This is a genomic window from Shewanella woodyi ATCC 51908 (assembly GCF_000019525.1).
GTDB lineage: Bacteria > Pseudomonadota > Gammaproteobacteria > Enterobacterales > Shewanellaceae > Shewanella > Shewanella woodyi.
The window spans coordinates 230687-346029 of record NC_010506.1; the positions used below are offsets into that span (position 1 = coordinate 230687).

Sequence of the window (115343 nt, forward strand, 5' to 3'; positions counted from 1 at the left end):
GCAACCTCTGAAACCCCTGCGACAGTTTGAAGCTCAAGCTTGAGGTACCAATCTTGCAGACTTTTGAGCTGTGAAAGGTCTAAATTACCTGAGCGATCGACCAGAGCATATTCAAAAATCCAGCCAACACCTGATGCATCAGGACCTAAAGACGGTTGTACACCTTGAGGTAAGCGACTACTAACTTGATTGAGATACTCTAATACTCGAGAGCGAGCCCAGTAGATATCGGTGCCATCTTCAAAGATAACATAGACATAGGAGTCACCGAAGAAGGAGTAACCGCGAACGGTTTTGGCTCCCGGTACCGCGAGCATGGCGGTCGATAATGGATAGGTAACCTGTTCCTCAACCAGCTTAGGTGCTTGCCCGGGGAAAGGGGTCTTGATGATCACCTGTACATCAGAGAGATCGGGCAGGGCATCAAGTGGAGTATTTCTTAGCTCCTGTATGCCCCAAACAGTGATCATTATGGTGATAATTAACACCATAAATCGCTGTTTAATGGAGGCTTCAATGATTTTCTTAAGCATAATAATCTCGCCTCCTAGTGCTGGTGGCCGCTGCTAAGGCGCATTAAGCTGCCTTTTAGGCTGGCTTCTGAATCGAGCAGGAACTGACCAGAGGTCACGACACGCTCATTTTCAGCAAGCCCCTCTTTTATCTCAGCTTTCCCTTGGCTTAACATACCTACAGTCACTTTGCGGGCGGTAAAGTTATTATCTTCGAGTTTAACGATGACACGATTCTCTTTGCCGGTTTGGATCAGCGCCTCTTGAGGTATCACAAGCACATCTTTATTGGGACCGCCGAAGATCCCAATTTTAGCTAGAGTATTGGGTCTGAGCTCAATATCAGTATTTGATACTACGATACGAACTCTTAAACTACGGGTGACGGGATCAAGTTCGGGGTAAATGTAGTCAATCTCACCTTCGATACCTTTAATTCCCATCGCTGGGACGGAGATCTCCGCTTTTTGTCCAACAGCTAGCCAGCTCTGCTCATTTTCAAACACGTCGGCAATAACCCAAACTTTAGAAAGGTCGACGACGGACATGACTTCGGTGGCGGGTTGGATATACATACCATCTCTGACATTTAAGGCTTTTACTATGCCATCACTCTTGGCGTAAAAGGGGACCCGGTATTGGGTTTTTTTCGATTTTGCTAACGCTTTTATCTGATAAGGTTGAAACCCAAGAAGCTCCAATCTGAGCCCCGCTTTTCTGACGAGATCTTGGTAATTTGCATCTTTGCCCGCTCGTTTGACGGTATCCTGAGCAAGCAGGAAATCATCCTGTGCGTTGATAAGCTCAGGGGAGTAGATCTCATAGAGAAGCTGACCTTTGGTTATCTTGTCACCGACAGAGGTAATGGTTAACTTCTCAATCCAGCCATTGACGCGTGCATGTATGTGATTGATCTGGCTCTCATCGTAATCAACCTGACCTACGGTTTGAACAAACTTCCATAGGGTGTCTTTCTCGACTCTAGCGACTTTCAGGGCGAGTGCCTGCTGCATGCCACCGGATACATCTATCTGTATCTCTTTACTGCTGCCTCCTACTTCAACTTTTTCCAAGTTCATGCCACAGATAGGACATGTCCCTGGCACATCGCTGATAATATGTGCATGCATAGGACAGACATATTTGATACTGCCGCCATCATTTAATGGCGTAGGCTCTGCTGCATTAAATACAGCATCTGCAGGAGTGCTTGCTGCTTGGTGTGAATGTCCTGAGTGTTCATCTGCAGGCATGGCACTCATATCGTGGTTAGAGTGATCTATCTCCCCCTTTTCCTCCTCCTCTTCAGCTTCCACAAGGAACATGTTGCAGATGGAGCAACGACTGCCAGCTTCATGACTGGTTTCATCTGGATGCATAGGGCAAACATAGGTTTTCTGCTCCATGGCTAAGTGATCACCATGTGACCCCTTCTCCTCTTCCTCTTCATCTTCCACAAGGAACATGTTGCAGATGGAGCAACGACTGCCAGCTTCATGACTGGTTTCATCTGGATGCATAGGGCAAACATAGGCTTTCTGCTCCATGGCTAAGTGATCACCATGTGACCCCTTTTCCCCTTCCTCTTCAGCTTCCACAAGGAACATGTTGCAGATGGAGCAGCGACTGCCAGCTTCATGACTGGTTTCATTAGGGTGCATAGGGCACACATAAGTTGCTGAGCCATGACTGTGGTTATGCGCTACATGTTTTGGCTCTGGCGCTGTTTGCGCTAATAACGATTGAGAGTGGGCTAGCTGCGGAGTGACCACCATAAAAAGGCTCAGCAGATAGGCTAATTTGTTGCGTTTATTGTTCATCTCTAATTGACTCATAATGCCTCATCTCCAGCCTAAACTAGTGCTTGTGGTGACCCGTTGACTTGCTGTCTGCTTTTGCCTGCATAGGTTCCAAGTTCATACCGCATTTAGGGCAAGTGTCACCCTCTTTTCCGGTGATAGATGAATTCATGGGGCATGCGTGAGTATGAGCAGTTTTGTCATGCTTATGCTGATGATTTTTATGCTTTGGGCAAGAGGCACAATTTTTATGTTGCTCCGAACTTCCTTGGACTTTTGTGAGATTCATGCCGCATTTCGGGCAAGTATCTCCCTGCTTTCCTGTGACTTCTGCATGCATAGGGCAGGCGTGATCTACTTTCATCTGATGGTGTTGGTCATCAGCTTTATGTTGTGAATGCTCATGGGCAGTGGCCAAGGGCGCTGCTGAGATTAAGATAAAGGCTGATAAAATAAGACTTAAAAGGGTTTTCATTGAATAACTCCGTCTTGACCCTTGCGTGTTAGTCTTCACCCTGAAGCGATTACTTGAGGTATGAGAGCTATTTAAGAGCAAGGGCTAATACTATTCGGTATTATGCCAATCACAATTGATAGTTTAATGAACTGAATATCCGTACAAACTGCATAGCATACGGTTTACTGAGTTTATCAATATTATCAATTAGATCGATAAAATATTTATTAAAAATATAGCGTTGCAGTCGATGTGACTGTGAAAATCAAGGGGCGCAAAGCCACCTAAATCATGCTATTGGAGGTCTGATATCTTGAGGCAAAGATATAGAGTGGAAATGAGGCATTTGAGTGGCCATAACGAACTCAGAGGGACTAAATCCTGACCAAGATTTAGAACTGAATAGAGTGCCTGTCATTGAGATAACAAGGCAATGATTGCAATCACCTTTACATAAACCCTCACCGTCACAGCAGTTTTGAGCAGCGCCGGGAAGCATAGTTTGCTCAAGTTCACAGCAATGGGATGGTGTGATTTTTTGCTCTGTGTGGCAACTCTCTCCATTTTTCATGCTCATCATCTGGCCATGGTGTGCACCTGACATCATAGCTTCATGTGTTGGTGACATACCTATCATAGAGCCACTAGCAAATACCCCTTGGCTCAACATTGCGAGCAGGGTAAAGACTAATAGTGTATGACGGCGCAGAAACGTAAACATAAAGCTTCCAATAATGAGTTATGACTAGTTTATCACGAGTATTAATAAGTACATCGATTGAATTCACATTTTTACTTAATATTAAGTGCTTGCGTGTTATCTGTCGATGTACTGGCTACTCACCTATTGCTTATTGAGTCAAACTTGCAGAAGCCAGTTGAAGGTATCAACCGGCTTCAAAACAAGTTTACTGCTTAGCAAATAGAAGTTTAGCCATAAGCTGGTGATGGGTTAACAAAGTGACCTCTTTCTCTTTTCCTGTTGTATTTTTCAGAGTGAGCACAGGGTTGTTAATGAAGTCGTAAGCTTCCTCCTCTGTATCAATCCTTGGAGTTAAAGCATTATATTGATCCTGAGTTTCTGCGGAAATTAACAGATATAAAGGCTGAGATTTTACCCAAGCGCCAGAGTCATCGGCATTGGCTTCGAAGATATCGTAGTACTTTAGCTCAATAAGGTTTTCACCTTTAGTAAGCTCTATCTGATGATTGTTTAATTGACTCTTGCCATTCACCCCTGTGACATCTATCGATTCAGGGAATGAAACACTCGCAGCAAGCGAGGTGAAACTAGCAAATGTTAGGGCTACAGCTGTTATTAATGTTTTCATGTGGAACTCCATTTAGAACTCGCTTTAGACATAGAAAGTTGTAAGAGGGCCTTGTAGTGAGGTCATTAAGTCAGCTAACAATATAGGGACGACTTAAATTGACACCGTTGGCTATTCTCTGCCTAAAGCTAAAAATATTTAAAAATTGATTTTTGTGCGCAATTCACCTCAGCGGCAGCGCTAAATTGATATAGGTATAGCTATACCGTTCTAATGGGAGGGGGATTGAAAGGAGCGGGGTCTGCTGTTTGTGTTGACCAGAAACCTGCTTGAATAGAAGCACTGGACTCTGGGACTTGTAGTGCAAAATTAGCTTGAATTAAGATACCTGTCGCATTGGCACAGTGTGAAACACACTCTCCAACACCCATCATCTCACATAAAGCATCACAATCTATGCTCACGTCTGAGTTGTCGTTTACTAGAATACCAGCGATGGCATCGCAGTTTTGTCTACTATCCAGGGTGTCTGATTGACCTGTTAGTAGGGGCGATTGAGGGGGAAGTAGTTGACTCTTAACCGCCGTCTCTATCATTGTAGAAACCCCAGCTGCGTCATGTTCCACATCATTCATTTGAGCATGGCTGTATGCATGCAATAAGCTCGGCATCGCCATCGCTGGTGTAAGCAGAAACTGCCCGACCAGAGAGATGATTAATACCAAATGTGCTAATTGCTTCGACATATTTTTCCGTCTTTAACTCTTACGTGAATGTATGACTACCTTACCCTTAGTGATAATAGACCTAGGTGGTTCAGAAAAAGTTTCACGTTAAGTGAAAAAATTTAATTTTGAATAAATAGAGTTGTGTTTGAGAGGTGAAAAAGGTCTAAAAATAGCTAAAAAAAGATTAAAATACTTTTATATCAGACTATTAAGGCTATAACCTTGCGAATTTTAAGGTGTTAGATTAACTTTAGCTATTGTGAATATAAATTGAGCAGAGTGCTAATTTTTATATTTATCAAAATAGAGTTAGAGCTAGGTCTCATTTTGTACTATTGCAGCCAGATTAATGAGCATGATCTGGTTTATAATTCTGACTTAAAGAGATGAAGTAAAATAAGTTTCGATATAATAATTCAAATTCTGGAGAAGAGTGATGAACTTACGGGCACTGTTTAAGCCAAGCGCAAAATATTCAATATTCGCCCTGTTAGTGGTCGGTATTGTTGTTGGTGTCGTTGGCTATTTTGCAACACAACAAACTTTACATGCGACAAGTACAGATGAGTTCTGTATGAGCTGCCACAGCAACCACTCTTTGAAAGATGAAGTGCTGGCATCTGCTCATGGCGGAGGAAGTGCTGGTGTGACGGTACAATGTCAAGATTGTCACTTGCCACATAACCCAGTTAAGTATTTAGTTAAGAAGATCATCGTATCTAAAGATCTATATGGTTACTTAACAATTGACGGTTTTAACACTCAAGAGTGGTTAGACGAAAACCGTAAAGAGCAAGCAGATCTTGCACTTAAGTACTTTAAAGATACCGATTCTGCTAACTGTCAGCACTGTCACACTCGCATCTATGAAAACCAGCCAGAAACGATGAAGAAGATGGCGAAGAGAATGCACGAGCGTAACTTCCAGAAAGAGCCTGACAAGCGTAAGACCTGTGTCGACTGTCATAAAGGCGTTGCACACGTATATCCAAAAGGATAAGTATCTTAATACTTATCTAGACTAAGCCATTTACAGCTTAGTTAACTTTAAAAGCCTCGCTATCTAGCGGGGCTTTTCTGTACATGGACTTTTCTCTTTAATTAAGACACCCATTTTAATTCCTTATAATTTTCACAAAATGAATGCTCTTACTCATCTAATCTTTATTAAGACACCCATTTTAATTCCTTATAATTCTCACAAAATGGATGCTCTTACTCATCAAAGTTAAGTTTTTCGCTTTCTTGCCTTAATTATCAGATTGAGTGCTAATAGAAATTGATTTAAAAGAGGGAATATAGGTCAACTCACTGAAAAGTAGGCAGCCATAGCATCAAGCTAGGAGCTTGATTGGTAAAACGTAATATTTTGTCTAAAACTTTACCTAAAAGGAGAGAGATAAGCTGTAATAGCTAAGCGCTGTCTAGCCATCGATGACAATTTGCAGCGCCTTGCCTGCGCTTTTTCTCTTGATGTTCACAAAAAGCATCTAACTCTTGAAGTGTTCCTACTGCTCCTTTAAATAAATCGCCAAAGTCAGTCGAGAGCTTTAGCCAGTTCTCTTGAGGAATATTGAGTCTATCGAGTATTCGCTGTGAAGTTTGGCTAATGGCACCACGTTTATCTTGTCTAATAATACGCCCTGTATCATCAACGAGTTGCAGGTAATCTTTAGCGTTAAACATCAGTCCTTTTGGCATTTCGTTACGTTCATTACCCACAAATGGCAGTAACGATGTTGGCTGCTCGCCATTTAGTGCCGCTTTTATACGTCGCTGTATGCTGGTGAAGTTTGAGTTTTCTGGGGTTGTAGCCATCTTGGCTCTGATGGGGTTAAGGTCAACATAAGCCATGCAAGCCAATACGGCCGCATCATCAAGCAGGGCTTGAGATTTAAATCGTCCTTCCCAAAACCGCCCCGTGCACTTGTCTTCTTTATTCGCCATACGTGCAATAGGCTCATTTAAGCATCTCATAAACCAACTAATATCACTCAATCGACTTCGATATTGCGCTATAGAGTGCTTTAAACTATTAACTTCAAAGCTTTCTATCACTTCACCTTTAGCAAACTTTTGAGTGATATCAGTGCCTTTAAACAAGTTATGCCAATGCTCAACCACCTCCCTATCACTCCAAGCATTCGCTTCATAGATATCGACTCTCAGCACCAAGTGTAAGTGATTGGACATCACCGCATAGGCTGCGATATCGATAGCAAAGACCACTGCTAGCTTCAGCAACTGAGATTCGACCCAATCACGTCTGTGGTCATAGTTCTTGCCAGTGAGTTCATCATCGCCAAACAGGAATGCTCTTCTCGTGACACGACTGCAGCAATGATACATAGGTGTATCTTCTAAACTAATTTGACTTCTTCTTGGACGGGGCATAACAACCTCTCATTTCAGCTCATAAGTAAAGCTTAGTAAGAGGCATCAAGACATGCCATTAATTGTGGGTGGCTCTATAAATTGGCAGCAATGATACATAGGTGTATCTTCTAAACTAATTTGACTTCTTCTTGGACGGGGCATAACAACCTCTCATTTCAGCTCATAAGTAAAGCTTAGTAAGAGGCATCAAGACATGCCATTAATTGTGGGTGGCTCTATAAATTGAGGTGTCCGGTTGTGTTTGACCAGAATACTATAAATACATACATGCTTTTGTGGGTGGCTCTATAAATGTTTTATTTCGGTAGAGTTTTGTCTTGACGGGATTGGAGCGTCCATATATGGCTCTATAAATAGCTATATAAATCCATATATGCCCACATTTATTGTGCTATTAATCCTTACCTCTCAGCATTACATTAAGCTCTTCATTTGTTATATTTCTGCACAGACCGCCTTCAAAAACCAAAATTGAAGACGTGATGCCATACGAGCGATAAGTTTTTTCGTTATAGGTTTCAAAAAATGACTCTAAAGATACTAAATACTTTCTAGCTGGGTCTAAGTCGTAATATTTCAATATATTCACTCTTTCTCTATACTCCTCCCCCTTTTTTATCACCAAATCACTAAATTCATTTAGTTGATCCGCTTCATCTGTTTTAAAGTTTATTTTCTCTTCAGAAAAGTTTAAAGGGTAATCATCTAACTGGTCGTATAATGCAATATTAAAGTTTGACTTAAGCATTGCTCCATTTTGAGGCAGAGCGACTTTAGGGAAAAAATAGTCAAATTCACCACTGTTCACCAAAGACAGTTTAATTCCAAATGGCTGACTTTCATTACACTCCGATATAACTCTTATTCTATTGAAATTAGGAATCCCTTCAATTTCTTCTGTGTAAACATTAAAACTGATTACCAAAAGTAAAAATACCACCATCTTATTTTCCATTAAGTGAATTCTCATAAACATATACATTGTCCTTTAATATTTTTCTATAACTTTTTCTATCAGCAAGAGTTGACAAATCTGAGTGCCAACGGTTAATCACAGGATTACGAGCCCATTTTGCATAGCTTGACAAGGTATCAAAGTTTTTTATTCCATGCCCATAGCCAAGAGTATGCATCAACTCATGTGACATTGTAGTTACATCACTTTTTTTACTTAAGTACAAAGTCGATACTGCAATTCTACCACCCACCTCTTGTCCATAATCCTCGCCATAGTTTTGAAAAACGCTAACTTGTAATGGGTTCTCTATAATGTTTTTTAACTTTTCAATTACCTTAATTGCTCGATTTATCAGAACCTCAGCTGTTTTGGAGAAATCTTGTTTTGAATTGTACCCATATGCAGCAGCAATTCTTCGATAACCACTGCTATCTGGGGTTCTAAGCGATGCTATAAACTCTTCATTCTTAGTGATTTCACTTTTAGCCTTATCCTTAATAGTTAATTGTTGCGAGTCAGTAGGTTTATTCCACTTTGAAGTGGAGCCTAAGCTTTCATTTTCAGATTTATTCTGAACACTATCCCCCCCTCCCTGTGCAACCTCTTTCGCCCCCCCAATATCACTAACCTTAAATCCAGCACTTGCTAATTTTCCAGTAATAGCACCTTTAACTGCATTTTGAGCAGCTCCATTACCACCAGTAAGATGAACCTTAGTTGTTCCTCCTGATTTACTCACTGTCGCAGTAACTGTCTGTTTAATACGGCTTCCTATCGTTGAAACCTTTATCTTGTGCTCATCCACTTCCGCTTTATACCCTGTCGGATCCGTCCCCGCTAGCGGATTATTCATTATATAAGAGTAAGGGTTCACACTCTGGGTCGATGTCGGACTCTGGATCAAAGGATCCACCGACATAAATCGACCAAGGTTATAGTCGTACACTCGACCGTTCATATGAATAAGCTTCTGCTCATTCAAATGCTCATGGTCGGTGAAGCCGCGACGATTACGGTTGGTGTCGAGTAGGTCCCCTAAACTACCTGCTGTACTCGCAGTGGAAGTACGGCCGAAGGGGTCGAAGTAGCGGCGGCTTATCACATTACCTTGATGGTCTACCATCGTAGTGGCGCTGCCTAAGCGGTCTCGCAAGGTGTAGAGCAGTTGATGGCTCTTCTGCGGCGTGTAACTCAGCACGGCGATATCAGAGATGTACGCCCGCCAGCTGCCGTCGTTGTCGGTTTCAAACAACTTATCGACATAGTGAGTCTTGGTCGTAGTGCCGCTCACTGTGCGAGTTTGCAGGGCGCGCATATTGTCGCTGCCGTACACAAACCCTGTGCTGGTGTTGTTGCCAGGGCCTCGACCACTAATCGTCAACGGCTTATCCAGCGCATTGTAGGTCATGGTGAGGTTGTCACCGCTTATCAAGTTACCGCGCTTATCGTACTTAAAGCTGACCTTAGTGCCATTCAGTTTCGTGATGGCGCAGACGGCATTTGGCCCCGCGTTGCTGTCTGAAGTACAGCTGCTGTTGTACTCATAGGCGTTGGCGGTGTTGCGGCTGTAATCAGACTTTTTAAGCAGATTACCCACGGCGTCATAACCATAATCAACGGTCGCCGCAAACGGGGTTGCACTGTCATAAATCGCAAACCCTGCGTTGCTAAAGCTGTACTGCTCTAGTCGGTTGAGGTTGTCATAAACGTAGCGCTTCTCTAATCCTGTGACCGCATTACGCTCTGCGGTGAGGTTCATAAAGCTGTCGTATTGCTCATAATAGTGCTGATGCAGCAGGCCTAAACTGCTAGTGACTTGGGTGCTGGCCATGGTGCCTTCGCTGTTATAGCTGCTGCTTTGGGTTAACAGCGCATTGGCCATCTGGCTGCCGGTTAAGTGACCAGCGGCGTCCATGTCGGTGACCGTACGGTAGATGTACCCCGATGCCGCATTGCGGGTTTGATTGAGGTAGCCCGTATCGTTATAGCGATATTCCAGCGTTAAGTTGTTGGGGTAAGTTAACGCTTTAGGACGACCGTAGAAGCTATCGTACTGGTGCTTGACGGTGCGAGTGACATTATCACCCCCTGCGCTAGTTGCTACCTTAACCGAACTTGTGGCCAGTTGCAGGTTACTTGTATAGCTATAACTGCGGGTAATGCCGTTTTGAGTCTCACTGCTGAGCATGCCCTGTTTAAGGGTATCCCAAGTGTAGCTGGCACTGCCATTGGCATTACTGCCAGTGAGGGTTTTAGCTGTGATACGCCCTAAGGTATCTAAAGCGAAGGTCTGGGTTACCTGATTGGCATCGGTTTGGCTGTCGAGCTCGCCTAAGGTGTTATAGCCAAATGTAGTGGTGCCTTGGTTAGGGTCGATTACCTGAGTTTTATGACCGAAACCGTTGTAACTGGCCTTTATCTGTTGACTGTTGGCGTCTTGAATAACCAGTGGTCGCCCTGCGCCGTCATAGGCGAAGCGGTTACTGCCACCTGCGGCATCGACGGTTTCATAGAGCAGCCCCTGCATGCCGTAGGTACGGGACATAGTGCGACTATCAACTGTGATATCGGTTTTAAGGCCCGTGTAACTATAGGTGGAGATTAACCCGCCCGACTCACCATTAGGCAAGCTGCGCTGCTTTGGTCTGTCGAAGCCGTCGAAATCACTGAAAATCGTGTAGTCAGCGCTATCGCCATCATAAAAAGGCAGCGACTCGTGGGTTAGGTGCCCTAGGCTGTCGTACTTTTTATCCAGATATTGATAATTGCTGCCATCAAAACCTTGAGTGGCACTACGCAGCGTGCGGCCTAAACTGTCGAGATAGAGCTCTTGCGTTGGCATGCCGGCAGAGGTGGTGCGGGTCATCAACTTAGCATGTGTTGGTGCATGACTGCCGCTGGAGGCTAACAGGTAGCGCAGGTATTGGGTCGGGCTGCCTGTTTGGCTCATCTGCACTGGGCGACCGATGGCATCGTACTGAGTTTGAGTGATGATGCTATTTGGCGCAGTGACCTTAGTCGGTACGCCTAAGCCCATGTCATACTCGGTTGTTGTCACATGGCCCTTAGCGTTAGTGACTTTATAGGGCAAATAACCGTCATCGGCTTGGCTAGTGCCATTTTTGGTATAGGTGAACGAGGTGCTACGCGCCGTTAATGCACTACAACTGCTGCTATCACCTGTGACACTGACCTGACTTGGTAAGCCGTAGCTGTTGAGTGTGGTCGACTCTAGCCGACTACAACTGCTGCCACTGGCGGTATGAGTGACTTGAGTGGGTTTATAGTGAGTGGTATCCCAACTGTCGACAGTGAGGGTTTGCCACTGCTCGGTGTCGGTACTTGTATAGGGGTCACTCGCCCAGCCACGTGCCATGACGTTAGTGGTCGTTTTTCTAGACTCAAATTTACCCAAGAACCAGTTATCGGTGTCGGGGATGAACACGGTATCAACTACTGTTTGGTAGCGGTTAGCGCCACCATCGATATAGTCGGTGACCACTTTAGTGCGTTTTTTGATATTGCCATGCTCTGTGACATCGGCAGTATCAATGGTTTGCTCAACGCTTGAGCGTTGCTCGCTAGACCCGCTGAGGCCATAGCTATGGGTGACCGTGCTGGTGTTGATGTTGTGATAGACACCGCTAATGGTGTGTTGAGGGTTATCGGCCCAAGTTTGCTCTGTTGTCGCAACTGTGGTGCCATCGATGTTAACCGTTTGCGATTCGAGTAGGCTGACCTCGGGGAATTTTTGCTTAAAGACGCTTGAAGTGACGCGATTTCGCGCAACATCTTTTTCGATTATCTCCCTAAAGCCGGTAAAGCCTCGACCTTGCAGGTTATACATGGCGCCTTTGTAGGCGTATTCGGTCTCGCTGGTACCGCCTACGCCGTTACTTTGCTCAAAGGATTGCACCACATACATGCTAGAGCCAAAGTGGATGTAGCCATTGCCGACATAGTCATCTACGCGATTATGAACTTTTAACTCGCCAGCACTGTTCTCGCCAGTAGATAGGGGGCGGAAACGCCATTGGCTTTGGTTTCCTAAATTATCGGTAACTGATTGTAAGTAATCGATGGCATCATAATCATTTGCAGTTTGACCTGAACCTGAACCATACCCACGTTGAATATACAAGCCATACTCAGTTCCTAATGGTCCTGCTTCTGGAGACTCTAGCCATACACCACTTGAGTCCGGACCGTAGGCAAATACCATATCTAATAGACCATTACCATTAGCATCCATTAGCGCCGATTCGCCATAGGTCCCCATAAATGGAGAGTTAAGCTTTACGGCTGATATATTTGAATCTTGATGCGAGAATTTTAGCATCTTGTATCGATATAACGTCTGATCATCTTGGGCGCTGTTACGCATTTGAGTCAGCAATGGTGTACTTAGCTCACTTGTTGGACTATGAATACTTAAACCACAACGTTGGTAGTTACCATTAAAGGACATGCATCCATTAGTTAAAACATCATGAGGGAATAACAGCTCTTCTATTCCATCGTTATCTATATCTGCAATTTTAAATGCGCGTTGGTGAGCAATATAATAAAACTCATCCGTGGGTTCTTGTGGATTACCTTGCATGATTAACCCGATTGGGATAGTGCCTGTTGAAGCAAACTTTGTTGCTGAAGTAAAACTACCTCCACCTTTGTTGACTCTAATCATCCAACCCTGATTTGTGGTTGCATCACCTGAGTAATGTATCCAGTCTCTTAATCCATCACCGTTAGTATCGATAAAAATACTACCAAAAACACGTTGAGGTAAACTGTCTAAGGGCTTGCTTTCAAAATTAAAACTACTCGGGGTACTTTTGTTTAATAGTAAGTACTTAGGTTCATTAGGCGTATACCCATGCCCAGAACTGTAGACATCTGAAACCATAAAGTCAGACAAACCGTTACCATCAATATCACCAACAGCTTCTACATTGCGGCGTTGCTGCCATTTGTAATTTTCTAGAAAAGTATTGAAGTCATTAGATACTAAATATCGGCTATTGAATGAAAAAGGAGTTTCAATATTTTGACTGTGAGGGTAGAGATAAAGTGACCTATCTTTACCATCGCCAAAACTATAAATGAGAAGATCGGGATAACCATCACCATTGTAGTCACTAACAGCTTGAACTTGATCGTATTTGTCCCCACCAATGCCATGTGTTAATGAGTTTATGGCTATTGATGTATCAAACCAGGTGTTTGTTTTACTTAAATAAAAATGTAAAGTGCCAGCGCTAACTTGGTGGAGGTCTACTTTTCCGTCGGCATCAATATCTGCAGCAATACAGGTGTTTGAAGCACTGAGATAAGTATAGTGACAAGTGGCTACAGGTTTTTGATGCTCAGATATTAACTCCATCTCGGCACTTGCGAGCACATTCGGCCAATCAAGTGTGCCGTCACCATTGATATCACCTAGTGGTTGGATAAGCTGCAGCTCACCTTCGCCATAAACTGATGTTTGTCCTGAAAAACTCACAATTTTAGGTGTGGTCTCTATATATTGAGAATCAGCCCAAGAAAATTGGGTAGATGATACGCATTGTTCTGCACCAGATTTGTAGCCACACTGCTGGACTGAGCTAAGTAAGGTGCGAGCACTGGCATTACTGTATCCGTAATTCATCTCATACTTAGCAACTTTGGTTGAGCCGAAATAAGTACTGATGTTTTTCAGACGACGTTGGATGATTAACTGACCGCCTACCATATAGCTTTTACGGTTATCGGTTCGGTTTTCATAGATAAACTCGACGACTCTATCACCATCAGTTCCCGCTGAGCCTGTGTAGTAAATTTTGGATAACAGGTGCTCACCGCTTACGCTGGTGTCATACTCGTAATCTATGGTGTTGTTACCATTAGCCCAAGATTCTTGCGTCACTTTCCACGTTAGCGTGGTGGTTAAGCCACTTGGAGTGAAGCGACTATTGGCGTTACTGCCATAAGTGGCTTGTGAGCCATCGGGGCGATGCACAGTAAAACTGGTTGAAGCTGAGTTTATCTCACCTGACTGTACCACTTTGACAAAACTGTCCATCTCGGTACGGTATTCGGTTCCACTGGTGCCGTAACTGTCATTGCTACTTAAGGTGATAAGACGTTGACCATTGAAACAGAGTCTGTCGGTATCAGCACTGAAAGTGACGGCACGGGTGAAACCATCTTGAGCGTAGGTTGCACCACAGCGACTAATGGCAGAGCCTGCATTGAGCGACCAGCCCACACCAGCTATGCCGTTACCGCCTTGTGAGTTGTAACTTAGCGATACCTTAGGTTGAATCCCGTTACGCCCTGGTGGCAAGTCGATTGGAATTTGGTAGCTGGCTTGACCACCAGATACGCCCGCCTTTCCTTTCAGTACGGCGGCTGTTAAATCGATTGATTCTGATGGGGCGGTGTCACTTCCTCCTGCGTCAGTAACTGAGGTCTGTTTTGTTTGTCTCCATGCCGGAGGTAAGGTAACAGTGACAGCAGATGATACTTTCCAATCACTACACCCCGATGTATTACATGCATTGACTCGGTACTGGTAACTGCCGTCGGCATTGACCACTTGAGCAAAGCTTGTTCCCCCTTGAGAGGCTAAGTTTGTCCAAGCGCCGCTATTAGCACTTTGTTGCAAGGTATAGCTAGTTGCAGTGGATACCGATGACCAGCTAATCGCGATATTGCCATCAGTGACAGTGGAGCTGGGCACTGAAACACTGCTCGGGGTTAGAGGTGGCAATAAGACTGTGACAGTCGATGATGTCCGCCATCCACTGCAACCAGATGTATTACAGGCTCTGACACGGTAGATGTAGTTACCATTGGTTCTGTCTGCACGGGTATAGCTAGTTGCAGCTAATGTACCCGACTCCCAAGCGCCGCCATTTTTCTGTTCTTGCAGCGTATATTCTGTTGCGGTTGAAGAGGCGGACCATGAAAGCTCTATTATGCCATTGGTGTTGGTTACCGTAGGCACAGAGAGGCTTGCAGGAACTGGAGGCGGCATCAAGACCGTTAGCGTTGATGATGCGCGCCAAGCGCTACACCCTGAAGCGTTACAGGCTCTTACTTGATATTTATAGCTGCCATTTGGGCGACCAGTTCGATTGTAGTTTGTAGCTGTCGGTGATGCGATAGTTGACCAAGCGCCATTACTTACGCTCTCCTGCAACCTATAGCTTGTGGCTGTACTCACTTGAGCCCAGCTAATTGTAAATGAACCCGTTGTACTGCTTGAAGGCACACTAATTGATGAAGGGGGGAGCGTATTGGTAAAGGTGTTTGAGTATCTGTAGTTACTGCAACCACTCGAATTACATGCTCTTACTGCGTAACGGTATGTCGCATTGGTGCGGTTGGTGTAACTTTTACTGGTGCCATTGACGGTTTCGTGTGTCCAGCTTGCACCATTTACACTTTGAGCGAGTGTGTAGCTAGTGGCAGTACTCGTCGCTGGCCAACTGACTGTGAAGCTTGAAGTATAGTTTGTCGACGGTGTGGTTATGGAGCTTGGCACCGCAGGCTTATTGAGCACGTTAAATGTGCCACTATATTTCCAGCCACCACAGGCTGATGCATTACAGCCCCTGACTGCGTATTGATAGGAGGCATTTCCTCGGCCTGAATATGACTTATTTAAACCTGAAACCGTAGTATGGCTCCAACTTCCACCATTCACTCTTTCTGCTAAGGTATAGCTTGTCGCCGTAGCGCTTGCTGGCCAGCTAATCGTATAGCTGCCATTGGCAACCGTTGAGGTCGGAGTCGCAATACTGGCTGGAACTGGAGGGGGTAACAAGACTGTGACTACAGAGGAGGTTCGATATCCCCCACTGACAGAGCCATACTTAGCTTTAACGCGATATTGATAGGTATTATTTGTTTGCCCCGAAACGCTTTTAGCTACAGAAGTGCCGCTATAGATACTTGCCCAGTTTCCTGAGCCAACCTTTTGTTCTAACTGATAGCTAGTTGCACCAGATACTGCAGCCCAACTAATTGAGTAAGCACCATCGGCATCGTTTGATGGCACTGAGATAGAGCTGGGTGTTTTGACTACGTAGGTTGCTGCAGAGGTGCGGTATCCACCACTCACTGAGCCATATTTGGCTTTAACGCGATATTGGTAGGTATTTGTGCCAAGGCCTGATACGGATTTACTGCGACCCGTACCGCTGTAGATACTGGTCCAACTGCCCGAACCCGTTTTTTGCTCTAACTGGTAACCTGTTGCACCAGAGACGGCAGCCCAACTGATTGAATAAGCGCCATCACCGTCATTTGACGGCACTGAGATAGAGCTGGGGGTTTTGACCACATAGGTTGCTGCAGAGGTGCGGTATCCACCACTCACTGAGCCATATTTGGCTTTAACGCGATATTGATAGGTATTTGTGCCAAGGCCTGATACGGATCTACTACGAGCAGTGCCACTGTAGATGCTGGTCCAACTGCCTGAACCAACTCTTTGCTCTAGCTGGTAACCTGTTGCGCCAGAGACTGCTGCCCAGCTAATTGAATAAGCGCCATCACCGTCATTTGACGGCACTGAGATAGAGCTGGGTGTTTTGACCACATAGGTTGCTGCAGAGGTGCGGTATCCACCACTCACTGAGCCATATTTGGCTTTAACGCGATATTGGTAGGTATTTGTGCCAAGGCCGGATACGGATTTACTGCGACCCGTGCCGCTGTAGATACTGGTCCAACTGCCTGAACCAACTCTTTGCTCTAGCTGGTAACCTGTTGCGCCAGAGACTGCTGCCCAGCTAATTGAGTAAGTGCCATCGCCATCGTTTGAAGGGGCTGAGATAGAGCTGGGTGTTTTGACCACATAGGTTGCTGCAGAGGTGCGGTAACTGCCACTCACTGAGCCATATTTGGCTTTAACGCGATATTGGTAGGTATTTGTGCCAAGGCCGGATACGGATTTACTGCGACCCGTGCCGCTGTAGATACTGGTCCAACTGCCTGAACCAACTCTTTGCTCTAGCTGGTAACCTGTTGCACCAGAGACTGCTGCCCAGCTAATTGAGTAAGTGCCATCGCCATCGTTTGAAGGGGCTGAGATAGAGCTGGGTGTTTTGACCACGTAGGTTGCAGCTGAGGTGCGGTAGCTCCCACTCACTGAGCCATATTTGGCTTTAACGCGATATTGGTAGGTGTTTGTGCCAAGGCCGGATAGAGATTTACTGCGACCCGTGCCGCTGTAAATACTGGTCCAACTGCCAGAGCCGACTCTTTGCTCTAGCTGGTAACCTGTTGCACCAGAGACTGCTGCCCAGCTAATTGAGTAAGCACCATCGCCATCGTTTGATGGCACAGAGATAGAGCTTGGAGTTCTGACCACATAGGTTACTGCTGAAGTGCGGTAATTTCCACTGATTGAACCATATTTAGCTTTAACGCGATATTGGTATTTATTTGTGCCAAGGCCTGATACGGATCTACTACGAGCAGTGCCACTGTAGATACTGGTCCAACTGCCAGAGCCTACTCTTTGCTCCAATTGGTACCCCGTTGCACCTGATACAGCAGCCCAACTTACAGAGTAAGCACCATTAGTATCACTTAGCGGAACAGTAATGGAGCTAGGAGTTCGAATTACATAAGTATTCTGAGAAGTTTTATATCCTCCCCAGACTGTATCTATTCTGGCGTCAACTCGGTATTGATATTTACCACTTTGACGATTAGCAACGGTGTAGTGACTTAAATTACCCTGATATATAATGTTCCATGCCCCTCCATTCTTTGACTCTTTTAATCTATAGGTCAAAAAAGAAGGACTTCCTGAGGAGGTTAATAGCCAGCTAATTTCATAACTTCCATTGAGTGATATTGAAGGGACTGTAACACTGTAGGGGATATTTGGTACTGGTTGTGGTTCAGGCTCCCATTCGGCTGTTACAGAAAATGAAAACAGAAAAAGTGCAGTAGAAAAAAGCTTCATCATCCATGAAGTAGGGCGCATAACAATCCAGTTATCGGTCGAAGGTTGTATAAAACGTAAACATTTTGAAACACAATGTCAACAGAGTCGAATATTGGTTTTATTGCGGTTTTTGAAAAATGGTATACTGCTCCCGTTTTTCTTTGTAGTTCAACCCGCTTTTGTTTTGATTTTTTATAGTGGTTAATGCTGCTTTGGTTTGTTGTGTTTGGTAAGAGAGGAGATGGAGCTAGGCTGAGTGTCTTATCATTGATGCTTGGTAGGCTGAATACCCAGCAAAAATGACAAGATTCTTTGATGTGACTTCTTAAAGTTTAAAACTTAGCTCTTTTCTATCACTTCTCTTCTATAGGCGAGTAGGCTAAATACGCCGAAGGCGAAGACGTTGAGGTAATCACTGCGGGTTAAGGGTAACTGTGTTTTAAATAGACGGTGAAAGATCAGTATTTGTATGCTGTGCATCACTAATGTCAGTAGCAGTAAGGTATTAAGTATCAAAGATATCTCACCGTTAAATGGCATCACTAGGTTATAACCCATCAATACCCAAGCTAGCAGGGTAATCCCCTTGCCTATAGTCACAATAAACGTCATATTTTTCTCATCAATGTTGGTAAACTTATAAGTGATGCTAGCCTGCTTATCGTACCTCGTACCTTAAGGCTGATATTGATACAACCTGTAGGTCACCTGCCCAGCTTTCTTCTCTTTAAGTTGAACCCAGTCGCTAGGCACGTTTAAATGAACGAGCTCGCTTTCTGTTTCCACATAGATCTGTGCATTTTCTTTAAGCCAGCTGTTTTGTGCGAGCAGCGTGATGGTCTTTTCAGCCAGTTCTTTTCTAAAAGGGGGATCGATATAGACGATATCGAACGCCTCTGTAGGTGCGACTGTAAGTAAGGCTAGTGTGTCACCTTTGATCACCTCTGCCACATCTGATGAGCACTTTAGGGTGTTAAGGTTCTCTTTTAACTGCTGTGCAGCACTTGCTTGTAGCTCAAAAACCTTAGCGTAGCTTGCATAGCGCGAGAGAGATTCAAGACAAAGTGCGCCACTGCCACCAAAACAGTCTAAAATACGGGCGCCGACAAGATCACCCGCTAACCAGTTAAATAGGGTCTCACGGACACGGTCTGTGGTCGGTCTAAGACCTTCAAGATCTTGGATCGGTAAACGTCTTGAACGCCATTGTCCTGCAATGATCCGAACTTGACCGCTAGAGGGGCGATTTTTAGCCATCTTAATCCTGCTTACTTAAATATGCTGGTAAATTGTACTGTGATTTTGCCTGAAGAAAGAAAGTGCTAGACTGTCTCGCTTTGCTTAAGCCCTCCATTTTAACTCAAAGAAATTTTAAATGGTGTATTCCTGTGGTTTAAAGCGAAAAATCGGTGGTTTTGCTGCATATTTGCATCCATGTTTTGGTTATAATGTGCCCCAAATTAAATGAATGGGTGATTGTTATCAGTCCTCCATTTGAAATGAAAGCTAGTTGAGTATCGGTATCACACATGGCAAAGAAAGGTTTTTTCTCCTGGTTTCGTAAAGATAAGTCACAAGATGAAGTGCAAACTCAGGAAGTTGAGAGTGTAACGGAGTCTCAAGAGAAGGCGCGTATTGAAGCGGAAGCTGTAGAGCAGGCGCGTATCGAAGCGGAAGCTGTAGAGCAGGCGCGTACCGAAGCTGAAGCGGTAGAGCAGGCGCGTATCGAGGTGGAAGCGGCAGAGCAGGCGCGTATCGAAGCGGAAGCTGTAGAGCAGGCGCGTATTGAGGCTGAAGCGGCAGAGCAGGCGCGTATTGAAGCGGAAGCTGTAGAGCAGGCGCGTATTGAGGCTGAAGCGGCAGAGCAGGCGCGTATTGAGGCGGAAGCGGCAGAGCAGGCGCGTATTGAAGCGGAAGCGGCAGAGCAGGCGCGTATCGAAGCGGAAGCAGCTGAGCAGGCGCGAAATGATGCGGAAGCAGCAGAGCAGACTCGTATTGAAGCTGAAGCGGTAGAGCAGGCTGAAGTTGTTACCGAGGAGCGTCAACCAGAGCCTCAGGAGAAGCCAGCTAAAGAGGGCTTTTTTGCTCGCCTTAAACGTGGGCTTAAGCGTACCAGTGAGAATATCGGTAGTGGCTTTATCGGCTTGTTTAAGGGCAAGAAGATCGATGATGATCTTTTCGAGGAGTTAGAGGAGCAGCTGTTGATCGCCGATGTGGGCGTTGAAACTACGACTCGTTTGATTAGCAGCCTAACAGAGCAAGCGAGCCGTAAGCAGCTTAAAGATGGTGAAGCCCTGTATGAGCTGCTTCGTGAAGAGATGCAAAAAACCTTAGAGCCAGCCTCTATCCCACTTGTGCCTGAAAATGCAGATGGTCCATTTGTTATCTTGATGGTAGGTGTGAACGGTGTGGGTAAAACCACCACAATCGGTAAGTTGGCTAAACAGTATCAGGCTCAAGGTAAATCAGTTATGTTAGCGGCAGGGGACACTTTCCGTGCTGCTGCGGTTGAGCAGCTACAGGTATGGGGACAGAGAAACGATATCCCTGTTGTGGCTCAACATACCGGTGCCGACAGTGCATCTGTGCTATTTGATGCACTTCAAGCCGCTCGCGCTCGTAATGTGGATGTATTGATTGCCGATACCGCAGGTCGATTGCAGAATAAATCTCACTTGATGGACGAGCTTAAAAAAGTCGTTCGTGTGATGAAAAAGCAAGATGAGAATGCCCCTCACGAGGTGATGTTAACCTTAGATGCAAGCACTGGTCAGAATGCAATTAGTCAGGCTGAGCTGTTTAAGCAAGCTGTAGGAGTGACAGGTATCACCATCAGTAAATTGGATGGTACAGCGAAAGGTGGTGTTATTTTCGCAATAGCTGATAAGTTTGGTATTCCTATTCGTCATATTGGTGTTGGTGAACAGATTGACGATCTACGTACTTTCGATGCTAAAGACTTTATTGATGCGCTATTTACACAAGAAGCCGACGAGAAAAAGTAGTTCATATTCACAATAAATAATAAAATGGACAGCCAACTTAGATGATTCAATTTGAGCAAGTGAGTAAGGTTTACCCCGGCGGGCAGAAGGCTTTGTCAGATGTAAATTTTCACCTCCAGCGTGGAGAGATGGCGTTTTTAACGGGCCACTCAGGTGCAGGTAAAAGTACCTTGCTCAAGTTAATCACTGTGATAGAGCGTGCTAATGCCGGGCGGGTGCTGATTAACGGCCACAATATTGCCGACTTGTCTGCTAAGGATGTTCCCTACCTAAGACGTGATATCGGCATGATATTTCAAAATCATCACCTGCTGATGGAGAAGAGTGTTTTCGATAATGTGGCTCTGCCTCTGGTGATTGAAGGTTTCTCCCATGGTGAGATTAAGAAGCGCGTCCATGCGTCGTTAGATATGGTGGGGTTATATGGCAAGGAGCGTCATAAACCCATTATGTTATCCGGCGGTGAGCAGCAACGCGTTGGTATCGCTCGCGCAATTGTTAACAAACCTCCGCTACTATTAGCCGATGAGCCGACGGGTAACTTAGATCCTAAGCTGTCGATGGATATCTTGCGCCTTTTCGAAACCTTTAATGATTCAGGCACCACTGTCTTAATTGCCACCCATGATCTTGGGCTTATTGCGAGAATGAAGTATCGCACCTTGACCCTGAAACAGGGCCATGTGTTGGGGAGTGATGAGCTGTCAGCATCAACTACCTACTCACCTAAGATTTAACCTCACAGTGGAGCATAGGGAATAACATGAGCAACAAGCCTCAGTTAGTCAGAAGTAAACTGCCAATCTCTGGTCGTATTGTGATGTTTTTCATTCGCCATATTCAACATGCAATGGGAAGCATGGGAGAGCTGTGGCGTAACCCAGTTTCATCTTTGATGACCATGGCTGTTCTTGGTGTGAGCTTAAGTTTACCAGCCGCTCTGCAGGTACTGGTTAAAAATGCCGAAGCTATTACTCAATCTTGGAATAGCGCCGCTGAAATTTCACTGTTTATTGATGATGCTCGTAGTGACAAGACGATTCAGAGTTTAATCAGCCGAGTGAAAGTTTATTCAGAGGTGAGTGAAGTTAATTATATCAATCGCGATCAAGCGCTGGAGGAGTTTCAGAGCTTGTCGGGGTTTGGTGAGGCGATATCTTATCTGGACACCAATCCGCTGCCAGCAGTGGTGACCGTGACGCCTACACTTAAGTACTCAAGCCCGACAGGCGCTAGAGAGCTGCTTAAAAAGCTGGAACAGGAGCCTGAGGTCAGTTTTGGCCGGTTAGATATAGAGTGGCTCGAGCGCCTACAAGCTGTGGTGAGACTACTGGAACGAACGGTACTGGCTATTGCGGCGTTGTTAGTATTAGCTGTGGTATTAGTGATAGGCAACACGATTCGCTTGGCCATCATGAATCGCCGTACTGAGATTGAGGTCATGAAACTAGTCGGGGCGACAGAAGCCTTTATTCAGCGTCCCTTCCTTTATACGGGAATATGGTTTGGCATCATAGGCGGGGTACTGGCCTGGATCATCATTAACCTGTTGGTCTGGTATCTGGACTCGGCTTTGGCTGAACTATTGGGCCTGTATGGCAGTCAGCTAGAGATGCAAACTTTGACTCTGGTCGAGCTGGGCCAACTTGTCTGTTTGGCCTCCTTCTTAGGTTGGTTAGGCTCATACCTCTCAGTACGACAGCACTTAAGAGCAATAGAGCCGTCTTAGCTTGATTTTCAGGAGCTGATAAATTTTATTGCTCCATTTAATGACACTTGGGGCATTATGAACTAAGTTTCATTTGCTTTGTCTATTCTCATAGAGCAAAAATAACTCTCGAAAATTAAGTGGTATTAGTCTTGAGGTTGACATAAGTTGTCAAATCTAGGATAGTTCGTCACCTTGCCGTTTTAGTCTAAAAGGTGAGCTGGTTTAGTTTTTACTTAATTTTATTGTAAGAAAACGGTGTTACGCTGTGTCCTTATATCTGAATCGAGTATAGACAGCCAGAAGTGAACAGAATTAGTTCACTGTAATTGTTAGAATTTAAGTAAGAAAATGTAGGAGCATGAATGACTAATCAATCAATGGCACTTACGGTTCCTCACGGAAGCGGTAGCTTAGAGGCTTATGTCCACTCTGCGCACAACATCTCGATGTTGGAGCCGGAGCAGGAGTATGAGTTAGCTAAGCGATTACAAGAAACAGGTGATCTTCAGGCTGCGAAACAGCTCATTATGTCTCACCTACGTTTTGTAGTGCATGTTGCTAAAGGTTACTCAGGTTATGGTCTTCCTCAGGCTGATCTTATCCAAGAGGGTAATATTGGTTTGATGAAAGCGGTGAAGCGTTTCGACCCAGATGTGGGCGTTCGATTGGTTTCATTTGCTGTGCATTGGATCAAAGCTGAAATTCATGAATATGTGCTGAAAAACTGGCGCATAGTAAAGGTTGCGACAACTAAAGCACAGCGTAAGTTGTTCTTTAACCTTCGTAAATCTAAAAAACGTCTCGGTTGGTTTAGTGATGAAGAGGTTGGCATGGTTGCCGATAACCTTGGTGTCTCTAAAGCCGATGTGACTGAGATGGAATCGCGTATGGCGGCACAAGATCCTGCATTCGATCTTGCCAGCGACAACGATGATGACCAAGACTTCTCTCCGGTTCACTATTTAGAGGACCACTCCTCAGATCTGGCATCACAAGTTGAAAATGATAACTTAGAGTCAAATAACCAAGCGCGCCTACTGTCAGCCATCAAAACCTTAGATGAGCGTAGTCAGCATATCCTGCAAGCACGCTGGTTAAATGAAGATAAGACAACGCTACAAGAACTTGCTGCAACATACCAAGTCTCTGCTGAGCGTATTAGGCAACTTGAAAAGAATGCTATGAACAAGCTTAAAGGACGAATGGAAGCGTAACTGTTTTCTAAGTCTCAACAAAAAACCTGCCGCGGCAGGTTTTTTTATGTCAGGAACATTTATGCTGATAGCCCATGGATGGTTAGTTATCAGCTTTGTACATGGCAGGAGATGTTCCTACATCTCTGTGCATTCCTATCATCCCTGATAGTCAGAATACTTATCCCCGATCGCAGGGTTCCTGAAATGTTCCCTACATTTATTGGTATTCCCTACATTCAGGTCAAAGCGATGGTCGATGATGTTCCCTACATCATTTCGACATTTCCTCCATCCGTGGAGGTCAAGGGGGTTTGTGCCTGGAACATTTATGCTGATAGCCCACGGATGGATAGTTATCAGCTTTGTACCTGTCTCCAGAACATTTATCCTTTCGTGCCGAAACTCGAAACTCGAAACTCGAAACTCGAAACTTAACCCTTCAACACCGCCTCTATCACTAGCTTTCTTGATACTTTTAATCCAACCGACTCTACCTCCGGCCAAGGGTAGTAGAGGCGTGGACGTTTAAAGCGGGCTATCTTGTCACATAAAAACTGCTCAAACTCATCACTTGCGGTGAGTTGCTCTATCCCCTCAGTGCAGAGGAGGGAAGGTTTAATCACTGCCGTAGGTAAGTGGCCAAACTCGCTATCAGTTTGAGGAAATACTATCGCGTCGTCTATCTGGGGATGAAGTTTCAGTGCTGCCTCTATCTCTTCTGGTTGCACGTTCTCGCCGCCACAGACAAACATGTTGTCGCAACGCCCTAAGATATGCAGCTTACCCTGTTTATCCCAGTAACCTCTATCTTTGGTGGGGAACCAGCCGTCCTCTAGTGGCAGATTGAACTTAGCTTGGTTGTCGCTCCACTCGAGATAACCTAAAAACAGTGTGCCGCCTCTGACATAGATCTGTTCATCGACAATCTTGAGCTCTCTGCCAGTGATTGTCTGCCCACAACTGCCATCTGCGCTTGCCGTACCTGTGGTGATCTGCGAAGACATCTCTGTCATGCCATAGCTGGTAAAACTATTAATATTCAGGGTATTAAGTCTTTCAATAAGATCTAAGGAGATAGCTCCACCTCCTAGTAGCAGTGACTTGACTCCCTGTAGAGGCGAGCTTTCCTTGGTAGTGCTCTGGCTCTCTAACAAGTGAACTAGCTGTGTCGAAACCAGCGACAGGTGAGTAATAGGCGTTTGTTTTAGTTGAGCGGTAAGGCTGAGGGTTTTATCTTGCATCACCACAGCGGCCCCAGCTAATGCGCAGCGGTTAATGATGGCCAAGCCGCCGATATGAAATAGCGGCAATGAGAGCAACCAAGCATCTCCAACCTCGAGGGGGATCTGATCTGCAGAGCCTGTGGCGCTGACGATATGGTTACTAAGGCTGTGCACCGCCGCCTTGGGCTGACCGCTGCTGCCGGATGTTAAGATGAGATTAGCAGGAGACTCAATACTCACCTCTACTGCCTTTGCTCTACTGCTGCTATTGAAGTCTACGGTTAACTTAGCAGTGGAGAGACCGTTGTCCGAGAACAGCAGTTCAGGTACTTGTGGCTTAGCTTGATGAGATGAAAAGAGCGGACTGTAGTGCGCTCCGCTCCAGATATAGTTGAGCCTATGTTGCTTAATCAGCTTAGAAAGTTGCTTAATAGGAAATCGTGGCGACAGCGGACAAAAAATGACACCCGTGTCGATGCAAGCCCAGTAGAGCAGGATTAACTCTACCGAATTAACATCGATACAAGCTAAACGATCACCAGGTAAGAGACCTTGAGCAGTTAACTGCTCACCAATAGCGACCACTTTTTGACTTAGTGCGCTGTAGCTTAGCTGATGCTTCACCCCATCTTGATGCCATACGAGTGCATCACGCTCTGGATAGTCCACAGCTGCTTGATGCAGTGGAGAGAGGGCGCGTAATTGAAACTTGTCTGTAGCCAACTGTTTTCCTATTGGTATCGATTTATCAGCTTGATTGAATCTAAGCCTAGCAGATGGGGCTTACCTGACGAGATCAATATGTCAGCGCTAAAGGCACCTAAGGTATCGAGTCCAGGGATCTCATCTGGGGTCATGCTCTGACTTAGCTTAGCTAACGCCTCTATGCCAAGGCTAGATTCTAGGCTTGAGCTGAGAATAAACCTGACGCCAGCATGCTCAGCTTCAGATTGTAGTCTTTGTAGTTTTTCGAGGCTGCCGATCAGCATAGGTTTGACGACCAAGGCGGTCAGTCCATCCTGCATCTCAAACTGATAGTCAGGATCATTTAGGCTCTCATCTAAGGCCCAAGGCATCTCGATAGCTTGGTAAAAAGCGGGATTATCTTGAGGGGTTATGCAGGGCTCCTCAATGTACTCGATGGCATGCAGAGGCAAGCAAGCGGCAAACTCTATGGCTTGCTCGAGAGTGAAACCTCGGTTGGCGTCGAGCTTGAGTTTGAGAGCTGGACGTATGGCTAAGATCTCGTGGATAAGTTTGATCTCCTCCTCTAGTGAAGTTTGCGCGACCTTCACTTTAATCGAATGTACCTCTGATGCTAATGAACGGACTCGGTCGTGAAGTACACTTAATGCCTCATTTTGAGCGCGGTAGATAAGTGGAACCGATTTCATGTTTTGCAAAGAGATATGATGACCGGTTAGCTGACCGTTAATTTTAGCGTGAAGCAGACTTAGGCCGAAGGCGAGAGAGGGATATTGGGTCTTTTTTGATTGTTCCAGCAAGAGATCTACTGGTTTTCCTATCAGTTGCGGCAAGGTTATCGCTAGCTCATCAATGATCTGCTCCAAGGTCTCCTGACTAAAGTCTTGGATTGGATTGCCCTCGATATCTAAACCTGAAAGCGGGGCGATCTCTACCTGTTCGATACGAGGTGTCATCGCCTCATCTAAGAGTTCAAGACTAAGGATTACTCCTTTACGGCTATCGATCCTCTGTTTTCCCACAGGCAGGCACTTGTCCAGAGGAAGCTGATATTGATAGAGTTCCAGCGTGTTGATCTTCACTATTTATCCTCGATTAATGTTTGGATTAGCCAGTTGCTATATTCCTGAGGTGCCGCCAAATGCACGTTATGACCCGCTTGCTTGACCACGCTTACTTTAACGGATGTTTGCTCCTTCCAACGTGTGGCTAAGGCTAAAAATTTGCTGTCATCACTGCCGACAATATAGTGGCAGGAAAAAGGTAGAGAGGCAGGTAGTTCCCAGAGGTTGCTCTGCTCTGCAAGTGAGCTTGCCAGATAGATATTGAGTAGACCGACTGGGTTGTTGTGTCTGCGTTTTTCGATCAACTTCTGACGTGCTTCGATAGAGAGTTCGGCAAACACACCTTGTTGGTACCACAATGCGAGAAACGCTTCGATAGGTAACTCAGTGAGTTTTTTACTCCAGCTAAGATCGTTTTTCGCTCTTAACTGCTTCTCCTCAGAGGTTTGTAACCCTGGATGGCAAGACTCTAGCGAGAGGCTGAGAAGCTTCTGCGTATTATTTCGGGCCAGATGCAGGGCAATACGTCCGCCAAGCGAGTAGCCCAGCAGATGATATTTCTCGATGGAGAGTGAGTCTATCGCCGCTTGGATATGCTTGGTGATCAGATCAAAACCGGGTGTTGGCAGTGCCAGTGTGGGGCTCAGTCCATGGCCTGGCAAGTCGATACAGACACAGTAGAACTGGTTAGTTAACTGCTTAACGATAGCTTGCCAATCCGTTTGAGCGCCCAAAAAGCCATGTAACATCACCAGTGCAGGCTTGCTCTTATCCCCATAAGATGAAAGTGCCAGCATCAGCTCTGTTTTATCCAGCTGGCAATTCGGGCGATCTGATCGCTCGCTTGCTGCTGTGGGACGATGACTTCAATCACTGAGGCGCCTTCATAGTGGATAGCATCTTGATATGACTCTTCAAAGCTCTCTAACTCCTCCACTCTGTTATAGGGAATACCAAACATAGCCGCACCATAGCCAAACTCGAACCCATGGGCGAGTCGATAGTAATCGCTTCTAAGCTTCTCATCAGGTACAGGCAGTAGATTAAAAATATTGCCGCCGTCATTGTTTAGGATAACGATCACCAGCGGGCTTGAGCAGTGGCTGGCAATAGCTAGTGAGTTTAGATCGTGTAGCTGGGAGATATCACCAATGATCAGAGTCGTGGCCCTGCCTTGATGCATGGCAACGCCGCAAGCACTCGCCAGTAGCCCATCGATGCCAGATGCGCCGCGATTGGTAAAAGTTGCTCCCTGCTCTGTGGTGATTGGTGCAAACATATCGTAGAGCCTGACTGGGAGGCTGTTACCAATAAATAGCTGTTGCTGCTTGGTTTGTGATTTCGCGATGGCGCGAACCACCATGGCCTCTCCAAACTCAGCGTTATCTATCTGCTGCTCAAATAATCTCTCCATCTCATCATTTTGTTGGGTAAGCTGAAGCGCCCAGTTAGCCTCCGATGAGCGTGGCCAGGAGAGTGAAGTGATATTGGTAACACTGGCATGCCAGATCTGTTTGGCGCTATGGCTGGGGTCTAACCTCATCTGCCGCGGCAATACTTGCCAATAGCTCTTCCACTTATTTTGGGCCAGATAGTCGATCAGGCGTTTAGAGAGCAAACGACCGCCAATAACAAGTACCCGCTCAGCTTGCATCAGCAGTGCCTTGGCTTTTGGTTGATGCAGAAGTTGATCGATATTTCCTATTACCCCTGGATGCTGTCTGAGCTGAGATTGAGCGTCAGTGAGCAGGGGCCAGCCCAGCTTTTGCGACAGGGCAACTAGAGCTTGTGGGTCACAATCTGGTGTGAGTGTGCCAGCGATAATAACGCCTTTACCGTGAACAAAGCGTGCCATGGCATCACTGCTTGGCAAGCTGCTTAGGTTAGGTTTTCCATACTGATTATAAGCATGATTGGTGTGCTGCCAGTTGCCGAGTGTGCTCAGGTATTGGGTAAAGTTCGCACTCATGGTCGACGGATAAAGTGGCTCTCTGTACATGCAGTTGATGTGCAGAGGTTGGCTTTGGTTACTGATGGCTTCATCGAGCAAGGTCAGTAGTGCTTCGGGGCGGATAGCCAGATCCGGTGTCGATAGGTTTATCTGTTTTGCATATTGAGCAAAGATAGCGGGCTGAATGATGGCTTGATTGGCACCACAATCGATAAGCTCCGGCGGTCTATCACCTGATAATACGATTAGCGGGACATGAGTTAACCAGGCTTCAATCACTGCTGGATATAGATTCGCTACCGCAGTACCTGAAGTGGTAACAACTGCAACGGGAGCTTGGCTGGCCTTAGCCAGTCCTAGTGCCATAAAGCCGAGTCCACGCTCATCGAAGTGCAGATGTTGCTTTAATTTGCTCTGTTTTGCCGCCGCTAAGGTGAGCGGTGTCGAGCGTGAGCCCGGTGCCATACAGATATGTTGCACGCCTAAGCGGGATAGCTCTTCTAAAATAAGCGTGCCCCATAATAGGTTCAGCTCAGCTGTCTTTTCAATTTGCATGCATGGGTACTCTAGATTTAATATCTATATTGTACCCCTATTGAGTTTAAAGGAAAATTTTTTAGCCTTCAAAGCCTCTCTTACCGCTAGCACACTCGTTTTTTGTTAACTATCTCGCGTGGATTCGAGAAAAATTTTCTGTCTGAAATCGCGAGGACATTCGCCGAAATAATCTTTAAAGGCTCTCGAGAAATGTGATGATGAGGTAAAACCAACGGCGTAAGATAAGCTATCTAAACTGAAATCAAATTTACTGTCTTCTTGCAGCAATTGTCGGCTCATCATTAATCTTCTTTTTTGAATAATTTGATGAATAGTGTGCTCTTGCTTTTGAAATAATTTATAGAGATAACGCAAAGAGATCCCATGGGCATCAGCAATGTGTTGGTTTGATAGTTGATGATTTGCATAGTTGTTTTCAATGTAGCTTAGTACTCGCTCCACTAACGCATCTTTGGAAAGCGCTTTCTTCTTCAGCTTGTTATGCATAACTGAGCAAGAATAAGCCATGGCAATCATATTCAAGAAGTTTTCAACGAGTTCTGGATGAATCGTATCTAACTCTTTGTACTCTTTAACCACTGAGAAAATGAAATTGCTGAGCACTGCACCAATACCTTCCTTGCCAGAAAGAGGGACGGCGGTATACTTTTCAGGATGGATTAAATAACGACTCAGTACGTGTTTCGGCATCTGAATAATCAGTTGATGAAACTCTTTTTCAAACGTGAGGCTATAAGGTTCACTGCTATCATAGAGTGTAAAACTGCCGGGCTGTAATATGGCTTCTCGACCATTCTGCTTAACCACTCCTTGTTGAAAAAGTTGAAAGCTCATTAAAAAATACGCTTCACTGGAGTGAGCTATTTGCTGTTTCGTCCGGGTGACAATCTGTGCTTCACCTTGAACTTCAGAGACGCTTAATAATCCAAAATTAAGTCCCCCTCTAATCTCTCCGTGAAAGCGATCCTTGTTCAAAGGCTCACAGTCTAACTGGACAAACTCATGGCAAATTTGCTCTCTCCAATAATCAATCCTTTCATAACTCGCAACATCCAATGTCATTTTTTTATAACCGTCGTTAATTAAAAAAGACATAAACTCCGTACCTGCTTAAATATTAGTCAAATGTTAATGTAACACAACAAACCTGTTTGGCCATGGCAGTTGATATATTCAAACTCACAGTCTTGCTCGGGGATAAGTGTAACCTCATGCCATAGTTGAAGTTTTAAGTCCACATTGTACTTCTCTACCATCCCCATAAATCGGTCGAAAATGGCTATATGCGTGGGGTGACTCTTAGCCCAGTTTTCAAAAGCATAAATATCATTGCCATATCCAAGACCAAAAGTTTGTTCGACTGAACACCAGTTTCCATCGGTTTTAGTGATAAAACGCATTGAAGCGCAATGTGTTTTGACGGGGTTGTTAGATAAGTAATCCATACCTTTTTTTAGCACAGTATGAACATTGGTTAGGTAGTACTCTTTTTCATCTTCTTCGCAATGAGTCCAATCTTGGCCGGAACGAATCACACACATGTTCTTCGGTGGGGACAATTTTATTCTATTGCTCTTATTTTCAACATTAACTTGTAAGTGCTCCCATATACTGTTGTCATTCTTAATATCCTGCGATGATGAACAGGGTATTCGGTCACGTGCAGCGCCCGAATAACCATGTTCCATCATGGGTCCTTCTAATGAGGGGGATAAGCGTGCAGCGCCATGAGCATTTTCTGATGAGTGTAGGGTTTCGAAACGTTGATGAGGCATAGTAAACACCTCACGCCAAACACTTATATCTCCCTCATCAAGCAGGGGAGATGCCCACCAGCTGTTAGCTGCACTTTGCTGCCACCATGTCTTGTAGTCACTGGCAAACCAATAAGCGATATAAAGATAGTTAGTGATGCCTGCTTTATCGGTAAACATTCCTTGTTCCAATAATTTTGGCGAAAACTCTCCAGTAAATGCTTTTTTAGCCCAGTCATCTAATGGCGCAGAATGTTGACCTTGAATTGCAAATAGGCCACATACTAAGTTTTCCTCATCGGTCTTCCATAGTGATGTCCAAGCGGGAGCCGGTGGAGTCCAATTTTTAGGCATATTATTCATCATCTATTCCTTATTCGTCTGAATGCTTAGTTAATTGGGCTTCCTCAGTCTCCAGATCTTCATCTTCTAGGCAAAATTGAGAAGCTACAGGCTGCTGCGATGGGTTAAACCATAGACGAGTCACGTCAGGTCTAGCGTAATGTCCAACAGGATCAGCGAACGATTTAGCGATATTAATTAACCCTAGATCAATGTCTGCAAATATTAAACCTTCAGCGTTTTCGGCTAATTTGATGCACATGGGGCTACCGTCAGGCGCAAATACTTGTGCATGACCACCACCTTCTTTCAGCATTTCCCCCTGTTCTTCATTTTCCACCATGAGGTTTATCATTTCTGGTGAAACAATTCCGCACGGTGCCAATACAAAGCACTGTCCTTCAGCGGCATAAACTTGTGATAGTGCATTGTTCAACTCTGGCCCTAATGAGAAAGCTTGTTGGTAACAGCTAAATGATGGCCAGCAGCCAATATGCACCTGTTCATGCTTACTGAACATGGTGTATTTGGTTAAAGGTTGTAAGTGCTCCCAACAGGACAATTGGCCTAAACGGCCTAGTTCAGTTTCAAAAACATCAAGGTCGCTGCCATCGCCTTCACCAAATAAAGTTCTTTCAACATGAGTGGGTTTCAACTTTCTTCTGGCTTGAATTAGCTCACCTTGGTTACTGAATAAAAATTGTGAGATGTACAGTGAGCCATGATCTTTCTCACTTGCCCCAAGGCTGACAAAAATGTTGTTTATTTTGGCTGATTCTTTGATTTTATTAAAAGATTCACTATCCAAAACTAAACAGTTTTCATGATAAGTTTGTATGTATTTAAGGTTATTTATGGGGGCGTTTAGCCATATCCACCATGGGTAACCAGGGATCCAACATTCAGGAAATGCGATGAGCTTTGCATTCTCTTTAGCAGCCTTTTCAATCAATTCAATTGTTTTTTCAACCGTTGCATCTAAATCCATAAATACAGGAGAGGCTTGTACAACAGCAACTTTATATATATTTGTCATCTCAATTCCTCTTAGAAAGTGTATTTAACGGCTAGGCCAAACTCTCTTGGTTTATTATAACTTGCAGAGTGAAAACCAAGGCCGAAATTAGAGTTGCCACTTTTAATAACTCTTTTATCGGTTAGGTTATTGACGAAAGCAACGAAGCCAACACTTTCATTTAAATTATATCTAATTGAAGCATTAAACATGTCGTGGGCTTCTTGAAATAGAAATTTTGAGTTTTGAGAGTCATTAAATACATCATCGGTATACGCATAATCAACTCTGAAAGCGATATCGCTTTCATCGAAGTAAAGACTGTAATCTAAACCAATGTGTAATGAGTTCTCAGGTGTATTTACTAGCTTAGCGGACTTATCTAAGGTCAATGATAAACCTTCAACGGGATTGATGTTATTGTATGCTGCATCAATGTAGCCGTAGCCAATATCAAGAATGAGATCGTCTGTGATTAAGGCGGTTATCTCAAGCTCTACGCCTTTAATGTCAATCTCTCCAGCGTTGGCTGTAATTGGCCCGCCGAGTTTGTCAAAAAAGGTGACTTGTGCATCCTGATAGTCTGAATAGAACACCGCGCCGTTGACTCGGATACGCTCATTATCACTTTGCCATTTGATTCCTATTTCATGTGCATCTAAGGTTTCTGGTTCAAAGGTACGAGGTGCGGCTACCGATTCTACGTAGCGTAAAACAAACCCTCCGCTTTTGAATCCTTGAGAGAAGCTGTAATACAGAAGAGTGCCGTCATCTAATATGGCATCAACACCAAGCTTAAATGTTGTCTGCTCAAAATTATCAGAAATAGAGCCACTGCCATTGCCCACTAATGGTGAGAGTCCGGGGCGAAATGTACCTGTTTCATCAACAGCACCAGGGAAAAACGGTAACGGATTGCCTTGAATGTCAGCAGCAAGGTACTGGGTATAATCAAATTGCTTTTTATCTAGTGTGTGTCTAACACCTGCCGTGACTGAGAATGTGTCGTTAATATCCCAAGTTGCTTGTAAATATTCAGCAAGACTAGAGTTCTCAACGTCGGCATAGTTATTTAACCCAGCAGGGAAACCAGCGCTTAAATCTGGGGTTGGTAGGTGCAGTGGAACAAACACATTATCAGTACCGCTTTCATCAAAGTAATAGACCCCAGCAATGTACTTGATTTGGTCATCCATAGCGGTGCCCAAGAACTGAAGCTCATGACTAATCTGCTTATGATAATAATCTGGGTTTGAAATCTCGGTAATTTGAAATGGCGTGTTATCGGCATCTGCATGGAATGCAGCCTTCGTTCTACGATATGCTGCAGTGTATTTAAGGTCAAAATTGTCTTGATGAGTATTGGCGACAAATGAGGCTCCATCTACCGTTGCGCTGCTGCCATTGTTGTATGTTCCATAGGATACGTCTTTATCATCTTTGGTTATGTATTTGTCTAAGTCTTTAAGTCCTGCAACGATTGCCGCATCTGGTGATAATGTTGGATAGGTCGCCAGTGCCCAACCTATTGTGCCTGCACCAGGGGTAAAGCCCACGGCGACATTAGCTGCACTCTCTTCGTCTATATCTGAATGGTCAAAGGAGAGTTGAAAATTCCACTCATCATTGGGTTCGTAATATAAGGCTCCACGAAACGCAAGTTGGTCTTCATTACCGAGTTCATCGCCTATGAGCGGGCGTTCAACAAAGCCATCTCTGCGTTTACTTGAAAAGGCAAATGTGGACAGTAATTCGTCTGTAAAAGGAATATCAATTGAGCCACGAACATCAGTTCGATTAAAGCTACCCAAAGTGAGATCTAAACGGCCAGCAAGCTCATCATATGGCTTACGCGTAGTAATATTAATAGCCCCACCAATACTATTACGGCCAAATAGGGTGCCTTGTGGTCCTCTCAGCACCTCTATTCTCTCAACATCAAGGAGATCTAATACGCCACCGATAGAACGAGAGACATATACGCCATCAATATACGTCCCTACACCTGGATCTGTGGTTAAACTGAAGTCTGTATTGCCGATCCCGCGTATGAAAACGGCCGCACTGGTTGATGAGCCACCTATTGGAGATGAGGTATCAAACACTAAATTGGGGGTGAAATTTTCTATTTCTGCAATATTGCCAACTTGCATTTTTTCAAGGCCATCGGCGGTAAATGCGGTCACTGCGATAGGTGTTTCTTGTAGTGATTCAACTCTTTTTTGCGCGGTCACCGTAATCACTTCGAGTGTTTGGCTTTTCTCTTTTTTATCACTTTCTTCAGAAAATACAGGCGCATTGAATAACAAAGACAGTACAATAATGCTGTTGCTATAGTTATTATATTTTACTTTTTCGTTCATATCGTCATCTTATTTATAGTTATAATCGTGATAAATATATTAATAAGAAGGATGGGGGGAGGCCATGACGAAACATGCACATAGTGTTGTAATAAAGTGCACTTTCTGAGGAGAAATAACAGGTCATTTAAAACAGTGACGAGAGTAATATATAAAGTTGAGGCTATTCATCTAATTATCGAATAAATAACCTCGTGAAAGTTTGTATATTATTTTAAGTTACTTAGGGTGACTTCAGGCCAAATATCTGCACTGTATTGGTGTCGTAATAATTGCAGTTTTTCATCAATGTCTGCACAGCCTAATTTTGCGCCCCAGTACATAGGTCCTCCTTTAAAGCGAGGAAAGCCATAGCCATGTAGCCAGATGATATCGAGTAAACTGATATCATTTACAATTCCCTCATCAATGATAAGCAAACCTTCGCTCACCAGAGCTAACATCGCCCTTTGTTGGATTGCCTCGGCTGTTAACCGATGTGGGATTATTGAGAGTTTTTTTGCTTCGTTATCCACTAATAACTGAGCTTCTTGTGACTCTACCTTCTCACCAGAGGCTAAATATTGGTAAAAGCCTGCCTGAGTTTTTCGGCCCAAACGTCCATTTTCAACCATGGATGCAGAGGGCCTAAAATAACCAAGATCATAGGGTTTATCAGCTTGTTTTGCTCTTGCTTGATACCCAATATCTATCCCACTGAGATCTTGTACAGTTAAAGGACCCATGGCCATTCCAAAAGAGGTCATGGCTTCATCTATCGCCACTATGCTGTTACCTTCGAGTAACATCTGTTGAATTTCGCGTCCATAGCGAGTGTACATGCGATTGGCTGCAAATCCAAAGCATACGCCTACTTCAACGGGGTATTTTCTAAGTTTTACACCGAGTGCCAACATGGTTTTAATCACGTCATCGGCAGTGTTCTCTGCTCTAACTATTTCGATTAATTTCATTACATGGGCTGGACTAAAAAAGTGCAAACCGACTACTTGATCAGGCCTACTGGTCACTTTGGCAATGCTATTAATATCCAGATATGAGGTGTTAGTCGCTAGAATCGCGCTATCTTTGCAGTGTTGATCAAGAGCTTTGAAAATGATTTTTTTTACTTCTAAATCTTCAAATGCAGCCTCAACGACCAGATCGCAAGGTGCTAAACGGTCGTAGACAGTACTTCCTTTTACTAGCTGCATCTTGTCATCTAGATCTTGCTCAGTCATGTGTCCTTTTGTTATTTTTGACTGGTAGCCTTTGCGTAAATTATCCATGCCTCGTAGCAAGGCTTCTTCGGTTTGCTCTATCCATATCAAGTCCATGCCAGCATCGATAAAACAGCGAGCGATCCCTACACCCATGTTACCAGCGCCCACGACTCCGACGGTATTTATAGTTCTGGTGGATGATGTTGAAGTTGCCAGTTTTTGGTTCTTTTTCTCGGTAAAAAAAGCATACCGAAGTGCTTTGGCTTGGTCTGAGTCGCGCAATTGTAAAAATAAACGACGTTGACGTTTCAGTGCATGTTCAAAAGATAAACCTAAGCTATATATTGCTTTGATTTCATTGAGTAATAGTGCAGGTGCTTCAACTCCTTTTGCGAGACGTTTAACTCTTTTCTCTGTGCTATCCCAATCAATATATTGTCCTTGAATTGAGAAGTCGGCCTCAGTGTTTTGCTTGCTTTCTGTTAGCGTCAGCTGTCGACAAAAGCTTAAGGCTTGCTCTGTGAGATCACCTTTGTGCACCAGCTTATGAATTAACGCCGTATTTAGCCACTCATCCGCATTTTGAGGTTTGCCTGTACACGCAAATTCGATGGCAGCTTTAACGCCAATTAAATTCATTAGCCTCAAGGTGCCACCCGCACCAGGAATAATACCTAAATTCACTTCAGGCAATCCCAGTTTAGTCTTGCTGACTGCTAGACGGTAATCGCAAGCTAGGGCGAGTTCCAACCCTCCACCGAGTACTGTGCCATGTAGAGCGGCAATAACGGGTTTTGGGAAGCGGACTATAGTGGCTATCAACTCAGGAAGGTGTGGCTCAAGTGGCTCTGTGTCCATCTCTTTTATATCGGCACCTGCTACAAAAGTACGACCTGTGCAGGTGAGTAAAACTGAGTGTAAATCTTGTGAAGCCAGGGATTGGAATAGAATCAATAACTCAGCTCTAAGTTGTTGAGAAATCGCATTGACTGGAGGAGAGTTAATTTCAATGACGGCTAAGGTATTATTATCGGTGACGTTAAGTTGAATACCGGTTTCTATGCACAGATAACGGACATGACAAAGAGGATTATTCATGTGAACCTCCCATTATTGTTATCTCACTAACAACGATAATCGGAGTGACATTGGTAAAATTGATAATGTCAGCAAGTACGATAGAACCAGCTTGTTTGAATGCGTTTTTCATCTCTTGTAGGTTGGTAAAATAGAGGTAACCAATCGCAAATACGGGGGGTTCGCCTAAGCCTATTTGTGGGATGTCCAGTTCCCACCTAATGAGGCCGTGGGGCAGATAATTAATCTCGACGAGCGCCATATGTCGCTCGCGATAATAGTCCATATCAAACTGTTCAGTGGGATTATTGTTTTTTGTTTTAGGGTAACTAATTGCTATACGGATCATATTCACCTCAATCCGTATTCGCTTTAGGTTTATGGCTCTACGGACAATTTATTAAGTAAAAATCGTTGCCAGAATTTAGCTGAAACATAGGGTAAGTGCCCTTGAGCATTCTCCAAATTTTCAACCGCATAATTGACAGATGCTTGAGCTAGTTGGGCGTATAATTTTCCGACCAATTCGTGGGCTTCAAACCCAACCCAACCATTGGGTAACATGTCTTCTGGTAACTGCTTATCTTTCAAAAGGATTCGTCTGTACTCATGGATCAGGAGTATTCTGAGAAGAAAACAAGTTTCATCACTTGGCATCTTCCCTTTATTAAATTTGATGATTAAAGGTCGGTACGCATCAAGAAACTCTTTGTAACTCGCCTCTAGGGTTTCAAGGCCCCAATACTCTTTAACTAAACGCTTAAAGACATTTTTAGAATGTGAACCATCGACTTTGCAACTCAACACGATGACGGCATCTTTCAAGCCGAGTTCTAATAAGGTGTCTTCTAAACTCTGTTTATCAACCTCAAGATGCGCATAAGCGCCGTTGGTCAAAGGACTAAATCCCAACCACTGCAACTGCTTCTTAAATGTCTCTTTTACGTTATCGGGTACAAATATTGGAATGACCACTGTCCAAGCATCGGCTAGTGACGAAGGTTCAGAGGAATAAATTCTTCTTGCTGCTTTGTCATGATGGGCTTTTGCCGTCTCACTTAATGCGTAATAGGTTCGACGCCCTACTTTTTTGGTGATCAACCAATCGCTTTTAACTAATCTAAATACACTGGTTCTAATGAGTCGCTCACTATAGCCAAAGGGCTTTAACCCGGTAATTAAACTGCCAAGCCAAATCCAATTCCCATGCTGAGACACTAAATCACCAAATAGCGTCACAAGCATAGAGGGGCCACTACTGGACTTCTCAACTCTTTGATTAATGAATTTTAAATAATTGTCTTCTGACGCCACAGCTATATCCCGATGCTCATTTTATGAGATGATTTTGACATAGTTGCAGTAATGACACTAGCTTTCCCCATTAGAAAGGCCTGGTATCAGGTCACATCAAAATCGATTTCTACATCATCTGAAACAGGATGAGATTGGCAAGTGAGTACCATGCCTTGTTTAATTTCTTCATCGGTTAAGCTGTGATTCAAATCCATTTCGACTTTACCTTTGATCACTCTCGCTTTGCATGTCGCACACACCCCTCCCTTGCATGAAAAAGGCAGGTCTGCACCCTGATCAAGGGCTGCATCTAAGATGGTTTTGCCGCCGGAGATCAAATCGATACTGAGTTTACGTCCATCAATTTTCAGTTTTACCTGTCTGATCCGCTCACCGTATTCCTCTTGTCGCTTAAGGTTTAATGCCTGACTGATATCACCGGCAAAAAACAGTTCAGATTTAATGGCGTCTGCATCAATATTCTTTTCTAGTAATACCTGTCGAATGCTGTCGACCATCTCATTGGGCCCACACAGAAAAAACGAGTCAAAAGCATCGAGTTGAACAATCCCAGCCTTGATCAATGCAGATATTTTTTCAGGGGTTAAACGGCCATTAAACAACTCAACCTCAGAATCTTCACGGCTAAATAGATTGATGAAGTTAAATCGGCTGATATACCTATTTTTTAAAAAGGAGAGGCGCTCTCTGAACATCATGCTCTGCATCTGCTTATTTGAATAAACTAAGCTGATATGGCTCTCGGTACTGTTTTCGAGGACGCTTTCTGCAATTGATAACATAGGTGTGATCCCGCTGCCCGCCGCAAGCAGACAGATATTTGTGTGCTGCTTTAGATCGCAGATGAAATTACCGGTTGGCGGCAGTACCGCTAATGATTGACCAACGGTCAATTGATTATTGGCAAAGTTAGAGAACAGCCCATCGGGAATGCTTTTAATTCCAACTTCAAGTTTATGGCTCGATACTGGCGCTGAAATGGAATAGCAGCGACGTATTTCTTGCCCATCAATGTCATGCTTCAACGTCAGGTATTGGCCTGGTTTAAAACGAAATGTCGATTGCAGAGCCTGAGGTACATCAAAGGTTATCGCGACTGAATCAGATGTTGAACGGTCTAAAGAAGCAATATTAAGCTGGTAAAATTCATTATTCATAGTAATTCCATCACAATGCTAATGTGTTTAATAGGCAAAAGCATGCTTGCCTATTAACAGACATCATTTATAGGGGTTTAAAGTAGTCAAACGACTCTAAGCAATCTAGGCAACGGTATAGCGCTTTACATGAGGTTGAGCCAAATTGACTTAACCGTGAGACATGCTGGCTATGACATTGAGGGCAGATAACCTGTGACTCACATGCTGCGATCCCGTGACTGATCATTGCTGTCTTTCCCGCAGGTGATACCCAGTCTGTTGTCCATGCTGGGCTAAGTTGAGTCTCAACCTTTACTGGTTCCATCCCCGCATTGGTAAGGCAGACTTTAATGTCTTCAATCATGATATCGATTGCAGGGCAGCCACTGTAAGTGGGGGAAATGGTCACTAGCCATTGGGCGCCTTGCTGACTGACATTTTGTAAAACACCCAGATCCCACAAACTCACTCCAGTTAGCTCAGGATCATAAACCGCATCGAGGAGATCAAAAATCTTACCGTGCTCATGATTTAACCTGAATTTCCTTCTGGCTGCATATTCCACGGTGACCGTGTTTATTGTTGCCGAATGAGTTGCACTGCTAAGTGTCATAATCTTGTTATCCTAGTGACTACCACTTGGCCGTGGGGTGGCTTCGGGCTAAACACTGCATCTCGGTTAGCAGGTAACCAAGATGCTCGGAATGAACCCCTTCACGTCCGCCAGTGACTTGCCACTGCACTTCGGGGAAAACTAAACCAATCTGCTCACAGAACTGCGCTATTTGTTGTTGCCAGAGTGGTTCAAGCTCCGCTCTGCTTACTGCGATATCTGGTAAGGCTTTTTCGGCGTCGGTATTGGTAAATAACTCTGGGATGTAACCGATGATTTCGTCCAACGCATCATTGATTCTTTGACGACTTTCATCGGTGCCATTGGCCAGAACATCAAGCCACTGACGGCTACGAATAAGGTGATAGCCAGTCTCTTTTATTGCTTTTGCTGCAATGGATGTCAGTGTCTTATCGGTACTTAATAGTAATGAGGACAGATAGAGTTGATAAAACTCATCTAATAGCCACTGGCGCACTAAAGTAAAAGCAAAGTCGCCATTAGGCAGTTCATTGATCAATAAATTGGAATATTCACGTTCCGAACGCCACATGGCAAAGTCATCTTCTGAGCGTCCTAGCCCTTCTAATTCGGCAGCGTATTGATAAAACATCCTTGCACGCCCGAGGTAATCAAGGGCGACATTGGTTAATGCAATATCCTCTTCCAGTGTGGGTCCGTGACTGCACCATTGAGAGAGTCGTTGGCTGAGTACCATGCTATCGTCAGCTAGTCCGGTGACATATTTCAACAAATTCGCATTCATAATTTCACCCTTACTACATGTTTTTAATGGCATCGGGCAGTTGAACAAACTGCGCATGGCGGTAGGGCTTATCGTCCATCGGATCGTAAAAATGTGCGATATCGCTCTCTTGAGATGAATGAACATCTGAAGATTTCACTACCCAAATACTCAGGCCTTCACTGCGGCGGATATACACATCTCGGGCATAGGTTATTGCCTGTTCAGCACTTTCAGCATGCAAACTGCCGATATGTTTGTGTTCAAGACCACGAGCCGATCGGATAAATACTTCGTATAGCTCGCTGGTTTGGTAAAAGCTTGATGAATTACTCATGTTCATTCCTAATTTAAGCGACATTTTTAATTGATTTTTTTGTTGCATAAGCTGTCATTGCAGCGCGCACCCAATCGCCTTCTTTATGGGCTTGTTGGTGATGCTTGATCCGATCTCGGTTACAATGACCATCACCTGAAATGACCTTTTTAAACTCATTCCAATCAATTTCACCAAAATCGTAATGACCTCTTTCTTCGTTCCAGCGTAAATCAGGGTCTGGAATGGTTAAGCCAAGGAATTCTGCTTGTTCAACCGTTTGGTCAATGAACTTCTGTCTTAAATCATCATTGGATTGACGCTTTATTTTCCATTTCATTGATTTTTGCGAATTAGCGGATTCACTATCGTGAGGGCCAAACATCATTAAAGATGGCCACCACCAACGGTTAAGGGAATCTTGAGCCATGAGTTTCTGCTCTGGTGTTCCCTCACATAATTGAATAAGAATGTTGTAGCCTTGACGCTGATGAAAACTCTCCTCCTTACAGATTTTTACCATCGCTCTGGCGTAAGGTCCGTATGAGGTTAATTGCAGAGAAATTTGATTCACGATAGCAGCGCCATCAACTAGCCAACCTATGGCGCCGATATCTGCCCAAGACAATGAAGGGTAGTTAAAAATTGAAGCATACTTTGCCTTCTTCTCATGTAATGCCGACACCATCTCTTCACGAGATACACCTAAGGTCTCAGTGGCGCTGTAGAGATATAAACCGTGGCCAGCTTCATCTTGTACCTTGGCGAGCAGAATCATTTTGCGCAATAAGCTGGGCGCGCGAGTGATCCAGTTTCCTTCTGGCTGCATGCCTATTACTTCTGAATGAGCATGTTGAGACATCTGGCGGATCAGATTGGCTCGATAAGCTTCAGGCATCCAATCTTTAGGTTCTATTTTTTGTTCTTCAGCAATTTTATGTTCAAAATTTGCCAATGACTCACTTGCTTGATTTTCTGTGATATTCATAACGCGTTCCTACAATTAGTGCTGAAATTTGAACGATAAAAGCGATACATTTTACTGGTACGTTACACTATTTATGTATCGCGTTCAATGTGTGGTTTGAAAAGTGTTCACTATTACAACCGTTCTAAAACAATGGCAATCCCCTGACCAACGCCTATGCACATGGTACATAAGGCATATTTTCCTTTTCGACGTTGCAATTCATAAGCTGCTGTTGTCACTAATCGTGCGCCACTCATTCCTAGTGGGTGGCCTAAAGCAATGGCTCCGCCATTGGGATTCACACGCGCGTCATCATCATCGACACCTAACTCTCTTAGTACGGCTAGAGCTTGCGCTGCGAAGGCTTCATTCAGTTCAATGACATCCATCTGTTCAATCTTGAGTCCGGCAAGTGCCAGTGCTTTTCTGCTCGCTGACACAGGGCCAATACCCATCAATCGTGGTTCAACGCCGGAGGTTGCCATGGCAGTGACTTTGGCAAGAGGAGTTAAACCGTATAACGCCTGCGCCTCGGCATCACCGAGCAACAGGGCGCATGCACCATCATTGATCCCTGATGCGTTACCCGCAGTCACACTGCCTCCTTCTCGAAAGGGAGCGGATAGCTCAGATAAGCCATCAATGCTGGTCTCTCGACGAAAATGCTCATCAGTATCAAATTCAAGGTGTTGTTTACCCCGCTTTACACTCACGGACACTATCTCGTTTTCAAATCGTCCTTCATCAACTGCTGCTGCAGTTTTTTGCTGGCTTCGATAGGCGAATTTATCTTGGTCTGCACGGCTAACAGAAAATGCTTCGGCCACGTTTTCAGCGGTTTCAGGCATAGAGTCGACACCGTATTCTGCTTTCAAAGCGACATTAATAAAACGCCAGCCCATGGTGGTATCAAATAGTTCCATCTTGCGATCAAAGCCCTTTTCTGCTTTATTTATGACTAAAGGCGCACGGGACATTGACTCGACTCCTCCGGCAATCGCAAGGCTCATTTCACCGGATTTAATGGCCCTAGCTGCAGTGCCGACAGCATCCATTCCTGAACCACACAAGCGGTTTAAGGTCACCCCAGGAACTGTTATTGGTAAGCCAGCTAGTAGTCCTGACATTCTGGCGACATTTCGGTTGTCTTCACCTGCTTGGTTAGCGCAGCCGTAAAATAGCTCTTCGATATTTTGCCAATCGACCTTGGGATTACGACCCATTAAGGCTTTGATCGGCAAGGCGCCCAGATCATCTGCTCGTACACCGGATAAAGCGCCACCGTATCGACCTATTGGGGTTCTAACTGCATCATAAATAAATACATCTTTCATATGTTGTTACCTATAGTATTTTGAGTCTGCGCTCTGTTATTGAGACTCACTTGGCGACCACGACAAAGCGCGATGAGTTGGCTCTCTTGATTACAAATTTTTACATCGCATATCAGTTGACGTCCTTGACGAAATTTAACAGTGGCCTCAGCCGATAGAACGTCCCCGAGATTTGCTGCGTTCATAAAGTCGATTTGTGCTGCGGATGTCACCGCAACAACCCCTACTCCATTGCAAGCAAACGCCAATGCACTGTCAGCTAAAGAGAAAATATACCCACCATGGCAAATGTCATGGCCATTGGTCATGTTTGATGTGACACTCATTTCAACCTGACATTGTCGAGCATTGTGCTTGGTGATCTTAAGTCCAAGTCGCTGTGAACCTTGGTCATTCTCAAGCATCTCAATACCTATTTTGCGGGCTCTTTGGTCGGCAATTTCACCGCTACACCAGCAATCATCTGTTTGCATAACACCACCTATTTCCCAATGAATATCGGGGTGCGTTTAGTTAAGAATGCATCCACACCCTCCTGATAGTCATGTGCAAAGCCAAGCACTTGCATCGCAACACGCTCGCTCTCCATTTGTTGTGCCATGGGGGAGTTAAACGATTCATTCAGTAGCCGCTTTATGTTTGCAAATGCTTGTGTTGGTCGAGATGCTAATTCAGTCGCCATTGCATGGGCGGTTTCCATGAGTACATCGCCATTGACAACCTGCCAAATCAATCCCCAACGCTCGGCGATATCAGCATCTAATCGATTGCCAAGTAGTGCTAAAGCTTTTGCTCTTGGTAAGCCTATCGCTCTAGGTAGATGCCAGCTGGCACCTGAGTCTGGGACTAACCCCACCTTGCTAAATGAGAGAATGAAACTTGATTTTTTTGCTGCGATGACGATGTCACAGGCCATCGCTATGGATGCCCCAGCACCAGCCGCGACACCATTTACAGCGCATATTACGGGTTTAGGCATCGCAGTAATTCGGCGTATTAAAGGGTTATAAAAATGTTCAACTGATTCACCCAAATCCGTTGGGGAGTCATCTTGGTTCACGGAGCGGTCACTGAGATCTTGGCCTGCACAGAACCCTTTACCTTCACCGGTTAAAATCAACGCTCTGATCGAGTCATCATGGTGGAGAACATCTAATATATCTGCGAGTTCTTTGTGCATCTGTTGATTAAAACTGTTTAAGCATTCAGGTCGGTTTAATTTGATACATGCGTATCCATTTATTTTTTCTAAAAGAATTGCTTTATCCATTGTTTGTTCCTTGTTCACTGTGTCATGATTTGATAGTCTGCCTTGAGTCACCTAAATAGAAGGCTCACAAAATTGAGGAAAACTAGATGCCAATATTTGCCATTGAGCAGCACATCCCGGTTATTGAACCAACGAGCTTTATCCACCCTAATGCCACTATCATTGGGGATGTGATCATTGGTAAACATTGCTACATCGGTTCCAACGCTTGTTTGCGGGGGGACTTTGGCAGAATAGAGATCCACGACTTTTGTAATGTGCAGGACAACTGCGTACTGCACAGTTTTCCATTGCAGGCGTGTGTTCTTGAGGAGTACAGCCATATAGGGCATGGTGCGATTTTGCATGGTTGCACCATAAGACGGCATAGCTTGGTTGGCATTAACGCTGTGGTGATGGACTTCGCTGACATTGGCGCCGAATCTATCATTGGTGCAGCGTCGTTTGTTAAAAGCCGATTCAACTGCCCTGCGCGTTCCATGTTGCTCGGATCCCCAGCAAAAATCGTTCGTCAGGTGTCTGATGAAGAATTCCAGTGGAAGACCCGTGGTACAGATGAATACATCGAACTGACTCGACGCTGCCAAACGAGTCTTAGAGAAGTGACTCCATTGACGACTGTTGAGGAAAATCGTCCGATGTTCCAGCCTGCACAGGTTCATCAACCGAAAAATAGCAGCAATTAATGATGCTTTTTTAGGTAAGCTCTGCATTACTGTGCAGCGTTCTTGTACGCGACTAATGTTAAAATGTCGTAGAGGGCTACCACTTCATTATCTTGATTCACCACTTTGACATCCCAAACAACCACACCTGCTGGGTGAGCATCGTCAGGCTTGGTTTTTTTGTAGATCTTGCGCTTTACTGTCAACGAGACTTCAATAGTGTCACCGATCCCTACAGGTTGAATGAAACGTAAACTATCCAAGCCGTAATTGGCCAACACTGGTCCTGGAGCTGGTTCGACAAACATGCCAGCAGCTGCTGAGATTAGGAAGTAGCCATGGGCCACTCGCTTGCCAAATAACGAATCAGCCGCGGCAGTTTCATCAAAATGCGCATAGAAATGATCACCTGACAGACAGCCAAAATTGACGATATCTGCTTCGGTTACTGTGCGTCTATGGGTCGTTAGGGATTCACCGATGTTGAGTTCTTCGAAATACTTTTTAAAGGGATGCTGTAAACTGGTAGTGGTATCTGCGCCAGGGACATATTCATTCGTTACTGCTTGTAAGGTATTGGGTGAACCCTGAATGGCAGTGCGCTGCATGTAGTGCTTCACTGCTCTAATGCCACCAAGTTCTTCTCCTCCCCCAGCACGACCAGGCCCACCATGGACCATAGATGCGAGTGGCGAACCATGACCCGTCGATTCTTTCATGCAATCACGATTATTCACTAGAATACGACCGTTGTAACAGGCCATGCCATAAACTAATGTGCGAATGTTGTCGTTGTCATAGCTGAACACCGATGACACTAAGCTACCTTTTCCTTTACCCACAATTTCAATAGCTTGTTCAATACTGTCGTAGGGCATCAAGGTCGAAACGGGGCCAAAAGCTTCTATGTCATGTACCTGTTGACTGGTAAGGGGGGTATCACAACGGAGTAAGGTGGGAGGAAAGAACGATCCCTTGTCATAGTCGATCCCAATGGTATTCATTGAGTCCCATCCACCATGAATAACATCACAGCTGAATAGCAGTTGATCCACTGCACTTTGCACGTCTGCACATTGTGCTTGGTTTACTAACGCACCCATTTTGACACCGTCATTAGTAGGGTCACCCACTAGGGTCGATTGAATTCTTTTACTGAGCGCATCACCCACGCAATCCATCATGGCACTGGGCACTAATACTCGACGTATTGCAGTACACTTTTGTCCAGCTTTAGTTATCATTTCACGATGTACTTCTTTAATGAATGCATCGAATTCTGGCATATCCTGTTGCACATCGGGTGCTAAAATACAGGCATTTAATGAATCTGCTTCCATATTAAATGGTATATTTTTGCTGAGGATATTGTCATGGCTACGAAGCATTTTCCCAGTTTTAGCTGAACCGGTAAAAGTCACTACATCTTGTTCTGTGAGATGATCTAATAGATCACCTACACCACCGCAGATAAGCTGTACACAGCCTTCAGGTAGGATTTTGCTAGCGACAATCTCTTTCACAACAGCTTCAGCAACGTAGCAAGTGGCAGTGGCGGGTTTGACGATAACAGGCATGCCAGCTAGCAAGCTTGGGGCTATTTTTTCCAGCATTCCCCACACTGGGAAATTGAACGCATTAATATGAACTGATACGCCCATTTTAGGCATCAAAATATGTTGGCCGATAAACGAACCATTAACTGATAGCGGTTCTACTTTCCCTTCAACGATAAACTTTTCATTGACCAGTTCACGTCGAACCATACCTGAATAGCTAAACAGAGTACTAATTCCGCCTTCAACATCAATCCAACTATCAGAACGGGTAGCGCCTGTCAGGTAGGACAGTTGATAGAAATCTTCTTTTTTCCTCATCAAATGAGTTGCGAGACTTTTGAGCATTTCAGCTCTTTCATGCAGGGTAAATTGCCTTAATTTATTTCCTGCAATGAGACGGCCATATGCCAGAGCATTATCAAAACCAGATTCCATGCTTGACGTTGTAGCTACTGTTTCACCAGTAAATGCATTTTTAGATGTAACACACCTTCCAGTTCCACTAACCCAACCACCGCAAACATAACTTTTTATTTTCATAAACTTAACTCCAGAAGTGTGTATTTAACAATATTTAATATACACAGTTTTGTTAAAAGTGACACATAAATGTTTCACTTTTTGTAAAAAATGAATTACTTTGATTTGTGAGCGGTGATTATAAAATAAGCGAGAAAAGCTCAATATGTAGCCAGTATGTTATATTGACTATGAACAAAAACTCTAAGAATCAGGTATTAAAATGACGAACGAATCGACCAATAACAGAGTTGGAGTGGGATTGCATTCAATAGAAAGTGCAAGTATTGATGAGCTTAGAGCTTTGCAATTTGAAAGATTAAAAAAAACGCTTAACCATGCTTATACCAATTCTCCTGCGTATAAACGAAAGTTTGACGAAGCGGGAGTTCATCCTGATGACTTTAATCATCTCGATGATTTGCGAAAGTTTCCATTTACGACCAAACAAGATTTAAGAGATAACTATCCTTTTGGTTTTTTCGCCATGCCAATGGATGACATTGTTCGAATTCATGCATCAAGTGGTACAACAGGTCAGCCAACAGTCGTTGGCTACACTCAAGAAGATATACACACTTGGGCCGACATTGTAGCCCGTTCAGTCTATGCCGCTGGTGGTCGTAAGAAAGATAAAGTACATATCTCCTATGGTTATGGCTTGTTTACCGGTGGTCTAGGTGCTCACTACGGTGCTGAACGACTTGGCTGTACGGTGATCCCGATGTCTGGTGGGCAAACAGCAAAACAAGTTCAACTGATCCGTGATTTCAACCCTGACATCATCATGGTCACTCCCTCTTACATGCTAAACATTGCAGATGAAATTGAACGTCAAGGTATCGATCCTAAGTCACTGGCACTGAGATGCGGTATTTTTGGTGCAGAGCCATGGACCGATGCAATGCGAAGTAACATAGAGCAAAGACTAGGTATTGATGCTGTGGATATTTACGGTTTGTCGGAAGTGATGGGACCCGGCGTCGCGCAAGAATGCATTGAAAGCAAAGATGGCCCAACGATATGGGAAGATCACTTTTATCCTGAAATTATTAATCCTGAAACCGGTGAAATTGTTGAAGATGGTGAGCCTGGCGAATTAGTCTTTACCAGTTTAACAAAACAAGCCATGCCAATTATCCGTTATAGAACTCGTGATCTCACTTCACTTCTTGCCTCTACTTCAAGATCAATGAGACGGATGGATAAAATTACCGGAAGAAGTGATGACATGTTGATCATTAGAGGGGTGAATGTATTTCCATCTCAAATCGAAGAGCAATTATTATCTATTGAGGGGTTGAGCCCACATTACTTGGTTGAAGTGGCAAAGATGGGGCATATGGACTATCTCACGGTGAAAGTTGAGCGTTCGCTGGATCAGCAGTGTAACAAGGAGCAAGCCAAGTTACTTGAAAGTAAGATTAAGAGCGTGATCGGAATTTCCAGCAAAGTGGTGCTCCTTGAGCCTCAAACCATTGCGCGCTCTGAAGGTAAAGCTTGCAGAGTTACTGATTTACGATAACAAGTTAAGTTCTAAGGAGGTCACCATGTATTTATCCCAAAAAGAGCTTTGTACTATGATGGATCTGGTGAGTTTCACCTTACAGCACAATACGACTTTAGGCAGTCGTCAACTTCTGCTGGATAAGCTTATGGAGATGTTTCGAGCTGATTATGGTGCCTCCTGTTGTTGGAATCCAAATGAAAAGTATTATCAAGAAGGGGTATTTAGCAATATGTCCTTGGATAATATATCAAAGTATAATGATTACTATCAGTTCCATGACCCTATTACCAATAAGCTTAGGCAATTTAGACGCGCGGTTGCAGTGAGTGAGGTTATTTCAAGAGATCAGTTGATCCAAACTGAATTTTACAACGACTTTTTACAGCGCGACGGGCTTAGTTTTGGGGTCAATTTGCATATCTACTGTGGGCAAGAGCATGTTTTTGATGTTCGATTATGGAGAAGTCAGCAGCAGGGAGATTTTGATGTAAAGCACCTTAATCAACTCGATTTACTGTTACCTTATTTACGGGCTATGGGTGAGAGAGAGCCATTGAAAGAGTCACTCAGTTTTAATCTTTTTACCCAAAGAGAACTTGAAGTGATCAGCCAGATTAAGTCAGGGATGAATGATAAAAATATGGCCAGAACAATGAATGTATCGGTTACAACGCTTCGATCTCACATTCGCTCCATATACAAGAAAGCGGACGTTCACAGTCGCACGGAACTTATCTCTAAATTAGCTCCCAATTAGACAATTTGTGCATCTCTAAATCCATTATGCTTTCATTCATCATGATGAGTTACCTTGCTAATAGGCTGCTCTTTTTATTGCCCTAAGCTTACCTAAATAACCCTAACCATTGAGTATTGGTCAGTTATCCCGATCATCATAATTAACGATTTTAATCACGTTAATCAGCATTTTCTCATCAATCTTGACGATATATTTCATTTCTCTTAATTAAGATACTTATTAAGTATGCAGAAGCTAAGAGTAAGCGCCATGACAATAAAAGATGAGACCAAAAAACAGATTCTACAACTTCATCAGAAAGTAGACTTTCAATACGGACGGTCTACAGGTTTTTCAGATTATCACGCATATCTGTATCAGAATAAACAGGCTTCACATAAGCAAGTAGACAACTTGTCTGAAGGCGATATTAACAATCAAGTACTTTACGGCATGACGATCGCAGTAAAAGATAATATCGAAGTGGCTGGCATGCCAAATACGCTGGGTAACAAAGCATTGGCTGGCCATATTCCTCAACACGATGCCTGCATCATTACTCGATTAAAAGAAGCGGGGGCTGTGATCAATGGTAAAGCCAACATGCATGAGTTGGCACTGGGTGTCACCAACATCAACCCCTCCTATGGTCATGCGTTAAATGCTTACAACCCTGAGTACTTTGCTGGTGGCAGCAGTGGCGGCACTGCAGTAGCTGTGGCACTGGGATTGGCGGATGCTGGGATTGGTACTGACACCGGTGGTTCATCACGCATACCTGCAGCACTCAATGGCATTGTGGGTTTTAGGCCGACAACCGGACGCTATCCAAATGATGGATTAGGTCTGATCTCTAAAACCAGAGACACGGCTGGTCCCATGGCTAAAGATGTCGATACTCTTGCGCGACTTGATGCAGTGCTAGCGGGGGAACCTTCGATAGATTCGCTGCCATCTTTCCCACCTAAAAAGTTAAGGCTCGGGATCCCTCGTGCTTATTTTTACGGTAATACAGAGCCGGCTGTACTCGCGGCTGTTGAGGACGTGCTTCAGGCGCTTGCAAAAGCTGGGGTGACACTAATAGAGGTGGATCCTCAAGGCATTGAAGCACTAAACCAAAGCATTAGCTTTCCGGTAGTGCTTTATGAAGCGAAGCAACACATTCAAGATTATGTAGAGAAAGCCTTACCAGGCACAGCGATTGAAGACTTTGCAGCACAGATATGCAGTGGAGATGTCAAAAATCTTGTCGATAGTATTTTTAATCAACCTATTCCAGAGCCTATGTATCAGGAAGCTATCAACTCTTTCAGGCCCAAGTTACAAAGCTTATACCAAGACTACTTTGATAAGCATCGCCTTGATGCCGTTATCTTTCCTGCGACTCCGTTAACCGCTCAAAAAATCACGAATGATAACGATCTTGTCATACTTAATGGCAGTGAAGAACCCACCTTTAGTACTTATATCAGAAATGCTGATCCTGCCAGTAATGCGGGTATTCCAGGATTAGTGATCCCCATCGGTTTCAACCCTGAAGGATTACCCATTTCACTTGAGATTGATGGCCCCGCCGGCTCTGACCGGCAAGTGATCACCATTGGGAAACTGATTGAAACAATAATTAAAAATTTATAACAAACTATAAAAATTGGAGATGGAAATGAAGACCTCAAAAATTAGTCAGCTCATTTTATTGAGCTACCTTTTACCAAGCGCTGTGTGGGCTGCTGACATTGAAGAAAATGAAAAAATAGATGCCAGCAAACTAGAAGTGATTACGGTTACAGCTCAAAGGCGAGGAGAAAATATTCAGAAAGTGCCTGTTGCTGTCACAGCAATGAATGCTGAGATGTTAGAGAAACAAGATGTACATGATCTCAATACTATCGCCACGCGAGTGCCGGGATTATCTTTCAGTCCATTTGCACCAGGGCAAAATATTATTAGCCTTCGAGGGGCCTCCTCAAATGACGATGGCGCTGGCACCGACAACTCAGTTGCAGTCTTTGTTGATGATGTCTATTTAGGTCGAGTTTCCAACGTTAATCCTGAGATGTTTGATATTGAACGCGTCGAAGTACTGCGTGGTCCACAAGGTACTTTGTATGGTAAAAACACCATAGGTGGCGCGATTAATATTATTTCAAAACTGCCTAGTTTGGATGAGCTTGATGCAAAGCTTAGGCTCAATATTGGTAACTATGGTCGTCGTGATGTGGCTGGGTACATTAACGGTCCACTCGGTGACAACATCGCCGCGAAATTGAGTTTCTCAAGTCGTAAAAATGATGGTTGGGTTGATAATGTTACGTTAAACAGTAAGCAAAAAGATAATGATGTGTTTGCTGGTCGAGCTCAGCTGTTATATGAAGGCGATAACTTTCAAGCGCTATTCAGCGGTGACTATTCCAAACTTGATGTGACTGACATGGCGCGTACTCCAGTAGATACAGGTGCAAAAGGTGATCCTGCCGTGTGGTCGCCTGCCTATGTTGCCGCTTGTAAAGAGGGAGCTCCATTTTGTGCAGCTGGCGCTGTTGATGGTTATGCTAAGCAAAAAGCCTATGGCGTTAGCGCTAAGTTAACTTGGGATCTCGATTTAGGTGAGTTGATTTCAATCAGTGCTTATCGTGACAGTGAATCTGACTGGAATATGGATGCAACAGGTTCACCAGCCCTCGCGCTTATCGATGATATTATTGATAATAGTGACCAGTTCTCGCAAGAGTTCAGGTGGGTAGGGCAAACTGACAGCTTTAATTATGTCGCTGGTGCTTGGTACATGAACGAGAATACTGATCGTAGCGAATGCTTTGATTTAAGTCTTGATACCGATTGTTCAACAGGAATGGATGGTAGTGATTTCTACCACCAAGTCAATGAAACCAACAGCTACGCGTTATTTGGCCAATTTGATTGGAAATTCACAACAGATTGGATACTGACTGTAGGTGGTCGATATTCCTATGAAACCAAAGAGATTGATAACGTCGCAAAGGCGGGTGATTTTGTGATTATCAATGAGAATTTTGGTATTGACAGTCCGGTGACTTTAAAGGAAAGTTGGGGGGCATTTACGCCTAAAGTAGCGCTTAAATATACTGTTTCTGATGACACCACGGCTTACTTAAGCTTTGCAAAAGGTTTTAAAAGTGGTGGATTTGCTGCAGCACCGCAGTCGTTAGCTGAAACAAAACCGCTGGAACCAGAAGAAGCGACCAATTTTGAATTTGGTATAAAGTCAGACATTAGTGATACCTTTCGTCTCAACACCACTATTTTCCATACAGACTACAAAAATCTGCAAATTCAAAGTTTTGGTCCTAGAAGTAGTGGCGAAGATTTTGGCGTTTTCAACACCTTCAATGCCGGTGATGCAAAAATTGATGGTATTGAATTAGAGTTCACTTGGCTACCTACTGATAACCTCAAGCTCTATGGTTTTTATGGCTACATGGACAGTGAATTTGTCGATACCGTGGTTCCTAACTCTGCTTACCCAAATCAGTCCGGTCAGGAGATGCTTAGAACGCCTAAGAATAAATACTCAATCAACTTAGAGCACAATATTGACCTCGATTCTGGCGATTACTTCACGACAAACCTAAATTATCGTTTCACTGATGAGCAGCGTGGAGAGCTTGAACCTTATGCCATTCAACCTGCATTTAAGTTATTGGATGCCAGCTTTACATGGCATTCGGCAAACGATAATTGGGAAGTCTCAATATGGGGAAAAAACCTCACTGAAGAGGTGTACATTACTCATGTCTACACAGTGGCTTCAAGCGTTGTTGCCGTATATGGCGAACCAAGAATGTATGGTGTTTCAGTCTCATGGAGCATGTAGTTACAATTTATAAGCTTTATGCTTAACTCAACCCAGTAAATTTATAAGTCCTGCTTCTACTGGGTTGAGCTTTTCAAGTTGATCTTTTAGTAAGCAGTTTTCCTTTGGTGGTTCAATTTACAATAAACACAAAGTAAAGAAATAAGCGAAATGCACATATTTTAAAATTGAGAGGTGCACCAGTGGCGCGTAAAGTGAATGGTTGATCAATGTCTAATTAGTTGTTGATATTGATGTGTTAGCTGTATATCTGTCTGTCTATTTGTTGTTGGCTTATTTAGCAACTATTTCCTATAAATTTGAACTCCATCATTTGATATCCCTTAAGTAGTCGTTCATGGTTTAACATCTTGATACTAACCCATTAACATCTCCTACCTTATGTTTAGTTTGTTATTTAATCATAGCCATACTATTCATGTGGTTATACCCAGTTTACTCAGTGAGCTAAATAATATTCATTCTTAATTGGTTTATGTGTCAGCTCACAGTTTTCGCATATTCATTGAACTTATCTCAAATCTGTTCCCGACCCGTTTAACAATCAAGAATCGGCCCTTGTTTATCTTAAAATATTGACATCTTAATTGGTTAACCTCCTGTTCCAGCGGGTGGTTTAACAAACGTGTTAATTATGAAAGGTTCGATTAATGATCTGTCGTCTTGTTAAAAGGGTATTAGTGGGGATAGCCGCACTTGCGTGGGTATCTGTTAGCGTGAATGCCGCGCGGTGGGATCACCTCACTGGTGAGCAGCTGGAGCAGAAGCTCACTGAAAAGTTCACCCAGGGGCAATACTCCCCTAAAGGTGCTGACTCATGCCTTATGTGTCATCGTAAAAATGAGGTTGTGATGGCCATCTTTGATGGTGCGCATGGCTCGATGAATAACAAACAATCCCCGATGGCAGGTCTGCAGTGTGAAGCCTGCCATGGACCTCAAGGCAAACATAATAAAGGCGGCAAAGAGCCGATGATCGCCTTTGGTGAGGAGAGTAAGCTTTCTGCATCAGCGCAAAACAGTGTGTGTCAGGGCTGTCATAACGATCCTAAACAGATGGCGTGGCATACCAGTACTCATAATCTGGAAGAGATAGCCTGCGCCGATTGTCATAATGTGCACAGCGCTAAAGATCCGGCTTTGGATAAGCTGACGATTAATGACACCTGCACCTCTTGTCATAGTAAAGAAAAAGCAGATATGAATAAGCGCTCATCTCACCCTCTAAAGTGGGATCAGATGACCTGTATTGACTGCCACTCTCCCCATGGTTCCATGAATGAAAGTGCCCTGAATAAGCCTACCATCAATGACACCTGCTACAGCTGCCACGCTGAGAAACGCGGCCCTGTACTGTGGGAGCATGCGCCTGTGACTGAAAACTGTGTCACCTGTCATAACCCTCATGGCAGCGTGAATGATGATCTGCTTAATAGCCGTGCACCTCAGCTTTGCCAGCAGTGCCACGCTCCAGATGGCCACGCCAGTCGTGTAGTACCAGAGCCGGGAATGGATGCATTTGGTGGCGGCAAGAGTTGCCTAAATTGCCATAACAAGATCCACGGTTCTAACCACCCTTCAGGCAGCCTATTTCAGAGATAACTGGAACTAAAATTATGATGTTTAAATTGAATATTATCACTGTGTCTCTATTGGCTATGTCTGGCTCTGTAATGGCGGCAAACTTTGGTGTAGGACAAGCAAACACTGAGTCGGTCAATATGGAGAAATACCAGTGTAAGCGCTGTGTTTCTGAGACTGGTTACTCGGGAAAAGTCACCCTACTCACAGGTTATAACAGCCCTGATGATCTCCATGCTGGTAATGCGTTAGGCACTGCTGAGGATGGTGCTATTGCCGCGATAAGTGGTGATCTGCGCTACCTCAACAGCACTGGCTACAAAGCGAGTATGCAAGCGCATCAGTTGGGATTGGATAATGGTTTTGCCAATCTTAAAGTGGGTAAGTCAGGTTTGTATGAGCTGGAACTGGATTATCAGGCCATAAAAACCTATGAGTCTGGTGATGCCCGTAGTCAGCTTTGGCAAAACGATGGCATGTTAACTCCAAGTGTCTACCCAAACCAATTTGACCTTGCGCTGCAACGTGAAAAGTCGGCTATCGGCTTGAGCTATGACGAGGGGAGGTACAACACTTTCGTTCGCTACAGCCAAGAGGAGAAAACTGGCACTCAATCAGCCAGCTTAGTGGCGCCACTTCCAACTAACTTTGGTTTGCCCGTGGACTCAACCACTAAACAGCTTGATGCAGGCGCTTCATTAGCGGGTGACAACTGGCTAACAGAGCTGAGCTATTTTGGTAGTTACTACAGTAACAATATTCAAGACCTAAGTCTGCCATATCTAAGTGATGTTTATTCGGCTGCGCCTGATAATCAAGCCCATCAAGTGTCGCTCTCGGGTCAGTATCAACTTGATAGGACGGTAATGTCAGGCCGTCTAGTGACCGGGAGAATGACCCAAGATGACTCTCTGATCCAGATGAGTGGTAATCCACTACAGAGTTGGGATGGTGAAATTGAAACTTTAGATGGTCGTTTTGCCGTGACCTCTATGTTGAGCAACCGCTTGCGTGTCGGGGCTAGTGTCGATCATTCAAAGCGAGACAATAAGAGTTCAAGTTGGGAGTTCACTCAATACAGCTATAACGCGTTAAGCGGCGCCTTCAAGCAAAATGTGCCACAGGATATTGAGCGTAACACCTATAAAGTGAATGCCAGTTATAGGCTCGCTAGTGGTTACCGCGTGCAAGCGGGGTTTGACAGAAAAGAGGTGGACCGTAGCTACAGTGAGCGTGAGCAAACAGATGAGAATAATCTGTGGGCCAAACTGAATGTGACCGCATTCGATAAACTTAATATCAATGTGAAAGCGAGTCATGGAGTGCGTGGTGGCAGTGAGTATCAGGTCAATGAGCTGACATCATCTGAAGATAATATCTTGATGCGTAAGTACTACTTGGCAGATAGAACTCGAAATGCGCTTGAGCTTAAGTTTAACCATTCACCACTCTCTTGGGTGAGTATCGATCTGACCGGACGTTATGCTCTTGATGACTATGACGCCACCATCATAGGTTTGACCGAGTCTAAGGACTATGGCTACGACCTCAACATCAGCTTGCAATTAAGTAAAAACTTAATCGCGTATGGGTTTGCTGGCCAGCAGTGGATCGACTCAATTCAGGCGGGCAGCCAGAGCTTTAGTTCTCCCGATTGGCAAGCAGATATTCAAGATGAGTTTATTAATTTAGGAACGGGTTTTAGCTATAGCGGCTTGATGGAAGACAAACTCACCTTAGGTGGTGATTACCTGTTCAGTAACTCAATCAGTGATACCTACCTAGAGGGCAGTGCCCTTGTTGGCAGCGATCTTCAATACGGTGATTACTTCTCCTATAACCACAGCGTGCGTATGTATGCCGATTACGCTTTAAGCCCGAAGATGGCTTTAAAGCTGAGCTATCAATACGAGCGTTATTACGACACAGATGGCGCCCAAGTGGGGATCAACACTGTGCCAGGGCTAACCACTTTAGGTGAGCTTAATCATGACTATAACGCGCACCAAGTGATGTTGTCGTTTAGCTATTTATTGCGTTAGAGCAATCGCAAGAGGATATATAGATGGAACGTAGAAGTTTCTTAAAAATGAGTGCAGCTCTGGGCTGTGCAGCAAGTGTGACTGGCTGTAAAACCAGTTCAGATGACGCCAATGTCGTGCCGCCAAAACCACCAGTAGGTGAAGAGCAGATCACTTGGTCATCTTGCTTAGTTAACTGTGGTTCTAACTGCCCAGTTAAAGTGTTCAGCCGTGATGGTGTTATTACTCGTGTTGAAACCGATCATGATGTGGTTGACGGTGATGATATCTACCAAGTTCGCGCCTGTGCTCGTGGTCGTTCACTGCGCCAGCGCACCTATGCTGTCGATCGTTTAAAGACACCGATGAAGCGCGTTGGTAAGCGTGGTGAAGGTAAGTTTGTGCCAATTAGCTGGGATGAAGCTGCTAAGACTATTGGTACTAAGCTATCGTCTGTGATCAATGAGCATGGTAACAAAGCGATTTTCCGCAGCTACGGCTCTGGTGCTTACTACGGTTTTGCATCGAATGCGTGTTTCAACCGTTTGTTTAACCTAAACGGTGGCTGTTTAAATGCCTATGGTAACTACTCTTGGGCTCAGCAGATGGAGGCGGCTAAACACACCTTCGGTACAGGCAGTACCACTGGATCTTCAACTGTTACTTTATCGAACAGTGACTTCCTATTAGGCGTTGCTTATAACCCAAGCGAAATTCGCCAGTCGGGTTCAGGTGAAGGTTATGACTACTTAAAGGCGCTGCAAAAGAGCAACGGCCTAAAAGTGGTGATGATCGATCCACGCTACACCGACTCTATGTTAGGTAAAGAGTCTAAGTGGCTACCAATTCGTCCTGGCACCGATGCGGCCTTTGCTGAAGCGATTGCATATCAGATGATCAGCTCAGGTTGGGTTGATGCTAACTCGCTTGATTTTATCAACAAGTATGCCGTAGGTTTCGACGCAGATTCTATCGCAGCCCAGCAAGCGCTGTTTGCAGCAAGTGGTGATGCCACTAAGCAAGAATACGCTAAGGTGATGAAGCCGGAAGAGAACTACCGTGATTATATTTTAAGCCAAGGTATCTATTCGGATCAGCCGTTAAAAACGCCAGAGTGGGCAGAAAAGATCACCGGTATTCCAGCTGCACAGCTAGAGCAGATTGCCACTGACTTACAGAATGCTAAAGCGCCATATATCGTCGTTGGTGCTGGTGTTAACCGCCAGGCAAACGGTGAGCAGAGCATGCGTGCCCTGTATATGCTGTCGGTACTTACGGGCAAGTTAGGTACGCTTGGTTCATCTAATGGTGAGCTGCCATACATGAGCAGCATGTCTCGTGCGGGTATTCCAACAGGCAGCAACCCAGTTAAAGAGAGCATCTCTTTCTTTACTTGGTCTGAAGCGATTCACCATGGCGAAACCATGACGGCACGTAGTCACGGAGTTCGTGGCACTGACGGTTTAGATACGCCACTTGGTACTAACATCAAGGTGATCATCTCTGCATCTGACAGTTCATTGTTGAACCAGCATGCTGAGATCAACAACACTGCCAGAATCTTAGAAGATGAAACCGGTGTTGAACTTATTGTTAGCTGTGATTGCTGGATGACGCCGGGCGCTAAATTTGCCGACATTATTCTGCCTGATACCAGCTGGTTAGAGTCAAACGATCTCGTTAACGACAGCTACGCATCTGGTGCGTTAGGTTATATCACCGCGATGAAGTCGGCGATTGAGCCTATGTGGGACTGCAAGTCTATGTATGAAGCGGCTGCACTTATCGCTAAGTATATGGGTTGTGAAGCTGAATTCACCGAAGGCAAGACTGAAGAGCAGTGGCTTGAAGAGCTTTACCAAAAAACCAAAGATAACAGTAACAATCTAGGGGTTTACCCTGCATTCCCTGCCACTTACAAAGAGGCGCAAGAGATTGGCTTCTTCCGTAAGAACATGAACGACAAGCATGTTGCGCTGGAGAGCTACATTAAAGGTGGTAAGCCACTATCGACCCCAAGTGGCAAGATTGAGATCTACTCAGCTGAACTAGCATGGCGCGCTGCTAACTGGGATCAAGAGTCAAAGACTCAAGTTAAGGGTGACACTATTACTGCTATTCCTCAGTACACAGTGACTTGGGATGGTTATGAAGACACTGATACCAGCACTGATTTTCCATTCCAGTTAGCGGGTTACCACACTAAGGGTCGCACTCATTCTAGCTACCACAATGTGCCTTGGCTTCGTGAAGCGGTAGAGGATGCTGTTTGGGTGAACCCAATGGATGCATCTGAGCAGGGGCTCAACTCTGGTGATGAGATTGAGATGTACAACGAGCGCGGATCGATTGCCGTGAAGGTGCGTATCACTCCACGTGTTGCACCTGGTGTGTTAGCGCTGGGGCAGGGAGCTTGGTTCAAGCCTGGTAATACACTAGGCAGTACTGGCCATATTATCGATGAAGGTGGCGCGATTAACTCGCTAACTCGCTATCAGCCAAGCCCAGTCGCTAAAGGCAATCCACAGCACACTAACCGTGTTGCCATTAAAAAGATTTAAGAGACTAGTTAATTATGACTCAACCAACTCAATATGGTTTTTATGTAGACAGCACTAAGTGCACTGGCTGTAAAGCTTGCCACGTGTCTTGCAAAGATCGTCAAAGTAATGAAATTCGCAACAACAGTAACCCTGAAGGCAACGCTCTGCCTGCACTTGAAGGGGTAACGTGGCGCCGTGTGTATGAATATGGTGGCGGAGAGTGGACTGTCGGTAACAATGGCTGTTTTGAGCAAAATGTGTTTGCTTATTATATGTCAATTGGTTGTAACCACTGTTCTGAGCCTGTGTGTGTTAAAGCATGCCCGACCGGTGCTATGCATAAGCGTCGCCAAGATGGTCTAGTCCATGTTGCCCAAGACCTGTGTATCGGCTGTGAAAGCTGTGCTCGTGCGTGTCCTTATGATGCGCCGCAGATCGACAGTGAGCGTAAAGTGATGACCAAGTGTGATGGTTGTTTCGAGCGTATCGCTGAAGGTCGCAAGCCTGTGTGTGTTGAGTCTTGTCCACTGCGTGCACTGGATTTCGATACCATGGATAACCTACGTGCTAAATATGGCGATGGAGATGGTCATATTGCGCCGCTGCCATCGCCAAGCATCACGTCACCTAACTTGATTATCAAGGCTAATGTGAATGGTCGTCCGGCGGGTAGCGGTGAAGGGCAGATCTTAAACTTCTCAGAAGTATAATCTGTTTCCTGTGTGTATATCAGGCGCCCAAGGGCGCCTTTTAACCGAGATTTTTATGTCATTAGATAACAAGTTTGATTTTGAAGCTGGTCAGGGTCTAGCGCGGATTCTGCATCATGTTTTGCTTAGCTATCCGACGGTTGAGACTTTAGACAACCTAAAAACCCATAGCGTAGCGCAAAGCTGGCCTGAGTTTGGTCTCTCTGCGGACAATACTGCGGGCAGAGCTGCACTGACTACCTACTTGTCTCAGTGGTCTGCTGAACAGCTCAATGAGTTGAAACTGGATTATGGGCAGTTGTTTTTTGGCCCTGGTGAGCCTAATGCTATGCCTTGGGGCTCGGTATACCTAGGTGAGCAGCAGCTACTTAATGACAGATCTACCTTAGACTTAATGGCATTTTACAAGCAGCAAGGGATCAGTTTTGAACTGGAGTTTACCCAGCCTCTCGATCATATTGCGCTGTTTTTTGCTGTGATAGATAGCCTTCTAGGACAGCTCGTATTAAACCCCGATGATGAGCCTGTGCGCCGCACCTTGGCAGTGCTTATGCAGCAGCATATGTTGCCCTGGTCACACCGCTGTTTTGAACTTGCGATAGAGCATGCCCAAACTGATTTTTATCGAGGTATCGCTCACTTAGCACTGGATTTTCAACAAGTGTTGGCAGTGGTATTTCAAGTGATCCCTATGCCAGTTCGCCTGCATCGTTAAGCCTCATATGAGTGTTATTCAAGCTATAGGCCAACAAAATATCAAAGCTGAATTTGCGCATCGGCTACAGGGCTTTTTGAGTCAAGATCCCGATGTACGCGAGCTGTTTAGTGGCGCGACCTCAATGACGACTGTGGTTAATCTACTCGCGGCGTTGAGTTTTCAGGAGGGGGATGCAAGGTTCCAAACTGACGCGCTTGATGAGGAGCTGGTTTTCTCTCTCTTTTTTGATAGTTTTTACCTGTTGTTTATTAAAGAGTTAGAGCACAACAATCTGAGCCAGGCTGAGAAGCTTATTTTGCAGCTTAGCCGTTATTATGGCGAGTTAATGGCTAAGCGGATAGTACAAGCCGAGACCGGGCTGGGAGCAGAGGAGCTTTCAATCAGAGCGGAACTTCTTAAGAGAGCTAACTGCGTGCTGCAGGCTTGGGAGCAGCTCGATAAACGCTACGCCCAGCAAAGAGGAAACTCCCGTAACATGGGGCGTTAAATCGCAAATAGCCTTGTATGGCGTAAGCCATTATCTGTAATAACCCACCCTCTTTTTTTAATTATTTTTTAATTAATCATATGTTTAATAAAAATTAATATCTAAAACCCTAATTAGTTGTGATTGAGGTATCTTTTTGGCTAATTTGCCATTGTTATAGTCGGTTCCTTACTGTTTAAGGTTAAGTATGGATGCATAGACTACTTTCAAGATTAGATTATTTTACACTCAAGGTTTTTATTGGGTTAGTTGAATATAACAATGGCTCAGTGGTTGCCCAAAAATTGAATACCACTCAACCTAAAGTGAGCAGAGCATTAAGCTGCGTGCGTGAGGTGTTTTGCGATGAGCTTTTTGTGAGGCGTCAATATGGGGTTAAACCTAATGCGATCGCTGAAAACCTTTATCCTTTTGCCAAAGCCATCGTTTCTGCTTACGATGAGATGGCCGAGCTGACCATGGCTCTGCCATTGCGAACTCATCTTATTATTGCTGCTCAGGAACACCTATCAGCCTTTTTAGTTGAATCTATCATGGAGCTTTGTGAGCAGCTGGGCAGTGAGATAAGTGTGACCATTCAACCATGGAGTGATAATGTTCAGGAGTTATTAGCCCAAGGTAAAATTGATTTTGCGATAGCGGTTAATTCAGAGTCATTTGAAAACGTAGAGAGTGTCAAAGTGGGTGAGGCTCACTATCACTTTGTTGCTGCAAAAAAGGGTCACCCGCTTTTCAGTGAGCAGCTCAACTTAGCGAATCTGTTTAAGAACAAACTGGTACTGATTAACTATTCTCAAGTTGGTTTAACAAAGCATTGGTGTGAAGACTATGCCGATGAGAGAGGGTTAGAGCTTAAGGTGAGTTTTAAGACATCTAGTTTAGCGATGGCATTAGCTCATGTGGCTAAGTCAAATGATGTGTGCTGGACAGCTTCAGTTTTTGCTTGCCTCTACTTTAAGAGTCGTAATGATATTGATTATATTGATGTCACTGACTTTTATGAAAATGAGCTGTTTCCAGAAGGGAAATTCAAGCGTTACGATTATTACCTGCAATACCATAAATCGCTCAATAATGATTTCTCTAAGCAGTTATCAGATCTATTAAGTAGGAAGATGCAACTTGCGCTGGACGCTTATGCTAAAGATGGAGGGCGAAGTTAAGTGCTTAACTACTAGTGTAGTGTCAGCTCTATTAAATCTTGTATCTCGGAAGATAGCCATTGATGCTCTGGTGTCTTGTCATTGTTTCGGTACACCAGATAAAGGCTTGGAGTTCTTACCTGTCTATATAGACGTTCAGACTCCACTTCAGATAGTCGACAAGCATGCAGGTCGGGAATATTATTGATGACGTTGAATATTGTGCTGTAGGGGAGCAAGGTGACACTCTGGCTCGATCTTAGGTATTCAAATAGTCCGGTTAAACCTGTGAGATTAATTTCTGTTTCAAGATGAATATTCTGTGATTGGCAATACTCCTGCAGTGGGCTCAACTCTAGCTCTGAGTATCCCATATTGCTGTTGATAAATGGGTAGCTGGCGATGGACTCAAGGGTGATCTCCTCCTTTAATAATGGATGTTGGTTATGGCAAATCAAGAATAGTTTATTGAGTTTTTTTAGTCTGAGAGCTATAAGCGATTCGTCTGATCTTCTTAAATTATCTAACTCCTTACTACAGCAAAGGCCAAGGTCTACTTCACCACTGATGATGTTGTCGATAGAGTGTTTGTTCCAGCGCGATATGTTGAAGCTCACCGATTTACCGGCATCTTTAATAGCACTGAGTAAAATCTTTGGAAAAGGGTAGGAGATCAAATCTGGTGCGGCTATTTCAAAATGCCTAATAAGGCCATTATCACTAGTACAGTAGAGCTTTTGTAGTTTAGTTGCGCACTCCATAAGCTCTTTTGCTATAGGATAAACCTCACTTGCAAACTCGTTTGGAATTAAACCATATTTTTTCCTGACGAAAAGTTCATTACCAAGTATCTCTCTGGTGTGTTTTAGGCATCGACTTATTTTTGGGGCCGGAATATTAAGTTTATGAGCAACTAACGTTGCTGATCTGTTTTCATATAAATTAACAAAAATATTAATGCTTAATAAGTCCAAGTCACTAAGTCTAATGTCTTTCATGTTAAGTTCGTTTTTAATATTAAGTTTCGTTCTCTAATAATATCTAAATTAAATTGTAAATAATTATATATTATTAGTTGGTTATTAAAAATGCCTAGTACGTCACCAAATGAGTTATCTTTATATTGAAAGAGAGAAATATTGATAATGCATAGCTCTTATGTTTATTGACTTTATTTTTTTAGTAGGTGGCTGGTACGCATTACAGGTAGGATGTCGTCATACTATTAACTTTATAATAATCATGTAATAAATTAGCATGTTTAGCCTTGCCGCTTTACTAAAATCATATAGTTGGGATGTGAATAGCTAACATCTTAAATTTGTAATTGTCATTTATTGATTTTACTTATTGAAGCCAATCGTAAAATTTAAAATGTGCTATTTCTAAGTATTGAGTAACTTGATTTGAATCAATATTTATCACTTGGTGAGGATTAGTATGTCTGTGAACTATAAAAATATAAATAATAGATGCTTTGGAGGTTGTGATGAATGCGTCGATAATTCTAAATTATGCGTTTGTATATTTTGTGTTATTCCTCGTCGTACCATTTGTTTTAGTAACATTTACGTTAACCTGTATAAAATTTTTTAAAAGTAGTGAACAATCGATTACTAATGTAAAGCTGAGAACGTATACCTTAGAGGGAGAGCCTGTCGGGTTTGTTAATAAACTAAATAATCTAGTAAACGGTAAATATAATGTTCTATATGGCACAACATTGGATAGTATCTTTGATGTGGATAAGGGGGATAGTGAAGAGCATGCTCACCACTATTTACAAAGCTGTCATCTGGATTATGTGCTCGTCGATAATGAGTCTTCAGCGATAAAGTTGGTGATCACCGACCCCCAGCACAACAGTGAAGAGAACAGCCGTTATATCGATAATGCTTTGGCGAAAATGGGAGTGAAGGTGCTGCATTTAGCTAAGAATGATTGTGATGAGACCCTACTTAGAGCCTCCTTAGCCGCATAGTATCAAACAGATAATAATGAGTGCTGTAACTTAAATTACAGCACTCCCTCAACCCTATCACAGTGTAATGTGAGGACGGCTTATGTCCAGCCTATTTAAGTATTCAGTATTCCTGCTATTAAGTGTCTTCTCTCTAGTTCTGATGTTAAGTGTTTCTACAAACTTAATCGCGGCCGAACTCAATATTAATAAGAGTAAAGAATGTATTAAGTGCCATAAACGTAACGGGATGATGCGGGGAGTGCATGGCAATGATGCCTTAGATATCCGTTGTCAGGACTGCCACGGTGAAAAGCAAGGTCACCCAAGACAGGCATCAAACTTGATTGGATTCTCTGATAGTTCAGCCGTTAAGCCAAGAACTCAAGTTCAAGCCTGCTTGCAGTGCCATGATCATTTTCGTCTATTTGAGCATGATTGGAGTCATGCGGTTCACTCGGACAAGGTTAACTGCGCCAGCTGCCATCAGCTCCATTCCACTACTGATTCTATGGTCGATCTTTTAGCGACTAAGCGCAGCCAACTCTGCAGTCGCTGTCATAGCGTCGAAAAGTGAGGGTAATTTTATGTCGAACTCTAGAAGACTATTTTTAAAAGGCGCGTGTGTTGCTGCTGTTGGTGCCTCTGGTTTTACTTTGGTTAGAGCTAAAGAGGCGGGAAAAAATACATCGAAACCTGTATACAAGTATGCGTTAGTGCACGATGAAACTAAATGTATTGGCTGTGATGCTTGTTCAATCGCATGTCGAGAGGTAAATCAGGTACCTGAAGGTGTCAGTCGATTAGAGATAAAGCGAGAGGGGCCTTTTGGCGAATACCCTAATCAATATTTCCGTTTTACCCGTCACTCATGTCAACAATGTGAATCGACTCCTTGTGTGGATGTTTGTCCGACGGGAGCTGCCTATAAAGATCCCGACACTGGCATTGTGAGTGTCGATGAATGGAAGTGTGTTGGCTGCCAATATTGTATTGCTGCATGCCCATACCAGATCCGCTTTATTAACCCGATCACCAAGGCAGCCGATAAATGTGATTTCTGTAAAGATACCCGTCTTAAGGAAGGCAAGAAACCTGCATGTGTCAGTGCTTGTCCGACTAAAGCACTTACCTTTGGTGATATTACCGATCCTGACTCGCAGATAGTGAAAGTGCTAAAGTCTGCACCTAGCTACCGCAGTAAACTGGATTTAGGTACTAGGCCTAAGGTGTTTCGCATTGCGTCACAAGGTGGTGAGGTTAAGTTATGAACCCTTTTCATTTTGATGGTTTAATTTGGCACTGGCCAATTGCTATCTATCTCTTTCTTGCTGGGGTTTCTGCTGGGGCAATCTGTTTTGCTGTGTTACTCAAGCAGTTTAAGTTAGGTGAGGATGCCTATAAATCCGGGTTTGTACAAGCTGCATGTTTGATCTCGCCATTAGCCGTATTTGCTGGTTTAGGGATCTTAGTGATCGATTTGACTAAGCCCTTCGACTTTTGGAAAATTCTGGTGTTTTACAACCCAAGGTCTGTCATGTCAGTAGGGGTTGCAGTACTGCTTATCTATCAAGTTGCGCTATTCGCTTGGTTAGCCTGTGTGTTTAAAGAGCCGGTGCTGACCTGGTGTCAAGGGCGTTGGTCTGTTGTAGATAAAGGGTTTAAAGCTTTGATGAAGTACGAGGCGACGATTACCGGGCTTTTAGTGCTTTTAGCTCTGTCACTTGGCGCATATACGGGATTTTTACTGTCGGCATTGAGAACTTATCCTATGCTGAATAACCCTGTATTGCCTTTGCTCTTCTTGATTTCAGGTATCTCCTCTGGTGCCGCGGCCACACTTCTCGGGGGGGTACTTCTTAAGGGAAATCCAGACGGTAAAGAGGTTCACTTTATTCACAATATCGAGATCCCTATTATCTTACTGGAGCTGGTACTGCTATTTACTTTTTTTGCGGGACTTATCCTTTCAGGAGGGCAGAGCCAAGTAGCTGCATTAACTGCAATAGGGGAAGGTTTCTGGGGATGGGTATTCTGGGGAGGGGTAGTTGTGATGGGCTTAAGTATGCCCTTGGCATTAAACCTGTTTATGAAGGCATCATCGAAAAGAAAATTCTCCTATGTTGCTATGACTGCGAGCTTCAGTTTAGTTGGCGTGCTGTTACTGCGAAACTTTATTCTCTATACCGGTCAGATGACGATCGCTTAACTACTTTTAATTAGGTGTTGCAGCAGTGATATTAGTGTTATGCAGGTTTTTTGAATAGAAGATGGGCCAAAATTTTTGTTTGGCCCATCTATCAACCAGTTAAAGTAGGGATTAGATGCTCTCCCCTTGATTATCAATCCATTCGCTCATTACTACGTGAGTTTTGATCTTGATAATATCGGTTTGAGCATCAATAAATTCGCGTATCTCATGGAGCCTTCTCATTGAGTTGGCTTGTACATAGACGAGTAAATCCATATCGCCGGTGATCCCGCGGCAGGTGATCACCTCTGGAATAGCATGAAAAACATGGACCACGTCAGCACACCTAGGGCATTGATGTTGGATCTCAAAGTAAGCGGATACTCCCTCTTTTTGTGATTCACTCAGTAGTACCTGATAACCGCGAATAATCTCCCTCTGCTCCAACTTTTTAATCCGCTCTGATACCGCAGAGCGAGATAGATTAACAGCTTCTGCAATATGGGAGATGCTGTGGCGCGCATTTTTCCTAAGCTCTGAGATGATTGCTTTATCAAATTTATCCAAGGTACCTCTCCATTGCTGATCACATTGATTTGAGTTCACCAACGTTATGCTGGTATTTATCTATTTTGCCGACACTATGTCGGTGTAAGGCGCATTTTTGTAGGCTAACAAAGACAGTTTGCATCTCTGTTGATCTTTATACTGATTGGTATAACGCTATCAATCTCAGGGCAGTAGTACAAATGAATCAGATAAAAGGCAAGATAGGACGCTGGCAAGGTGCAGGGTTAATGGCCACCACCTTGTTGGGGACTGGGGTATTTATTCTACCTCAAATGACCATAGAAACCGCGGGAAGTGGAGCCTTGATTGCTTGGTTAGTGCTGACTTTAGCCATTATCCCTGTGACCTTAGTGTTTGGCCGCCTGGCCAGTGTATTCCCCCATGCAGCAGGGCCTGCCTATTTTGTTGAACAGGCATTTGGTCGCACTTCGGGGCGCACAATAGGTTTACTGTTTCTACTCGTTATTCCCCTTGGCGCACCTGCTGCAATTATGATGACGTTTAAGTTTGTCGATGTGTTGGTGACGCTTTCCGGCTGGGCAGAGGTGATGACAGAACTATTGCTGCTTGGTGTATTAGCGGTTTTAAATTTCAGGGGAGTTCAGGTATCAGCGAAGTTGCAGTTTGCACTGACCTTAGGAGTCGTCTCTGTTGTCGTTGCGCTATTTGGTGCTGGTGGCCTAAATCTGAGTGAGATGGAATCATTAACGAGTGCGGTTAAGCCTGAGGTTGCTCTTATCATGGCGGCAGCAGGTATCGCATTTTGGAGTTTTCTCGGTGTCGAGGCGATGACACATCTAGCCAATGATTTTCGTGATCCCAAGAGAGATATGATCCCAGCTATGATGATAGGTACCTTGCTTGTGGGTCTGGTTTACCTTGCCTGTACATTACTTTTGCTGCTGTTTCCTGGAACATCCAACCTAGCTATGGTTGCGGTATTTGACTCCCTATTAGGTGGCTATGGCGCACAGGTGATAGGTATCTTAGGGATCGCCAGTGGTTTAGCGACCGTAAACGTATATACAGCGAGTGCGGCTCGATTAGTGTGGAGTTTTAGCCGTGAAGGTGTATTGCCGAAATATTTTGAACTACTAAATCACTACGGTGCACCAGTGAGGGCGTCGAGTGTGCTCTTGGCGGTAATGGCTGTGGTGATTGTGTTGACCTATATCACTGGGCAGGATTTGGAGGGGCTCATTGCTTGGACCAATGGCGTGTTTGTGATCATCTATCTGGTTTCTATGTTGGCAGCTATCAAGTTATTGAGTCGACGCTTTCTTCCTTTAGTGTCACTGAGCTGTCTACTGTGTCTTTTATTGGCTTTTGCCCTCGGCATGAATATGGCCTATGCACTCATATTGACTGCAATTTTATATCCTCTGCTATGGTGGCAAAAAGTTCATCTGCTTCGTCGAGAAAGGGCTCAAGTTATTTTAAATTAATTGGTATTGAGCCCAGAAAGTCTGGGCTCATGGTTACCTGATCAAATGAATAGATGGTATTAGATCTGTTGCTCTAAGGTGAAGTCGAGCTGTACTTGTTGATTAGATTGGATTACCGCAACCCCTTTCTCCATTTTAGGCTTATATTTCCAGTTTTTAATCGCCTGAATGGCAGCCTTATTGAAGATACGTTTTGGATTCGCTTCTAGCACTTTAACGTTAGTGACTGTGCCCATTTTTGTAATATCAAACCCTAAGATAACATAGCCCTCCTTGCCATTTTGGGCTGCAATTATGGGATATCTTGGAGATACCTGAACGATTGGGAGTGCCTCTGATGTCATTGAGTCTCTGTTGTACTCAGTGGATAACGTCGGCATCTTAATGGTTTCAATTGTTTGCGCTGTTATTCCTGTATCTGTTCCTGATACTGTTCGTTGTGGAATAGTGGGCTCAACAAGCTCCTCTTTCGGTTTGAGTTCGATCTGTTTCTTAATGGGCTCTTTATCTTTGATAATTGGCGCTATTTCAAACTCAGGAACTTGAACGGTCTCTATCTGTTGTGGATGTTCGGCATCGATCAGTTTCGCCATAAATGCAAATAGAGATAGGGTGATAACGGCAGCCACTAGGGCTATTGATGTTCTTCTTAAAAGTGAAATCGATATCATAAAAGTATCCTTACTCAAGTGAAGTCACTTAAATATTGTTACCATTTATTTCCTTTTTTGGCTAATAAAACAGCAGCTTTTTTTCTTTTCCGATATTTTTTCTTACAAATCTGAAGTTTTTGAAGCCTTAATTAAGGCAAGAATATTGAGTATCCATCGACTATAAGGTTTCAGATTTTTTAGCATTTAGAAACTCGGCGATCTGGAGATGGATGATGGGAACAGCGGCTTTATTGAATAATATAGATAAGCTTCCACGCTTACCTAAAGCGATGAGCTAACTGTCGGATGTGGTCAATGATGAGTTTGCTAAGCAGTTAGCGTAAAGTCAGCCAGCATCTCAGTGCTGGCTGTTATTGTGTTATCGAGCTTCCATCGCGATATTACGCATCTGAATTAGTTCACTGTGTTTTAGGTAAAGCAGCTCTGCAGTACGACGAATGATCTGATCTTCATATCGACAGAGTTGGCCATCGGCATAGGCAAGCTTCCACATCGCCAGTATCAATTTCTGTTTCTGCTCAACACTACATTGATCATTAATCTCGCTGGTAAACTCATAAAGTGAGGTGGAGTTCCCCTGTATCTTGGTGGCTTCCTCTATGAGCTCTTCGGCTTCCGATTGAGTTAAAGATAGCGCATCGGTTAGCATAGAAGGGAGTAGTTTAGCTTCTTCATTTGAGAGGGTCTCATCTGCAAAAACCACTTCTAGCAACAAACTCACTGCCGCTAAATTAAGCTGGCGCGTCTGCTCTTCTGGGGTGACGGCTTGAGAGTGAGAGGTGAGAAACTGTTTTAGTTTTGCGATCATAATTAGACCTGCCAATGAGTGATTCTACAAATAAGCTTATACGTTTAGAGTAGAAAAAGGGAGGTGAGTTCATCCTATCTTGATTAATAAAAATTAATACCAATTCTATAGGACAAACTCAGGTTAGCGATTAAATCCTTACAAAATAGCGCTTAAGCCTTTCATAAGAAGATCGCTGGTACCTTCACCCGCATTGGTATCTAGGTAACCTTTGACTATGTTTACCATAGGAGCCGCAAGCTCTTTGGAGATCCCAAGCTTTTCGAAAGCATCGTAAACCTCAGCTCCGCCCTGTAGTGATGCACCTAGATCGCCTGCTTTTGAAAGCAGTCCAGACATACCTGAGTCTTTATCAACTTCAGGTGCAGCAGAGAGTAAGCCTTCAATGCCAGGAATCGCATTGGCTATTGGGCCAAAATCATCTCCCCCAAGAGTGGATTGCGCTAAAGATAACAAGCTGCCAAGTCCGCCCTCTGCTTGAGATTGGTTTAGGTCGAGTTGAGACATTACATTGCTTACAAGATCAGTGTCTTGGGTCTGAGTTACGGCTGGTTTCGCTTCCTCTTTGCCGAAGAGATCATCAAACCAACCCGCTGTTGCTGGTGCGGTTAGTAGAGTGCTACTTATTAGTAAGCCAAATATAGCAGATAGTTTCATTTTTCCTGTTCCTGTGGTGTATATATCCAGTCGTGGCAGACATTCTAGCTTTTTTAACATAGATATTGCATCAATTTTAACAATCAGCCCCCATCGAATTTACGTTATGTAGTTCACCTAATGCTCAATTCCCCTGTGCAAAAAAACTGATTTTTGGGTATCCTATTTGGCCTATTAATATATTTACTTTTACCTATTGGAAACTCCCATGCCATTGTCCGCGATATTTACCGAAGCTTATAACTTCTTTCGCAATCATATTAGCCAGTTAGCAGCGCTTACCGTACCTATTTTATTTGTTCAAGTTGGCATTCAGTTATGGCTGGGAATGGAGATGGCTAATGCAGATATGGAAAACCCGCAATTTGGCGGCATTCATATGGCCGCTGTGATGGCACTTTTATTGGTTTTTTCACTACTCATCGCCTCATTAACTATCTTTTTGGAGATTCGCTCACAAGGTCATGAGGCGAATACGGCACTGATCCTTAAAACCAGTTTGAGTTTTGTACCTGGTTTGCTGCTTGCTGGTGTATTTTCTGGTTTAGCTATCCTTGCGCCTGTGATGTTATTCGCAGCCTTTGGTCCTCTCTGGTTAGTGGGATTGACCATGAGTATCTACATCTTTGCCCGTCTTGCCTATGTGAACTTTATGGTGGTGGTTGAGCGTTTAACTCCGTTAGAGGCGATTAAGGGAAGTTTTAAATTCAGCGGACCTATCGCATTTAAAACCTTGATGGTGTTGATGCTTTATATCCCAATCTCTTTGATTGGCGGTTCGCTATCATCGCTGGCTCAATCTGTTGGTTTTCCTCTACAGCTGGTTGTTGAAGTGTTTGTGGCGTTTATCGGCCTGTTCGTTAACGTTGCTCTGTTTCGCCTGTATATGGTTTCACGCCCTAACGTGGAAGAGCAGGTTTAGAAGTCAAAATGAGCTCCTGGGTCACTGTACCCAGGACCTGGATGCTCTGGAGTGTCTGCTTTGCTAACTGATGTCGAATTCGTTGCTCATTTCTCACCTGAGTTAGGTCAGGATTATCGTGTTGCAAAAAGTTATGTGACCGATGTGCCAACCCAAGCGTTACTTCAAATACGTAGTCTTACCCATAAGCTCACCGAGCTGTTGGCCCTACCTATGGGGATTACTTTTGATAGTCCTAACCTTTATGACAGAATTGAGACCCTGAACAGTAGGCGGGTTATTAATGTCCGTGTTACTAGGGCAATGCATAAGCTGCGCGGGGATGGAAATCGTGGTGCACATCCCGAAAAATATCACCTTACCTCTGAGCAGTTACAGCAATTAAGTGAGAAATCCATAGAGAGGCTGTTGAGTTTAATCGAGTCTCTCTTCGTTCAAGTAACGGGAAAATCGCTTCCCAAATATCATTTTGAAGCCTTCGACTCTTTGGCCGGACGGGATCTCTGCTACCGAGCTGTGATGGAGTCCGATCCTCAAGCTCAGTATCTTGTGGGCATGTCGCTTAAGACGCGAGCCTTGATGCAGCGAGAGCAGGAGCTGGCCTTAGGTGACGAGCATGATGGAAAGGGATCTGAGCTAGGCTCCTCCTCTGAGACCCTTAAAAAAGCGGAATATTGGTTTGGCCTAGCATCAACAAGTGAGATGGATGCTCGATATGAGTATGGTGTTGCTAAGATCCATGGCTACAGCGGTGAACCTGATGTTATAGCCGGAGAAGAGGCGATAGCACAGGCGGCTGCAGCGGGAGTTGTTAATGCCATGGCGCTGCTGGGCTACTTCTATCTCGTGGGAGGCAAGAGCTTAGCTGTCGATAGGGATAAGGCGTTGGATTATCTGCAACGGGCCGCGGATCTTGAGCAGTCAGAAGCGATGGCGAACCTTGGTGTGCTCTATTATCAAGAGGGGGCATTGACTCAGGCTTATCAATTTATCGCTAAAGCCGCTCAGGCAGGGTTTCCTCATGCCCAATACCATTTGGCTTTAATGCTCGCCAGAGGTGAAGGCTGTGAAGTCGATCCCCTTGGGAGTGAGCAGTGGATGGCGGAAGCGGCTGAACTGGGTCAGATCGATGCCATGTTCTCCCGTGCGCAATCCATGCTAAACGATGATAATGCATTTGGAACCGATCTCTCCCAAGCTGAGCTTTATCTTCGTGAAGTGATCAAGTATGGACACAGTGTGCCGGCCATGATTGAGCTTAGTATCGCCCTTGCTGATGGGGTATTGGGCAGAATTGATGTGGTGGGAAGTGCATCCTTACTCAAGTTGGCCCGTGAACATGGTAATGAGCATGAGCTATCAGTGATCTCCCCCCTTTGGGACTCACTTTCTCAGCAAGTTGAAAATGTGATTGCCGTGACTAAGAACAAGGCTGAGTTGGTTGCGTTAAAGCGGGCACAAGAGTTACTAGCTTAGCTTCATCATATTCATGTTGAAAAAGCCAAACAAGTATTGCATGCAATATCCTAAATGATTACATTAAGCTTTCATTTATTATGGTCGTAATGGCCGAGAAAGAGGGTATTGTGAACAGAACCCCCGATAATCAGCAGCTTGATGATATTGCCAAGGATTATGTCAAATTGGTGCTTGCTGTTGGCTTGCATGATGCTAGCTATGTTGATGCTTACTATGGCCCTGAATCTTGGCGTGAGAAGTGCCAGCTGCAACCATTAAGGTCACTTAAACGTGATGTCGCAGCTCTGTTAGGTAGACTTGGTGCTCTTAAACTTACTGGTGGGGACAGACGTTTGCTTGAACGTCAGGAGTTCTTGGGTAAGCAGCTAGCCTCGGTTGAGTATTACATTAACCACCTGCTGGGGAGTGAAAGCTGTTTTGCCACTGAGTCAACAGGCCTGTATGACACCCAAGCTGAGATCTTCTCTCCTGAAAGCTTTCAACCTGCGCTTGATGATATCGATTGTTTGTTACCCGGCAGTGGAGAGCTAACAGGGCGCTTCGATGCCTATCGGGCACAGTTCATTGTGCCTGAACATCAGATCCCTAAGGTATTTTCTGCCGCGGTCGAAAAATCCCGTGAGCTCACTTCTACCTATATTGACCTGCCTGAAAATGAGAGCTTTCGTATCGAGTTCGTCAATGACAAGGTGTGGAGTGCTTATAACTGGTATCAAGGAGATTATCAGAGTCTAATTCAGCTGAATCAAGATCAGCCCCTCTACCTAGAGCGGTGTATGCAGCTTGCCAGTCATGAAGGTTACCCCGGCCACCATCTGTTTAACCTCCTACAGGAGAGAGAGCTGGTAAGAGAAGCTCAGTGGTTTGAATACGCCATCTATCCCCTGTATAGCCCGATCTCTTTTCTTTCAGAGGGAAGCGCAAACTATGGCTTGAGTCTTATCATGTCAGATTGTGAGTTGATTGAATTCGAGCATGAGCATTTGATGCCACTAGCTGGAATGACGGGAGATATTGAGCATTATCATAAAGTATTAAGGTGTTATAAGCAGCTGGCGCACCTAGACAACTCGGTTTGTCAGCAGTTGATTGATGGGAAGGTTTCGCCAAATGAAGCTGAGAGTCTCTTGGTCCGGTTTGGCCTGTATAGTGAGTCTCGTGCTAAGCAAAGAGTCAAATTTTATCAAGCAAATAGAGCCTATGTGATTAACTACAATCATGGTGAGGATAGTGTTGCGCGCTGGGTTGAGCGAGGAGAAGCTGATAAAAATGAACGCTGGAAGCGATTTGAATCCTTACTAAAACGACCATTAATGGCTTCGCAATTTGTGAGTTAACACACTAGGTTTGGTAAAACGAAAAACGCCTGCCAAGGCAAGCGTTTTAGTGTTATTCATAGATATATATACCCAAGCTACTTGGAAATGCAGGATTCAGTGGGAATTTAATGCACTTTAGGCAAGGCATTGATTGTAGGTAATGGCTATTCCCTTGGCAAAATCAATAACGCAGAATAAAGAGCATTAAAACCCATCGTAGAAGGCTTTGCGCAAGCCCACTTCGTTGTTGCATTCGCTTAAAAGGGAGTAACCATTCCTACGCAAATGCGTCTAGAATTGAACTCGCGCAACGCCTCTGAAACGAGCATTCTCAGGTAGTTTGGGTATATCTAAATACTAACTAGGATCATGTTCAAATGTGCGACCTTGATGGGGCTTAGCTTGGTGGCGCTCAGTGCCAAATCTAGCCTCTTGGAATGGACCCTGATCTTGAGCACTATCTGATTGGTAGAAACCACTCTCTTGCTTTGCTTGACCAGCTTGGGCCTGTTGTTGGCGGAAGCGAGCAAGTTGCCTCTTCATAAAGATACGGCCAAATAGACTAAGTAAAATAAAGCTGATGGCGCCGATTAACAGTACGAAAGGAAGCGCGATTAAGGTCAGTGTAATAACAGCGAGTCCAATGGCAAACGCCATCCAGCCTCTAGCACCGGAGAATCTAGTCTGGAAAGGTGATTGCTGAAATTGGCTATAGATCATAAGAGCTCCAAAAAATTAACTGATCTCTAGTTTGCATAAATTTTAATCTAAGATCACGTTAATTTCAGTTAACCTAATCGATTTTCTTTTTCTATTCAGGAAAGGTTCAGTCTTTTGTTGTCTTTTTTAGTCTCTATTGGGTGTGAAAATTGTACACCTTGCTTAACTAAGTAGCAGATCCTTCTGTCTAAAGACTGATTTTAGTCAGGATGCTACTTTCTCGAATGGGTTTATGTGATCATATCATACGGCTTCGCCGTAAAAGCTAATTTAGCGTTATGGGGCTTATATTGATTGGTATTCGCTCCATGTCCGTTCGTTAATCTCACTTTCTGCAGATAAATTATGAAATCTCACTCGCTTAAGAAAAAAATCTTGTTTTCTGTCGTTATCGCACTCTCGCTGGTGATCGTTTTGCTCTCTTGGCAAAGCTATTTGAGTCAGAAGGAGCAACTACAGCAAAGTAGTCTAGAGCAGGTTCAGAGGCTGGGGAGTCAACAAGCCCATAATATTCAACAGTGGTTTGCTGTTCGTGAAAATATAATCAAAGCCTTGGGCTCACAATCTCTGTATAACCCGCTTAATCCTTTAAAGCAGGCACAGGTGTCGGGAGATTTTGAGCTGACCTATTTTGGCTCAAACGATGGCGTGATGTATGACTCAGATCCTTCGATTAATCGTGATGGTTATGATCCTCGCAGCCGTGGTTGGTACCAAGAAGCGATGAATCAAGGTGGCTTAATTGTGACTAAGCCTTACGTTGATGTTGCTTATAATATTCTTGTTGTGACACTGGCACAGTCAACCACTGGTGGTGTTGTAGGTGGGGATTTGCCGATCGCGGGTATTGTCGATGATATTGAGCGCATGGCGTTGCCAGCAGATGGCTACGCTGTGCTAATGCACAAAGATGGTACCGTTATCGCTTATAAAAATGCGGGTAAAGCGATGCGCCCTGCCTATGAAATTGATAATGACCTATCACATGGATTGCCAGCGATGAGTCAATCAAGCAATGCTTTTACGCCAGCTTACTTTGAAAGTGAAAGTCGTGAAAAGCTGCTATGGGGCGTGAGTATTCCTGATACCGATTGGGAACTGGTATTGGTGTTGGATAGGCAGACGCTGGAAGCGCCGTTATCTTCACTCTTGATTAAGCAGTTAGGCCTATCTCTTATCATCTTAATTGCCAGTGTATTGGCTATCTCTGCATTGGTGAATATCTTGCTGGGGCCACTTTCCAAAGTATCACAGGCGCTAGCAAAAATTGCCGATGGTAATGGCGATCTGACCCAGAGAATTGAGGTCGAAAGTGATGATGAGGTGGGTGTACTTGCTGAGAGTTTTAACCGTTTTGTTGGTAGTCAACATGAGTTAATTACTCATATTCGTCAGTTAGCAACTGAGTTAGATCTCGATGCTGAGCGAAGCCTAAACACGAACCAAGCTGCTGTGCAGGAGTTGCAGAGACAGCAGCAAGAGGTAGCCATGGTTGCTACCGCGGTGACAGAGATGTCTTGTGCCACGCAGGAGATCGCATCAAATGCCGAAAATACAGCCACGGCTGCGCAACAATCATCATCGAGTAGTGAGCAGGGAAAGAATCAGGTTGATCAGACACGCCACTCGATTAACTCTCTGGCCAGCGAAGTGACGCTAGCAACGGAAGTGATTGGTGATCTTAGTCAACATGCCCAGTCAATCTCAGGGATCTTATCGACGATTCAGGGGATAGCAGAGCAGACTAACCTGTTAGCACTTAATGCCGCGATTGAAGCCGCTAGAGCAGGTGAACAGGGGCGCGGATTTGCTGTGGTAGCCGATGAGGTGCGTGTATTGTCTCGTCGAACTCAAGATTCAACCCAAGAGATCCACGCTACCATAGAGACTTTACAGCAGATGACGGCACGAGCGGTGCAGCTAATGAAAACCAGTCAGGAGTTGGCGGGAAATAGTGTGAACGATGCCGATGAGGCTGCGCTGGCATTAGAGGAGATAACTCAAGCTGTGTCACTTATCTCTGACATGGCAGGACAGATAGCGACAGCTGCAGAGGAACAGACTCAAGTGACCGCTGAGATCACCCAAAATACCATAGCGATTAAAGATGTCACCGATGATATTACTGGTTCGGCTATGGATACCTTAGAGCATGCTCAACAGCTTAAGCAAAGAGCCAATGACTTAAATACTAAGGTCGCCACTTTTATTCTATAAAGTCGTAGTTAGATGAGCCTGTTATCAGGCTCATCTTTCATCTCTAGTTAAAGGCCTTGGCCACACTCTTGCAAATCGTGTCTCTGACCCATCTGTGTCCTGGCTCCTCATCGTTTCTCTCATGCCACAGCAACACATAAGCTAGTGGAATAAACTCAAACGGCAATGCCAACTCCACGAGCGGATATAGCTTTATCGCATGTCGAGCAAAGCTGGAGGGGAGTGTAAAGATAAGATCGCTATGGGCGCATACACTTGCAGCGCCGTAAAAGTCAGGGACTGTGGTACTTAATCTGCGTCTGTGCCCCAGCTCGGCAAGATGATAGTCCAGTGCCCACCAATCGTTACCTTCACAGCGTACTTGCACATGAGACATCTCAAGGTAGACCTGAAGATCCCACTGCTTTGCGGCTACGGCGGCAAGAATTGGGTGGTCCTCTCTAACAAGGCATACCTGATGGTCGGTAAATAGGGTTTGGTGAGCGATACCATCTGGCAAGTGATCTATCTGGAAGTCTGATTGTGGATGGAGATCTCGCCCTGATATTCCAAAATCTATCTGGCCATTCTGAAGTGACTGTATCGATTGCTCCATCCACACATAACTGTCTAGCTTTAGGTTAGGAGCATTATTGAGAATAGGCCCGATAAAGTAGGGGAGTAAGGTCTCATAGGCACTCTCTACCATGGCAAATGAGAAGTGACGATCACTGCTGGCGGGCACGAAACTAGGAGGCTGTGTGAGTTGATAAAGTCCCTGCAACATATCTGGCAACTTAGTGCCGAGCTGCATGGCGTGTGAGGTGGGCTTGAGTCCGTGGGATGTACGAATAAACAGAGGATCGCCAAGGGCTTCGCGCAAACGATTAAGGCTCTTACTCAATGCCGATTGACTGACATGGAGACGACTTGCCGCACGAGTCACACTTTGCTCTTCAAGCAGCACCTGCAAAATAACCAGCAGGTTAAGATCTATTCTCGATAGATTATCTAAACTCATTAGATATTCCTAAAAGGAAATTCATTCCTGAAATTATACCATTTCTGTTCATAACATGAGTCAGTTAAAATTTCTCCATTGAAAATTGTTCCATCTTGAGAGAACCCATGCGTCGTAATCTGTTACCTATCTTAATGTCAATGGTGGTATTAAGTCCTTTAGCCATCGATATCTACCTGCCCTCTATGCCTGCGATGGCGACTGAGTTTGCTGTGTCTGCCAGTGATGTGCAGTCAACCTTAATCCTTTTCCTGTTTGCGATGGGTGTGGGTCAGATAGTGATAGGTCCTTTAGCGGATCGTTTTGGTCGCCGTCCAATCGCATTGGGTGGTGTGTTGTTGTATATCGCCAGCAGCATATTGGCTGCTGTTGCTATGGAGTTTCACTGGTTACAGATAGCAAGGGTGCTACAGGGACTAGCTGCCTGCTCCACCTCGATAGTGGTGTTTAGTGCTGTTCGCGACTGTTTTACGCCTAAAGAGGGGGCCCGTTACTACAGTTATCTCAATGGGGTTATCTGTGTTATTCCAGCCTTAGCCCCAACATTAGGTGGCCTGCTTGCTCTGCAGTTTGGTTGGCGTTCAACCTTCGTATTTATGACGCTTTACGCCATTGTAATGATGATCTTGATTGGCTATCGCCTTCCAGAAACTCGTCCTGCAAACACAGTAACGACTGGTCCACTCTATCGTTGGTCACGCTATCAGCCAGTACTTGTTGAGCCACACTTTGTCTTCTATGCACTTTGTTGTATGGCTGGTATGGCATCAATTTTAAGCTATGTTTCATATGCACCTGTTTGGCTTATCGATAATTTGGGCGTATCAGAGTTAACCTTTAGTGGCCTGTTTGGACTCAATGCGGTCGTTAATATCGCAGCCTGTTTTGCAGCACCTATGGTGATCAATCGATTAGGTAACCGTCCGACTGTGATATTAGCTCTGGTTACTATGCTCGCGTCAGCACTTATTCAAGTGTTATTGCAGGGCGTAGGGCCGACTCAAGGCTTAGCAGCTGCATTTAGCTTTATGCTACCTATGATGTTGCTTTGTATTGGCTTTGCTCTTTTATTGGGCCCTGCAACCAGTATGGCTCTGGCCGCTTTCGGTGAGAGAGCGGGAACAGCAACAGCGATATTAGGCTTTATTCAGATGAGTGGTGCTTCTTTGATTGCAGGTTTAGTACAGCAAACGGAGTTGACTGCTCCCTATGCGGTGGCAGTTGTGATGGGCGCTCTGACTTCTGGCCTACTCATAGTGATGGCGATGTCACGCTTCGATCACTGGCATCAAGAGCAGTATGCTCATTAATCTAGCGCTTTAGAGTGAGATGTAAAATTTAAACGAAACACCCTTTGCCCGCTGACTGCTAACCACAGGAAGTGGGCATTTTTTTGCTCAGGTTAATATCACTTTCTTATACTGATTGATAAACTATCGACAATTCATGATTGATAGAAGAGAGTGCCGTGGCGCGTCCCGTTTGCCCTAAATGTCATTACCCATTAAACGCTTGTCTGTGCTCGAGTATCGAACGGATGCAGGTATCGACAGAGCTGATTGTGTTACAGGACCCCAGTGAAGTAGGCCATGCTAAGAATAGTGTACGCTTGATGGAGTTAGTGATCCCCGAGACACAAGTTTACGTGGGAGAAACACCGCAAGATTTTCAAGCGTTACGTCACTATCTGAATACCTGCGGTAAGCCGGTTTTTCTGGTTTATCCGTCGGATTCGAGCTCTGATGTTGCCGAGACAAGTTTTACTGAGCAGGCTGTACTGTTACTGCTGGATGGTACTTGGCGAAAAGCCTATAAACTGCTGCAATTAAACCCTTGGCTACAGGACTATCCCGCGCTGCATCTTGATCTGACATCGGCATCCAATTATAAGATACGCAAAGCCAGTAGAGCCGACAGTCTATCGACACTGGAAGCGGCGGCTATGATGTTGAAAGCTATTGAACCTGAGCTGCAGATCACCCCGTTAACCAATGCCTTAGATGCCATGGTTCAACAGCGTATTCGCTCTATGCCTCCGGCGGTTAGAAAACGCTATGAGTAAGCCCACTTTTGCTTATGTTGATATACCATTACTGTGATGTATATCAGCCTGTTATGAATGAAATAATATTCTGATCACGCTTATTCTATATTAAATAGTATCTAATATAGAGAGTCATCTGTGTGACAGGTGATGTGAAAGCTGTGTTAGTTAACTGTCCATGCAGGGAGGCAGTACCAGTAATTTATTAGTGGCGACTGACACAGCTTTCCCTCTTTAATAAAACAGTCTTAGTCTTAAGCTGTTTTATCTGTGGAGAAGTTATCTAAAGTAAATTTAGTCGCATCTTCAGGATGGCCGAAGAAGAAACCTTGGCCAAAACCTTTGCCCATCTTCTCTAATATCTCTTTTTGCTGCAGGGTTTCAACTCCCTCAACAACAAAGCTGATATCCAATGCTTGAGCTAACTGTATCATCGCTTGGCAAAGCTCCTTACCTTGAGGTTCACTGAGTCTTTGGGCGAAGCCAGCATCTATCTTTAAGCTGTCGATGGGAAGGGTACCTAGCTTACTTAATGATGAGAGCCCTGCACCGAAATCATCAATGGCGATACTCACACCAAGCGCTTTGAGGGCGAGTAAGGTTTTTGTTACTGTTTCTGGCTGCCTTAACAGGGCAAGCTCAGTAATTTCAAGCACTAACGCTTCGGCTGGTAGCTTACTGGATTGGAGTGACTGTGTGACTTGCTGTACAAAGTCATGATGTTCAAGTTGCATCGGCGAGACATTGACACAGACTTTCAGATCGGGTGAGTAGTTTCGCCACTCTAACATCTGTTCACACGCTAGCTGCAGAGCCCACTGACCTATGGTGATAAGCAAGCCTGTCTCTTCAAGCAGAGGAACAAAATCACAGGCATTAATCACTTTACCATCGGGCTTTTGCCATCTTAAAAGTGCTTCAACACCTATGAGTGAGTTGCACTCTAGATTGACGATGACTTGATAGGCCAGCTTAAACTGATCTAGGTTATGGGCATGGCGTAGTTCGCTTAGTGTATGGAGTTTTTGCTCAGCCTCTTGATGCATCTTTTTATCGTAAAAAAGTAGGTGGCTAGGGCTCTTTTTGGCGCTGTACATCGCAGTATCTGCAAGACTGAGTAGTTTATCTGCGTGGTTACTGTGTTCTGGAAACAGTGAAATACCGATACTGGTGCCCAAGTAGAGCTTTTGATCGTCTATTTCGAACGGAGTATCAAATAGAGACATGATCTGCTTAGAGAGCGCCTCTATCTCCTGACGGCTTGTGCAGTTTTGCACGACTAAAGTGAACTCATCGCCGCCTAAGCGGGCAATTTCAGCATTTTCGATACAACTGGCTTCCAATCGAGCCGATACCAATTGCAGTACCTTGTCGCCGGTAGCATGGCCAAAACAGTCGTTAATGTTTTTAAAGCCATTGAGATCAAGAAACATCACAGCCCCGAGTGTATTGGGGCGCATTTCTGTCTGTTTAATCGCTTGATTTAGCAGTTTTTTGAGATGAAATCGATTAGGCAGTCCTGTGAGGGAGTCGAACATGGCTTGTTCGGTGAGTTTACTCTCCAACTGCTTTTTAGCACTGATATCACTAAAAATGGTGACAAAATAGACCTGCTCTTCAACTGTGAGCTTACGGCAGCTTTTCCAGGCAGGAAACTGCGAACCGTCTGATCTGAGTTTCCACACCTCTCCTTGCCAATTACCACGATCCTCAATCGCCTTGTTATACTCGGCAGTTACGTTCAGTGGGTGATCATCGATATTGATAAGATCTGTTTTGCTACCGATCAACTGCTCGCTGCTATAGCCACAGATACGACACATGGCTTTATTTACCGCTAGGATAGAGTGATGACTATCAGTGATATACACGGCTTCCGCATTATCTTCTAAAATCAGTGACATCAACTCTTTTGGTAGCGTATCTAAGCCATTGCTTGCTTTGGTTCTAGTTTGGCTACGTCGGTTTTTGGATTCAAATTGTGCAATGAGCACATTAAGCTCATCTAGCTTAAATGGAAATAGGGTTACCTTGGTGGGTAGGTCTGTTCCTTGCCGACTAATATAGTGCCAGTTGAACTCGGTGATATCGCCTTTAGATGCTTGCTCTATCATCTGTCGAGTATACTCTACGCTGCTTCGCCCTGATGATTGGATGCGTGGTGAGAAGTCGTAGGGACTAGCTTGAATAAAACCATCTGATTGAGTTTGAAAATAGGATAGCGCGGCCGAATTAGCACCGATAAATTGATGATCTTGAATTAAGGCTAACGGAGGTGAATCTTCTTGCTGCCAAAGATTAAGTTGGTAAATTAAGCTTGGCTTACTCGAAGTAAGCTTAGACAATAAAGTGGACCACGATGTCATTTTAATGCTTCCTAGTCACAAGTCCTGTTTCCTATTATTTGGAAATTTAGGCCAAAATTCAGTGATGCATGCAACGTATTTATTAGAATAAGATTGATTTAGTGTTAAAAGTAACCTGATTTGTTCTGTATAACAAATAGGAATACCTATTTTGCATCTGCATTATCGATAAAAAGCAGGATAATCATCTTTGGTTTGTATGTGTAGCACTCTCTTTATGCTTCTTTTTGAAACGTTTTGGGGAAACTTATTCAAATTTCGTTTTATGTGTAAAGTTAACTAAGTTTAAGATTATATTACTATTTAGGAGAGAAAGATGGAGTTTTCTATCAATAATTGGCTTAAGTTATTCCCAGTGTTAATACTTACAACTTTGCTTTTTTCCACTGCATCGTTGGCTAAAGATAAATTGAGCTTAAGTGAAAAAGCCGATGCGGCGGACAAGCTTTCACAAGATCTTGAGTCAGAGCAGTTACAGAAGGCGAGAGAGGCAGCTCGTGATACAAAAGTGCGGGAGAGGAAGATCTTAAAGCGGCAGGAGTCAGGGGATTGGGAGACTGAGCAGAGAGATAAAGCGCAAAAACAGTTTCATGAACGTGAGTCACGTCAGGATAAATACCTTAGGGAAGCTAAAGAAGCCGCTGCGAAAGAGCGAAAAATTCCCAAACCTTAACCTTATACTGATTGGTATTGTTTACTAACCAATAGGAAATATTGTGAGTTTATGCCCCCTATGTGAGTGTGATGCGTTATCTCACTTTCATCAAGACAAGAAAAGAGCTTATCTAAGGTGTGATAACTGTCATCTTGTGGTCGTGCCTAAGCACTATCTGCTGTGTGATGAGCAGGAGAAAAACACTTATGATCAGCATAGGAATGATCCTCAGGATATGAGGTATCGGGAGTTTCTTGGCAGAGCGGTTAATCCACTTTTTAGTCAACTGCCACTGGGGGCTGAGGGGTTAGATTTTGGTTGTGGTTCGGGTCCCACAATCAGTGTTATGGCTGCCGAGGCAGGCTTTGCGATGAAAAATTACGACCTTTATTATTACAACGTTCCACAAAATTTAGCACGCACCTATGACTTTATTACCATGACTGAGGTGATTGAGCATATTGCCGAGCCCAAGTCGCTGTTAATGCGCTTAGAACGACTGCTAAATCCGGGTGGGGTCTTAGTGGTAATGACCAAACTTGTAGAGAAGGAGATGGAGTTCGGCCAGTGGTATTATAAGGGAGATCCAACCCATATCTGCTTCTACTCCATGGAGACCTTCGATTGGATCGCTAAGCAGTTTAGTTGGCGTTTAGAGTGTGTCGACTCAGATGTGGTCTTTTTTCATAAACATTAGTTATAGCAGTCATCGCCTCTCACTTAGGTGATGGCCACGTCTTTACACTATCCTCACACTATCCTCAGCTTTTCCCGAAAGTCACAACCGCTCTTATTTGAGCGGCTTTTGTCAGCATTCAGTTACAATCTTATCTTTATTTGTAGCTTGATTTTACACTCCATTTACCTTCTTATACGGGGGGTATTTGTGGATTGAATTTTAGGCAAGAGCAGCCCCTGTTGAGCGGTGCTGACTTTGTAACGCTATAAATGATAATAACAATTTATAAGGGATTATAGTGATGAACAGATCTGACTTGATTGCAGCATCTAAGCAATTACTGCTAGCTGGAGCGGCACTCTCCTGTGCTTTTGGGGTGCAAGCTGATAGCGAAATCGATGTAAAACAACTTTCCCAAGATATCGAACATCAGGTGATCGAATGGCGAAGGGATCTTCATCAGCACCCTGAACTTTCTAACCGAGAGTTTCGTACCAGTAAAGTGATTAAGCAACACTTGGAATCATTAGGTTTAGAGGTGACAAGCAATATTGCTCATACTGGTGTGGTTGGCATATTGAAAGGGGGCAAACCCGGCCCCTTAATTGCGCTGCGTGCCGATATGGACGGATTGCCCGTCAAAGAGGAGGTGGATCTGCCCTTTGCCTCTAAGGCTACCGATACCTATAGGGGCCAAGAGGTCGGTGTTATGCACGCCTGTGGTCACGATACCCACGTTGCAATTTTAATGGGAGTGGCACAAAACCTAGTGAAGATAAAAGAGCAGTTAAGCGGTGACGTGATGTTTATCTTCCAGCCTGCAGAGGAGGGCGCGCCAGCAGGTGAGGAGGGCGGTGCTGAGTTGATGCTTAAAGAGGGGCTGTTTGCCAACAGAAAACCTGAAAAGATATTCGGTCTCCATGTTACCTCTAGCATGCCAACAGGGATGATAGGCCTGCGTGCTGGACCTGCCATGGCAAGTGAAGACTCCTTTACTATCACAGTTAACGGTAAACAGACCCATGGCTCTCGTCCCTGGAATGGCGTCGATCCTATTGTGACCTCGGCACAAATCATCAATAGTGTGCAGACCATTGTCAGCCGTCAGGTTGATGTCACAGCTGCGCCTGCTGTTGTCAGTTTTGGTGCAATCAATGGTGGTATACGCTCGAACATTATTCCCGATGAGGTGGAGCTAATAGGCACCATACGCACGTTCGATCAGGATATGCGCGCGGATATTAAGTTAAGACTCGCTAACTCTGCAACCATGATAGCGCAAAGCATGGGCGCTTCGGCAACAACAAAAATTGACCAAGGCTATCCTGTGACGGTCAATAACCCCGAGTTGGTGGCACAGATGAAGCCTGTCTTGGCGGGTGTGGTAGGTGATGAGATGTTGATTGAGCCCGGTTTGATCACTGGAGCGGAGGATTTCTCCTACTATGCACTTGAAACCCCTGGTCTGTTTTTCTTTTTAGGGGTCACACCTAAGGGGACTGATCATACGACGGCGCCAAGTAATCACTCACCTCGATTCTATGTTGATGAGAGTGCGTTAGTGGTGGGGGTTGAAGCTTTGACACAGCTCGCGGTGACGTCCTTATAGTAAGTGACGATAAATTTTTTAGATATTGATGAATAAGGGAGTGGCAGATGATCGGTCGATTAACCGGGCTGGTGATGGCGGCGGGAGTATTGTTTACTTCAGCGGCTGTACAGGCAACTGAAGCGAAAGATATATCTAGCTTTACGCTGGATAACGGCATGAAAATAATGGTGTTGGAGGATGCGTCAATTCCCAATGCAAACATGTACCTATTTTGGAAAGTGGGTTCACGTAATGAGGTACCCGGGATCACAGGGATCTCCCATTTTTTTGAGCATATGATGTTTAATGGTTCAGAAAAATATGGACCTAAGATGTTTGACAGAACTATGGAGGCTGCTGGTGGAGCCAATAATGCTTACACCACAGAGAACTTAACGGTTTATACCGATTGGTTTCCTTCAAACGCTATCGAAACGATTTTCGATCTCGAAGCCGATCGTATCGGCAAGTTAGATATCGATGCCAAGATGGTGGAGAGTGAGCGTGGCGTGGTGGCATCTGAGCGTCTTACTGGTTTGGAAAACTCTAACTGGCGTACCTTGCAAGAGGAGCTAAAGGGAGCCGCTTTTAGGGCGCATCCCTATAGCTGGTCTGTGATTGGCCATGAATCTGATATTGCAGCTTGGAGCTTAGATGATCTGGTTCAATATCATAAAACTTACTACGCACCGAATAATGCGGTTGTGGTTATTGCTGGTGATGTGAAGTTGGCGGAAGTGAAAGCTTTAGCTGACAAATACTTTGCGCCTATTCCTGCACAGGCACCACCTAAAGAGGTGAAGACTGTCGAGCCACTGCAGAAGGGGGAGCGTAGGGTGTTTGTACAAAAAGCCTCTGTCAGTACACCAAATGTGATGTTGGGCTACCATGTTCCTGCCACCTCTCATCAAGATTACTATGCGTTAAACCTGCTCTCCAATATTTTATCGACAGGCAATAGCTCACGACTTTACCAATCTTTGGTTGAGAAGCAGCTGGCATTAGAGGTGATGGCTTACCTGCCAATGACAATCGACCCAAACCTGTTTTATGTTATGGCTGTGGCAAATCCAGGGGTGACGGCTAAAGAGTTAGAGCTGAATCTTATTGCTGAGATCAATAGAGTTGCCCGTGATGGCGTGACTGAACAGGAGCTTGAAAAGGTAAAGAATATTAAGTTGATGGAGTTCTATCGTTCGATGGAGACGATTAACGGTAAGGCGAATACGATCGGTACTTATGAGCTCTATTTTGGGAGTTTTGATAAGCTGTTTAATGCACCAGAGGCTTATAACAAAGTCACTACCGCAGATATTCAGCGAGTTGCACAAATTTATCTACGCCGTGCAAATCGCACCGTTGCTGTTTTAGCCGCTACAGAGGAAGCTGATGAATGAACACGTTAACTAATCTATCTAATCGTTCAAACAAGCTGATGGCTGCAATGGCACTGGGTAGCATTTTGATGTTGTCGGCATGTTCTAGTACAGCTCCTAGCAAGGTGGTCGATACCGGAAGCTTTAATGTTCCAAGCTATGAGCAGTATGTGCTGGACAATGGTTTAACCCTCTATCTTATGCCGCAAAAAGAGGTGCCACTTATTACTGTTAATGCCGTCGTCAGGGCGGGAGCCGTCAATGACACAACTGCGGGTGTTGCCAGTATGACGGCAAAGAGTCTGTTATTGGGCTCGAACGGAAAGAGTAAGAGTGAAATCGAGCTTATGGTCGATTTCTTAGGCGCCTCTATCGATGCTGGTGCGGGTAAAGAGGGGAGCTATCTAGAAGCCGATTTTATGGCAAAAGATAGCGAGACTATATTACCTCTTTTCCAAAACCTGCTGCTCTCTCCCAATTTCGATAGAAAGGAGTTTGAAAAGCTCCGCCAGCGTGAGATTGGTGGCCTATCCCAAGCTAAAGAGAGCCCTCGCTCTGTTATTAGCCGTTACTTTGATAAGCTGATCTTTGGCAAGCATCCTTATGGAAATACCAGTTCTGGTAATCGCAGTTCACTTGCTGAGCTTGAGGCTTCACAGTTAAGGGCGTTCTATAAAAGCTATTATCAACCTTCAAATACAGCCATTACCTTAGTGGGTGACTTCGATGTCGCCCAGATGAAAGCGAATATGGAGGCGTTATTTGGTCAGTGGAAGGGGTCTGAGCCGATTGTTAAAGCTGAACTTAAGTCAGCGCAACCTAAATTGGATAAGAGTCAGGTTTTGTTGGTGAATAAAGGCGATGCTGTTGAATCGACCTTTCTTATCGGCGGCAAAGGGATCGCCAGAGATAACCCTGATTATGTTGGCCTACAGGTGATCAACACTATCTTGGGAGGCAGATTTACCTCTTGGCTCAATGATGAGTTAAGGGTGAATGCAGGTCTAACCTATGGTGCCCGATCAGGCTTTGTTGCTTATTCTGAAGGTGGAGTATTTAAAATCAGCACCTTTACTAAGACTGAAACCACTAAAGAGACCATAGATCTGGCGTTAAAAACCTATGCCAGATTATGGGAGACTGGGATCGACCAAGAGACTCTGGACTCGGCAAAAGCGTATGTGAAAGGCCAGTTCCCGCCTAAATATGAAACCAGTGGTCAGTTAGCTGGTTTACTGTCAGATATGTACCTGTATGGTTTTGATGATAGCTTTATCAATGATTTTCAATCCAACGTAGATGGCCTCACTTTAGCTGAAACTCAAAGGCTTATTGGGAAGTATTTTCCTCAGAAGAACCTGCAGTTTGTCTTAATCGGTAATGGCGAAAAAATTAAGCATATTGCAAGTGAATATGGCGAAGTGACCCAAGTGGATATTGAAGCGGTTGGGTTTGGTGGCTAATGATAACTCATTGTTAGCTGTTATCTGTTATCTGTTAGCAGCTAGTTATACCCAAACAACTTCAAGATGCAGGATTCAGCATGTCGAGGTAGCTTGGGTATATAAGAGAAGGCTTGAAGTGGCATCGCTTCAAGCCTTTTTATTTTTATCTGTGGCATCTATGGAGCCTGTTATTTCTGCTTTGCTGTTCTACACTTTAATTCAAAGAGATGAAGGATTGGAGAAAGACGTGGTAACTAAAAGCTCAGATAGTATGTTTGAGAACATACACGCTTTCGAAGGTGATGATGCTATTGATTGGTGTCATATCAGGGAAAGTATAAAAGTATTGATATTGGCGATGGCACAGATAGAGCTGTCATTGACCGATGGTGAGCATAATGTGACTAACTTAGGAGCATTGTTTACCGACATGGCTGATCATTTAGGCGAGGTGAATGACTTTCTGTCTACGCAGAGTGATACTCCTGTTTTAGTGATGGCTCATAGCACCATTTTGGTGGATAAAGTGAATGAAGGTGTGGTGGCTTTTCAGTTCTATGATCGTATATCACAACGTCTTCAGCATGTGATCATGGGTCTGGCTTTGATGGAGGAGGTGCTGAGCAGTAAAGAGCGCCGTACATCTCAAGATGCATGGAAGAAGCTGCAGGAGGGGATTCAGGAGAGTTATTCCCTTGACTGTGAGAGAAAGATGTTTGATCTTCTTCTTAAAGGAACACCTGTTCATGAAGCGTTAAAGCTTTATAAAGAGGAGTATCAAAAAGAAGAGACTGAGGATGATATTGAGTTGTTCTAAATACGGATTACTTTACTGTTTATTTTTATGTTTCCCCATAACTTCATGGGCCGAGAGGGCTAATTTTAGCGAGTTTTGCAGTGCACTTGATGGCCAATGGCAGGGAAGTTCGGCTAAGTCAAAACAGAAACCAGTCCAGACCAAGATTAACGCTAACTGCTCAGATGATAGACGTCAGCTCATTCTCACCGTCAACCCCAGTGCTAAGCATCCTTTAAGTGAGACATGGTGGTTTAGGGCTCGGGGAGAGGCTATCTCTCTTATCTATTTTGATGGCGTTGATGAAGACAAAAGCCAGCTATTTAGTCTGTATCATCATCAAGGAAGTTATTCATTGCTGGGAGAGGGAGAGTTGAATAGTCGTCCAGCAATGATTCAACTCAGATTCGATCAAAAGGAGGTTGGCTGGCTCTGGTTGCAAAACATCCAATACTTAGACGATGACACAGATAGGTATCTTTTCTATCGAGGGATAGAGATGCTCCCAGCCGCAGAGCAGTGATCTACTTTAAGCTAAAATACTAGACCGCGCCTTCAAATCCTATCTGTCTCCAAGCTTCATAACTGATAATCGCCACGGCATTGGAAAGATTCAAACTGCGACTGTTAGGCGTCATGGGGATCTTTAGTCGCTGACTGGTTGGCAATGACTCTATGATCTCAATGGGTAGGCCGCGAGTTTCAGGGCCAAATAGCAGCACATCTTCTTTTTCAAAACTCAGCTCTGTGTGATGACGACTGCCTTTAGTGGTGCAAGCCATAATGCGCTTACCTTCCATAGCCTGTAGAAAGCTTTCAAAATCTTTATGACGGGTCACGCGAGTGAGATCATTATAATCAAGGCCTGCTCGGCGCAGTTTCTTCTCCTCCAGATCGAAACCTAATGGTTCGATGAGGTGCAGCTGACAGCCGTTGTTAGCGCAAAGACGAATAATGTTACCTGTATTTGGAGCTATCTCTGGCTCATAGAGTGCGATATGAAACATGCGGATCTGCCTATAAATCTGCCTATAAAATAGTGAGCCGTGATTATACGTAAAATATGGGATAGATCCCATATCAGGGTTTGTATCAATTGACGTATCTGTTTATATTTCATCGGTGGAATCGACCTTGCTGTAAATGGGGTAAACCAGGTATGGATCTCGCTAAACTCTCACGGATCAGCATGAAACATCTGATCACCCTGCATGTCATGCTAGACACCTTAAGTGTGACCGCCAGTGCCGAGCGGCTATGCTTAAGCCCATCATCGGTCAGTAAAACTTTAAGTCAGTTAAGATTGAACTTAGATGACGAGCTGTTCTATCGTCATGGCAACAAGTTGGTGGCAACACAGTTAGCCCGTCGTTTAGGCCCCGCTGTGCATCAGATCATCAATGATATGAATCAGATCATGACTCAGGAGGTCTTTAATCCAGCTGTGTATGAGGGCCGTTTCTCTCTTGCTATGCGTGAGAGCACCTTTGAGCTGCTTGCGGCCAAATTGAGCGCCCATGTACTTAACTTAGCGCCGAATATTCGTTTAGATATCCACTTTAAAAACACGGTTGGCTTCGATGGACTGGTAAAGGGAACATTGGATTTTATAATCTTACCCCACGACCTAAGCCAGCCACCTATCGCCCGTAGCGAGTTAGTGTGGGAGACGCTGATTAACGATGAGATGGTGTGTTTAATGAATGCATCGCACCCACTTGCTATCAAGTCGCAGCTCTCTATCGATGATTACCTAAACTACAGTCATGTCGGTATTAGCGACACCGATCTCAATATTCCATTCTTTGAGATGCAACTTGCGCAGCAACAGCGCAGCCGGGCAGTGCCTATATCTGTGGCAGATTTTGGTAGTGCAGTTTTAATGTGCCACCACAGTGAACTACTGTTCACTTGCTCTCGACGTTGGGCTGAAAACGCTTTTCAAGCTAATGGGTTAGTGACTAAGCGTCTGCCCTTTGATTATGGCGAGGTCGCTTATAGTTTGGTGTGGCACAGGCAGAGTATGAATGACCCTGCATTGCGTTGGCTGTATGAGCAGATAGTTGGGTTTACCACAAAGTTGGGAGCCTTCGAATGAAGGCTTAATACATTCTTTTGTTTTAGCTTCTGGTAGGTTTGTCATTTGGAAATGTGTTTGAAGCTTGTAACTTCAGTTATTAACTCAAAAAGAGTTGTGCTGAAGCATACAAAAATGAGTCAAATTCTAAATACGGCTAAATCTCACTCCCGCCCCATTTTGAAGAAAGTTTGACGTAGGTCACATTTTTTTGCTAGGGTGAACTTAGCAGTTTAGGTCGGGGTTTTCATTGATATAACGAAGACTCAATCAACTGGGAGTTCGTCATTAGCCCGCTCCGCTGGCTGAGCCGGATTCGACAGTGCTGAGGCATTGCTATTAGAAGCTTCGACCGGACTACTTTTCAATCCGACTCTTGCGAACATTATCGGATACCAATAAAGCTACCTTCGGGTAACTTTGATAAGCCTAACAAGTCTGCATTCATGTTAGGCAAAAACAAAAAAGCATCCCACAGGGATGCTTTTTTTTGTTTGGTGTCTTGGTGAGGGGTTAGATCTTGTCTAACAACTTCTGCTATCAGGCTAGGCCTGATTTTAAGCAATCATCATGAACTTGCTCTTGTTGCTAAAAGTAGGATCCAGCTTGTTGGGCTTCTAATTTTTCTCTTCGTTTGATTTCATTGCTGTAGCTCCGTAACTCAGTTTTTCCCCAAAACTTGACAGCCTTCGAATGAAGGCTGATTACATTTTCTTGTTTAGCTTCTGGCTGGTTTGATATTTGGTGTTGTGTTTGAAGGTCGTACCTTCATTGTTATCTATCGGTTCAGTTTGGCTTGTGATGTTGTAGTTTGTTTTTGCACTTCTCCGTGGTCTCTGTGTCCTCCGTGGTGAAAAGCTGTTTTACTTTCGAATGAAGATTGATTACATCTTCTAGCTTATAGCTGAATGGGTATTGGCTGAATTATTGAAGGTCGTAGCTTCATGGTTATCTATTGCCTGCCGCAGGCTTACGTGCAAATACGACTGCGAAACGCCGCAAGCACATCCTTGTGGGCTCGACGATGGCATCCCTGCCATCAACGTGCGCAGACGCATCTACATCTGTTTATTTGTCTCTTCGATTTAGCAGTGTTAGGTAAGGCTTTGTAAATCATTTCTGTCCCTTTGTGTGTTACCTCAAATAATTTGTACTATGTAGCACTGACCTCTTTGTAATACTTTTCTCATCAGTCGGAAAGGTATGGATTCCGTCTAGCGACAACCTTTTAGTTAACCAATGTTTGCACTTTTATACAGTAGTATCGGTTTTGTGCGGTAAATCTCTAAATTTTTGCGCAATCAGTTCACGGTTTGTTGTTGAGTGAAAATAAAAATAGATATAAATTCAAATAACTAAAAACGCGCTTGCTCGGTTTGCAGGAGATACGAGGCAAACAAAGTGTGCATTCTCGTTTTTCCAGAAGGTGTGTTTAGACTAATCGTTGTAAATGATTATAAATTATACGATTAAGCACATATACTTTTACTGGTCTAACTTGATAAACGCGCAAGGCGTGTATACAAATGTTAGGCAAACAGGAATGATTTACATAGGCGTTAGATAATGGATTTTTATTCAGAAAGTAATATTAATAGGTATGAGGTATCTAAACTTTATGGTTTAGCTTCGGAGTACAATAAAATTTCAAATTTTTGTAAACTAGTTTGGTCAAGTTTATGGAGTGAAAAAAAAGATTTATATAAATTTGCTCCTTCAATCATGCTTTACGGCTCTCCTGGTACAGGGAAAACAACATTATTAAAAAATGTTGCTTATTCATTGAAAGACGACAATTTAAAGTATGTGACATTAAGTTTAGAGCTGATGCTTGATAAAGACTTAGGTATGTCCTCTAAACGGTTAAGGGATTTCTTTGAACATATAAAGAGTCTTGCGTTGCAAGACTATAAAGTATTTGTCCATTTTGATGACGTCGATTCAGTATTGTGTTCGAGATATATATCTAATGAGTCATCTGGAGTTAAAAGGTTTGTTAATACTTTTATTAAAGAAATTGATTACCTTCTTGACGTTGAGTGTGATTACCTCCCAATTATTTTAATCACCACAAATATGTTTTCAATGATTGATACAGCAGTAAAAAGAAGGTTTTCTTTAAAATTTGAAATTGAAAATAGAGTAAGTGTAGAGGAATTCAGAAATTGGATTTATCCGATGTGTGATGATCTGAAAATAAAAAATGAACTAAATTATGAATTGCTTTACAAACTGATGAACGAAAAAGAATTAACAAATTTTGATGTTTATCTCATTTTGCAGGAATTGTTCCTTGAACAATTAACAGGGATCAAGGTGACAGGGCTAAATCTTGTGCAAAAATTTGAAGAGGCTAAATCTTCAAAATCCGACTTTGAAAGACAGAGAAAACAATCCTAAATTTGAGTAAGTGAGAGTTAAGCATGACCAAAAAAATGAGTGCAGCTCGTAAAGCTGCTGAATCTACTATAAGGCACGAAGATCTCGTTGATGCTATTGAGAATTTTGGCAAAAAGCATGGCCTTGATGTAGAAGCAACAGAGGGAAATGACCCAAGAGGAGATGTTCGAGTAAGCCGAAAAGATTATGCCAAGCTCGAATCATTAATGGATGAAAAGTTAAACAAAAAATAGTGAGCCTATCATGTCAAATGAACAAGATGATTATATTGAAGTAAAAGTACACCGAGATGGTGTAACAACAACGACAGCAAAGAAAGCGGTCAAACAAAAAGTTAAAATGGTTGTTTCTGGTCATGATATCCAGCCAGGAGCAAAGAAAATTCTAAGAGAAAATGGGATTAAATTTTACGAAAATGTTGATGCTTCAGATTTTGATACAGACTCGGAGGTAGAATAATATGGAACTTGATTTTTATAAAGGTTTTGAATGCGTAGATTCTGTTTCAGTTGGCAAAGAGTTATGGGGGGATATTCTTAAAATAGAATGTCTTGATGAAGTAAGTTCAGATGAGTCTATTATTCCTGATGGTTTCGATGGCGAAGGTGAAAAAATAGAAAGAATATCTTTGCTAGAAATTAGGAAATCCATGCTTGAATCGCTATCTAGATTATTATTAAAGAACTCAAGATTAGAACGTGATGAAAACACAATAGTGGCACTATCAAAAATAATAGAAATAATGAGATTCATTAATAGTGATGATATCTCGCATTTTAAGCTAGATGTATAAAATTTGCCTAACAAAGCATTTAAGAGTGATTCCCAACGCATGGCATTTTTCATTCCATCGTTGGGTTTTGTGTTTACTGTGGTATGGCTAGGTTTCGTGGTAGCGTTGCTCACACCTTAATGCGGCGTTGAGGCTGGATAAAGGGGGCAGAGCGAATTAGCCCCTTAAAACAATTTAAGATACTTTTTCTAATCAATACCAGCTTAATTCGACTCAATGCACTAACGCATTTCTGTCCAAAAATGCGCAATAACCAACAGGTTCAATCGAAGAGATAAACAATCAGGTGTGAATGCGGCTGTGGGCGTTGGTGGCATGGATGCCACCGTCGAGCGTATAGGGATGGCTTTATAACGATATCCCTATCTAAGAGCCAGTTCAGCTTCCATGCTTCTGGTTCGTAAGCTTGAAGCTTTGCTTCACTCACCGTCCCGCAGAAGTATTTACACATAAGGGTCATTCATTCACATCTGACCCATAAGGATATGGGAAATGTCATTATTATGTAGGGAACATAATTGACCATGTGATCACGACATTGGTGCATCCTTGCACAGCACATGCTGCAAGCAATAGATTCAACATGAGGTTATGGCTGCACACCAACCATCAAATATAAAATCAGCGGAGTGAACTCAACCTAAAACTTTTGCTACTGGGCAATGTTATTATGTAGGGAACAAAATTGACCATGAGATCACGAAATTGGTGTATCCCTGAGCGGAACATACTGCAAGCAATAAACACCAATGAAGTTATGGTATTCAGCAAACTAACCAATTCCAGCAGAGTCCAATGAACCCAATCAAAAAGATACTTCAAACTTGTTATCCGACAAGTTAAAGATAAACATTGGGTAACACCAGATTAGCCACTCCACGTTCAGTTAGCCGTGCCGCTAGCTCAAGCATCTGCTCCTCACTGCAGATCGGCCAGTTGAGCGATTCACCTGTTACTCCATGGTGCTGAAAGGCATTTAGCTTGATTCTTACATTTGCTGGTAGCCGAGTGAGATAACTCGCAACAGCATCGATCTCACTGTCAAAGTCACTGACGTGCGGGATATGCAGCAGGCGGATTTCATACAGTTTACCGTGCTTGGCGAGCAGTTTTAGGGAGCTGAATACACGGTGATTATCTCGCCCTGTGATGTAGTTATGGGTCTCTTGCTGCCAAGATTTAAGATCGATCATTACGCCATCAAGGTAGGGCATTACCTGCAACCAACCGCCTTCACTTAAATAACCATTACTGTCTATCATGCAGCTAAGATGCATTAAATCTTGGCTAGCTTTAATGGCCTGAAACAGTTCGATAATAAACGGCAGTTGCAGAGTGGCTTCGCCGCCACTTATGGTGATGCCATTAATAAAGTGCACTTGGGCGCGAATAAGCTCTAGTATCTGCGGCACGCTGTACTGGCGAGTCTTGGGGCTAGATTGCTTAGGACAAGTGGATAAACAGATATCGCATTGAGTACAGAGATCACTGTCCCAAACTATCTTGGACTTTCCCTCTTTACTGCTGGTCAAGCTGAGTGCATTAACAGGGCAGGTCGCTACGCAATCGCCGCAACTGTTACACATATCTATGGTGTAAGGGTTGTGGCAATTTTTGCAGTTAAAGTTACACCCCTGCAGGAAGATAACCAGACGGCTGCCCGGGCCATCAACACAGGAAAAAGGGATTATCTGATTAACTGTCGCGACTCTGCTCATGTTTTTCTATCTACTTACAGTTTTAATCAGCGGCGTAGCTAGGTGATTGCTCATGGGCGATAACACGTGGCTGACGTTCAAGGATTCGAGTATTGGCTGCCGCATCAAAGCCCAAGCTTGTTGTGTTGGTGCGTGAACCTGCCTGCTTAAAGGTGGCAATATCGGATAGCTTAATCATATAGCCTGTGACTCGGACAAGATCGTTAGAGGCGACATTAGCGGTAAATTCCCGAAAACCTAAACTCAGCGCGCCTTTACACAGTTGCATCATCGCCTGTGGATTGGACTTGATGGTCTCATCTATGGTGAGGATATCGCTGATCCCTGAGGTGTAGTATTGGTGATGCTCAGCCAACGCTTGAATGTGAGCAATTGGATTTGGCTCAGTGCCGTAGGGGATGCGTACGCCAGGTGTGACCTCTTTGTCTATGCTGATGCCACCTTGTGAGTGCAGTAACGCGCGGCCATTATAACCGTAGGTAACTGGCGTTGATTTGACGATGGCATCAAGTGCTTTAGAGATCTTATGCCCGAGTTCGTTAGCGGCGGTGTTATGGCCATAATGGCTGCTTGGCTTATCTATGTTGTCTTCGCTGAATTCAGGTGTGCCTTGCAAGATATTGACTGCTTCTGCCATACCGTAAATACCAAACATAGGCGCGAAACGAGACTCTTCAATTAAGCCCTCTTTAACTAAGAAGCTATTAAAGAAGTTAGATTCTTCGTGGAGGAACTTCGATCTTGCTTCAATCAGTTCAAATGTTAATCGGCAGTACTTAGGCAGTATGTTATCGAAGAAGTCACTGATGCTATGTGCTGTTAGTGCCACCTCCTTTAGGTTCAGTCGCACTAAAGTGTTGGCGCCGCCAGCAAGTGGTAACGAGTTATAACAGCTGACAATGCCGAAGCCTCTATCATCGTAACTGTTAGCGTGAATTGGGTAGTTGGCAATATGAGGCTTGCTACATTCACAGATGTTATTGGCAGCGAGTTGCAGTAGTTCGTCGGGAGTGACGCTTGGGTCGTACATAAAGGTGAGGTTTGGCGCGATCTGTTTTAGCTCGGCATCGACACGTAAAATGGTTCGGCAGACAATATTATCCGTTGGGCCAATGTTCACATGCATAAAAGCGTCGGGAAGCGTACGGTCTAGCATGATCCAGAATAGCTTTATCTTACGGTAAATACTCTCTTCATCCAGCCCTTGGCAATAGGGCAGTAGCACCTCATCGAGTTGGCCTAGGTAGACAGGGATACTGGTGACCGATGGTACGTGGTGATAGATAATAGTCAGTGCATTTAGCGCCTCATCTAAATCTTGCGCCGCACTTAGCTCTAGGTATGTTGAGCCATTTTGTAGCAATTTGGCGTAATCTGGCAGTACATATCTTGGTTTAAAAGGCGCATGACCTTCAAACATGTCACAGATAACTCCAGTGCTCTTTGCTTGAGTAAGCTCTGGTGAGATAGAGAGGTAAGTTAGGCTCGCTTCCGCTTCTAGTGCTAAATAGTTTGATTTTTGTTTTGACGAGAGGTTTGGATCACGAATGATCTTAGCGAAATTATCTTGTGAGGCCATCAGGTTAATATCCATTTATAAATTATGGTTACTAGCATATGTGGAGAGATAGCTACTCATAAAGTGAAAAGCTGTTAAGTTTGCTTTTACGAAATGGAAATCTGCAGAGTGGAATCTCATTTATTGGTCTAATTGAGTACAACAGTGAAGTCGGCTAGTCTGGTTTAGTTTCTATACCATCAAAGCTCATGGATTTATGAGATCACTTTATCCATAACTTAGATGAGCATCATGCTCTATGTGCATTAATTAAATGCAAATAATGCACTTCAGTCATGACTTGTGTTCGATTATTATGTTACTTCACCATTTTAGAGAGGTTCATCATGTTCAATGCACTTATATTAACTCAAGAGGGTAAATCTACCCTGGCAAATGTTGGCCAGCTTCAGGTATCGGATCTACCCGAAGGTGAAGTGCTGGTGGATGTTTCATGTTCATCACTGAACTATAAAGATGGTTTAGCGGTAACCGGAACGGGTCGAATTATTCGTAACTTCCCTATGGTGCCTGGTATCGATTTTGCTGGCGTGGTGGTTGAATCTTCAGACAAGCGTTATAAAGCGGGCGATCGGGTGATCCTTACGGGCTGGGGTGTTGGAGAGAATCATTGGGGTGGCATGGCAGAAAAAGCACGCGTCAATGCCGACTGGTTAGTGCCAATGCCAGAAGCTTGTGATGCTGAAAAAGCGATGATGATAGGAACTGCAGGTCTAACGGCGATGTTATGTGTACAGGCCCTGCAGACTGCGAATATCCAACCTGATTCTGGTGAGATCTTAGTTACTGGTGCTAGTGGTGGTGTGGGCTCTGTCGCTGTTACTTTGCTTGCGAGACTTGGCTATAAAGTTGTTGCCAGTACAGGCCGAGCTGAAGAGAACAGCGAGCTACTTAAGTCCCTTGGCGCAGCAGAAGTGATGGAGCGTAGCGAGCTAGAGCAAGATGCCAGACCGCTTGAAAAACAGCGTTGGGCGGGAGTTATCGACACGGTAGGTAATAAAGTTCTTGCGACTGCGTTAGCCCAGATGAACTATGGTGGCGCAGCTGCCATATGTGGTCTTGCTGGTGGTTTTGCACTGCCAACTACAGTGATGCCATTTATTCTTCGCGGCGTGAGTCTGCTTGGTGTTGACTCTGTTTCCTGCCCGTTTGAGAAGCGTCAAAAGGCTTGGGAGCAAGTTTTATCCTTACTACCTGAAAGCTATTACCAACAAGCTGGACAAACGATTACTCTTGATCAAGTTCCTGAATTTGCAGGTAAGATTGTTAAAGGCGAAGTGACTGGTCGAGTGCTCGTTAAGCTTTAAGCTCTTAGAGTAAGTGGATCAATTCGAAATTTAGAGTTTTAAATCACTTGTAAAACTTGTTTCTTCAAAAGCATTCGCTAAGTCATAAGTATGATTTAGCGAATCTCTCTTTTTTACTTTTTCCTCTCTCTTATTTTGTTGTTATTCCAGTATTTCTTTGTTATTTTTCTGTTGCCTTTTGGTTGTTTTTTTGAGTCTGTTATTTAAGGGAAATATTCAGCGCTCTATTAACCGTTGGCTCATTCATTTAGTTGAATGAAATTCTCATAATAAAAATATAAGGAAGTATTTAATGTCTAACCATATTAAATTAGCGTTAGCTGTTTCAGCTGCGCTATCTATGTCTGGCTGTCTCGAAGTTGAAGATAACAATAATAACGATGATGTTGTTGCAGCTTTAGAAGCACAGAATCAATTACTGCAAGATCAAAATACCACTAATGCACTTCCCATCACTTTATCGGGAACCTTGAAAGGGGCGACAGATGATGTGGACCTGTCCGATGCTCAGGTTTCAATTAAGTTTGCTGGCGAGTGGTCGACGCCTGTGCCTATATCAGATGCTAAAATTTTACTGGAGAAGCAACCTGCCTATAGTGATTTCACCTTAAAGGTAGAAAGCCCTTCAGAAGCTTTTGTTGCTATGACATATAAGTCTATAACTAGACATTCTGGTCAAGGACAGGTTGTAAATCAAGATTTAGGTGAGATCCTTGTGGGCAAACCTAAAGAGAAGGTTCTGACTTTATTGCAGACCGGCGAGAATATTTTTGTTGAAGATCTTGCTGTATACCCTCTATATGAAGTGGAGCATCAAGGGTACAACATACATAATTTAGTGCTGCAACAACCAGAAGAGTTTGCAGGTTTCACCAAGGAAACTGGTGAATATAAGTTGATATTGGCTGAGGGGATCCCTACAGAGATTCATGCAGAACTCGACATTGATAGTGATGGCGTTAATGATTTTGAGTTAGAGCTTGGGCAGAGCGGCTTAGCATCTCAACTACTGAGTTCAAGTAAAGTTTGGGCTGAAGATACGCTTTATCTTAAAGAGATTAATCAGTTAAATGAATACAATTTACGATTAACTATATTAAATGAGCAGGGTGAAGTGTTAGAGGATGCGCGAGTCTCCTCGGAAAATAATGACCATGGCAATGCCTATTTTGATTATGACTCTGTGACTGGCCAGTATGTATTAGAAGCAGCCTATCGCGGTTGGCTTAATGTAGAGATTCCTAGCTTTCAGGTTGGAGAGTTACATTATACCAGTGCTGAAATGAGTATCTATGAAACAGAGTTTGAACAGCAATACAGAGTTTCTATCTCTGGTTCTCAATATCGAGTTTTTAGAACTGAAGTGGTAGAGGGTGAGTTGAATTTAGCAGTGAACTTATCAACATTTAGTTATGAATCTCCATCAATTGAGGTTCTTTCTAACAATGTAAAAGATTCATCTCTTGAGGTCTTCTATTCGGCTCCTGTTGCTTTAGTTGAAGAAGACAATGTGCAGACAAGTGTTGAGCTTATGGCAACGGATGCTATGACTATCATTCCTGGTAATACTCAGAACGATCAAGGGATTACTCCAGGTACTACTTATGTTATGCATGCTCCAAAGTCGGTAGGTACTAGTGTTGAACTTATGCTTAATGGCACCAAATTAACAGCTTCTCCAGCTGCAGAGTTAGCTGATGGGGAGTACCAGTACCGCGTTGGTGACCTAGTTAATGTGATTGCCGATGAAGAGCAAAATGTCTATAGCGATGATTCTGAAGGGTTTACTGTTTCTAAGTCTGCATTTAATGTGAATGATGTTGTGTTGGATAATCGAAATTACACGACTAATGGCGCTTTAATTGTTGCAAAAAATACAGCTGATGTAGTGGTAAATTGTAGCTGGTGTGGGGGAAGTGGTAATGTAAGACTTTATACGCCAACTTCTATTAACAATCTTGAAGAACTCATTTTCACATTAAAGTCATACACTAATAATGGAGTCGTTCAGGATTACCACAGAGAAATTAGAGTAGTAGTTGATGGTCAGCTGTATTCAACAAGTAAAGAGTTTATGTTGAAAGCCGCTCAAAATGAAAATATCAGTGCTAACTATTATTATCCACAGGTTGGTACGAGTTTGGATTCTGGTTATCGCTATTCAAACTATACATACCTTAATCTTAATGATGATGTAGTTGGAAGTGAGAACAGTATGACTTTTGATTATAGCTACACCACAAAAGAGGGTGATACCCAGACGGGAACAATTACTTATAAAGTTAAGTAGTTATTTTTCTTGAGTGTCATATCAAATGAAGCCCCGCTACCTGCGGGGCTTTTTTGTATAGGGATATAATTATCCCCGAGCGCCAGGGACGGCGTAGGAGGGGGCTTGTGTTTGGAACACCTATGCTGCTCGCCATGGATGGAGTACGAGCAGTATTTGTATAGGGATATACTTATCCCCGAAAGCCAAGGATGGTGTAGGAGGGGGGTTGTATAGGGATATACTTATCCCCGAACGCCACGGATGGTGTAGGGGGGGGGGGCTGGAACACTGATGGTTATTCAGCTTTTAGCAGTCTGCGTATTGAGTTTGATATCTCTTCTCTTAACCACTGTTGTGCTTTATCAAGTTCTGCCCTTGAGTGCCAAAATAGGTTGTAATCTAAAGGGGGAATATCGAAGGGAAGGGGTTTTACCCTGAGTCTATGTTTTAAAGCGGCCAGTTCGGCGATACCTGCTGGCAGTGTGATAATTGCGGGGTGAAATTGTAGAAGTGCCAAAGCACTGTCTAAGTGGGGAGTACGCAGTAACTCATCTCTTGGGGGATAACTTGCTATTGCAGCGTCGAGTAGGGCTTTGACTCCATCGCTGATGGCTATGGTTGCGTGTGGAAAATGCAGATAATCCTCTAAAGTTAATGCTTGATGCGCAAGAGGGTGCTCTGCTGATAATAAACAGCTCACCCCTACTCTTCCTAAAAATGTCTGATTCAGTTGTTGCGTTTGGCCTATGGCTCGGCAGATAGCCATATCTGCCCCCTGTACACTCAGCTGTGATTGCAGCTCTCTATGTTGAACAGGAATGATCTCTAACTTGATATTGGGGGCTTTGTTATAGATATCGGGCAGAATGAAAGGGATCAGAGCCTGCATCGCATAATCTGTTGCTGCTAAAGTAAAATGCTGCTGACATTCGTTTGGCACAAAGGCTTTAGGACTGAGCATTTCAATCAACTGACCAGTAGGTTGTTGCAGCTGTTGGTAGCAATCTAGGGCAAACTGAGTCGGTACCAGCTTTTGACCTACGCGAGAAAACAGTGGGTCGCCCAGCATCTCACGTAGGCGAGATAGAATACGGCTGGTTGCTGATTGGCTTAAGTGCAAACGCTTGGCTGCCTGAGTGACGCTGCACTCCTCAACTAAAATTTGTAGTGCGATAAGCAAGCTAAGATCTTGCCGATAGATATCTTCCAGTTCCATACCGAGTGATCATTTTTTCGAGCCGTTAATTGCCACAGCTTAACAGTCATACCAATCGGTATAAAGATGTGATCGCTCAGCGAGAATTTAGCGCTTCTGAGGCAAGGCAACGAGTGAGAAACATAGTTATTCTACGTTTAAGCTCGTTAACACTGCATCGGAGGCGCTAAAACTCGCCTGCAAGGAGTGTTTTTGGCTGCCTACTTCTGCGTTGAATAAACTCACAAGGGAATAACCGTTCCGTCATTTATTCGCCTTGAATTAGCTTGCCAAAAGACTCTGAGTAGAGCACTTATCTATACTGATTGGTATCATTTCAAACCATGCTCGTGTTTCCTCTATTTAAGGAGCTAGCTTCCATTTTGGAACTCATTCCTATCCGTTACTCATAGTGGTGAAATTGGATAATTTTGACTTAGCCTCAAGTTTTACACTTCAACGGTTTTAATTGAGTGCAACAGTTGTTGTTACTCCCGTTTTGGAACTGATTCCACCTTTATGCTTCATGAGTCAATTAAAACTAAAATGGGTGATGACAGATGAGCAATAAAGATCTGCTAGGACGCCGTAATTTCATCAAAGGAATGGGAGCGGCTGCAGGTGTCGCAATGGCTGCACCAGCGTTAGCCGTTTCTGAAAATGCGAATGGCGTTAAATGGGACAAAGAGGTTGAAGTTCTAATTATCGGTTCAGGCTTTGCAGGTTTAGCTGCTGCAATTGAAGCGACACGCAAAGGCGCAAAAGACGTTCATATTTTTGAGAAAATGTCTTACTTTGGCGGTAATTCAGCAATTAATGGTGGCTTATTTGCAGCACCTGATACGCCAATGCAAAAGCAAGAGGGCGTTAAAGACTCTGTTGATACTATGGTCGCGGATCAGCTAGCGGCTGGCCGTGGTATTGCTGATGAAGCACTGCTTCGCCATGTTGCAGAGCATGCTGTCGAAGCTCTGCAGATGACGCTAGATGCTGGCTCCGAATATCACCCATACCTACAACAACTTGGTGGTCACTCCGTAGCACGTACTTACCAAACGACGGTCAGCTGTGGTGCTGGTATAACCCAGCCGCTATTGCAAGAGTGCCGCAAGCTTGGGGTTCATACCCATAACCGCGCTAAATTTGATGGTTTTATTTTAGATGAAAAAGGCGGTGTTGTAGGCGTTAAAATGCGCGAAGGTTACTACTTCGATAAGCCAGAATCAGGCAAATTAGTCCGTATTAAAGCTAGGCGCGGCGTGATCATGGCGACGGGGGGCTTTGCTCAAAATATCAATATGCGTATGGCACAAGACCCAACATTAACTGCTGAGGTGGGCTGCACTAACGCACCTGGCGCTACTGGTGAAGGGATGTTCGAAATGTTCCGTCTAGGAGCTGTTCCGGTCCACTTGGCGCATATCCAGTCTGGGCCATGGGCATCACCAGATGAAGGTGGTTTTGGTTATGTATCGAACTACTCTATCTATAACTTTCCACATTCAATCGCGATAGACCGTTTAACCGGTAAGCGCTTCATGAATGAAATTGCTGATCGTAAGACCCGTGCTGATGCAGAGTTGAACTGTCGCGATGCACAAGGTAATCCGCTGCCTCCGATTTTAATCACTAGCTATGAAGATTCTAAGCAGCATCCGAATACTAAGAAAGTATTGAAATACAATGTCGGTTGGAAGTTCGACTCAATAGACGCCTTAGCTAAACATTTTGACGTGCCATTAGCGCCGCTTAAAAAGCAGATTGCTGAGTATAACGACTACGTTAAGACGCAAAGTGATCCACAGTTCGGCAAGAATATGACTGAAGCTAAGGGTAAGTTTATCCAAGCACCTTTCACAGTGGTTCGTTTATGGCCAAAAGTGCATTACTGCCAAGGCGGCGTGCAGATCAACACCAACGCTGAAGTGAAAGATAGCCTAACAGGTAAACCTATCTCAGGTTTATACGCAGCGGGTGAAGTATGTGGTGGTATTCATGGTGTTAGCCGATTAGGTAGCTGCTCGATTCCTGAATGTATGGTGATGGGGATGACTGCTGCTCGCATCATGATGCAAGCTTAAGTTAATAGGCCAATGAGAGGACTGACAAATGAAAATGTATAAATTGATGCTTGGCCTTGTCTTAGCTGGATTAGTAAGCTTATCAGCACAAGCGATTGAGCAACGTGATTACCACAAAGAGGTGATCGGCAAGGATTGCAAGAGCTGCCACGATCAAGGTGTGAAGAATTACCCTTCAGATCAGGCTTGTCTGCAGTGTCATGATGTGGACGAACTGGCTGAAGAAACAGCACGAAGTGAAGAGGATAAGTGGCAAAACCCTCACAATAATCTGCATTACGGTAAAGAGCTTCCCTGTATCGAGTGTCATGGTGAGCATGAAGCTAAGAAGCCAATTTGCAGTAATTGCCATACCTTCAAGTATGACAAGCATAAAGAGTAGGTATTCACTCTTGTAAGAAATTGATACGTAAACCTTATCTGTTTATTTCTCCCTGCATAAAAAGGCTACTTAGGTAGCCTTTTCTATTTTTACCTTAATCTTATTTTTGCTTGACGTTATACCTAGATTTGCCACTTTGATTTGATAACTGTGATCCCTATAGCACCACGTATGTAGAAGTAAGGGAGAGCTATATTTTTGGAATAGATTCCATCGGTATCGTTTCGTTATTAGATGATCTTTATAATGAAATTAGATACAGGGTAATAGCAATGAAATACATGGTGTTGTTTAGCGGCTTACTATTCTCTAATGTTTTAGTGGCTAGTGAGTTACCAGATTTTCTGGATATGAATGATATTGAGAATGCTAAGTTTCAATGTTTGGGAGAGTCCCCGCAGTATAGTGCACAAGATCAAAAGTATATTGATATTCTCTGGGAGGAAACACTTACTTATTTACGAGCTTACGCCGAAGCATTAACTAATGATCAAAACAGTGGTTGCTTAAATTCAGATATTGCAATGGTAGATTCTACTGAAGGTGGTCAGCACATGTGCGTGATGGATCGTCGTGATATGAAACTGATGGTTAAGAATGTCTATCAAGTGATTAATAACGCTGATGCAGCGAAGAAGTGTTTTGGCGCTCGTGAAGATGTGAGTTGGATTTATAGTCCTGGTGGTGAATTAGAGAGCCGCTCTGAAGTTGCTCAATGGATTAATCGCACCACATTCAAACAGTTTTTTGATAAGCAGGTGACTGATAAAGAGGTGCAGCAATATGGGAAGAGCTTCACTGAAAATTTTTATAAAATGGTAACAGGTAGTGAAATTAAAATGCCTGCGGTATTCCCACATGATATTAGTGCTAATGCATTGCCAAACCTCTGGGCATCGGCGGGCTGGTTCCCTATGTATGCTGAAGAAAGCGAGCGTAATGATAAGAACTTTAATAACATTCGCGGTGGTTATGCTTACGCTGAAATCTTTGGCCATTGGGGACTATTACGCATTGATGAAATCAATGGTGAAAAGGTCGGTGCAGAGATTGGCATGACAGTGCAGGCAGTGAACTCCTTGTATCCGTTCCATAATCATGCTGTCTCAGAGATGTACTACAATATGCGCACTCCGGCTTGTGCCAACCAGTTTAGAACGATGGCAATAAGAGAAGACTCGCCTTTAATTAGAACGGTTAAAGAGGACAGTAAAGTTCGTCGTGTGCAATTTGATGAGGGGCAGCATAACTCACAAACGATGTGGCTTTCGGGGAGTAATGCTCAAGACTCACTTACCTATTTCCATCAAAATACCATTCATGCTTTTGATATTGATGGTCAATGTGAGGCTAGCCCAGAAGAGCGAGCCATAGTCTCTGTTTGGGCAAGAAGTAATGCCCATGACACCAGAAATGATTACGGCACGACGCTTTTATGTGAATCAGCTAAGCACCCTGGAACCCCGGCCAAGCGTGGCGAAGTTATCCAATGTGACTTAACAAAAGTTAAATGGTGACCCCTAATCATTAAAAACATCGGGGCTAAGTCATTATCGATTAGCCTCGTTAAAGTCTTGAGTGTAGAGCTCTTAATTAAGTGGCACTTCACCTAGCTCTTTTACGTTCGCTTTGATTAAGTCGATTAACTGATTGGTTGCTTCGGTTTGTGTATCAGGGTTGAGATACAAAGACTCATTGAAGACTGGTAGTGAGGGAATGTTGTGCTCTACGGGATCGATGATCTGCATTTTATCGTTAATGCGAAACTCTGCAATAGGAGCTATTACCAGATCGTTTTCCACTGCCATACACATGGCTGCTGGTGAGGGAGTCGATAGCAGTACGCTCATTGGACGCATTGAGATTTGGTGATTGGCAAACACCTGAGCTCGGATGGGGCAATTTTCGGGGTACAGCGCCATAGGTATTGTCTCCCGTTTATGGGCGTTGCCACCTTTTGCGGCGACCCAATGAAAACGACGTTCAAATAGCAATTCGCCATGGCCTGCTGCTGGTGGATGCCAGTGAGTGGCGACAATCAGATCAAACTCACCATTATGTAAACGTTTATAGAGATTACCGCTGACATCAGTATCGATAATTAACTCTATACAGGTGAATTCGCGAATAAACTCTAATAAGCAGCTACCAAGGTAACGGTTGATGTAATCGGTAGGAACGCCTAAACGTATAGATTCTCGGTTCTGACACTCCTTCAGGTCATCGAGTGCTTTTGAACTCAGTTGCATCATCTTATAAGCATAATTAAGCAGTGTCTTTCCTGAAGCGGTAAGAGTGACGCCCTTGTTGTCACGGTGGAGTAAAGGCTGACCAACACTCTCCTCTAATTTCTTAATCTGTAAGCTTAATGCTGATTGAGTACGACATATTTTCTCAGCTGCTTTTGATAGGTTGCCACTCTCGGCGATAGCAATGAAGCTTTCAAGCAATTCGATTTTTAACATCAGATATTGATTTTATTCATAGTGGTATCAGTATTACTCAATATCTGAATGTACCAAAGCTTGTTACCTTGTAACTGTGACGTTAATAAATTATCAAACTAAAAAGTGTGATGAGGTCGATATGAGCAGTTGGAAACAGCGGGAACAGTACTTAGTGCAAGTCGCTCAACGTTGCCTTCAGGGGCATAAAACTTTCGATCTTTATCGCTCGCATTTAGTTAACGCCAGTCAAATTTCGAAGGGGACTATCTATAATCATTTTACGACAGAGGCAGATTTAATCCTCGCTGTTTCCTGTTGTGAATATGAGTATTGGCTTGGGTTGGCAAAGCAAGATCTTAAGGAGCATCAAGATCCATTAACGTGCTTTTTGTATCATCACTGTAACCGCCTATATTACACCTTGTCAGAGAAGCGATTTGTCGTTGACAGGGTCATGCCAAACCAAGATCTGCTTAATCAAGCGAATGAGTTACTTCGCCTGCGCTTTGAGACGCTATATGAGGAGTACGTAAGTTTGAATAAGCGTATGATCTTGGATATTGGAGAGGTGGCTGGTTTTGATAGAGTCGAGCTGGTTATGAATTACTTACGAGGTGCGATGATTAATAGTGATGATGCTGATAAACATTTTGGCGATGTGCAACTTTACTATCAATTCAGTTATGCATTGAGCCAGTTAATGGGACACTCCGATAGGAGGATCCCCACTAAACTGGCATTCGCTGCTTGGTTGTCTGCCAAGCATAGAGAGAAGCATCAAGTAACCATAATCAACTCGGCAGCTTAATGATGATCTCTAACCCTTGAGAGGCACGATTTTGAGCCGTGATCTCGCCTTGGTGAGCATCGATTGCAGCCTTGGCTATGGCTAAGCCGAGCCCCCAACCACCTGATTCTCGTTCACGGGCACTTTGAGGTCGGTAGAAAGGTTTGAAAATCTCGTGTAGATCTTGCTTATTCTCGATGCCAGGACCATCATCGCTAATCGTTATGATAATTTGGTTACCTGCCGCTTGGGCGATAATATTAATCTCCATCTCTGCATAGCTAATGGCATTTCTTAGTAAGTTCTCTATCGCCCTCGCAAGAGGCCTAGGGTTTGTGGGCAGTGTTATCGCATCATCAATATCGATGACCAGCCGCTTTCCCTGTTGAGATGCCTCGAAATCTGCATCATCTAGCACCTGATTTAAGGTTTCATTGAGTGAAACTAGGTGTTTAATATCGTGCCTATTGAGCTTTACCCGAGAGAGCTCTAACAGCTCGGCAATCATCAACTCCAACTGCTCAGCTTCATAACCGATACGTTGAGTCTCTGCTGTATCAACTCCCTTTTTTCGAGCGAGTGCTAGGGCGAGCTGTAACCGTGTTAATGGCGTTCTAAGTTCGTGTGAGATGTCACTTATCAGCCTTTGTTGACTGTTAACCATATTTTCAACAGAGTCTGCCATGCCATTAAAAGCTTGAGCAAGTAGCCCTATTTCATCTTTACGTTGAGTTGTTGCATCATCGACACGATTTGTTAAATCACCAGCGGCTAATGAGTCTGCACTTAATCTCAGCGTTCGTAGTGGTTTGCCTAAGTGCCAAGCAAGTAGGCCACAAAGTAGTCCAGATAGAGCGATCGCTAGGCTCAATGTCAGTAATTTATTTTCGGCTAAGAAGAAAAACCAAGGCCTTGGGTGGTGATCGGCAAAGCGCCCATAGAGAGAGTATTGCTTACCAGTAACATCAAAGTTGTAAGGGCCAAATAATAGCTCATTCTTGAACTGATGGCTGATAGGTTGGTTAGCCTCTTCTGCCATCAGCATAAAGCGGCGCATTCCGCGAGAAACTTTGTCCGTATTGATCACCCTACCTTGATCGTTGACCAAATAGAGACGAACAGGCTTGCCTTTAAAGTTGCGGCGATGTGTTAGGCGGCTAAGTTTTCCAGCTTCGAGTAACTGAGGCTGGTTGCTAATTCGATCTGCAAATTTAGAGAGCAGCTTCTCTAAGTGGGGGGGAAGCGGTGCTCGGTCGTGATTTTGCTGTAATAAAGGTAGCAGTCCTACCGTCGCGATGATAATAGAGCTGCAGAGCCAGAAGCCAAGCAGCAGCTTGATGAATATTCTATTAGGGATCTTGTCCGGCGATATTATGGAAGCCAAATGTAGCCTTTGCCTCTTATTGTTTTGACCCTAGGACGGCCATCAGTACGATCAGGCAGCTTTTTACGTAAGTTAGAAAGGTGCATATCTAGGCTGCGATCAAACGGCATAAGTTTTTTACCTAATACCTTCTCACTTAATAACTCTTTGCTGATGAGTTCGCCACCATTTTGGAGCATCTCAAAAAGTAGGGTGAATTCAGTGCCAGTTAAAATCAGCAACATATCCTGACAGTAGACCTCTTGCCGACTTGGATCTAGCTTAATATCACCATATTCATGGATACTAGGCTGAGTTTCATCGATTTGCAGGTTAGTGCGGCGAATGATGGCCTTGATGCGGGCAATCAGCTCTCTGTCATTAAACGGTTTTGGTAGATAATCATCGGCGCCTATCTCAAGCCCAACGACGCGGTCTATCTCATCCCCCCTCGCAGTTAGCATTAGCACTGGAGTCTGTTTTTTCACTCTTAAAGCTTTTAACACTTCAAAGCCGTTAAGCTTAGGTAGCATCACATCAAGTAAGATCAGATCAAACTTTTGCTCAAGTGCCAGCGCTAATCCAGCTTCACCATCATTGGCCAATGTCAGCTTAAATCCTTCGAGCTCTAAAAGCTGGCCCAATAACTCAGATAGACCTAAATCGTCATCAATCAATAAAATATGGTTCATTGTTAACCTTAAAATGTCTGCTTACATGCTGAGTATACCTTGTTAGGTGTCAATTGCAGTTTATCAATGTAAGTCTACGTAAAGACAGCCTAAAAGCGTTGTGAAACAGACTGACGCAGGATATTTACAGTGTTTTACGAAACTAAAACCCTGACTTACATTGAGCTAGGTAAACTAGGTTTTGAAAATGGAGAGCTGGTTCTCCCCTTTATATTAACGAGGCTAGAATAATGAAAAAGAATACTTTAAAGGCTGGGCTGCTTGCCATAGTAGCAAGTACGACATTAATGGCATCGTCGGTCTATGCTGGAGATGATCATCAACATCATGGAAAATCTCACCATATGAAAGGTGAGCGTTCAGGTCATCACGGTGATATCCGCAAGATGTTTAGAGGGTTAGATCTTACTGATACCCAAAAAGCAGAGATAAAGGCTTTAGTCAAAGAGCAAAGAAAAGCAATGAAAGAGGAGCAAGTATCTAAAGAGGAGCGTTCAGCGCACCGCTCTGAATTTTTTGCTCTCATCAGTGCTGACAATTTTGATGAAGCCAAGGCTCAAGCATTGATCGAGAAGAAACAGCAGAAGCGACAGGAAAAAGGAGTGGCTATGCTGAAAATTCAAAATGAAGTTTATCAACTCTTAACACCTGAGCAAAAGGTGAAGTTTAAAGAGAAGTTTGAAAGGAGACATTAGTAAGAGGGGAGAGGGTAAATCTGCTCGTTAGAGTCGGTTTTTCTCAATAATATAAGATACACTTAGGATCATCTTCTTCCCCTGCTAATAACAGTAGAACAGTTAATAGTAATATGATCCTATGACCCAAACTTCCCAATACGATTTCTGGGTCAAGTTAGCTAGCCGCGCAGCTGTGGCTACTGCCTTGACCTTAGTTATTATCAAAATGGCAGCCTGGCTATATTCTGGCTCTGCTAGCATGTTAGCCTCACTGACTGACTCTTTTGCCGATGGGCTTGCTTCACTCGTTAACTTTGCTGCTATTCGCTATGCTATTGTCCCTGCGGATCATGATCACCGTTATGGTCATGGCAAGGCTGAACCCCTAGCTGCACTCGCTCAATCTGCCTTTATCTTAGGTTCTGCTTTTTTGCTGCTATTCCATGGCGGAGATCGTTTAATTAATCCTGCTCCGATTAACCATGCCATGTTAGGTGTTGTTGTCTCCATTATTGCTATCGTGCTTACTTTTGCTTTGGTTATGTTGCAGAAGAAAGCTGTAGAGGCAACATCAAGTACAGTGGTTGAAGCTGACGCACTCCATTATAAGTCCGATTTATTTCTAAATGCGGCCGTGCTGTTAGCGCTTGTACTTGCACAATATGGTTGGTGGTGGGCCGATGGACTATTTGCGATCTTAATTGCACTCTTTATTGGTCAACAGGCGTTAGAGCTCGGTTATCGCTCTATCCAGTCGCTACTGGATAGAGAATTAGATAATGATACTCGTTTGAAAATTGTAGAACTTGCTCAAGAGGATCCACAGGTTAAAGGGATACATGATTTGAGAACCCGTGAATCAGGTAAGACGACCTTTATTCAATGTCATCTTGAGATAGAGGGCTCGTTAAGCTTAAGAGAGGCCCATGCTATTGCCGATAGAACTGAAGCAAGAATACGAGCCGCTTTCGATGATGCTGAAGTTATCATCCATCAAGACCCCGTCTGAATTGCGTGATTATCCATCAAAAAATGCTTTTTTGTGGATAAGTCAGGGGGTAAGTGGTGCGTAGGATGTGGCTAAAAGTGGCTTTTAAAAAAAGATCGTTTTTTCGTAAAAAAGCCCTTGTGCTCTGGGCTGAACTCCCTATAATGCGCATCCACTAACACGGCACAGCAGGCCATCTACCCAGCGTAAGCGCTAGATAGAGTGGGACTTGCAGCAAGTCGGTACCTCTTCTCTGTTTATAAACAAGAGTCGAGGTTGAATCAAAACTCTTTGGAGATTTGATTCAGGTGACAAACGCTTTAAGGGCTTCGGGTTTTGTTTCTTTTACGAGAGTGTTTCACTCTGCTGATTAAGAAATCATCGCTTGAAAAACTTCTTCAAATAAGCGCTTGACGCCAACCACGGAGAGTGTAGAATACGCCTCCTCAAGCCAACGACCAAGCGTCAACGGCCACACAATAGTGTGATGCTCTTTAACAATTCAAAACAAGAAATCTGTGTGGACACTCACAGGTGTTGAGTTATTCGAAATTGCTTTCTTGTCCTTCGGGATGTAAGCAATCAAAAATATTACTCGATGAATGAGTGTTCATAGAATCGAACTTAGTTCGGTTCACTATATAAACAGTATAATTCATTGAGCCGTTCTTCATTCTTAATCGGATGAGAACAAAAAACTTTAATTGAAGAGTTTGATCATGGCTCAGATTGAACGCTGGCGGCAGGCCTAACACATGCAAGTCGAGCGGAAACAGAAAGTAGCTTGCTACTTTGCTGTCGAGCGGCGGACGGGTGAGTAATGCCTAGATATCTGCCTAGTCGTGGGGGATAACAGTTGGAAACGACTGCTAATACCGCATACGCCCTACGGGGGAAAGGAGGGGACCTTCGGGCCTTTCGCGATTAGATGAGTCTAGGTGGGATTAGCTAGTAGGTGAGGTAATGGCTCACCTAGGCGACGATCCCTAGCTGTTCTGAGAGGATGATCAGCCACACTGGGACTGAGACACGGCCCAGACTCCTACGGGAGGCAGCAGTGGGGAATATTGCACAATGGGCGAAAGCCTGATGCAGCCATGCCGCGTGTGTGAAGAAGGCCTTCGGGTTGTAAAGCACTTTCAGCGAGGAGGAAAGGTTAACGGTTAATAACCGTTAGCTGTGACGTTACTCGCAGAAGAAGCACCGGCTAACTTCGTGCCAGCAGCCGCGGTAATACGAGGGGTGCAAGCGTTAATCGGAATTACTGGGCGTAAAGCGTACGCAGGCGGTTTGTTAAGCCAGATGTGAAAGCCCCGGGCTCAACCTGGGAATTGCATTTGGAACTGGCAAACTAGAGTCTTGTAGAGGGGGGTAGAATTTCAGGTGTAGCGGTGAAATGCGTAGAGATCTGAAGGAATACCGGTGGCGAAGGCGGCCCCCTGGACAAAGACTGACGCTCAGGTACGAAAGCGTGGGGAGCAAACAGGATTAGATACCCTGGTAGTCCACGCCGTAAACGATGTCTACTCGGAGTTTGGTAACTTAGTTACTGGGCTCCCAAGCTAACGCATTAAGTAGACCGCCTGGGGAGTACGGCCGCAAGGTTAAAACTCAAATGAATTGACGGGGGCCCGCACAAGCGGTGGAGCATGTGGTTTAATTCGATGCAACGCGAAGAACCTTACCTACTCTTGACATCCACAGAACTTTCCAGAGATGGATTGGTGCCTTCGGGAACTGTGAGACAGGTGCTGCATGGCTGTCGTCAGCTCGTGTTGTGAAATGTTGGGTTAAGTCCCGCAACGAGCGCAACCCTTATCCTTATTTGCCAGCGAGTTATGTCGGGAACTTTAGGGAGACTGCCGGTGATAAACCGGAGGAAGGTGGGGACGACGTCAAGTCATCATGGCCCTTACGAGTAGGGCTACACACGTGCTACAATGGTCGGTACAGAGGGTTGCGAAGCCGCGAGGTGGAGCTAATCCCAGAAAGCCGGTCGTAGTCCGGATTGGAGTCTGCAACTCGACTCCATGAAGTCGGAATCGCTAGTAATCGTGGATCAGAATGCCACGGTGAATACGTTCCCGGGCCTTGTACACACCGCCCGTCACACCATGGGAGTGGGCTGCACCAGAAGTAGATAGCTTAACCTTCGGGAGGGCGTTTACCACGGTGTGGTTCATGACTGGGGTGAAGTCGTAACAAGGTAGCCCTAGGGGAACCTGGGGCTGGATCACCTCCTTACCTATACGACTAACTCGATGTTTGTTGAGTGTTCACACAGATAACTTGTTCTTGTTAGAGCGAGTGGCACGCCTTTACGGCGATGCTTGTTCTTTAAAAATTTGGAAAGCTGATAGTATTAATTTAACGATTAATGCAAAATAAATAATTGAGTTCTCAAACACTTAAATCAAGTGCCGAACAATTTACCTTAGGGTAATGAGTTCATGAGTATTCTTTTGGCGAAAGTAAACACCATTAGTTGCGATACATCTCGTTCAAACTTACCCGTTTGAACAGTGAGTCTGTTAGCGCAGCCAATCGCTTGTTAGGCAAAGCCGTGAGTTGAATGAGAAGGGAGTGTAGTTCACTACATGACCGACGAATGAAGCTCGCAATGTAGCATAACAAGATGAGTGGCAAGCGGAAAAAGATCCATGTGGGTTGTATGGTTAAGTGAC

General features: G+C 44.1%; 94 protein-coding genes, 2 rRNA genes and 1 pseudogene (2 of these 97 running past the window's edge). 50 read left to right on the forward strand and 47 right to left on the reverse strand.

The window, feature by feature from the left end:
* The 6 genes from SWOO_RS00970 to SWOO_RS00995 all read right to left on the reverse strand — a co-directional run.
* A protein-coding gene (locus tag SWOO_RS00970; RefSeq protein WP_012322839.1) for an efflux RND transporter permease subunit crosses the window boundary here: on the reverse strand, positions 1 to 533 show its beginning. The gene continues 2602 nt to the left of window position 1, outside the view; only the first 533 of its 3135 coding nucleotides appear in the window; it begins with the start codon at positions 531 to 533; its stop codon lies off the left edge, out of view.
* Between the two features lie 14 nt (positions 534 to 547).
* Positions 548 to 2347: an efflux RND transporter periplasmic adaptor subunit gene (locus tag SWOO_RS00975; RefSeq protein ID WP_012322840.1), complete on the reverse strand. Its 1800-nt coding sequence runs from the start codon at positions 2345 to 2347 to the stop codon at positions 548 to 550.
* Between the two features lie 22 nt (positions 2348 to 2369).
* The gene (locus SWOO_RS00980; RefSeq protein ID WP_012322841.1) at positions 2370 to 2786 is read right to left on the reverse strand and encodes a heavy metal-binding domain-containing protein; all 417 of its coding nucleotides are present in this window, start codon (positions 2784 to 2786) and stop codon (positions 2370 to 2372) included.
* Between the two features lie 271 nt (positions 2787 to 3057).
* Positions 3058 to 3489: a hypothetical protein gene (locus SWOO_RS00985; RefSeq protein ID WP_012322842.1), complete on the reverse strand. Its 432-nt coding sequence runs from the start codon at positions 3487 to 3489 to the stop codon at positions 3058 to 3060.
* 187 nt (positions 3490 to 3676) lie between these two features.
* A complete protein-coding gene (locus SWOO_RS00990; protein ID WP_012322843.1) occupies positions 3677 to 4099 on the reverse strand; it encodes a DUF2057 family protein in 423 nt (140 codons plus the stop codon).
* 200 nt (positions 4100 to 4299) lie between these two features.
* The gene (locus SWOO_RS00995) at positions 4300 to 4785 is read right to left on the reverse strand and encodes a hypothetical protein (RefSeq protein WP_012322844.1); all 486 of its coding nucleotides are present in this window, start codon (positions 4783 to 4785) and stop codon (positions 4300 to 4302) included.
* A 418-nt stretch (positions 4786 to 5203) separates the two neighbouring features.
* Between SWOO_RS00995 and SWOO_RS01000 the strand changes: the two genes are divergently transcribed.
* The gene (locus tag SWOO_RS01000; protein WP_012322845.1) at positions 5204 to 5767 is read left to right on the forward strand and encodes a NapC/NirT family cytochrome c; all 564 of its coding nucleotides are present in this window, start codon (positions 5204 to 5206) and stop codon (positions 5765 to 5767) included.
* Positions 5768 to 6180: 413 nt separating this feature from the next.
* Here SWOO_RS01000 and SWOO_RS01005 read toward each other — a convergent pair whose 3' ends face one another.
* The 5 genes from SWOO_RS01005 to rsmD form a co-directional block, all read right to left on the reverse strand.
* Positions 6181 to 7161: a transposase gene (locus tag SWOO_RS01005; RefSeq protein WP_012322846.1), complete on the reverse strand. Its 981-nt coding sequence runs from the start codon at positions 7159 to 7161 to the stop codon at positions 6181 to 6183.
* 397 nt (positions 7162 to 7558) lie between these two features.
* Positions 7559 to 8119 (reverse strand): hypothetical protein, encoded by a 561-nt coding sequence (locus SWOO_RS01010; RefSeq protein ID WP_195742841.1) that lies wholly within the window; start codon positions 8117 to 8119, stop codon positions 7559 to 7561.
* Entirely contained in the window at positions 8109 to 18110 is a 10002-nt protein-coding gene (locus SWOO_RS25365) for an RHS repeat-associated core domain-containing protein (protein WP_012322848.1), read from the reverse strand. The genes SWOO_RS01010 and SWOO_RS25365 overlap by 11 nt, the downstream gene beginning before the upstream one ends.
* A 300-nt stretch (positions 18111 to 18410) precedes the next feature.
* Entirely contained in the window at positions 18411 to 18683 is a 273-nt protein-coding gene (locus SWOO_RS01020; protein ID WP_012322849.1) for a DUF1145 domain-containing protein, read from the reverse strand.
* A gap of 63 nt (positions 18684 to 18746) precedes the next feature.
* Complete coding sequence (rsmD, locus tag SWOO_RS01025) at positions 18747 to 19328, reverse strand: 16S rRNA (guanine(966)-N(2))-methyltransferase RsmD (RefSeq protein ID WP_012322850.1); 582 nt, start codon at positions 19326 to 19328, stop codon at positions 18747 to 18749.
* A 272-nt stretch (positions 19329 to 19600) separates the two neighbouring features.
* Between rsmD and ftsY the strand changes: the two genes are divergently transcribed.
* From ftsY to rpoH, 4 genes are all read left to right on the forward strand, one after another.
* On the forward strand, positions 19601 to 21076 hold the full coding sequence (ftsY, locus tag SWOO_RS01030) for a signal recognition particle-docking protein FtsY (protein ID WP_012322851.1): 1476 nt from the start codon (positions 19601 to 19603) through the stop codon (positions 21074 to 21076).
* Between the two features lie 41 nt (positions 21077 to 21117).
* Positions 21118 to 21813, forward strand: coding sequence for a cell division ATP-binding protein FtsE (ftsE, locus tag SWOO_RS01035; protein WP_012322852.1), 696 nt, complete (start codon positions 21118 to 21120; stop codon positions 21811 to 21813).
* 26 nt (positions 21814 to 21839) lie between these two features.
* The gene (gene ftsX / locus SWOO_RS01040) at positions 21840 to 22805 is read left to right on the forward strand and encodes a permease-like cell division protein FtsX (protein ID WP_012322853.1); all 966 of its coding nucleotides are present in this window, start codon (positions 21840 to 21842) and stop codon (positions 22803 to 22805) included.
* Between the two features lie 344 nt (positions 22806 to 23149).
* Positions 23150 to 24001 carry an RNA polymerase sigma factor RpoH gene (gene rpoH, locus SWOO_RS01045; protein ID WP_012322854.1) on the forward strand — a complete coding sequence of 284 codons (852 nt, stop codon included), beginning with the start codon at positions 23150 to 23152 and terminating at the stop codon, positions 23999 to 24001.
* Positions 24002 to 24414: 413 nt separating this feature from the next.
* On the opposite strand, the gene menE is transcribed toward rpoH, so the two are convergent.
* From menE to paaG, 19 genes are all read right to left on the reverse strand, one after another.
* Complete coding sequence (gene menE / locus SWOO_RS01055) at positions 24415 to 25929, reverse strand: o-succinylbenzoate--CoA ligase (RefSeq protein ID WP_012322856.1); 1515 nt, start codon at positions 25927 to 25929, stop codon at positions 24415 to 24417.
* Between the two features lie 8 nt (positions 25930 to 25937).
* Complete coding sequence (gene menC / locus SWOO_RS01060; RefSeq protein WP_012322857.1) at positions 25938 to 26993, reverse strand: o-succinylbenzoate synthase; 1056 nt, start codon at positions 26991 to 26993, stop codon at positions 25938 to 25940.
* Positions 26993 to 27772 (reverse strand): 2-succinyl-6-hydroxy-2,4-cyclohexadiene-1-carboxylate synthase, encoded by a 780-nt coding sequence (gene menH / locus SWOO_RS01065; protein ID WP_012322858.1) that lies wholly within the window; start codon positions 27770 to 27772, stop codon positions 26993 to 26995. The genes menC and menH overlap by 1 nt, the downstream gene beginning before the upstream one ends.
* Positions 27772 to 29481 carry a 2-succinyl-5-enolpyruvyl-6-hydroxy-3-cyclohexene-1-carboxylic-acid synthase gene (gene menD, locus SWOO_RS01070; RefSeq protein ID WP_012322859.1) on the reverse strand — a complete coding sequence of 570 codons (1710 nt, stop codon included), beginning with the start codon at positions 29479 to 29481 and terminating at the stop codon, positions 27772 to 27774. The genes menH and menD overlap by 1 nt, the downstream gene beginning before the upstream one ends.
* Positions 29482 to 29586: 105 nt before the next feature.
* Positions 29587 to 30579, reverse strand: coding sequence for an AraC-like ligand-binding domain-containing protein (locus SWOO_RS01075; protein ID WP_012322860.1), 993 nt, complete (start codon positions 30577 to 30579; stop codon positions 29587 to 29589).
* Positions 30580 to 30605: 26 nt separating this feature from the next.
* Positions 30606 to 31604: a phenylacetaldoxime dehydratase family protein gene (locus SWOO_RS01080; RefSeq protein WP_012322861.1), complete on the reverse strand. Its 999-nt coding sequence runs from the start codon at positions 31602 to 31604 to the stop codon at positions 30606 to 30608.
* Between the two features lie 7 nt (positions 31605 to 31611).
* A complete protein-coding gene (locus SWOO_RS01085; protein ID WP_012322862.1) occupies positions 31612 to 32616 on the reverse strand; it encodes a carbon-nitrogen hydrolase family protein in 1005 nt (334 codons plus the stop codon).
* A gap of 11 nt (positions 32617 to 32627) precedes the next feature.
* Positions 32628 to 34958, reverse strand: a complete 2331-nt coding sequence (locus SWOO_RS01090) for a TonB-dependent receptor (protein ID WP_012322863.1) — start codon at positions 34956 to 34958, stop codon at positions 32628 to 32630.
* Between the two features lie 209 nt (positions 34959 to 35167).
* Positions 35168 to 37258 (reverse strand): 3-hydroxyacyl-CoA dehydrogenase NAD-binding domain-containing protein, encoded by a 2091-nt coding sequence (locus SWOO_RS01095; RefSeq protein WP_012322864.1) that lies wholly within the window; start codon positions 37256 to 37258, stop codon positions 35168 to 35170.
* The gene (locus SWOO_RS01100; protein ID WP_012322865.1) at positions 37251 to 37586 is read right to left on the reverse strand and encodes an EthD family reductase; all 336 of its coding nucleotides are present in this window, start codon (positions 37584 to 37586) and stop codon (positions 37251 to 37253) included. The genes SWOO_RS01095 and SWOO_RS01100 overlap by 8 nt, the downstream gene beginning before the upstream one ends.
* Before the next feature lie 29 nt (positions 37587 to 37615).
* A complete protein-coding gene (locus SWOO_RS01105) occupies positions 37616 to 38482 on the reverse strand; it encodes a PaaX family transcriptional regulator (protein ID WP_049774208.1) in 867 nt (288 codons plus the stop codon).
* Between the two features lie 155 nt (positions 38483 to 38637).
* A complete protein-coding gene (locus tag SWOO_RS01110) occupies positions 38638 to 39711 on the reverse strand; it encodes a 2Fe-2S iron-sulfur cluster-binding protein (RefSeq protein WP_012322867.1) in 1074 nt (357 codons plus the stop codon).
* A 67-nt stretch (positions 39712 to 39778) separates the two neighbouring features.
* Entirely contained in the window at positions 39779 to 40306 is a 528-nt protein-coding gene (gene paaD, locus SWOO_RS01115) for a 1,2-phenylacetyl-CoA epoxidase subunit PaaD (RefSeq protein ID WP_012322868.1), read from the reverse strand.
* Positions 40307 to 40325: 19 nt separating this feature from the next.
* Complete coding sequence (gene paaC / locus SWOO_RS01120; protein WP_012322869.1) at positions 40326 to 41072, reverse strand: 1,2-phenylacetyl-CoA epoxidase subunit PaaC; 747 nt, start codon at positions 41070 to 41072, stop codon at positions 40326 to 40328.
* 13 nt (positions 41073 to 41085) lie between these two features.
* On the reverse strand, positions 41086 to 41388 hold the full coding sequence (paaB, locus tag SWOO_RS01125; protein WP_012322870.1) for a 1,2-phenylacetyl-CoA epoxidase subunit PaaB: 303 nt from the start codon (positions 41386 to 41388) through the stop codon (positions 41086 to 41088).
* A 13-nt stretch (positions 41389 to 41401) separates the two neighbouring features.
* Positions 41402 to 42355 (reverse strand): 1,2-phenylacetyl-CoA epoxidase subunit PaaA, encoded by a 954-nt coding sequence (gene paaA, locus SWOO_RS01130; protein WP_012322871.1) that lies wholly within the window; start codon positions 42353 to 42355, stop codon positions 41402 to 41404.
* A 113-nt stretch (positions 42356 to 42468) separates the two neighbouring features.
* A complete protein-coding gene (gene pcaF / locus SWOO_RS01135) occupies positions 42469 to 43671 on the reverse strand; it encodes a 3-oxoadipyl-CoA thiolase (RefSeq protein ID WP_012322872.1) in 1203 nt (400 codons plus the stop codon).
* Positions 43668 to 44144, reverse strand: coding sequence for a hotdog fold thioesterase (locus SWOO_RS01140; RefSeq protein WP_012322873.1), 477 nt, complete (start codon positions 44142 to 44144; stop codon positions 43668 to 43670). The genes pcaF and SWOO_RS01140 overlap by 4 nt, the downstream gene beginning before the upstream one ends.
* An 8-nt stretch (positions 44145 to 44152) precedes the next feature.
* Positions 44153 to 44941 carry a 2-(1,2-epoxy-1,2-dihydrophenyl)acetyl-CoA isomerase PaaG gene (gene paaG, locus SWOO_RS01145; RefSeq protein ID WP_012322874.1) on the reverse strand — a complete coding sequence of 263 codons (789 nt, stop codon included), beginning with the start codon at positions 44939 to 44941 and terminating at the stop codon, positions 44153 to 44155.
* Positions 44942 to 45027: 86 nt separating this feature from the next.
* On the opposite strand from paaG, the gene SWOO_RS25730 reads away from it, so the two are divergent.
* Positions 45028 to 45627, forward strand: a complete 600-nt coding sequence (locus tag SWOO_RS25730) for an acyltransferase (protein WP_012322875.1) — start codon at positions 45028 to 45030, stop codon at positions 45625 to 45627.
* Positions 45628 to 45653: 26 nt separating this feature from the next.
* Here the strand turns inward: SWOO_RS25730 and paaZ are convergent, their stop codons facing one another.
* On the reverse strand, positions 45654 to 47705 hold the full coding sequence (paaZ, locus tag SWOO_RS01155; protein WP_012322876.1) for a phenylacetic acid degradation bifunctional protein PaaZ: 2052 nt from the start codon (positions 47703 to 47705) through the stop codon (positions 45654 to 45656).
* Positions 47706 to 47907: 202 nt separating this feature from the next.
* Between paaZ and paaK the strand changes: the two genes are divergently transcribed.
* The 11 genes from paaK to SWOO_RS01210 all read left to right on the forward strand — a co-directional run bounded on the left by paaK (position 47908) and on the right by SWOO_RS01210 (position 63008).
* Positions 47908 to 49209 carry a phenylacetate--CoA ligase PaaK gene (gene paaK, locus SWOO_RS01160; protein ID WP_012322877.1) on the forward strand — a complete coding sequence of 434 codons (1302 nt, stop codon included), beginning with the start codon at positions 47908 to 47910 and terminating at the stop codon, positions 49207 to 49209.
* A 25-nt stretch (positions 49210 to 49234) separates the two neighbouring features.
* A complete protein-coding gene (locus SWOO_RS01165; protein ID WP_012322878.1) occupies positions 49235 to 49951 on the forward strand; it encodes a helix-turn-helix transcriptional regulator in 717 nt (238 codons plus the stop codon).
* Positions 49952 to 50203: 252 nt separating this feature from the next.
* Positions 50204 to 51571 carry an amidase family protein gene (locus SWOO_RS01170; protein WP_012322879.1) on the forward strand — a complete coding sequence of 456 codons (1368 nt, stop codon included), beginning with the start codon at positions 50204 to 50206 and terminating at the stop codon, positions 51569 to 51571.
* 25 nt (positions 51572 to 51596) lie between these two features.
* Positions 51597 to 53786: a TonB-dependent receptor gene (locus tag SWOO_RS01175; RefSeq protein ID WP_012322880.1), complete on the forward strand. Its 2190-nt coding sequence runs from the start codon at positions 51597 to 51599 to the stop codon at positions 53784 to 53786.
* Between the two features lie 650 nt (positions 53787 to 54436).
* Entirely contained in the window at positions 54437 to 55387 is a 951-nt protein-coding gene (locus SWOO_RS01180) for a DmsE family decaheme c-type cytochrome (RefSeq protein ID WP_012322881.1), read from the forward strand.
* Between the two features lie 14 nt (positions 55388 to 55401).
* Positions 55402 to 57408, forward strand: coding sequence for an MtrB/PioB family decaheme-associated outer membrane protein (locus SWOO_RS01185; RefSeq protein WP_012322882.1), 2007 nt, complete (start codon positions 55402 to 55404; stop codon positions 57406 to 57408).
* Between the two features lie 23 nt (positions 57409 to 57431).
* Positions 57432 to 59948: a DMSO/selenate family reductase complex A subunit gene (locus SWOO_RS01190; protein WP_012322883.1), complete on the forward strand. Its 2517-nt coding sequence runs from the start codon at positions 57432 to 57434 to the stop codon at positions 59946 to 59948.
* Positions 59949 to 59962: 14 nt separating this feature from the next.
* Positions 59963 to 60640: a DMSO/selenate family reductase complex B subunit gene (locus tag SWOO_RS01195; protein ID WP_012322884.1), complete on the forward strand. Its 678-nt coding sequence runs from the start codon at positions 59963 to 59965 to the stop codon at positions 60638 to 60640.
* A gap of 55 nt (positions 60641 to 60695) precedes the next feature.
* Positions 60696 to 61355 (forward strand): TorD/DmsD family molecular chaperone, encoded by a 660-nt coding sequence (locus SWOO_RS01200; RefSeq protein ID WP_012322885.1) that lies wholly within the window; start codon positions 60696 to 60698, stop codon positions 61353 to 61355.
* Between the two features lie 7 nt (positions 61356 to 61362).
* On the forward strand, positions 61363 to 61845 hold the full coding sequence (locus tag SWOO_RS01205; protein ID WP_012322886.1) for a hypothetical protein: 483 nt from the start codon (positions 61363 to 61365) through the stop codon (positions 61843 to 61845).
* Positions 61846 to 62036: 191 nt separating this feature from the next.
* Positions 62037 to 63008: a LysR family transcriptional regulator gene (locus tag SWOO_RS01210; protein WP_012322887.1), complete on the forward strand. Its 972-nt coding sequence runs from the start codon at positions 62037 to 62039 to the stop codon at positions 63006 to 63008.
* A gap of 11 nt (positions 63009 to 63019) precedes the next feature.
* On the opposite strand, the gene SWOO_RS01215 is transcribed toward SWOO_RS01210, so the two are convergent.
* Together SWOO_RS01215 and SWOO_RS26205 are read right to left on the reverse strand one after the other, a co-directional pair.
* The gene (locus SWOO_RS01215) at positions 63020 to 63748 is read right to left on the reverse strand and encodes a substrate-binding domain-containing protein (protein WP_229377362.1); all 729 of its coding nucleotides are present in this window, start codon (positions 63746 to 63748) and stop codon (positions 63020 to 63022) included.
* 45 nt (positions 63749 to 63793) lie between these two features.
* Positions 63794 to 63985, reverse strand: a pseudogene (locus SWOO_RS26205) (helix-turn-helix domain-containing protein); the annotation flags it as partial.
* 491 nt (positions 63986 to 64476) lie between these two features.
* Between SWOO_RS26205 and SWOO_RS01220 the strand changes: the two are divergent.
* From SWOO_RS01220 to nrfD, 4 genes are all read left to right on the forward strand, one after another.
* Positions 64477 to 64968: a PDDEXK family nuclease gene (locus tag SWOO_RS01220; RefSeq protein WP_012322889.1), complete on the forward strand. Its 492-nt coding sequence runs from the start codon at positions 64477 to 64479 to the stop codon at positions 64966 to 64968.
* Positions 64969 to 65050: 82 nt separating this feature from the next.
* Positions 65051 to 65524 carry a cytochrome c3 family protein gene (locus SWOO_RS01225; protein WP_012322890.1) on the forward strand — a complete coding sequence of 158 codons (474 nt, stop codon included), beginning with the start codon at positions 65051 to 65053 and terminating at the stop codon, positions 65522 to 65524.
* 10 nt (positions 65525 to 65534) lie between these two features.
* The gene (locus SWOO_RS01230; protein WP_012322891.1) at positions 65535 to 66218 is read left to right on the forward strand and encodes a 4Fe-4S dicluster domain-containing protein; all 684 of its coding nucleotides are present in this window, start codon (positions 65535 to 65537) and stop codon (positions 66216 to 66218) included.
* The gene (gene nrfD, locus SWOO_RS01235) at positions 66215 to 67156 is read left to right on the forward strand and encodes a cytochrome c nitrite reductase subunit NrfD (protein ID WP_012322892.1); all 942 of its coding nucleotides are present in this window, start codon (positions 66215 to 66217) and stop codon (positions 67154 to 67156) included. Before SWOO_RS01230 ends, nrfD begins: the two co-directional genes overlap by 4 nt.
* A gap of 111 nt (positions 67157 to 67267) precedes the next feature.
* On the opposite strand, the gene SWOO_RS01240 is transcribed toward nrfD, so the two are convergent.
* Positions 67268 to 67705 carry an Lrp/AsnC family transcriptional regulator gene (locus SWOO_RS01240; RefSeq protein WP_012322893.1) on the reverse strand — a complete coding sequence of 146 codons (438 nt, stop codon included), beginning with the start codon at positions 67703 to 67705 and terminating at the stop codon, positions 67268 to 67270.
* A gap of 182 nt (positions 67706 to 67887) precedes the next feature.
* On the opposite strand from SWOO_RS01240, the gene yjeH reads away from it, so the two are divergent.
* On the forward strand, positions 67888 to 69153 hold the full coding sequence (yjeH, locus tag SWOO_RS01245; protein ID WP_012322894.1) for an L-methionine/branched-chain amino acid transporter: 1266 nt from the start codon (positions 67888 to 67890) through the stop codon (positions 69151 to 69153).
* 59 nt (positions 69154 to 69212) lie between these two features.
* Here yjeH and SWOO_RS01250 read toward each other — a convergent pair whose 3' ends face one another.
* From SWOO_RS01250 to SWOO_RS01260, 3 genes are all read right to left on the reverse strand, one after another.
* A complete protein-coding gene (locus SWOO_RS01250) occupies positions 69213 to 69824 on the reverse strand; it encodes an energy transducer TonB (protein WP_012322895.1) in 612 nt (203 codons plus the stop codon).
* Positions 69825 to 70185: 361 nt separating this feature from the next.
* Positions 70186 to 70635, reverse strand: coding sequence for a tellurite resistance TerB family protein (locus SWOO_RS01255; RefSeq protein WP_012322896.1), 450 nt, complete (start codon positions 70633 to 70635; stop codon positions 70186 to 70188).
* A gap of 138 nt (positions 70636 to 70773) precedes the next feature.
* The gene (locus SWOO_RS01260; protein ID WP_012322897.1) at positions 70774 to 71292 is read right to left on the reverse strand and encodes a DUF2780 domain-containing protein; all 519 of its coding nucleotides are present in this window, start codon (positions 71290 to 71292) and stop codon (positions 70774 to 70776) included.
* A 208-nt stretch (positions 71293 to 71500) separates the two neighbouring features.
* Here SWOO_RS01260 and SWOO_RS01265 point away from each other — a divergent pair, with 208 nt between their 5' ends.
* The 3 genes from SWOO_RS01265 to SWOO_RS01275 all read left to right on the forward strand — a co-directional run bounded on the left by SWOO_RS01265 (position 71501) and on the right by SWOO_RS01275 (position 75030).
* Positions 71501 to 72214: a hypothetical protein gene (locus SWOO_RS01265; RefSeq protein WP_012322898.1), complete on the forward strand. Its 714-nt coding sequence runs from the start codon at positions 71501 to 71503 to the stop codon at positions 72212 to 72214.
* Positions 72215 to 72274: 60 nt separating this feature from the next.
* Positions 72275 to 73690, forward strand: a complete 1416-nt coding sequence (locus SWOO_RS01270; RefSeq protein WP_012322899.1) for a tetratricopeptide repeat protein — start codon at positions 72275 to 72277, stop codon at positions 73688 to 73690.
* Between the two features lie 110 nt (positions 73691 to 73800).
* The gene (locus SWOO_RS01275; protein ID WP_041417880.1) at positions 73801 to 75030 is read left to right on the forward strand and encodes a hypothetical protein; all 1230 of its coding nucleotides are present in this window, start codon (positions 73801 to 73803) and stop codon (positions 75028 to 75030) included.
* A gap of 339 nt (positions 75031 to 75369) precedes the next feature.
* Here SWOO_RS01275 and SWOO_RS01280 read toward each other — a convergent pair whose 3' ends face one another.
* Positions 75370 to 75732: a hypothetical protein gene (locus tag SWOO_RS01280; RefSeq protein WP_012322901.1), complete on the reverse strand. Its 363-nt coding sequence runs from the start codon at positions 75730 to 75732 to the stop codon at positions 75370 to 75372.
* A 345-nt stretch (positions 75733 to 76077) separates the two neighbouring features.
* On the opposite strand from SWOO_RS01280, the gene SWOO_RS01285 reads away from it, so the two are divergent.
* Complete coding sequence (locus SWOO_RS01285; protein ID WP_012322902.1) at positions 76078 to 77949, forward strand: methyl-accepting chemotaxis protein; 1872 nt, start codon at positions 76078 to 76080, stop codon at positions 77947 to 77949.
* 43 nt (positions 77950 to 77992) lie between these two features.
* Here the strand turns inward: SWOO_RS01285 and SWOO_RS01290 are convergent, their stop codons facing one another.
* A complete protein-coding gene (locus SWOO_RS01290; RefSeq protein WP_012322903.1) occupies positions 77993 to 78949 on the reverse strand; it encodes a LysR substrate-binding domain-containing protein in 957 nt (318 codons plus the stop codon).
* Between the two features lie 107 nt (positions 78950 to 79056).
* Between SWOO_RS01290 and SWOO_RS01295 the strand changes: the two genes are divergently transcribed.
* On the forward strand, positions 79057 to 80259 hold the full coding sequence (locus SWOO_RS01295; protein ID WP_012322904.1) for a multidrug effflux MFS transporter: 1203 nt from the start codon (positions 79057 to 79059) through the stop codon (positions 80257 to 80259).
* Between the two features lie 158 nt (positions 80260 to 80417).
* Positions 80418 to 81011, forward strand: a complete 594-nt coding sequence (locus SWOO_RS01300; RefSeq protein ID WP_041417457.1) for a tRNA-uridine aminocarboxypropyltransferase — start codon at positions 80418 to 80420, stop codon at positions 81009 to 81011.
* A 236-nt stretch (positions 81012 to 81247) separates the two neighbouring features.
* Here the strand turns inward: SWOO_RS01300 and SWOO_RS01305 are convergent, their stop codons facing one another.
* Entirely contained in the window at positions 81248 to 83359 is a 2112-nt protein-coding gene (locus tag SWOO_RS01305) for an EAL domain-containing protein (protein ID WP_012322906.1), read from the reverse strand.
* A 316-nt stretch (positions 83360 to 83675) separates the two neighbouring features.
* Between SWOO_RS01305 and SWOO_RS01310 the strand changes: the two genes are divergently transcribed.
* From SWOO_RS01310 to SWOO_RS01340, 7 genes are all read left to right on the forward strand, one after another.
* Entirely contained in the window at positions 83676 to 84032 is a 357-nt protein-coding gene (locus SWOO_RS01310; RefSeq protein WP_012322907.1) for a hypothetical protein, read from the forward strand.
* Between the two features lie 43 nt (positions 84033 to 84075).
* On the forward strand, positions 84076 to 84711 hold the full coding sequence (locus SWOO_RS01315) for a class I SAM-dependent methyltransferase (protein WP_012322908.1): 636 nt from the start codon (positions 84076 to 84078) through the stop codon (positions 84709 to 84711).
* A gap of 283 nt (positions 84712 to 84994) precedes the next feature.
* Positions 84995 to 86302 carry an amidohydrolase gene (locus tag SWOO_RS01320; RefSeq protein WP_012322909.1) on the forward strand — a complete coding sequence of 436 codons (1308 nt, stop codon included), beginning with the start codon at positions 84995 to 84997 and terminating at the stop codon, positions 86300 to 86302.
* 47 nt (positions 86303 to 86349) lie between these two features.
* Positions 86350 to 87681 (forward strand): M16 family metallopeptidase, encoded by a 1332-nt coding sequence (locus SWOO_RS01325; RefSeq protein ID WP_012322910.1) that lies wholly within the window; start codon positions 86350 to 86352, stop codon positions 87679 to 87681.
* A complete protein-coding gene (locus SWOO_RS01330; protein WP_012322911.1) occupies positions 87678 to 89123 on the forward strand; it encodes a M16 family metallopeptidase in 1446 nt (481 codons plus the stop codon). Before SWOO_RS01325 ends, SWOO_RS01330 begins: the two co-directional genes overlap by 4 nt.
* Before the next feature lie 118 nt (positions 89124 to 89241).
* Positions 89242 to 89922, forward strand: coding sequence for a hypothetical protein (locus tag SWOO_RS01335; protein WP_012322912.1), 681 nt, complete (start codon positions 89242 to 89244; stop codon positions 89920 to 89922).
* On the forward strand, positions 89903 to 90424 hold the full coding sequence (locus SWOO_RS01340; protein ID WP_012322913.1) for a hypothetical protein: 522 nt from the start codon (positions 89903 to 89905) through the stop codon (positions 90422 to 90424). Before SWOO_RS01335 ends, SWOO_RS01340 begins: the two co-directional genes overlap by 20 nt.
* Before the next feature lie 19 nt (positions 90425 to 90443).
* Here the strand turns inward: SWOO_RS01340 and trmL are convergent, their stop codons facing one another.
* Positions 90444 to 90908, reverse strand: coding sequence for a tRNA (uridine(34)/cytosine(34)/5-carboxymethylaminomethyluridine(34)-2'-O)-methyltransferase TrmL (trmL, locus tag SWOO_RS01345; protein WP_012322914.1), 465 nt, complete (start codon positions 90906 to 90908; stop codon positions 90444 to 90446).
* A 152-nt stretch (positions 90909 to 91060) separates the two neighbouring features.
* Here trmL and SWOO_RS01350 point away from each other — a divergent pair, with 152 nt between their 5' ends.
* The 5 genes from SWOO_RS01350 (at position 91061) to SWOO_RS01375 (ending at position 95171) form a co-directional block, all read left to right on the forward strand.
* Positions 91061 to 91999, forward strand: coding sequence for a LysR family transcriptional regulator (locus tag SWOO_RS01350; RefSeq protein WP_012322915.1), 939 nt, complete (start codon positions 91061 to 91063; stop codon positions 91997 to 91999).
* Positions 92000 to 93544: 1545 nt separating this feature from the next.
* Positions 93545 to 94378 (forward strand): AAA family ATPase, encoded by an 834-nt coding sequence (locus SWOO_RS01360; protein ID WP_012322916.1) that lies wholly within the window; start codon positions 93545 to 93547, stop codon positions 94376 to 94378.
* A gap of 23 nt (positions 94379 to 94401) precedes the next feature.
* A complete protein-coding gene (locus SWOO_RS01365) occupies positions 94402 to 94611 on the forward strand; it encodes a hypothetical protein (RefSeq protein WP_012322917.1) in 210 nt (69 codons plus the stop codon).
* 10 nt (positions 94612 to 94621) lie between these two features.
* Entirely contained in the window at positions 94622 to 94837 is a 216-nt protein-coding gene (locus SWOO_RS01370) for a hypothetical protein (RefSeq protein ID WP_012322918.1), read from the forward strand.
* A 1-nt stretch (position 94838) separates the two neighbouring features.
* Entirely contained in the window at positions 94839 to 95171 is a 333-nt protein-coding gene (locus SWOO_RS01375) for a hypothetical protein (RefSeq protein ID WP_012322919.1), read from the forward strand.
* Between the two features lie 839 nt (positions 95172 to 96010).
* On the opposite strand, the gene SWOO_RS01380 is transcribed toward SWOO_RS01375, so the two are convergent.
* Together SWOO_RS01380 and SWOO_RS01385 are read right to left on the reverse strand one after the other, a co-directional pair.
* Positions 96011 to 96889 carry a YjjW family glycine radical enzyme activase gene (locus SWOO_RS01380; protein ID WP_012322920.1) on the reverse strand — a complete coding sequence of 293 codons (879 nt, stop codon included), beginning with the start codon at positions 96887 to 96889 and terminating at the stop codon, positions 96011 to 96013.
* A 22-nt stretch (positions 96890 to 96911) separates the two neighbouring features.
* On the reverse strand, positions 96912 to 98468 hold the full coding sequence (locus SWOO_RS01385; RefSeq protein WP_041417459.1) for a YjjI family glycine radical enzyme: 1557 nt from the start codon (positions 98466 to 98468) through the stop codon (positions 96912 to 96914).
* Between the two features lie 326 nt (positions 98469 to 98794).
* On the opposite strand from SWOO_RS01385, the gene acuI reads away from it, so the two are divergent.
* Both acuI and SWOO_RS01395 read left to right on the forward strand, forming a co-directional pair.
* Positions 98795 to 99775 (forward strand): acrylyl-CoA reductase (NADPH), encoded by a 981-nt coding sequence (gene acuI / locus SWOO_RS01390; protein ID WP_012322922.1) that lies wholly within the window; start codon positions 98795 to 98797, stop codon positions 99773 to 99775.
* 292 nt (positions 99776 to 100067) lie between these two features.
* Positions 100068 to 102065 (forward strand): hypothetical protein, encoded by a 1998-nt coding sequence (locus SWOO_RS01395; protein WP_012322923.1) that lies wholly within the window; start codon positions 100068 to 100070, stop codon positions 102063 to 102065.
* 277 nt (positions 102066 to 102342) lie between these two features.
* On the opposite strand, the gene SWOO_RS01400 is transcribed toward SWOO_RS01395, so the two are convergent.
* Positions 102343 to 103263, reverse strand: a complete 921-nt coding sequence (locus tag SWOO_RS01400; RefSeq protein WP_012322924.1) for a LysR family transcriptional regulator — start codon at positions 103261 to 103263, stop codon at positions 102343 to 102345.
* 539 nt (positions 103264 to 103802) lie between these two features.
* Between SWOO_RS01400 and SWOO_RS01405 the strand changes: the two genes are divergently transcribed.
* The 3 genes from SWOO_RS01405 to SWOO_RS01415 all read left to right on the forward strand — a co-directional run bounded on the left by SWOO_RS01405 (position 103803) and on the right by SWOO_RS01415 (position 107222).
* Positions 103803 to 105323 (forward strand): flavocytochrome c, encoded by a 1521-nt coding sequence (locus SWOO_RS01405; protein ID WP_012322925.1) that lies wholly within the window; start codon positions 103803 to 103805, stop codon positions 105321 to 105323.
* Between the two features lie 28 nt (positions 105324 to 105351).
* Positions 105352 to 105705 carry a cytochrome c3 family protein gene (locus SWOO_RS01410; RefSeq protein WP_012322926.1) on the forward strand — a complete coding sequence of 118 codons (354 nt, stop codon included), beginning with the start codon at positions 105352 to 105354 and terminating at the stop codon, positions 105703 to 105705.
* A gap of 272 nt (positions 105706 to 105977) precedes the next feature.
* Positions 105978 to 107222 (forward strand): cupin domain-containing protein, encoded by a 1245-nt coding sequence (locus SWOO_RS01415; protein WP_012322927.1) that lies wholly within the window; start codon positions 105978 to 105980, stop codon positions 107220 to 107222.
* Positions 107223 to 107294: 72 nt separating this feature from the next.
* Here SWOO_RS01415 and SWOO_RS01420 read toward each other — a convergent pair whose 3' ends face one another.
* A complete protein-coding gene (locus tag SWOO_RS01420; protein ID WP_012322928.1) occupies positions 107295 to 108170 on the reverse strand; it encodes a LysR family transcriptional regulator in 876 nt (291 codons plus the stop codon).
* A 121-nt stretch (positions 108171 to 108291) separates the two neighbouring features.
* Here SWOO_RS01420 and SWOO_RS01425 point away from each other — a divergent pair, with 121 nt between their 5' ends.
* Positions 108292 to 108960 (forward strand): TetR family transcriptional regulator, encoded by a 669-nt coding sequence (locus SWOO_RS01425; protein ID WP_012322929.1) that lies wholly within the window; start codon positions 108292 to 108294, stop codon positions 108958 to 108960.
* Here SWOO_RS01425 and SWOO_RS01430 read toward each other — a convergent pair.
* Entirely contained in the window at positions 108944 to 110323 is a 1380-nt protein-coding gene (locus SWOO_RS01430) for an ATP-binding protein (protein ID WP_012322930.1), read from the reverse strand. The genes SWOO_RS01425 and SWOO_RS01430 overlap by 17 nt on opposite strands.
* A complete protein-coding gene (locus SWOO_RS01435; RefSeq protein WP_012322931.1) occupies positions 110311 to 110994 on the reverse strand; it encodes a response regulator in 684 nt (227 codons plus the stop codon). Before SWOO_RS01435 ends, SWOO_RS01430 begins: the two co-directional genes overlap by 13 nt.
* Positions 110995 to 111224: 230 nt before the next feature.
* On the opposite strand from SWOO_RS01435, the gene SWOO_RS01440 reads away from it, so the two are divergent.
* The 4 genes from SWOO_RS01440 to SWOO_RS01455 all read left to right on the forward strand — a co-directional run.
* Entirely contained in the window at positions 111225 to 111689 is a 465-nt protein-coding gene (locus SWOO_RS01440) for a Spy/CpxP family protein refolding chaperone (RefSeq protein ID WP_012322932.1), read from the forward strand.
* A gap of 121 nt (positions 111690 to 111810) precedes the next feature.
* Positions 111811 to 112680: a cation efflux pump FieF gene (fieF, locus tag SWOO_RS01445; protein ID WP_012322933.1), complete on the forward strand. Its 870-nt coding sequence runs from the start codon at positions 111811 to 111813 to the stop codon at positions 112678 to 112680.
* Positions 112681 to 113360: 680 nt separating this feature from the next.
* Positions 113361 to 114903: ribosomal RNA gene (locus SWOO_RS01450) — 16S ribosomal RNA — on the forward strand.
* 429 nt (positions 114904 to 115332) lie between these two features.
* Positions 115333 to 115343: ribosomal RNA gene (locus SWOO_RS01455) — 23S ribosomal RNA — on the forward strand; it runs 2884 nt beyond the window's last position.
* Together the 16S and 23S rRNA genes form the textbook arrangement of a ribosomal RNA operon.

What these genes read in the sequence shown, in the direction of transcription:
- SWOO_RS01330 (WP_012322911.1), top strand. Translation starts at nt 87,678, where the DNA reads ATGAACACGTTAACTAATCTATCTAATCGTTCAAACAAGCTGATGGCT.
- SWOO_RS01020 (WP_012322849.1), bottom strand. Translation starts at nt 18,683, where the DNA reads ATGACGTTTATTGTGACTATAGGCAAGGGGATTACCCTGCTAGCTTGG.
- SWOO_RS01320 (WP_012322909.1), top strand. Translation starts at nt 84,995, where the DNA reads ATGAACAGATCTGACTTGATTGCAGCATCTAAGCAATTACTGCTAGCT.
- SWOO_RS01370 (WP_012322918.1), top strand. Translation starts at nt 94,622, where the DNA reads ATGTCAAATGAACAAGATGATTATATTGAAGTAAAAGTACACCGAGAT.
- SWOO_RS01305 (WP_012322906.1), bottom strand. Translation starts at nt 83,359, where the DNA reads ATGACATCGTGGTCCACTTTATTGTCTAAGCTTACTTCGAGTAAGCCA.
- acuI (WP_012322922.1), top strand. Translation starts at nt 98,795, where the DNA reads ATGTTCAATGCACTTATATTAACTCAAGAGGGTAAATCTACCCTGGCA.
- paaD (WP_012322868.1), bottom strand. Translation starts at nt 40,306, where the DNA reads ATGACACTTAGCAGTGCAACTCATTCGGCAACAATAAACACGGTCACC.
- paaZ (WP_012322876.1), bottom strand. Translation starts at nt 47,705, where the DNA reads ATGAAAATAAAAAGTTATGTTTGCGGTGGTTGGGTTAGTGGAACTGGA.
- SWOO_RS01350 (WP_012322915.1), top strand. Translation starts at nt 91,061, where the DNA reads ATGGATCTCGCTAAACTCTCACGGATCAGCATGAAACATCTGATCACC.
- SWOO_RS01365 (WP_012322917.1), top strand. Translation starts at nt 94,402, where the DNA reads ATGACCAAAAAAATGAGTGCAGCTCGTAAAGCTGCTGAATCTACTATA.
- SWOO_RS01325 (WP_012322910.1), top strand. Translation starts at nt 86,350, where the DNA reads ATGATCGGTCGATTAACCGGGCTGGTGATGGCGGCGGGAGTATTGTTT.
- SWOO_RS01230 (WP_012322891.1), top strand. Translation starts at nt 65,535, where the DNA reads ATGTCGAACTCTAGAAGACTATTTTTAAAAGGCGCGTGTGTTGCTGCT.
- SWOO_RS00990 (WP_012322843.1), bottom strand. Translation starts at nt 4,099, where the DNA reads ATGAAAACATTAATAACAGCTGTAGCCCTAACATTTGCTAGTTTCACC.
- SWOO_RS01090 (WP_012322863.1), bottom strand. Translation starts at nt 34,958, where the DNA reads ATGAACGAAAAAGTAAAATATAATAACTATAGCAACAGCATTATTGTA.
- SWOO_RS01440 (WP_012322932.1), top strand. Translation starts at nt 111,225, where the DNA reads ATGAAAAAGAATACTTTAAAGGCTGGGCTGCTTGCCATAGTAGCAAGT.
- paaC (WP_012322869.1), bottom strand. Translation starts at nt 41,072, where the DNA reads ATGAATGCGAATTTGTTGAAATATGTCACCGGACTAGCTGACGATAGC.
- SWOO_RS25730 (WP_012322875.1), top strand. Translation starts at nt 45,028, where the DNA reads ATGCCAATATTTGCCATTGAGCAGCACATCCCGGTTATTGAACCAACG.
- SWOO_RS01085 (WP_012322862.1), bottom strand. Translation starts at nt 32,616, where the DNA reads ATGACAAATATATATAAAGTTGCTGTTGTACAAGCCTCTCCTGTATTT.
- SWOO_RS01180 (WP_012322881.1), top strand. Translation starts at nt 54,437, where the DNA reads ATGATCTGTCGTCTTGTTAAAAGGGTATTAGTGGGGATAGCCGCACTT.
- menH (WP_012322858.1), bottom strand. Translation starts at nt 27,772, where the DNA reads ATGCTGGCACTTTCATCTTATGGGGATAAGAGCAAGCCTGCACTGGTG.
- SWOO_RS01225 (WP_012322890.1), top strand. Translation starts at nt 65,051, where the DNA reads ATGTCCAGCCTATTTAAGTATTCAGTATTCCTGCTATTAAGTGTCTTC.
- SWOO_RS25365 (WP_012322848.1), bottom strand. Translation starts at nt 18,110, where the DNA reads ATGCGCCCTACTTCATGGATGATGAAGCTTTTTTCTACTGCACTTTTT.
- SWOO_RS01140 (WP_012322873.1), bottom strand. Translation starts at nt 44,144, where the DNA reads ATGCAAACAGATGATTGCTGGTGTAGCGGTGAAATTGCCGACCAAAGA.
- SWOO_RS00985 (WP_012322842.1), bottom strand. Translation starts at nt 3,489, where the DNA reads ATGTTTACGTTTCTGCGCCGTCATACACTATTAGTCTTTACCCTGCTC.
- SWOO_RS01280 (WP_012322901.1), bottom strand. Translation starts at nt 75,732, where the DNA reads ATGATCTATAGCCAATTTCAGCAATCACCTTTCCAGACTAGATTCTCC.
- SWOO_RS01165 (WP_012322878.1), top strand. Translation starts at nt 49,235, where the DNA reads ATGTATTTATCCCAAAAAGAGCTTTGTACTATGATGGATCTGGTGAGT.
- paaB (WP_012322870.1), bottom strand. Translation starts at nt 41,388, where the DNA reads ATGAGTAATTCATCAAGCTTTTACCAAACCAGCGAGCTATACGAAGTA.
- SWOO_RS01105 (WP_049774208.1), bottom strand. Translation starts at nt 38,482, where the DNA reads ATGCTTGTGACGCTATTTGGTGATTTAGTGTCTCAGCATGGGAATTGG.
- SWOO_RS00995 (WP_012322844.1), bottom strand. Translation starts at nt 4,785, where the DNA reads ATGTCGAAGCAATTAGCACATTTGGTATTAATCATCTCTCTGGTCGGG.
- SWOO_RS01410 (WP_012322926.1), top strand. Translation starts at nt 105,352, where the DNA reads ATGAAAATGTATAAATTGATGCTTGGCCTTGTCTTAGCTGGATTAGTA.
- SWOO_RS01265 (WP_012322898.1), top strand. Translation starts at nt 71,501, where the DNA reads ATGCCATTGTCCGCGATATTTACCGAAGCTTATAACTTCTTTCGCAAT.
- SWOO_RS01175 (WP_012322880.1), top strand. Translation starts at nt 51,597, where the DNA reads ATGAAGACCTCAAAAATTAGTCAGCTCATTTTATTGAGCTACCTTTTA.
- SWOO_RS01215 (WP_229377362.1), bottom strand. Translation starts at nt 63,748, where the DNA reads ATGGAGTGCGCAACTAAACTACAAAAGCTCTACTGTACTAGTGATAAT.
- SWOO_RS01005 (WP_012322846.1), bottom strand. Translation starts at nt 7,161, where the DNA reads ATGCCCCGTCCAAGAAGAAGTCAAATTAGTTTAGAAGATACACCTATG.
- menD (WP_012322859.1), bottom strand. Translation starts at nt 29,481, where the DNA reads ATGCAAATTGAAAAGACAGCTGAGCTGAACCTATTATGGGGCACGCTT.
- ftsY (WP_012322851.1), top strand. Translation starts at nt 19,601, where the DNA reads ATGGCAAAGAAAGGTTTTTTCTCCTGGTTTCGTAAAGATAAGTCACAA.
- SWOO_RS01415 (WP_012322927.1), top strand. Translation starts at nt 105,978, where the DNA reads ATGAAATACATGGTGTTGTTTAGCGGCTTACTATTCTCTAATGTTTTA.
- SWOO_RS01420 (WP_012322928.1), bottom strand. Translation starts at nt 108,170, where the DNA reads ATGTTAAAAATCGAATTGCTTGAAAGCTTCATTGCTATCGCCGAGAGT.
- SWOO_RS01385 (WP_041417459.1), bottom strand. Translation starts at nt 98,468, where the DNA reads ATGGCCTCACAAGATAATTTCGCTAAGATCATTCGTGATCCAAACCTC.
- fieF (WP_012322933.1), top strand. Translation starts at nt 111,811, where the DNA reads ATGACCCAAACTTCCCAATACGATTTCTGGGTCAAGTTAGCTAGCCGC.
- ftsE (WP_012322852.1), top strand. Translation starts at nt 21,118, where the DNA reads ATGATTCAATTTGAGCAAGTGAGTAAGGTTTACCCCGGCGGGCAGAAG.
- SWOO_RS01425 (WP_012322929.1), top strand. Translation starts at nt 108,292, where the DNA reads ATGAGCAGTTGGAAACAGCGGGAACAGTACTTAGTGCAAGTCGCTCAA.
- SWOO_RS01195 (WP_012322884.1), top strand. Translation starts at nt 59,963, where the DNA reads ATGACTCAACCAACTCAATATGGTTTTTATGTAGACAGCACTAAGTGC.
- SWOO_RS01185 (WP_012322882.1), top strand. Translation starts at nt 55,402, where the DNA reads ATGATGTTTAAATTGAATATTATCACTGTGTCTCTATTGGCTATGTCT.
- SWOO_RS01435 (WP_012322931.1), bottom strand. Translation starts at nt 110,994, where the DNA reads ATGAACCATATTTTATTGATTGATGACGATTTAGGTCTATCTGAGTTA.
- SWOO_RS01110 (WP_012322867.1), bottom strand. Translation starts at nt 39,711, where the DNA reads ATGAATAATGAATTTTACCAGCTTAATATTGCTTCTTTAGACCGTTCA.
- trmL (WP_012322914.1), bottom strand. Translation starts at nt 90,908, where the DNA reads ATGTTTCATATCGCACTCTATGAGCCAGAGATAGCTCCAAATACAGGT.
- SWOO_RS01375 (WP_012322919.1), top strand. Translation starts at nt 94,839, where the DNA reads ATGGAACTTGATTTTTATAAAGGTTTTGAATGCGTAGATTCTGTTTCA.
- SWOO_RS01000 (WP_012322845.1), top strand. Translation starts at nt 5,204, where the DNA reads ATGAACTTACGGGCACTGTTTAAGCCAAGCGCAAAATATTCAATATTC.
- paaG (WP_012322874.1), bottom strand. Translation starts at nt 44,941, where the DNA reads ATGGATAAAGCAATTCTTTTAGAAAAAATAAATGGATACGCATGTATC.
- pcaF (WP_012322872.1), bottom strand. Translation starts at nt 43,671, where the DNA reads ATGAAAGATGTATTTATTTATGATGCAGTTAGAACCCCAATAGGTCGA.
- SWOO_RS01010 (WP_195742841.1), bottom strand. Translation starts at nt 8,119, where the DNA reads ATGGAAAATAAGATGGTGGTATTTTTACTTTTGGTAATCAGTTTTAAT.
- SWOO_RS01260 (WP_012322897.1), bottom strand. Translation starts at nt 71,292, where the DNA reads ATGAAACTATCTGCTATATTTGGCTTACTAATAAGTAGCACTCTACTA.
- SWOO_RS01200 (WP_012322885.1), top strand. Translation starts at nt 60,696, where the DNA reads ATGTCATTAGATAACAAGTTTGATTTTGAAGCTGGTCAGGGTCTAGCG.
- SWOO_RS01400 (WP_012322924.1), bottom strand. Translation starts at nt 103,263, where the DNA reads ATGGAACTGGAAGATATCTATCGGCAAGATCTTAGCTTGCTTATCGCA.
- SWOO_RS01360 (WP_012322916.1), top strand. Translation starts at nt 93,545, where the DNA reads ATGGATTTTTATTCAGAAAGTAATATTAATAGGTATGAGGTATCTAAA.
- rsmD (WP_012322850.1), bottom strand. Translation starts at nt 19,328, where the DNA reads ATGGCTAAAAATCGCCCCTCTAGCGGTCAAGTTCGGATCATTGCAGGA.
- SWOO_RS01295 (WP_012322904.1), top strand. Translation starts at nt 79,057, where the DNA reads ATGCGTCGTAATCTGTTACCTATCTTAATGTCAATGGTGGTATTAAGT.
- SWOO_RS01250 (WP_012322895.1), bottom strand. Translation starts at nt 69,824, where the DNA reads ATGATATCGATTTCACTTTTAAGAAGAACATCAATAGCCCTAGTGGCT.
- SWOO_RS01170 (WP_012322879.1), top strand. Translation starts at nt 50,204, where the DNA reads ATGACAATAAAAGATGAGACCAAAAAACAGATTCTACAACTTCATCAG.
- nrfD (WP_012322892.1), top strand. Translation starts at nt 66,215, where the DNA reads ATGAACCCTTTTCATTTTGATGGTTTAATTTGGCACTGGCCAATTGCT.
- SWOO_RS01340 (WP_012322913.1), top strand. Translation starts at nt 89,903, where the DNA reads ATGATATTGAGTTGTTCTAAATACGGATTACTTTACTGTTTATTTTTA.
- SWOO_RS01075 (WP_012322860.1), bottom strand. Translation starts at nt 30,579, where the DNA reads ATGTCTTTTTTAATTAACGACGGTTATAAAAAAATGACATTGGATGTT.
- SWOO_RS01080 (WP_012322861.1), bottom strand. Translation starts at nt 31,604, where the DNA reads ATGATGAATAATATGCCTAAAAATTGGACTCCACCGGCTCCCGCTTGG.
- SWOO_RS01310 (WP_012322907.1), top strand. Translation starts at nt 83,676, where the DNA reads ATGGAGTTTTCTATCAATAATTGGCTTAAGTTATTCCCAGTGTTAATA.
- SWOO_RS01100 (WP_012322865.1), bottom strand. Translation starts at nt 37,586, where the DNA reads ATGATCCGTATAGCAATTAGTTACCCTAAAACAAAAAACAATAATCCC.
- SWOO_RS01255 (WP_012322896.1), bottom strand. Translation starts at nt 70,635, where the DNA reads ATGATCGCAAAACTAAAACAGTTTCTCACCTCTCACTCTCAAGCCGTC.
- SWOO_RS01210 (WP_012322887.1), top strand. Translation starts at nt 62,037, where the DNA reads ATGCATAGACTACTTTCAAGATTAGATTATTTTACACTCAAGGTTTTT.
- paaA (WP_012322871.1), bottom strand. Translation starts at nt 42,355, where the DNA reads ATGAATATCACAGAAAATCAAGCAAGTGAGTCATTGGCAAATTTTGAA.
- SWOO_RS01380 (WP_012322920.1), bottom strand. Translation starts at nt 96,889, where the DNA reads ATGAGCAGAGTCGCGACAGTTAATCAGATAATCCCTTTTTCCTGTGTT.
- SWOO_RS01095 (WP_012322864.1), bottom strand. Translation starts at nt 37,258, where the DNA reads ATGAATAATCCTCTTTGTCATGTCCGTTATCTGTGCATAGAAACCGGT.
- SWOO_RS01395 (WP_012322923.1), top strand. Translation starts at nt 100,068, where the DNA reads ATGTCTAACCATATTAAATTAGCGTTAGCTGTTTCAGCTGCGCTATCT.
- rpoH (WP_012322854.1), top strand. Translation starts at nt 23,150, where the DNA reads ATGACTAATCAATCAATGGCACTTACGGTTCCTCACGGAAGCGGTAGC.
- yjeH (WP_012322894.1), top strand. Translation starts at nt 67,888, where the DNA reads ATGAATCAGATAAAAGGCAAGATAGGACGCTGGCAAGGTGCAGGGTTA.
- SWOO_RS01405 (WP_012322925.1), top strand. Translation starts at nt 103,803, where the DNA reads ATGAGCAATAAAGATCTGCTAGGACGCCGTAATTTCATCAAAGGAATG.
- paaK (WP_012322877.1), top strand. Translation starts at nt 47,908, where the DNA reads ATGACGAACGAATCGACCAATAACAGAGTTGGAGTGGGATTGCATTCA.
- ftsX (WP_012322853.1), top strand. Translation starts at nt 21,840, where the DNA reads ATGAGCAACAAGCCTCAGTTAGTCAGAAGTAAACTGCCAATCTCTGGT.
- SWOO_RS01190 (WP_012322883.1), top strand. Translation starts at nt 57,432, where the DNA reads ATGGAACGTAGAAGTTTCTTAAAAATGAGTGCAGCTCTGGGCTGTGCA.
- SWOO_RS00975 (WP_012322840.1), bottom strand. Translation starts at nt 2,347, where the DNA reads ATGAGTCAATTAGAGATGAACAATAAACGCAACAAATTAGCCTATCTG.
- SWOO_RS01285 (WP_012322902.1), top strand. Translation starts at nt 76,078, where the DNA reads ATGAAATCTCACTCGCTTAAGAAAAAAATCTTGTTTTCTGTCGTTATC.
- SWOO_RS01290 (WP_012322903.1), bottom strand. Translation starts at nt 78,949, where the DNA reads ATGAGTTTAGATAATCTATCGAGAATAGATCTTAACCTGCTGGTTATT.
- SWOO_RS01205 (WP_012322886.1), top strand. Translation starts at nt 61,363, where the DNA reads ATGAGTGTTATTCAAGCTATAGGCCAACAAAATATCAAAGCTGAATTT.
- SWOO_RS01220 (WP_012322889.1), top strand. Translation starts at nt 64,477, where the DNA reads ATGAATGCGTCGATAATTCTAAATTATGCGTTTGTATATTTTGTGTTA.
- SWOO_RS00980 (WP_012322841.1), bottom strand. Translation starts at nt 2,786, where the DNA reads ATGAAAACCCTTTTAAGTCTTATTTTATCAGCCTTTATCTTAATCTCA.